Annotated in this window: 99 protein-coding genes, 1 tRNA gene, 1 other RNA gene and 1 pseudogene (2 of these 102 running past the window's edge); 68 read left to right on the top strand and 34 right to left on the bottom strand. The window is 67.0% G+C overall.

Annotation, left to right across the window (positions count from 1 at the left end; genetic code table 11):
* Window positions 1-265, bottom strand: partial view of an IS256 family transposase gene (locus tag QU663_RS04560; RefSeq protein WP_304990692.1) — the 5' end (the start) only. The gene continues 1,085 nt to the left of window position 1, outside the view; only the first 265 of its 1,350 coding nucleotides appear in the window; its start codon is at window positions 263-265; its stop codon lies beyond the left edge, outside the window.
* Window positions 266-675: 410 nt separating this feature from the next.
* On the opposite strand from QU663_RS04560, the gene QU663_RS04565 reads away from it, so the two are divergent.
* The 3 genes from QU663_RS04565 to QU663_RS04575 all read left to right on the top strand — a co-directional run bounded on the left by QU663_RS04565 (window position 676) and on the right by QU663_RS04575 (window position 4,796).
* The gene (locus QU663_RS04565) at window positions 676-1,659 is read left to right on the top strand and encodes a methylenetetrahydrofolate reductase (protein WP_021611381.1); all 984 of its coding nucleotides are present in this window, start codon (window positions 676-678) and stop codon (window positions 1,657-1,659) included.
* Between the two features lie 83 nt (window positions 1,660-1,742).
* Window positions 1,743-4,064, top strand: coding sequence for a 5-methyltetrahydropteroyltriglutamate--homocysteine S-methyltransferase (metE, locus tag QU663_RS04570; RefSeq protein ID WP_304990693.1), 2,322 nt, complete (start codon window positions 1,743-1,745; stop codon window positions 4,062-4,064).
* A gap of 300 nt (window positions 4,065-4,364) precedes the next feature.
* Window positions 4,365-4,796, top strand: coding sequence for a winged helix-turn-helix domain-containing protein (locus tag QU663_RS04575; protein WP_021612676.1), 432 nt, complete (start codon window positions 4,365-4,367; stop codon window positions 4,794-4,796).
* A gap of 174 nt (window positions 4,797-4,970) precedes the next feature.
* On the opposite strand, the gene ilvA is transcribed toward QU663_RS04575, so the two are convergent.
* A complete protein-coding gene (gene ilvA / locus QU663_RS04580) occupies window positions 4,971-6,257 on the bottom strand; it encodes a threonine ammonia-lyase IlvA (protein WP_034481292.1) in 1,287 nt (428 codons plus the stop codon).
* Between the two features lie 136 nt (window positions 6,258-6,393).
* Between ilvA and orn the strand changes: the two genes are divergently transcribed.
* Both orn and QU663_RS04590 read left to right on the top strand, forming a co-directional pair.
* Entirely contained in the window at window positions 6,394-6,990 is a 597-nt protein-coding gene (orn, locus tag QU663_RS04585; RefSeq protein WP_034481288.1) for an oligoribonuclease, read from the top strand.
* 232 nt (window positions 6,991-7,222) lie between these two features.
* Window positions 7,223-8,053, top strand: a complete 831-nt coding sequence (locus QU663_RS04590; RefSeq protein WP_021611854.1) for a single-stranded DNA-binding protein — start codon at window positions 7,223-7,225, stop codon at window positions 8,051-8,053.
* Here the strand turns inward: QU663_RS04590 and QU663_RS04595 are convergent.
* Genes QU663_RS04595 through QU663_RS04615 form a run of 5 tightly spaced genes read right to left on the bottom strand, consistent with a single transcriptional unit; the run spans window position 8,050 to window position 22,013 of the window.
* The gene (locus QU663_RS04595; protein WP_296492677.1) at window positions 8,050-8,514 is read right to left on the bottom strand and encodes a holo-ACP synthase; all 465 of its coding nucleotides are present in this window, start codon (window positions 8,512-8,514) and stop codon (window positions 8,050-8,052) included. The genes QU663_RS04590 and QU663_RS04595 overlap by 4 nt on opposite strands.
* Before the next feature lie 3 nt (window positions 8,515-8,517).
* Window positions 8,518-17,751 carry a type I polyketide synthase gene (locus QU663_RS04600; protein ID WP_304990701.1) on the bottom strand — a complete coding sequence of 3,078 codons (9,234 nt, stop codon included), beginning with the start codon at window positions 17,749-17,751 and terminating at the stop codon, window positions 8,518-8,520.
* Window positions 17,752-17,795: 44 nt separating this feature from the next.
* Window positions 17,796-19,352 carry an acyl-CoA carboxylase subunit beta gene (locus QU663_RS04605; RefSeq protein WP_009056142.1) on the bottom strand — a complete coding sequence of 519 codons (1,557 nt, stop codon included), beginning with the start codon at window positions 19,350-19,352 and terminating at the stop codon, window positions 17,796-17,798.
* Window positions 19,349-21,142, bottom strand: a complete 1,794-nt coding sequence (locus QU663_RS04610) for a biotin carboxylase N-terminal domain-containing protein (protein WP_034482211.1) — start codon at window positions 21,140-21,142, stop codon at window positions 19,349-19,351. Before QU663_RS04610 ends, QU663_RS04605 begins: the two co-directional genes overlap by 4 nt.
* A complete protein-coding gene (locus QU663_RS04615; RefSeq protein ID WP_021612671.1) occupies window positions 21,129-22,013 on the bottom strand; it encodes a biotin--[acetyl-CoA-carboxylase] ligase in 885 nt (294 codons plus the stop codon). Before QU663_RS04615 ends, QU663_RS04610 begins: the two co-directional genes overlap by 14 nt.
* Window positions 22,014-22,331: 318 nt before the next feature.
* On the opposite strand from QU663_RS04615, the gene ettA reads away from it, so the two are divergent.
* From ettA to malQ, 3 genes are all read left to right on the top strand, one after another.
* The gene (gene ettA, locus QU663_RS04620; protein WP_009056878.1) at window positions 22,332-24,014 is read left to right on the top strand and encodes an energy-dependent translational throttle protein EttA; all 1,683 of its coding nucleotides are present in this window, start codon (window positions 22,332-22,334) and stop codon (window positions 24,012-24,014) included.
* A gap of 290 nt (window positions 24,015-24,304) precedes the next feature.
* On the top strand, window positions 24,305-24,589 hold the full coding sequence (locus QU663_RS04625; protein WP_009056873.1) for a PTS transporter subunit EIIB: 285 nt from the start codon (window positions 24,305-24,307) through the stop codon (window positions 24,587-24,589).
* A 42-nt stretch (window positions 24,590-24,631) separates the two neighbouring features.
* Window positions 24,632-26,782 carry a 4-alpha-glucanotransferase gene (malQ, locus tag QU663_RS04630; protein WP_021612670.1) on the top strand — a complete coding sequence of 717 codons (2,151 nt, stop codon included), beginning with the start codon at window positions 24,632-24,634 and terminating at the stop codon, window positions 26,780-26,782.
* Between the two features lie 100 nt (window positions 26,783-26,882).
* On the opposite strand, the gene QU663_RS04635 is transcribed toward malQ, so the two are convergent.
* From QU663_RS04635 to QU663_RS04650, 4 genes are all read right to left on the bottom strand, one after another.
* Window positions 26,883-27,350, bottom strand: coding sequence for a PTS glucose transporter subunit IIA (locus QU663_RS04635; protein ID WP_021612669.1), 468 nt, complete (start codon window positions 27,348-27,350; stop codon window positions 26,883-26,885).
* Complete coding sequence (locus QU663_RS04640; protein WP_034482207.1) at window positions 27,347-27,577, bottom strand: PTS transporter subunit EIIB; 231 nt, start codon at window positions 27,575-27,577, stop codon at window positions 27,347-27,349. The genes QU663_RS04635 and QU663_RS04640 overlap by 4 nt, the downstream gene beginning before the upstream one ends.
* Before the next feature lie 92 nt (window positions 27,578-27,669).
* Entirely contained in the window at window positions 27,670-28,875 is a 1,206-nt protein-coding gene (locus QU663_RS04645; RefSeq protein ID WP_034482204.1) for an MFS transporter, read from the bottom strand.
* A 73-nt stretch (window positions 28,876-28,948) separates the two neighbouring features.
* Window positions 28,949-29,827 carry an HAD hydrolase family protein gene (locus QU663_RS04650; RefSeq protein WP_021612666.1) on the bottom strand — a complete coding sequence of 293 codons (879 nt, stop codon included), beginning with the start codon at window positions 29,825-29,827 and terminating at the stop codon, window positions 28,949-28,951.
* Between the two features lie 129 nt (window positions 29,828-29,956).
* On the opposite strand from QU663_RS04650, the gene QU663_RS04655 reads away from it, so the two are divergent.
* From QU663_RS04655 to QU663_RS04665, 3 genes are read left to right on the top strand one after another with little or no spacing between them, the layout of a single operon-like run.
* Window positions 29,957-32,416 carry a glycoside hydrolase family 3 C-terminal domain-containing protein gene (locus tag QU663_RS04655; RefSeq protein ID WP_021612665.1) on the top strand — a complete coding sequence of 820 codons (2,460 nt, stop codon included), beginning with the start codon at window positions 29,957-29,959 and terminating at the stop codon, window positions 32,414-32,416.
* Between the two features lie 44 nt (window positions 32,417-32,460).
* Window positions 32,461-33,072, top strand: a complete 612-nt coding sequence (locus tag QU663_RS04660) for a hypothetical protein (RefSeq protein WP_021612664.1) — start codon at window positions 32,461-32,463, stop codon at window positions 33,070-33,072.
* 31 nt (window positions 33,073-33,103) lie between these two features.
* Window positions 33,104-34,114 carry a glycosyltransferase gene (locus QU663_RS04665; protein WP_021612663.1) on the top strand — a complete coding sequence of 337 codons (1,011 nt, stop codon included), beginning with the start codon at window positions 33,104-33,106 and terminating at the stop codon, window positions 34,112-34,114.
* A gap of 12 nt (window positions 34,115-34,126) precedes the next feature.
* Here QU663_RS04665 and QU663_RS04670 read toward each other — a convergent pair whose 3' ends face one another.
* Genes QU663_RS04670 through QU663_RS04680 form a run of 3 tightly spaced genes read right to left on the bottom strand, consistent with a single transcriptional unit; the run spans window position 34,127 to window position 36,715 of the window.
* Window positions 34,127-34,648, bottom strand: coding sequence for a GNAT family N-acetyltransferase (locus QU663_RS04670; protein ID WP_021612662.1), 522 nt, complete (start codon window positions 34,646-34,648; stop codon window positions 34,127-34,129).
* Window positions 34,645-36,003, bottom strand: coding sequence for an ATP-binding protein (locus QU663_RS04675; RefSeq protein WP_021612661.1), 1,359 nt, complete (start codon window positions 36,001-36,003; stop codon window positions 34,645-34,647). The genes QU663_RS04670 and QU663_RS04675 overlap by 4 nt, the downstream gene beginning before the upstream one ends.
* Before the next feature lies 1 nt (window position 36,004).
* Entirely contained in the window at window positions 36,005-36,715 is a 711-nt protein-coding gene (locus tag QU663_RS04680; RefSeq protein WP_034482201.1) for a LytTR family DNA-binding domain-containing protein, read from the bottom strand.
* A gap of 160 nt (window positions 36,716-36,875) precedes the next feature.
* Between QU663_RS04680 and glf the strand changes: the two genes are divergently transcribed.
* From glf to QU663_RS04705, 5 genes are all read left to right on the top strand, one after another.
* Window positions 36,876-38,018, top strand: a complete 1,143-nt coding sequence (glf, locus tag QU663_RS04685; RefSeq protein WP_021612659.1) for a UDP-galactopyranose mutase — start codon at window positions 36,876-36,878, stop codon at window positions 38,016-38,018.
* Window positions 38,019-38,034: 16 nt separating this feature from the next.
* Entirely contained in the window at window positions 38,035-38,973 is a 939-nt protein-coding gene (locus QU663_RS04690) for an AEC family transporter (protein ID WP_021612658.1), read from the top strand.
* Window positions 38,974-39,157: 184 nt separating this feature from the next.
* Entirely contained in the window at window positions 39,158-40,744 is a 1,587-nt protein-coding gene (locus QU663_RS04695; RefSeq protein ID WP_034482197.1) for a sodium-dependent transporter, read from the top strand.
* Window positions 40,741-40,932 (top strand): methionine/alanine import family NSS transporter small subunit, encoded by a 192-nt coding sequence (locus QU663_RS04700; protein WP_034482192.1) that lies wholly within the window; start codon window positions 40,741-40,743, stop codon window positions 40,930-40,932. Before QU663_RS04695 ends, QU663_RS04700 begins: the two co-directional genes overlap by 4 nt.
* Complete coding sequence (locus QU663_RS04705; protein ID WP_034482188.1) at window positions 40,913-41,659, top strand: HAD-IIB family hydrolase; 747 nt, start codon at window positions 40,913-40,915, stop codon at window positions 41,657-41,659. Before QU663_RS04700 ends, QU663_RS04705 begins: the two co-directional genes overlap by 20 nt.
* A gap of 99 nt (window positions 41,660-41,758) precedes the next feature.
* On the opposite strand, the gene QU663_RS04710 is transcribed toward QU663_RS04705, so the two are convergent.
* The 4 genes from QU663_RS04710 to QU663_RS04725 all read right to left on the bottom strand — a co-directional run bounded on the left by QU663_RS04710 (window position 41,759) and on the right by QU663_RS04725 (window position 45,225).
* The gene (locus tag QU663_RS04710) at window positions 41,759-42,631 is read right to left on the bottom strand and encodes an RNA methyltransferase (RefSeq protein ID WP_021612654.1); all 873 of its coding nucleotides are present in this window, start codon (window positions 42,629-42,631) and stop codon (window positions 41,759-41,761) included.
* A 7-nt stretch (window positions 42,632-42,638) separates the two neighbouring features.
* On the bottom strand, window positions 42,639-43,703 hold the full coding sequence (locus QU663_RS04715; protein WP_034482186.1) for a quinone-dependent dihydroorotate dehydrogenase: 1,065 nt from the start codon (window positions 43,701-43,703) through the stop codon (window positions 42,639-42,641).
* An 18-nt stretch (window positions 43,704-43,721) separates the two neighbouring features.
* Window positions 43,722-44,414 (bottom strand): hypothetical protein, encoded by a 693-nt coding sequence (locus QU663_RS04720; protein WP_021612652.1) that lies wholly within the window; start codon window positions 44,412-44,414, stop codon window positions 43,722-43,724.
* A 190-nt stretch (window positions 44,415-44,604) separates the two neighbouring features.
* Window positions 44,605-45,225, bottom strand: coding sequence for a DUF3043 domain-containing protein (locus QU663_RS04725; RefSeq protein WP_021612651.1), 621 nt, complete (start codon window positions 45,223-45,225; stop codon window positions 44,605-44,607).
* 58 nt (window positions 45,226-45,283) lie between these two features.
* Here QU663_RS04725 and QU663_RS04730 point away from each other — a divergent pair, with 58 nt between their 5' ends.
* The 6 genes from QU663_RS04730 (at window position 45,284) to trpD (ending at window position 50,619) form a co-directional block, all read left to right on the top strand.
* Entirely contained in the window at window positions 45,284-46,657 is a 1,374-nt protein-coding gene (locus QU663_RS04730; RefSeq protein ID WP_198010236.1) for a M20/M25/M40 family metallo-hydrolase, read from the top strand.
* Between the two features lie 35 nt (window positions 46,658-46,692).
* Window positions 46,693-47,616 (top strand): glycerate kinase, encoded by a 924-nt coding sequence (locus QU663_RS04735; RefSeq protein ID WP_021612649.1) that lies wholly within the window; start codon window positions 46,693-46,695, stop codon window positions 47,614-47,616.
* A gap of 85 nt (window positions 47,617-47,701) precedes the next feature.
* Entirely contained in the window at window positions 47,702-48,055 is a 354-nt protein-coding gene (gene erpA, locus QU663_RS04740) for an iron-sulfur cluster insertion protein ErpA (protein ID WP_003792846.1), read from the top strand.
* A gap of 20 nt (window positions 48,056-48,075) precedes the next feature.
* Complete coding sequence (locus QU663_RS04745; RefSeq protein WP_021612648.1) at window positions 48,076-49,059, top strand: FKBP-type peptidyl-prolyl cis-trans isomerase; 984 nt, start codon at window positions 48,076-48,078, stop codon at window positions 49,057-49,059.
* 112 nt (window positions 49,060-49,171) lie between these two features.
* Window positions 49,172-49,564: a response regulator gene (locus tag QU663_RS04750; RefSeq protein WP_021611806.1), complete on the top strand. Its 393-nt coding sequence runs from the start codon at window positions 49,172-49,174 to the stop codon at window positions 49,562-49,564.
* Window positions 49,564-50,619 carry an anthranilate phosphoribosyltransferase gene (gene trpD / locus QU663_RS04755; protein WP_021611805.1) on the top strand — a complete coding sequence of 352 codons (1,056 nt, stop codon included), beginning with the start codon at window positions 49,564-49,566 and terminating at the stop codon, window positions 50,617-50,619. The genes QU663_RS04750 and trpD overlap by 1 nt, the downstream gene beginning before the upstream one ends.
* A gap of 15 nt (window positions 50,620-50,634) precedes the next feature.
* On the opposite strand, the gene QU663_RS04760 is transcribed toward trpD, so the two are convergent.
* Window positions 50,635-52,368, bottom strand: coding sequence for an exonuclease domain-containing protein (locus tag QU663_RS04760; RefSeq protein WP_021611804.1), 1,734 nt, complete (start codon window positions 52,366-52,368; stop codon window positions 50,635-50,637).
* Between the two features lie 58 nt (window positions 52,369-52,426).
* Here QU663_RS04760 and QU663_RS04765 point away from each other — a divergent pair, with 58 nt between their 5' ends.
* The 3 genes from QU663_RS04765 (at window position 52,427) to QU663_RS04775 (ending at window position 56,118) form a co-directional block, all read left to right on the top strand.
* The gene (locus QU663_RS04765; RefSeq protein WP_021611803.1) at window positions 52,427-53,236 is read left to right on the top strand and encodes a 1-acyl-sn-glycerol-3-phosphate acyltransferase; all 810 of its coding nucleotides are present in this window, start codon (window positions 52,427-52,429) and stop codon (window positions 53,234-53,236) included.
* Window positions 53,237-53,450: 214 nt separating this feature from the next.
* The gene (locus tag QU663_RS04770) at window positions 53,451-54,668 is read left to right on the top strand and encodes a pyrophosphate--fructose-6-phosphate 1-phosphotransferase (RefSeq protein WP_021611802.1); all 1,218 of its coding nucleotides are present in this window, start codon (window positions 53,451-53,453) and stop codon (window positions 54,666-54,668) included.
* Between the two features lie 10 nt (window positions 54,669-54,678).
* Entirely contained in the window at window positions 54,679-56,118 is a 1,440-nt protein-coding gene (locus QU663_RS04775) for a class II 3-deoxy-7-phosphoheptulonate synthase (RefSeq protein ID WP_034481184.1), read from the top strand.
* 91 nt (window positions 56,119-56,209) lie between these two features.
* Here QU663_RS04775 and pknB read toward each other — a convergent pair whose 3' ends face one another.
* Window positions 56,210-58,153, bottom strand: coding sequence for a Stk1 family PASTA domain-containing Ser/Thr kinase (pknB, locus tag QU663_RS04780; RefSeq protein WP_021611800.1), 1,944 nt, complete (start codon window positions 58,151-58,153; stop codon window positions 56,210-56,212).
* A gap of 83 nt (window positions 58,154-58,236) precedes the next feature.
* On the opposite strand from pknB, the gene QU663_RS04785 reads away from it, so the two are divergent.
* Complete coding sequence (locus QU663_RS04785) at window positions 58,237-58,590, top strand: Rv2175c family DNA-binding protein (protein ID WP_009059170.1); 354 nt, start codon at window positions 58,237-58,239, stop codon at window positions 58,588-58,590.
* Between the two features lie 16 nt (window positions 58,591-58,606).
* Here the strand turns inward: QU663_RS04785 and QU663_RS04790 are convergent, their stop codons facing one another.
* Window positions 58,607-59,710: a polyprenyl synthetase family protein gene (locus tag QU663_RS04790; RefSeq protein ID WP_021611799.1), complete on the bottom strand. Its 1,104-nt coding sequence runs from the start codon at window positions 59,708-59,710 to the stop codon at window positions 58,607-58,609.
* Between the two features lie 160 nt (window positions 59,711-59,870).
* On the opposite strand from QU663_RS04790, the gene QU663_RS04795 reads away from it, so the two are divergent.
* The 17 genes from QU663_RS04795 (at window position 59,871) to QU663_RS04875 (ending at window position 75,399) form a co-directional block, all read left to right on the top strand.
* The gene (locus QU663_RS04795) at window positions 59,871-61,337 is read left to right on the top strand and encodes an RNA polymerase sigma factor (protein WP_021611798.1); all 1,467 of its coding nucleotides are present in this window, start codon (window positions 59,871-59,873) and stop codon (window positions 61,335-61,337) included.
* A gap of 124 nt (window positions 61,338-61,461) precedes the next feature.
* Complete coding sequence (locus QU663_RS04800) at window positions 61,462-61,854, top strand: hypothetical protein (protein WP_021611797.1); 393 nt, start codon at window positions 61,462-61,464, stop codon at window positions 61,852-61,854.
* A gap of 48 nt (window positions 61,855-61,902) precedes the next feature.
* A complete protein-coding gene (ftsY, locus tag QU663_RS04805) occupies window positions 61,903-63,126 on the top strand; it encodes a signal recognition particle-docking protein FtsY (protein WP_021611796.1) in 1,224 nt (407 codons plus the stop codon).
* A gap of 107 nt (window positions 63,127-63,233) precedes the next feature.
* Complete coding sequence (ffh, locus tag QU663_RS04810) at window positions 63,234-64,811, top strand: signal recognition particle protein (RefSeq protein ID WP_021611795.1); 1,578 nt, start codon at window positions 63,234-63,236, stop codon at window positions 64,809-64,811.
* Between the two features lie 4 nt (window positions 64,812-64,815).
* Window positions 64,816-65,922 (top strand): amidohydrolase family protein, encoded by a 1,107-nt coding sequence (locus QU663_RS04815; RefSeq protein ID WP_021611794.1) that lies wholly within the window; start codon window positions 64,816-64,818, stop codon window positions 65,920-65,922.
* A gap of 219 nt (window positions 65,923-66,141) precedes the next feature.
* Window positions 66,142-66,594, top strand: coding sequence for a 30S ribosomal protein S16 (gene rpsP / locus QU663_RS04820; protein WP_034481181.1), 453 nt, complete (start codon window positions 66,142-66,144; stop codon window positions 66,592-66,594).
* Window positions 66,595-66,596: 2 nt separating this feature from the next.
* Window positions 66,597-66,836, top strand: a complete 240-nt coding sequence (locus QU663_RS04825; RefSeq protein WP_003792828.1) for an RNA-binding protein — start codon at window positions 66,597-66,599, stop codon at window positions 66,834-66,836.
* Between the two features lie 89 nt (window positions 66,837-66,925).
* Window positions 66,926-67,438, top strand: coding sequence for a ribosome maturation factor RimM (gene rimM / locus QU663_RS04830; RefSeq protein ID WP_021611792.1), 513 nt, complete (start codon window positions 66,926-66,928; stop codon window positions 67,436-67,438).
* A gap of 1 nt (window position 67,439) precedes the next feature.
* Window positions 67,440-68,813: a tRNA (guanosine(37)-N1)-methyltransferase TrmD gene (gene trmD, locus QU663_RS04835; protein WP_021611791.1), complete on the top strand. Its 1,374-nt coding sequence runs from the start codon at window positions 67,440-67,442 to the stop codon at window positions 68,811-68,813.
* 153 nt (window positions 68,814-68,966) lie between these two features.
* Window positions 68,967-69,323 (top strand): 50S ribosomal protein L19, encoded by a 357-nt coding sequence (gene rplS / locus QU663_RS04840; RefSeq protein ID WP_009059185.1) that lies wholly within the window; start codon window positions 68,967-68,969, stop codon window positions 69,321-69,323.
* Window positions 69,324-69,429: 106 nt separating this feature from the next.
* Window positions 69,430-70,176: a signal peptidase I gene (gene lepB, locus QU663_RS04845; RefSeq protein ID WP_051267770.1), complete on the top strand. Its 747-nt coding sequence runs from the start codon at window positions 69,430-69,432 to the stop codon at window positions 70,174-70,176.
* Window positions 70,173-70,844, top strand: coding sequence for a ribonuclease HII (locus QU663_RS04850; RefSeq protein ID WP_021611789.1), 672 nt, complete (start codon window positions 70,173-70,175; stop codon window positions 70,842-70,844). The genes lepB and QU663_RS04850 overlap by 4 nt, the downstream gene beginning before the upstream one ends.
* Window positions 70,845-70,898: 54 nt before the next feature.
* A complete protein-coding gene (locus QU663_RS04855) occupies window positions 70,899-71,198 on the top strand; it encodes a DUF2469 domain-containing protein (RefSeq protein WP_021611788.1) in 300 nt (99 codons plus the stop codon).
* Window positions 71,199-71,339: 141 nt separating this feature from the next.
* Window positions 71,340-71,780, top strand: a complete 441-nt coding sequence (locus QU663_RS04860) for a YraN family protein (RefSeq protein ID WP_034481178.1) — start codon at window positions 71,340-71,342, stop codon at window positions 71,778-71,780.
* On the top strand, window positions 71,777-73,327 hold the full coding sequence (locus tag QU663_RS04865; RefSeq protein WP_021611786.1) for a YifB family Mg chelatase-like AAA ATPase: 1,551 nt from the start codon (window positions 71,777-71,779) through the stop codon (window positions 73,325-73,327). Before QU663_RS04860 ends, QU663_RS04865 begins: the two co-directional genes overlap by 4 nt.
* The gene (gene dprA, locus QU663_RS04870; protein WP_034481171.1) at window positions 73,314-74,483 is read left to right on the top strand and encodes a DNA-processing protein DprA; all 1,170 of its coding nucleotides are present in this window, start codon (window positions 73,314-73,316) and stop codon (window positions 74,481-74,483) included. The genes QU663_RS04865 and dprA overlap by 14 nt, the downstream gene beginning before the upstream one ends.
* 4 nt (window positions 74,484-74,487) lie before the next feature.
* Complete coding sequence (locus QU663_RS04875; protein WP_021611784.1) at window positions 74,488-75,399, top strand: tyrosine recombinase XerC; 912 nt, start codon at window positions 74,488-74,490, stop codon at window positions 75,397-75,399.
* 14 nt (window positions 75,400-75,413) lie between these two features.
* Here QU663_RS04875 and QU663_RS04880 read toward each other — a convergent pair whose 3' ends face one another.
* A complete protein-coding gene (locus QU663_RS04880) occupies window positions 75,414-75,929 on the bottom strand; it encodes a M23 family metallopeptidase (protein ID WP_021611783.1) in 516 nt (171 codons plus the stop codon).
* Between the two features lie 422 nt (window positions 75,930-76,351).
* On the opposite strand from QU663_RS04880, the gene rpsB reads away from it, so the two are divergent.
* The 18 genes from rpsB to aspA all read left to right on the top strand — a co-directional run bounded on the left by rpsB (window position 76,352) and on the right by aspA (window position 92,743).
* The gene (gene rpsB / locus QU663_RS04885; protein ID WP_021611782.1) at window positions 76,352-77,182 is read left to right on the top strand and encodes a 30S ribosomal protein S2; all 831 of its coding nucleotides are present in this window, start codon (window positions 76,352-76,354) and stop codon (window positions 77,180-77,182) included.
* A 25-nt stretch (window positions 77,183-77,207) separates the two neighbouring features.
* Window positions 77,208-78,035: a translation elongation factor Ts gene (tsf, locus tag QU663_RS04890; RefSeq protein ID WP_021611781.1), complete on the top strand. Its 828-nt coding sequence runs from the start codon at window positions 77,208-77,210 to the stop codon at window positions 78,033-78,035.
* A 130-nt stretch (window positions 78,036-78,165) separates the two neighbouring features.
* Complete coding sequence (pyrH, locus tag QU663_RS04895) at window positions 78,166-78,876, top strand: UMP kinase (RefSeq protein ID WP_021611780.1); 711 nt, start codon at window positions 78,166-78,168, stop codon at window positions 78,874-78,876.
* A gap of 38 nt (window positions 78,877-78,914) precedes the next feature.
* A complete protein-coding gene (frr, locus tag QU663_RS04900; protein WP_021611779.1) occupies window positions 78,915-79,472 on the top strand; it encodes a ribosome recycling factor in 558 nt (185 codons plus the stop codon).
* Window positions 79,472-80,383, top strand: coding sequence for a phosphatidate cytidylyltransferase (locus QU663_RS04905; protein ID WP_021611778.1), 912 nt, complete (start codon window positions 79,472-79,474; stop codon window positions 80,381-80,383). Before frr ends, QU663_RS04905 begins: the two co-directional genes overlap by 1 nt.
* A 74-nt stretch (window positions 80,384-80,457) precedes the next feature.
* Window positions 80,458-81,660 carry a 23S rRNA (adenine(2503)-C(2))-methyltransferase RlmN gene (rlmN, locus tag QU663_RS04910; protein ID WP_034481201.1) on the top strand — a complete coding sequence of 401 codons (1,203 nt, stop codon included), beginning with the start codon at window positions 80,458-80,460 and terminating at the stop codon, window positions 81,658-81,660.
* Complete coding sequence (locus tag QU663_RS04915; RefSeq protein ID WP_021611776.1) at window positions 81,657-82,361, top strand: DivIVA domain-containing protein; 705 nt, start codon at window positions 81,657-81,659, stop codon at window positions 82,359-82,361. The genes rlmN and QU663_RS04915 overlap by 4 nt, the downstream gene beginning before the upstream one ends.
* The gene (locus tag QU663_RS04920) at window positions 82,361-82,909 is read left to right on the top strand and encodes a DivIVA domain-containing protein (RefSeq protein WP_034481166.1); all 549 of its coding nucleotides are present in this window, start codon (window positions 82,361-82,363) and stop codon (window positions 82,907-82,909) included. Before QU663_RS04915 ends, QU663_RS04920 begins: the two co-directional genes overlap by 1 nt.
* On the top strand, window positions 82,909-84,180 hold the full coding sequence (gene dxr / locus QU663_RS04925; RefSeq protein WP_021611774.1) for a 1-deoxy-D-xylulose-5-phosphate reductoisomerase: 1,272 nt from the start codon (window positions 82,909-82,911) through the stop codon (window positions 84,178-84,180). Before QU663_RS04920 ends, dxr begins: the two co-directional genes overlap by 1 nt.
* 2 nt (window positions 84,181-84,182) lie before the next feature.
* Window positions 84,183-85,424: an RIP metalloprotease gene (locus QU663_RS04930; RefSeq protein ID WP_034481192.1), complete on the top strand. Its 1,242-nt coding sequence runs from the start codon at window positions 84,183-84,185 to the stop codon at window positions 85,422-85,424.
* Between the two features lie 123 nt (window positions 85,425-85,547).
* Window positions 85,548-86,714: a flavodoxin-dependent (E)-4-hydroxy-3-methylbut-2-enyl-diphosphate synthase gene (ispG, locus tag QU663_RS04935; RefSeq protein ID WP_034481164.1), complete on the top strand. Its 1,167-nt coding sequence runs from the start codon at window positions 85,548-85,550 to the stop codon at window positions 86,712-86,714.
* Between the two features lie 17 nt (window positions 86,715-86,731).
* Window positions 86,732-87,235 (top strand): hypothetical protein, encoded by a 504-nt coding sequence (locus QU663_RS04940; RefSeq protein ID WP_009055192.1) that lies wholly within the window; start codon window positions 86,732-86,734, stop codon window positions 87,233-87,235.
* Window positions 87,236-87,343: 108 nt separating this feature from the next.
* Entirely contained in the window at window positions 87,344-87,760 is a 417-nt protein-coding gene (locus QU663_RS04945) for a hypothetical protein (protein WP_009055170.1), read from the top strand.
* A 78-nt stretch (window positions 87,761-87,838) separates the two neighbouring features.
* A complete protein-coding gene (locus QU663_RS04950; RefSeq protein WP_021611770.1) occupies window positions 87,839-89,647 on the top strand; it encodes a proline--tRNA ligase in 1,809 nt (602 codons plus the stop codon).
* Window position 89,648: 1 nt separating this feature from the next.
* Complete coding sequence (gene def / locus QU663_RS04955) at window positions 89,649-90,140, top strand: peptide deformylase (RefSeq protein ID WP_021611769.1); 492 nt, start codon at window positions 89,649-89,651, stop codon at window positions 90,138-90,140.
* Window positions 90,141-90,310: 170 nt separating this feature from the next.
* On the top strand, window positions 90,311-90,814 hold the full coding sequence (locus QU663_RS04960) for a DUF3145 domain-containing protein (protein ID WP_021611768.1): 504 nt from the start codon (window positions 90,311-90,313) through the stop codon (window positions 90,812-90,814).
* Complete coding sequence (locus tag QU663_RS04965; protein ID WP_021611767.1) at window positions 90,814-91,194, top strand: phosphopantetheine-binding protein; 381 nt, start codon at window positions 90,814-90,816, stop codon at window positions 91,192-91,194. The genes QU663_RS04960 and QU663_RS04965 overlap by 1 nt, the downstream gene beginning before the upstream one ends.
* A gap of 136 nt (window positions 91,195-91,330) precedes the next feature.
* Window positions 91,331-92,743, top strand: a complete 1,413-nt coding sequence (gene aspA, locus QU663_RS04970) for an aspartate ammonia-lyase (RefSeq protein ID WP_021611766.1) — start codon at window positions 91,331-91,333, stop codon at window positions 92,741-92,743.
* A gap of 80 nt (window positions 92,744-92,823) precedes the next feature.
* Here aspA and QU663_RS04975 read toward each other — a convergent pair whose 3' ends face one another.
* Window positions 92,824-93,393, bottom strand: coding sequence for a flavin reductase family protein (locus tag QU663_RS04975; protein WP_021611765.1), 570 nt, complete (start codon window positions 93,391-93,393; stop codon window positions 92,824-92,826).
* Between the two features lie 142 nt (window positions 93,394-93,535).
* A complete protein-coding gene (gene aceE / locus QU663_RS04980; protein WP_021611764.1) occupies window positions 93,536-96,283 on the bottom strand; it encodes a pyruvate dehydrogenase (acetyl-transferring), homodimeric type in 2,748 nt (915 codons plus the stop codon).
* Between the two features lie 324 nt (window positions 96,284-96,607).
* On the opposite strand from aceE, the gene QU663_RS04985 reads away from it, so the two are divergent.
* Both QU663_RS04985 and QU663_RS04990 read left to right on the top strand, forming a co-directional pair.
* A complete protein-coding gene (locus QU663_RS04985) occupies window positions 96,608-97,009 on the top strand; it encodes a DUF3052 domain-containing protein (RefSeq protein WP_021611762.1) in 402 nt (133 codons plus the stop codon).
* A 102-nt stretch (window positions 97,010-97,111) separates the two neighbouring features.
* A tRNA-Val gene (locus tag QU663_RS04990) sits at window positions 97,112-97,185 on the top strand.
* A gap of 56 nt (window positions 97,186-97,241) precedes the next feature.
* Here QU663_RS04990 and QU663_RS04995 read toward each other — a convergent pair.
* From QU663_RS04995 to lipB, 5 genes and pseudogenes are all read right to left on the bottom strand, one after another.
* The gene (locus QU663_RS04995) at window positions 97,242-100,559 is read right to left on the bottom strand and encodes a tetratricopeptide repeat protein (protein WP_084437415.1); all 3,318 of its coding nucleotides are present in this window, start codon (window positions 100,557-100,559) and stop codon (window positions 97,242-97,244) included.
* Window positions 100,560-100,730: 171 nt separating this feature from the next.
* Window positions 100,731-102,098, bottom strand: coding sequence for an NAD(P)/FAD-dependent oxidoreductase (locus tag QU663_RS05000; protein WP_021611760.1), 1,368 nt, complete (start codon window positions 102,096-102,098; stop codon window positions 100,731-100,733).
* A gap of 79 nt (window positions 102,099-102,177) precedes the next feature.
* Window positions 102,178-103,664: pseudogene (locus QU663_RS05005) on the bottom strand (class I adenylate-forming enzyme family protein).
* Window positions 103,661-104,728: a lipoyl synthase gene (gene lipA / locus QU663_RS05010; RefSeq protein ID WP_009055228.1), complete on the bottom strand. Its 1,068-nt coding sequence runs from the start codon at window positions 104,726-104,728 to the stop codon at window positions 103,661-103,663. Before lipA ends, QU663_RS05005 begins: the two are co-directional and overlap by 4 nt.
* Entirely contained in the window at window positions 104,725-105,402 is a 678-nt protein-coding gene (gene lipB / locus QU663_RS05015; protein WP_034481187.1) for a lipoyl(octanoyl) transferase LipB, read from the bottom strand. Before lipB ends, lipA begins: the two co-directional genes overlap by 4 nt.
* 61 nt (window positions 105,403-105,463) lie before the next feature.
* Between lipB and QU663_RS05020 the strand changes: the two genes are divergently transcribed.
* Together QU663_RS05020 and QU663_RS05025 are read left to right on the top strand one after the other, a co-directional pair.
* Window positions 105,464-106,375, top strand: a complete 912-nt coding sequence (locus QU663_RS05020) for a Nif3-like dinuclear metal center hexameric protein (RefSeq protein ID WP_021611757.1) — start codon at window positions 105,464-105,466, stop codon at window positions 106,373-106,375.
* Window positions 106,372-107,115, top strand: a complete 744-nt coding sequence (locus tag QU663_RS05025) for a zinc ribbon domain-containing protein (RefSeq protein WP_021611756.1) — start codon at window positions 106,372-106,374, stop codon at window positions 107,113-107,115. The genes QU663_RS05020 and QU663_RS05025 overlap by 4 nt, the downstream gene beginning before the upstream one ends.
* 3 nt (window positions 107,116-107,118) lie before the next feature.
* Here the strand turns inward: QU663_RS05025 and QU663_RS05030 are convergent, their stop codons facing one another.
* Together QU663_RS05030 and QU663_RS05035 are read right to left on the bottom strand one after the other, a co-directional pair.
* Window positions 107,119-108,456, bottom strand: coding sequence for an alpha-L-fucosidase (locus tag QU663_RS05030; protein WP_021611755.1), 1,338 nt, complete (start codon window positions 108,454-108,456; stop codon window positions 107,119-107,121).
* A 79-nt stretch (window positions 108,457-108,535) separates the two neighbouring features.
* A complete protein-coding gene (locus tag QU663_RS05035; protein ID WP_021611754.1) occupies window positions 108,536-109,348 on the bottom strand; it encodes a YaaA family protein in 813 nt (270 codons plus the stop codon).
* 53 nt (window positions 109,349-109,401) lie between these two features.
* Between QU663_RS05035 and rnpB the strand changes: the two genes are divergently transcribed.
* An RNA gene (rnpB, locus tag QU663_RS05040) (RNase P RNA component class A) lies at window positions 109,402-109,767 on the top strand.
* 71 nt (window positions 109,768-109,838) lie between these two features.
* On the opposite strand, the gene ppgK is transcribed toward rnpB, so the two are convergent.
* The 3 genes from ppgK to panB form a co-directional block, all read right to left on the bottom strand.
* The gene (ppgK, locus tag QU663_RS05045) at window positions 109,839-110,591 is read right to left on the bottom strand and encodes a polyphosphate--glucose phosphotransferase (RefSeq protein WP_021611753.1); all 753 of its coding nucleotides are present in this window, start codon (window positions 110,589-110,591) and stop codon (window positions 109,839-109,841) included.
* Window positions 110,592-110,755: 164 nt separating this feature from the next.
* Window positions 110,756-111,640 (bottom strand): type I methionyl aminopeptidase, encoded by an 885-nt coding sequence (map, locus tag QU663_RS05050; RefSeq protein ID WP_021611752.1) that lies wholly within the window; start codon window positions 111,638-111,640, stop codon window positions 110,756-110,758.
* A gap of 27 nt (window positions 111,641-111,667) precedes the next feature.
* The gene (gene panB, locus QU663_RS05055) at window positions 111,668-112,528 is read right to left on the bottom strand and encodes a 3-methyl-2-oxobutanoate hydroxymethyltransferase (RefSeq protein ID WP_021611751.1); all 861 of its coding nucleotides are present in this window, start codon (window positions 112,526-112,528) and stop codon (window positions 111,668-111,670) included.
* A gap of 169 nt (window positions 112,529-112,697) precedes the next feature.
* Here panB and pheS point away from each other — a divergent pair, with 169 nt between their 5' ends.
* Entirely contained in the window at window positions 112,698-113,783 is a 1,086-nt protein-coding gene (gene pheS / locus QU663_RS05060; protein ID WP_021611750.1) for a phenylalanine--tRNA ligase subunit alpha, read from the top strand.
* A 1-nt stretch (window position 113,784) separates the two neighbouring features.
* On the top strand, window positions 113,785-115,343 hold the 5' portion of the coding sequence (gene pheT / locus QU663_RS05065) for a phenylalanine--tRNA ligase subunit beta (protein WP_034481155.1). The gene runs 1,090 nt beyond the window's last position; the window shows 1,559 of its 2,649 coding nt (coding positions 1-1,559); it begins with the start codon at window positions 113,785-113,787; the stop codon falls past the right edge of the window.

Below are 115,343 nucleotides of genomic sequence, written 5' to 3' on the forward strand. Positions count from 1 at the left end.
TCGTCGTGCCGTTCCTCGTGTTCGAGCGCGCCTGCCCACTGGCCTGGCCCTTCTCATACCCCAAGTGCTCGGTCAGCTCCGCGGCCAACCCGCGCTCCAACGCCTCCTTAAGCAACGCCGGCAACAAGCCCTCGCTACCCGTCATCTCCACCTCGCCAGCATCAAGACGCTCAAACAACGCATCCAACGCCCCCGAGCGACGAAGCTCCTCCACCGTCTCACGCCCACTAGCGCGAGCCACAACAACATCATCATCATTCATCATGCATCAATCCTTTCAAACAAAAGACGGATACACAGACAATTAAACACGCCTCGGCGCCGAGCGCAGCTTGTCGGATGGACACCAGAAAGCGGACAGGCCTGCGGCAATGTGAATTCTCGTGGGGCATCGACGACACGAAGTGCCCTTGAACCTCATCTCCGGCACGGATGTGAGACGGGCGCTGTCACAAACTCCCGTTACGTGGACCGCCCCTGCGTGACCTGCGTGAAGGTGGAGATACTGGGGTCATGAACGCACGAACGAACATCGCCCGTCGCATGTGCGGGTCCATTCGTGCCCGAATGTGCAGCTGACGCCGACGTCCACCATTCCCCAGGCTTCCACCCGCCACCACACCGGCAGCCAACGCGCGCCCAGGCGGGTCAGTGCCCCAACACGAGAGTCCCAACGTGCCCTTCTCTGACGACGACTACGCCTGTCCCTGCACCCACGATCACGAGCCCACGCTCCTGTCCTTCGAGGTCATGCCCCCGCGCAAGCCCTCCCTCGAGGCCCCCTTCTGGGACACGGTCGACCGTCTCCTCCAGGTCCGCCCCGACTTCATGTCCGTCACCTACGGCGCCGGCGGCAAGGACCGCCACAACGCCCGCTCAACGGTCCAGCGCCTCGTGCGCGACACGCCGATCCAGCCGATCGCGCACCTGACCTGCGTCGGTAACTCGACCTCAGAGGTCGTCTCCACCGTCTACGACTACCTCGACTCGGGCGTGCGCACCTTCCTCGCTCTGCGCGGTGACCCGCCCGTCGGGCAAGAAGACTGGACCCCCGGACCCGGTGGCGTCGCCAGCGCTACGGAACTCATCCACCTCATTCGCACCGTCGAAAAGCGCCGCTGCGACGCCCACCCGGGCGAGGCCCTACGCTCCGCCTTCAAGCCTCTGACGATCGCGGTCGCCGCATTCCCCGCCGGTAACCCCGCCGCCGGGACGACCCAGCAGCAGGAGGTCGAGCGCCTCCTCGTTAAGCAGGCAGCGGGCGCTTCCTTCGCGATCACACAGCTCTTCTGGGAGGCCGACGTCTACGCGTCCTTCGTCGAGCTAGCGCGCCGCGCCGGCGTCACCATCCCGATCGTCCCGGGCCTGCTGCCCGCGACCGACCCGGCCCGCCTGCGCCGCGTCCAGGACCTGACCGGCATTGAGGTCCCCGAATACCTTCTGACGACGCTGGCCGACTACCCCCACCAGGATGCGCGCGACGAGTTCGGCGCTGTCTTCGGCTCGCGCCTCGTCCACTCTGTCCTGGACGCGGGCGCCCCCGGCGTGCACCTCTACACCTTCAACAAGGCCAAGCCCGTCCTCGACATCCTTGCCCTCATGGGCGTGACGCCGGACCCGCAGTGGTCCCCGACCTCACACCCCTTCACGCGCAACTGAGCGCACCCCTTCAATCCACCCCGCGGCCGGGTGCGGGCCACGCCCGCGTGCGCCGCACGAGTAGCACACCCAAGGAGAACACCATGTCCGCTGCCCCCGCGCAGTTCCCCACCGCCACGATCCTGGCCTATCCCCGTATCGGCCGCGGCCGCGAGCTCAAGCGCGCCCTCGAGGCCCGCTGGGCCGGGCGCATCACCGAGGCCGAGCTGATCCAGGCCGCCAACGATCTGCGCAAGGAGAACCTCGCGCGCCTCGTCGAGCTCGGCCTGAACCCCTCCGACGCGTCCCTGGCCGACGCGCCCTCCCTGTACGACCACGTCCTGGACGCCACGATCCTCCTGGGTGCCATCCCGCCGCGCTTCGCCGGCCGGGCGGGCCTCGACCTCTACTTTGCGCTCGCCCGCGGCGACGACAAGGTCGGCCCCGAAGAGATGACGAAGTGGTTCGACACGAACTACCACTACCTCGTTCCCGAGATCGGCCCCGACACGCCCCTGCGCTTCGCCGACGACACGATCACCCGCCGCTTCACCGACGCCCGCGAGTGGGGCTACGTGACCCGCCCCGTCCTGGTCGGCCCCGTCACCTACCTGGCCCTGGCCAAGGCCGACCCGGCCACCCCCGACTTCGACCCGCTCACCCGCATCGACGAGGCCGTGGACGCCTACGCGCAGGCCCTGGCCTCCCTGCACGCCGCGGGCGCCCCCTGGGTGCAGCTCGACGAGCCGGCCCTCACCTCCGACAACCTCTCGCGCAGCCGCGCCGAGCTGGGGGAGCTTGCGGCCCGCGTCTACACGCGCCTCGCCGCCGCGACCGAACGCCCCCAGATCCTGCTCACCACCCCCTACGGCGACGCCTCCCGCGCGGCGGGCGCCCTCGCCAAGACCGGCGTCGAGGCCCTCCACGTCGACACGCTGCGCGGCTCGCTACCCGAGGGCGCGGACCTGTCCGGCGTCACCCTCGTCGTCGGCGCCGTCGACGGCCGCTACATCTGGCGCGCCGACCTGGCCCAGCTGCGCGAGACCCTCAAGGCGGCGCAGGCCCTGGGCGCCGCACGCGTCACCGTCGCCACCTCCAACTCCCTCCAGCACGTGCCTCACGACACGGCGCTGGAGACCTGGGATGACGCGACGCTCAATGAGAACCTGCATGCCTGGCTGGCCTTCGCCGACCAGAAGGTCGCAGAGGTCGTCACCCTGGCCCGCGGCCTGGACGAGGGCTGGGAGGCCATCGACCCCGAGGTCGCCGAGGCAACCCGCGTCCTCACGCAGCGCGCAGCCGCCCCCGGCGTCGTGCGCCCCGAGGTCCGCGCCCGCACCGCCGCCCTGACCGAGGCCGACCGCACCCGCGAGCCCTACCTGGAGCGCGAGGCCGCCCAGACCGAGCGCCTGCACCTGCCCCCGCTGCCCACGACGACGATCGGCTCCTTCCCGCAGACCACCGAGATCCGCAAGGCCCGCGCCGCCAACGCGCGCGGCGAACTCTCCGACGCGGACTACGAGGCACGCATGCGAGAAGAGATCGCCTCCGTCATCAAGCTGCAGGAGGAGCTGGGCCTAGACGTCCTGGTCCACGGCGAGGCCGAGCGTAACGACATGGTGCAGTACTTCGCTGAGCTGCTCGACGGCTTCGCGGCCACACGCAACGGCTGGGTCCAGTCCTACGGCTCGCGCTGCACGCGCCCGTCCATCCTGTGGGGCGACGTCTCCCGTCCCGCCCCCATGACCGTGGGGTGGACCACTTACGCTCAGTCGCTGTCCGACAAGCCCGTCAAGGGCATGCTCACCGGCCCCGTCACCATCATCGCGTGGTCCTTCCCGCGCAACGACCTGCCGCTCGGCGAGATTGCCGACCAGATCGGCCTGGCCCTGCGCGACGAGGTCGCCGACCTCGAGGCCGCCGGTATCGCCGCCATCCAGGTCGACGAGCCCGCCCTGCGTGAGCTCCTGCCCCTGGACGCCGACCGCCACGCCGACTACCTGAACTGGTCCGTGGGATCCTTCCGCCTGGCCACCTCCTGCGTGCGTCCCGACACCCAGATCCACACCCACCTGTGCTACTCCGAGTTCGGCCAGATCATCGACGCCATCAAGGGCCTGGACGCCGACGTCACCTCGATCGAGGCGGCGCGCTCCAAGATGGAGGTCGTCCCCGAGCTCGCCGAGGCTGGCTTCGACCACGGCATCGGCCCCGGCGTGTGGGACATCCACGCCCCCCGCGTGCCCAGCACCGAAGAGCTCGCCGAGCTCATCGGACTGGCCGCTGACGCCGTGCCGGTCTCGCGCCTGTGGGTCAACCCCGACTGCGGCCTCAAGACCCGCGGCTACGAGGAAACGAAGGCGTCGCTGGACAACCTTGTCTCCGCTACTCGACAAGTGCGTGCCCAGCGCGGCCTGGAGAGCTGAGGCTTCTTCTAGGCGATAGGTGAGGGGCGGGACCCGTTGGTCCCGCCCCTTTCCGTCTGCCCACCTCACGGACGCCACTGTTACACAGTCTCATTGTACGGACGCCGTGTTGCCCGGATGGAAACCGTCCGACAGACTAGAGCCATGACGACCTTCGCGAACCCCATGTGCTGCCCCTGCGGTGGCATGATGTCGCGAATGTGTATGTGATTGACGCCCCAGATACCCCTGTCAATCACCGCCGCAGTGATATACCCACGCCGATAGTGGGAGTGCGGCCCCGAAGAATCGGATACACCCATGACCCTCGTCAACACCCCCGCCTCCTCCGTCCGCGCCGCCGACGACCGCCCCACCTCCTACGAGGACTTCCTTGACGTCCTCGCCGGCCTGCGCCTGAGCTCCTCTCGCATCGACATCGACATCGACCGCGGCCAGGTCACCCTCGACGGCAGCGACGCCGGGCTCTCTGCCAAGGAACACGACCTCCTGGCCCATCTGGCATCCAACGCCGACCGCGCCGTCACCCGCGACGAGCTCTTCGCGTCCGTGTGGGCCGACTCTGAACTCGGAGCCGACTCGCGCACCGTCGACGCCCACATCCGACGCCTGCGCAAGAAGCTCTCCATCCTGCCCGACCTCATCTCGACGGTGCGCGGCCAAGGCTACCGCTTCAACTCCACGCCTGCGGTGCGCGTGCGCGTCACCCGCCCCGTCGCCCTCGCCGCCTGATCCCCTCCGCGCCGCGGCCCCGCCGCCGCACCCCACCCGGCCACCGCCCGCACGGCCCATGCTTCAATCCGGGGCGGCTCCCATCCCGGACACGCGCCCGCGGACAGCAACAAAAGAGAGGGGCCACGGCCTCGTCCATCGAAGCCGCGCCCCTCTGCGACGCTGAGCCCTCTCTTAGATCACGAGCCGCGTGATCTCAGAATCCAACGGCAGCTCCTCCACGTGCAGGGGAGAGGCCTCCATCCGATGACGCAACCCGTTGATATCATCCGGGTTCGTCAGATCAATACCCACCAGGGCCGGCCCCAGCTCGCGGTTATTCTTCTTCGTGTACTCGAAGTGCACGATATCGTCCGCGGGACCCAGCACATCCTCCAGGAACATGCGCAGCATGCCCGGCTGCTGCGGGAACGTCACGAGGAAGTAGTGACGCAGCCCCTCGTGGCGCAGAGAACGCTCCATGACCTCCGCGTAGCGCGTCAGGTCGTTGTTGCCGCCCGACACGACGCACACGATCGCGCCGTCGGAGCGGCCCAGCAGGGCCTTGCGATCCGCCGGATCCGTCAGGTACACGTGAGCGGCCGTCGAAGCGAGGGCGCCTGCGGGCTCGGCGATGACGCCGTCGGATTGGTACAGCTCCAGCATTTCCGTGCACACCGCGCCCTCGGGCACAACCAGCACACAGTCGACGAACTGCGAGGCGATATGGAAAGGCAGCGCGCCCGCCCGGCCCACCGCCGTACCGTCCACGAAGGGATCGACCTTCGCCAGCGACATCGGCTGACCCGCCTCCAGAGCAGCATGCATGGACGCCGCACCCGTGGGCTCCACGCCGATGATTCGCACCTCCGGGCGGTTCGCGCGCAGCCACGTCGCGATGCCCGCCACGAGGCCGCCGCCACCCACGGGGACCAGCACGGCGGCAGTGTTCTCGGGCATCTGCTCCTCAAGCTCCACGCCGATCGTGCCCTGCCCGGCAATGGTGTAGGGATCGTCGTAAGGGTGAACGTAGGTGCGGCCCGTCGCGCGCGCCGCCTCCTGCGCCAGCGCGTTGGCACGGTCGAAGGTGCCGTCCACAATCACCTGCTCGACCCACGTCCCACCGATCGTCGCGATGCGGCGGCGCTTCTGGCGGGGCGTATTCGAGGGCAGATAAATTGTTCCGCGCACGCCCAGGTGCGCGCACGCGTAGGCCAGGCCCTGAGCGTGGTTACCGGCCGACGCACACACGACGCCGCGCTCGCGCTCGGCGGGGGACAGGAGCGACATGCGGGCGTAGGCGCCGCGCACCTTGAAGGAACGGCACTTTTGCTGGTCCTCACGTTTGAGCAGAATATCGACGCCGGCCTCGGAGGAGAGACGCTCGGAGCGCTCCAGGTTCGTGCGCACGGCCACCCCGTCGAGGGCGGCCGCGGCCTGCTGGATATCCTTGGGCGTGGTCACGTGAGAACTAGCGGGCATGAAAACTCCTTCCAATACCCCTCCAGTGTAGTAGTCGCCACCGCCGGTGCGACCCACCCAACCGTATGACGAGTCGCGCACTACCATGGGGAGCGTGAAAACTCTGAAAGATCCCCTGGTCTGGATCGACTGTGAAATGACTGGCCTGGACGTCGAGCGCGACGCCCTTATCGAGGTGGCGGTTGTGGTCACCGACGGCGACCTGCGGATCGTCGACCCCGGCATGGACGTCCTTATTACGCCCCCCGAAGCCGCCCTGGAGAACATGAACGACTTCGTGCGCGCCATGCACACCTCCTCCGGGCTGCTCGAGGACCTCAAGACCGACGCCGTGTCGATGGAGGAAGCGACCGAGCAGGTCCTGTCCTACATCAAGCGTTTCGTGCCTCAGGAGGGCAAGGCGCTCCTGGCGGGCAACTCGGTGGGCACCGACAAGATGTTCCTCGAGGCGAACATGCCTTCCGTCATCAACCACCTGCACTACCGTCTCGTGGACGTGTCCTCCATTAAGGAGCTTGCTAAGCGCTGGTACCGTGCGGCTTTCGCCGAGTCGCCGGATAAGCACGGCGGCCACCGTGCCTTGGCCGACATCCTCGAGTCCATCCAGGAGCTGGAGTACTACCGTCGCGTTCTCTTCCCGGCTGAGCCGGTGACGACGGAGCGCGCACGTGAGGTGGCTCGCGAGGTCGTCGCTCTCGGCATTCCCACCATGGGCGAGGCGGCCGAGGCCTGATTCCTCGTCCTATTCGCGTGAGGCGGCATCCCGGTGCGGGGTGCCGCCTTTTCGCATGCGTGCACGGGGTTCGCGCGTCCACAGGCACCGATGGGTGTCGGGGATTATCCACAGGGGCCGCGTCGGTGCGTCGGCTATCCACAGGCGCTCTGCGTTCGCTTGCTGGGAGGGCAGGCACGGGGGTTTCCTGGACGCATCCGGCACTCGCCGGGGACAAGCGGAAAGGGAAGCAATGATGCAGGATATTTCGACGACCCTGAAGGGGCGTATCGGCTCGGTCCCGACGATGAAACACATCAAGGGAGACACGTGTGTGACGACGTTTCGCCTGGCGATTCCCCGCTGGCGTTTTACGGTCGATGCGCGCACGGGCAACGCCTCCTACGTGGAGGACGGGGCCTACTGGTACACGATTGAGACGTGGGACAAGCTGGCCGACAACGTGGTTCGCTGCTGCTGCAAGGGCGATCCGGTGATCGTGGTGGCCCGACCTGTCCCGAACGCGTGGGTGGACGCGAACGGGCAGATTCGCTCCTCCATCGTCTTCCGGGCGAGCGCGGTCGGGCACGACATGGCGAAGGGCACGTCGCGGTACACGAAGAACGGGGCTCATTCGACGCAGGAGCCGACTGCCGGCAGCCCGGACGATCCTTTTTCGACGAGGCAGGGGCAGGCCCTGCCCGATGAGCGAGGGAACGGGGCGGCGGGGTTCGCCCCCGCGGAGCTGGGGGAGCCCCACGGTGAGGGCACGACCGACGCGCGGGGAGCGGAGCCCAAAGGAGCGGGTGAGCCAGCCTGTGTGTCCGTCGATGCACCAAGCGCTGCGCCCGGTGACGATCGGGGAGTGCCGTCCCTTGCGGTCCAGCCCGACGTTGAGGCTCACGCGAATGACGGGCGCGGGCCCGCTGAGCGCTCTGGCCCCCTCCTTCACATGCACGACGGGTCCGAGGAGCAGTCCTCGGACCCGTGTATGAGCGCGGTGTCGCGCTTTGATTATTCGGCTGTGGAGCACACCCCGGAGCCACCCGATGAACAGGAGGGGGATGTGCTGGGCGACTGTTAGGCGGGCGCGTGAGCGATGATCACCTGCGCGATGGCGCTAGGGCCGTCGTGGCTGATGGAGACGAAGACGCGCCAGGTGGAGGCCGCCCCCAGCGATTCCTCGCACGCGGCCCCGACGCGGCCGTGCAGGGCGATCGCGGGGCGATCCCACTCGTCGTGGACCACCTCAATCTCGCGCCAGTCCACGTCGTCGGTGCCGATGAGGGGAGGGCGGCCATAGAGGGCGCAGGACCACGCCTTGACGAAGGCCTCCTTCGCGGCCCACAGGCCGCCCGCGTGACGGGCCACTGCCTCCTCGAAGCGGGCGGAACCGGGCTGTGCGCCCGAGGTGGCGGCGGCGCGGGCGCGGACCCGGCGGGCCTCCCGGGGCGTCAGCACGCCCGCTAGGAAGGCCGAGCCCGGCTCCCTCACCTGAGCGGCAAACTCAGGGAGGGACACCAGGTCAACGCCGAGCCCGCGCATCGCTCACTTGCCTTCCGGCAGGTGGTAGAAGCCGTCCTCGCCGAGGCGTGCGTTCGGATCCAGCAGGATCGCGGCCTCGACCTCGTGCGCGTCACCCGCGACGCCGGAGGCCGGGTCGTCGGGCAGGCGGCGGCCCTCCACCGAGGTGAACAGCGGGGCGTGGCCCAGCATGCCCATCTCGATGTGACGCTGGCCGTTGCGCAGGCGACGGTCGGAGGCGGCGCGCCATGCGTGAAGCGCCTCGCGTCCGGCCTCACGCTCCACGATGGCCTCGAAGGCCGCCGGGTTGACCAGGGCCAGGAAGCCAGAGACGTGGCCGAAGCCGAGCGACGTCGCGAACGCAGCGCGCACCGGACCACGCGAGTTCAGGTTCAGCGGGGAACGCAGCCACACGAGCGGACTGTACTGCTCCATCGCGTCGTCGACGCAATCCAGCGCGACGTTGGCGGGGATCAGGCCCGTGCGGAACACGTCGATGATGCCGCCGACCTGGAACACGCAGGCGCCACCCTTCGCGTGACCCGTCAGGGTCTTCTGCGAGATGACGAGCAGCGGGTTGCCGGGGGTGCGGCCCAGCGCCTTGCCGACGCGGGTGTGCAGGTCCGACTCGTTGGGGTCGTTGGCGTTCGTGGACGTGTCGTGCTTGGACACGAAGGCCACGTCGTCGATACCCACGCCGAGCTCGCCGAGGTTACGGGCGATAGCCGAGTCGGCTCCGCCGCGCGCCACAGCGAGGGCACCCAGGCCGGGGGCCGGAATCGAGGTGTGCGCGCCGTCGCTGAAGGTCTGCGCGTGCGCGACGACCGCCAGGACCGGCAGGCCCATCTCGAGGGCCACCGAGCCGCGGGTCAGCAGCACGGTGCCGCCTCCCTGCGCCTCGACGAAGCCGCCGCGGCGGCGGTCGTTGGCGCGCGAGACGAAGCGCGAGGAGATGCCGCGGGCGAGCAGCTCATTCGAGTTCGCCGTCGCGTTCATCGCGCCGAAGCCCACGATGGACTCGACCTGAATGTCGTCGATGGCGCCGGCCACGACGAAGTCAGCCTTGCCGGCCTTGATCTTGTCGAGGCCTTCCTCGATGGACACCGCAGCGGTCGCGCAGGCGCCGACCGGGTTGATCATCGAGCCGTAGCCGCCCACGTAGGACTGCATCGTGTGGGCCGCGACCACGTTGGGCAGAGTCTCCTGCAGGATGTCCTGCGGGTAATCCTCACCCAGGAAGCGATCGACGAACAGCTTATGCATCGAGCGCATGCCGCCGAAGCCGGTGCCCTGCGTGGAGGCCACGGTCGCCGGGTGGACGACGCGCAGCAGCTCGGCGGGGCTGAAGCCGGCGGACACGAAAGCGTCCACGGCCGAGACCAAGTTCCACACGGCGATCGGGTCGATGGAGTCCAGCATCGAGGCCGGGATGCCCCAGCGAGCCGGATCGAAGTCCGTGGGGAACAGGCCGCCGATGCGGCGGTTGAGGGTCGCGCGGCGAGGCACGCGCACCTGGGCGCCGGACTTGCGGGTCACCTGCCACTCACCGAACGCGGTCTGCTCGACCACGGTGAACTGCGGGTCGGCCTCCGCGTAGGAGCGGGCCTCGGCCTCGTCCTCGACCGTGAAGGTGATGTCGCGGTCCAGGAAGACCATCGCGGACTCGGGCGTGTAGCCGTCGTGCAGCGGGCCGTCGTCGTGGAAGAAACGCACGCCGGAACGGGCCACGACCTCGTCGCGGTAGCGGACGAAGATCTCCGACTCGGGGACCAGCTGGTCGTCCTTGTCGTACCAGCCACCCACCGGGGTGTCCGACCAAGTCAGCAGGCCGGTCATCCACGCCAGCTCGAGCACGCCCGCGGGGGTCAGCTCGACGCTGCCGTCGGTGTGGATGCCGAGCTCGGCCTGGACGCGGGTACGAGCGCTGCCCCACGGGCCAACCTCGCCGTGACCGACGATGACGACCGTGTCGGCCAGCAACGCAGTGGTGGTGCCCCACTGCGAGGGATCGACGTGGGGGACGGCGACCTGGGAGGGCGAGGGCAGCGCGGAGACGGTCGCGACCGGCTCGGCGGCGTCGGCCTCGGGGGCTCCGACCTCGACCTGGGCGCGCAGGGCACGCAGGTCGATGGAGGAGTCCAGGCCTCCGGTCAGGTCGGCGTCCACCGGGGCGGTGGCCGCCTGGGCGCGAACCTCGGGGCTCGACAGCTTGAGCAGCTGCTCAGCCATTTCCTCGGTCGACCAGGTGCGAACGCCCGCGGCCTCAACGGCGGCGACCATCGGGTCGTTGCCGCCCATCAGGCCGGTGCCGCGCACCCAACCGATACGCGGGTGCGCAATCGACACGCGCGAACCCCAGATCGGCTCGGCGGCCCAGCGTGTCGCGATCGCGTCGAAGGAGGCCTTGGCCTCGGCGTAGGCGCCGTCACCACCGAAGATGCCTCGGTTCGGGGAACCGGGCAGCACGACGTGCAGGCGGTGGTCGGCGTGCGTGTCGGAGCCGATCGCGCACAGGCCAGCGATGGAACGCTCGACGCTCCACAGCAGCAGGCGCAGCTGGTTCTCCGACGCCGGGCCGGCGTCGGCCAGCGTGCCGGAGACCCGCGGGGCCGCGAAGGGATAGAACAGCGTCGGGACCAGGGCTTCCTTGGTCACCTTCACGTCGGCGCCCACGGACTTGGTCTGCTCGGTGCCGATCCACTCCACGAGCGCGTCCACGTCGCGGTAGGAGGCCAGGTTCGCGGGAACCAGCCACAGCTTCGCGCCGCCCGCGGCATGCGTGCGGTAGAGCTCCTTAGCGAAGGCCAGGCGCGAGGCAGAGATCGACGAGGAGGTCGCGATGACGGTTGCGCCACCGGCGAGCAGACCGCCCACGACCGCGCCGCCGATGGAGGCGGGGGTCATGCCGGTGACCACGGCGACGTCACCGGCGTAGGGCAGCTCCTCAGAGGAGGACAAAGCGTCGGCCGCGATCTGGTCGAGGCGAGCGGCGCGATCGGCGTCGCCCTCGGCGCGCAGGCGGTTCGCCCAGTACGAGGCCTGCTCAGCCACAGCGCGGCCGGTTCCCACGAAGGACGCGCCCTCGGCGAGGGTGCCTTCGGCCACGAAGCGGGCGACGTCCTCACGGGCGGAGGCCCAGCGGTCGTCGAGGAGGACGGCGCGTGCGGCGTCGAAGCGAGGCTCGACCAGGTCGACCCAGCCCGACCCCAGCTCGGCGGCGACGGCGTCGATGACGCGCGCGTCGTCGGAGGAGTCCTCGCCCGTGGGGGTGGGGGCGTTCAGGCCCAGTTCGGACAGGATCGTGCGAGCGGCCTTGGCCAGGACGCCGTCCTCACCCGTGACGGACGCCGCGTAGGCGTCTAGGGCGGCGGAGTCGACCACGCCGCCGCCAGCGGAACCGCCGGCGCTCGGCAGGGAGACGGCGATGCCTTCGCGGGCCGCGACGGCGGCTACGGCAGCGTCGATGAGGGCATCGACGCCGGCGGCGTTCGTCGGGGCGTCCAGCGGCAGGGTCGCCAGGTCGCCGTCGCGGGTCGAGGCGCCCTCACGGGTGCCCAGGACGATCTCGGCGGTCACGTGCTGGGCCCAGCCGGCGCCCAGCTGCCACGTGCCCGTGACCCGCTCGGAGATGCGGCCAGCCTTGACGCCGGCGGCGCCGAACAGCTTGCGCGTGCGCTCCTTGACGGCCTCGGCCAGGACCGGGCCGAAGGGCTTGTAGCCCTTAGCGGCCTTGTCGACCGTGGCGGACAGCGTGGCCACGTCGGCCTCGCCGGCGCCGTCGATGGAGTTCAGGCCCAGCTCGGAGGACATGTCCATGAGGAGCTGGTTGCGGCGCGAGGACACGCCGTTGGTGAGCGACTCGGTCGTGTCGCTGGCGCCGACCTCGTCGAGGCGGATCTTCGCGGACAGGGCCAGCAGGGCACGAATCGCGGAGGACGCCGTGAAGGGCAGGTCCGCGACGTCGGCGCCAGACGGGCCGCCGGTGGGCGCTGCGGGGGCGGGGGCCGGAGCGGCCTCGGCGACGGGAGCCGCGGGGGCAGCAGGAGCGGCGGGAGCGGCCGACGCCTCGGGGGTAGCCGGGGCGATCTCCTCCTCGTCCTCGTCCTCGATCACGGCGACATCGGTTGCGTAGACGCGGGGCTCGTCGCGCTGGACGTTGAAGACATCGACGCGCGAGAGCGCGAACTCGGGGGCCAGCAGGGTACGCGAGGCCAGGTTGGCCAGGGTCGGGGCGGCGCCGAGGCCCACCTCGATGACCTGATCGACACCCAGGCCGGCAACGCCAGGGGCGGCCTCTTGCGTCGAGAGCAGCACGCGCTGCGTCTCGATCCAGCGCACCGGGGAGGCGAACTGCCAGCACAGCAGCTCGATGAGCAGCGTGCGGGTCAGGGCACCCGGGTTGGCCAGGGCCGCGTCCCACGCTCCGGGAGCCTCGAGCAGCTCGCGCACCGTGTCGGAGGGGACCACGTCGAGGATGGACTGGGCGAACTCGCGGGTGAGCTCGAAGGGACGCGCCACCAGGTTGGGGATGTAGCGGCCCACGAGCTTCGCGGGATCGATCTCGGCGGGAATACGCTCGTCAAGCTTCGTGCGGAAGTCCGCCACGCCGCTGCGCAGGACAGTGGAGTGGAAGGGCACGTCGATGCCGGGAACATACATGAAGGGACGCTTGCCGCCGCGCTCGGCGGCGCGCTTGGATGCGTCCTCCTCGAGGGCCTTCAGGCCCGCGACCGTACCGGCGACCGCGTACTGCTGGTCGGCCAGGTTGAAGTTGACGATCTGGAGGAACTCGCCCGAGGCCTGAGCGATCGACTCAACGTACTCCACGACGTGAGCGTCGTCCACGCCGAACTGGTTCGGGCGCAGGGCGCCCATACGGTAGTTCGAACGGCCCTTCTCGTCGCGAGGCACGAGTGAGTGCATCGTGGAGCCGCGCTGGAAGACCAAGTCGAGGACCGTCTCGAGCGGGAAGACCTCGGCGTAGGCGGCCAGCGCGTCGTACTCGCCCAGCGAGTGGCCAGCGAAGGCCGCGCCGGGGACCAGGACGCCCTCTTCACGCAGGCGAGCAGTCTGGCCGATCGCCAGCGTCGCGAGCGCGACCTGTGTGAACTGGGTGAGGTTCAGGACGCCCTCGGGGTGACGGTAGGTCACGCCGCGCGCCACGATTTCGGTCGGGTTATCGCGCACGATCGCCAGGATGGAGAAGCCCATCGCCGAGCGGGTGTGCGCGTCCGCACGGCGCCAGACCTCGTCCACGGCCTTGGACTTGGTGCGCTCATCCAGGCCCATGCCGGCGCTCTGAATGCCCTGGCCGGGGTAGACGTAGGCGACCTTCGGGGCGAAGGTGTAAGCCGACGCGCGAGACACGACCTGCTTGTCGATGCGGCAGGTGACCTCGAGGGACAGGCCGCCGCCGACGACGCGCCCCACGCGCTCGACGGTGATCTCAACCTCGTCGTTCAGGTCGACAGTGCCGTACATGTAGTACGTCCAGCCGGCGATCTGAGCGCCGCCCTGATCGGCGACGACGGCCTCGGCCGCGTGCTGGGCGGTGGCCGACAGCCACATGCCGTGCACGAGAGGCGCATCCATGCCAGCGACCTTGGCGGCCGCGTAGGACGTGTGGATCGGGTTGTAGTCGCCCGACACGATCGCGAAGGGCGTCATGTCGTCGGGAGCCTTGACGCTCACGCGGCGCAAGACCGAGCGGGGCGTGTCCACGACCTCGACGTGCGCGCCGCCGAAGGGAGCGGCCTCGGAGGGAGCGCGGTTGCCGGTGGCGCGGCCGCGGATCGCGAAGCGCTCCTGCGTGGAGCCGACGTGCTCGCCGTTGGCCTTCAGGTCCAAGGCGACCGTGACGATACGGCCGGAGGAGGACTCGTCGACGGCGGCCACGTGGCTGGTCACGTCGATCGTCGTGATGCCGCGCGCGAGCATCTGCTCGGGCGTGTACTCCAGCGTGATCGAGTGATCGAGGTGGACGGCGTTGAGCAGACCCTCAATGACCGGGTAGTCGTTGTGGATGGCCGACCCCAGGGCTGCGTAGATCGCGGGCCAGGCGGGGCCGAGCAGGGCGTCGGGCGCCCAGGCAGCGAGCTCGTAGGAGGCGGGCAGGGCCGCTCCCGTGGCCTCCGCGTGGTCGAAGCCCAGGGTGGGGGCCAGGGTGAAGGAGTAGTGGGCCTCGCCGAACACGGACTTGGTCGAGGGCACCATCACAGGCAGTGCGTCCACGGTGTCGCCGGCGACGGACACGGAGGTCACGCCGGCGGTGGCCGCGAGCATCGCGTACATGTGCTGGGGCAGCTTGGCCTCGTCGATGACGGGCACCGCGCCGTCTTCGCCGGACAGGACGAGCGGGAAGATCAGCTCGCGCACCGCGTGCTTCTCGGCGCCGCGCGGGTCGTTATCCCAGGCGGTGTCCAGGTGGATGACCATGTCCACGCCGGTGTCGGTCGCCTTCAGGGAGACGCGCTCCTCGTCGAGGATGGAGGCCGGGTTGGCCATGAGGTGACCGGTCCACGAAATGAAGGGGACCTTGCGCAGCCATTCCTCGCGGGTGGCGGCGGGCTTGCCGTTGCCCAGACGCGAGGCGACGGGCGTCGCGACGGTGCCCGAGGCGGCGAGGCGCTGCGCTGCAGCGGCCTCGAAGCGGCCCAGCAGGGAGGCGACGGGCTCGTCGACGCGGTCGATGCCGGCCACGGACACCGGGCCGGGGATGATGCGGACCTGGTCGGCGCTGTAGCGCTCGTCCTGGGCCTGCCACAGGCAGTCCTGGCCCCACCAGCGGATGAGGTCGTCGTCCAGGATCGGGACGAAGGGCATCGGCTTGGGGTAGGAGCGGCACAGGGCCGGGAACCAGGCGGCGTCGTTGGGGGTGACGTGCGTGGTCGCCGCGTTCGGGTAGGCCGCCATCAGGCGGTCGGCGGCGGCGTGGGCGTCGGCGACGTCCTCGACGGTCGGGAACAGGGTCTCAACCTCGCCGTGGTCCACGGGGGCCAGGCGCGCCTCGACGCGCTGGAGGAGGTCGTGGTAGCGGATCTGCCACGTGGGGTCGACCCACGGGTAGGACAGGTCGGCGAAGCGGCGCACCCAGGCCTCGTAGGTCATCTCTTCGAGATCGCCGAAGTAGGGCTTGGCCGTGTGGGAGAGGATCTCGACGATCTCGTCCTTGCGGGCGCGCACCTGGGCGCCGTCGGAGCCGATCTCGGCGATGATGCGCGCGGCGGCGGCCGCCGCGTTAGAAACCTCGTGCATGTCGGCGCGCAGGTGGGACAGGCCCGACGTCATGCCGCCACGTGTGACGCCCTCGCCGACCCAGCCGCCGAAATCGTCGTTGTCGGGCACGCCCGGGGTAGCGACGAGGAGCTCCTTGACGGCCTTGGTGGTGTGCGCTTCCTTCGTGGTCATCGCGGCGGTACCCACGAGGACGCCGTCCACGGGCATGGGCGGGCGGCCGTAGCGGGCCGACCAGTCGCCGGTCAGGAAGTCGGCGGCGCGCTCGGGGGTACCGATGCCGCCGCCCACGGTCAGGACGATGTTGGACTGGGCGCGCAGCTGCGCGTAGGTGGCCAGCAGCAGGTCGGACAGGTCCTCCCAGGAGTGGTGGCCGCCGGAGTGGCCGTCCTCGACCTGGACAATGACCTTGATCGGGTCGGCCTCGCGGGCGATCGCGATGACCTTGCGGATCTGGTCGACCGTGCCAGGCTTGAAGGCCACGTAGGGGAAGCCGTCGGCGCGCAGCTGTTCAATGAGGGCCAGTGCCTCGTCCTGCTCGGGGATGCCGGCGGAGACTACGACGCCATCGATGGGGGCGCCGGACGCGCGCGAACGCGACACGATGCGGGCCTGGCCGAACTGAAGGTTCCACAGGTAGCGGTCCAGGAACATGGAGTTGAACTCGGCGGTGTGGCCGGGGCGCAGCTGGGCGCGCAGGCCCGCCAGGTTCTCGTTGTAGACCTCTTCGGTGACCTGGCCGCCGCCCGCCATCTCAGCCCAGAAGCCGGCGTTCGCGGCTGCGGCAACGATCTCGGGGTCTACGGTCGTGGGGGTCATGCCGGCCAGCAGAACGGGGGAGCGGCCGGTCAGACGCGAGAAGGCGGTGTCCACGACGGTCTTGCCGTCAGGCAGGGTCACGAGGCCGGGGCGCAGGTGCGACCAATCGGTGCCGGGCTCGGGGGCCCAGCCGGGGGTCGCAGCCTTGTCGCGATCCTCAGCGGTTCCGGCGGCGACGACACCAACGCCGGTGCCCTCCACGAGGGCGCGGGTCATGCGCACCGTGGTCGCGCCCGGGCCCATGTCGACGATCCAGGTGGCACCCGAGTCGGCGGCGGCGCGGATCTGCGCCGGCCAATCAACGGGGGTTGTCAGGACGGCGGCGGCCAGGCGGTGAGCCAGCTCGGCGTCAATGCCGCACTCGGAGGCCCACTCGTCCACGAGGGCGAGGGCGTCGACGAGCATGGGGGAGTGGAAGGGAACGTAGACCGGCAGGTACTCGCACACGGGGGTCAGCGGGCGACCGCCGCGCTCGTGCGCGTCGTGCGCGGCCTTGTCCTGGGCGGCGGCGCGCTCGATGGCTGCCACCAGAGATGCCAGGTCGTTCGGGGCGCCCGACACGACGTGCGTGTCCGTGTCGTTACGCAGAGCGATCGACAGCGGATGGGACGTCGAGGGCAGGGACTCCACGATGCGGGTCAGCAGCGCGTCGGACACGCCGCGCACCGACACCATGTAGGTCGCGTCCCCGGCGTGCGGGGCGCGCGCACGGCGCGTCACGCGGGCGGCGGCCGCACCGATCAGGCGAGCGATCGCGAACACGGTCGCAGCCCGGGCCTCGTCCCCGTTGATCCAGGCGCGAGCGATTTCCACGCCGAGAACACCCTGCGAGTGGCCCTCGAACGCGGTGGGCTGGTTCGCCACGATATTGAGGCCCGCGCGCGTCAGGTCGATGAGCGCGCCCAGCTGGGCGGCCACGATACCCGGAACCGACAGCGCAGCTTCATCCGGACCAGCAACCTCGCGGGTCACGGCCACCTCACCGTCGGGGGCGGGCAGGGCGAAGGGAAGAACCGACACGGACTGAGTGGCCAGCGAGCGGCGCACGGGGGAGAGCACCTTGTCCGATGCCTCGATGACCCCCGCGACGATCGCGGAAATCTCGGGGTCGTGGGCAATCTCGTCGAGCGCAGAGCGCCACGGGGTCGCCTGACCGGCGAAGGTCAGCGCGTAGGGGGTCTCATTCAGAGAGGACACAAACGACATGTTCATTCTTTCAATCGGGGACAATACTTCTCAAACGACACCGGTCACAGGGGGCCGTTGTCGTGACGCTTCACATGGGGGGCGCGCTGGTCCTTCGTGGCCAGCAGATGCAGGGAATCGATGATGGTCTGGCGAGTGTCGGCCGGGGCGATGATGCCGTCGAGCTGACCCGAGGCCACGGACACCTCCGGGTTAACCGTCTCGTCCTCATAACGGGCCACAAGCTCAGCCTTCGTCTCCTCGAAGGTCCCGTTCTCGCGGGCCGCCGCCAACTCGCGGCGATACATGATCGAGGCCGCACCCTCAGCGCCCATGACCGCGATCTGGGCGTCCGGCCACGCGAACGCCAGATCCGCGCCAATCGACTTCGACCCCATCACGATGTAGGCACCGCCGTAGGCCTTGCGCAGAATCACGGTCACCATCGGGACGGTCGCGTTCGCGTAGGCAACAATCACCTTCGCGCCGCGACGGATGATGCCCGCCTGCTCCTGCTCGGTACCCGGGCGATAGCCGGGAACATCCACCAAGGTCACGACCGGCAGGCCAAATGCATCGCAGAAACGCACGAAACGCGCCGCCTTCTCCGACGCATCTACGTCCAGCGTGCCCGCGTCGCTCATCGGCTGATTCGCCACGATGCCCACCGACTGGCCATCCACGCACGCAAAACCGATTGTCACGTTGGGAGCAAAGAGATCCTGAATCTCCACGTACTCGCCGTGATCGACCAGCGCGCGCACGACGTCGCGCACATCGTAGGGCTGACGAACCGACGTCGGTACCAGGTCTGCGACCGCGCGGGCAGCGGCCTCATCCTCGGGGTTGGCAACGTATTCGTACTTCGGGGGCGCGACCTCGCACGAAGACGGCAGGTAATCCAGGAGCGAACGCACGTAGTCGATCGCCTCGTCTTCTGTGTCCGCCATGTGGTGGGCGACGCCGGACTGGAAGTTGTGGATCGCAGCACCGCCGAGCTGATCGAGCGTGACCTTCTCACCCGTCGTTGCGGCCACAACGTCCGGGCCGGTGACGAACATGTGCGAGTTCTCGCGCGTCATGACGATGAAGTCGGTCAGGGCTGGCTGATAGACGGCACCGCCCGCGCAGGGGCCCAGGATGATCGAAATCTGGGGAACCAGGCCCGAGGCTTCGCACGTCTTCTTGAAGATGCGACCGTACTGGGCCAGGGCGACGACACCCTCCTGGATGCGGGCACCACCCGAGTCCTGAATGCCGACGATTGGGATGCGCATGCGAATACCCATGTCGATGAGGTCCACAATCTTGTCGCCCTCAACCTTGCCCAGGGTCCCGCCCAGCACCGAGAAGTCTTGCGCGTAGGCGGCGACCATGCGCCCCTGCACGCGGCCGTACCCGGCGGCGACGGCCGAACCCACGCGACCGGCGCGCACCGACCCGCCGATGAACTGGCCGACCTCGTGCCACACGCCGTCGTCAAAGAACAGGGCGAGGCGCTCGCGCGCGGTGAGCTTCTGTTTGGCGTGCTGGCGCTGGGCGGCCTTCTCCTCGGCCGCCTGGGCGATCGCTTCCTGGGCCTGAATGAACCCTTCGCGCGTGAACCGGTTGGGGGTGGTCATTGCGCCTCCTTGTCAGTGGCGATGTGTGCGATGCGAGTTCCGGCCGTGACGGTGTCGCCCTGCTTGATGGACAGGGAGGTGACGGTGCCCGCGCGGGGAGCCAGCAGCGGCTTTTCCATCTTCATGGCCTCGAGGACGGCCACGAGTTGGCCTTCCTCCACCTGGTCGCCCTCGGACACGGCCAGGGCGACGACGATGGCCTGCATGGGCGCGACGATGTCGCCGGGGGCGCCCTGGTGGGGCCCGGCCTGGTGCGTGGAGGTCGCGGAGCGCCGCGGGGTCGAGCGCAGCGGCTGCGGCGGGCGGGGAGCGGGGGCCGAGGGGGCGTTGAACATGCCGGCGGGCAGGGTCAGAGAGACGCGGCGGCCGTCGAGCTCGATGATGTAGGTCTGGCGGGGCAGGTCCGCGGTGGACGAGGCCTCGGCGGGGGTCGCCAGATCCGAGTAGTCGTGCTGGGGCATGAACGTGGTCTCGAACCAGCGGGTGGAGATGTTGAAGCCGCCGACGCCGCAGAAGTCGGGATCGTTGATGATGTCCTGGTAGACGGGGACGGGGGTGGCGACGCCCTGGACGGAGAATTCGGCCAGCGCGCGGCGGGAACGGGCCAGGGCTTGCTCGCGGTCGGCGCCCGTGACGATGACCTTGGCGATCATGGAGTCGAAGGCGGTCTGGACGGAGTCGCCCTGGTCGATGCCGAGTTCGAGGCGGATGCCGGGGCCGAGCGGCCAGTGCACCTCGTCGAGGCGGCCCGCGGTGGGGGTCAGGTCCTTGGAGGGGTCTTCGGAGGTGATGCGGAACTCGAAGGAGTGGCCGCGCGGCTCGGGGGGAGTGGTGAGTGCCAGGCCCTGGGCGATGCGGATCTGCTCGCGCACCAGGTCGATGCCGGTGACCTCTTCGGAGACGGGGTGCTCGACCTGGAGGCGCGGGTTGACTTCGAGGAACCAGATGTTGCCGTCCGGTTCGAGCAGGAATTCGACGGTGCCGACGCCGACGTAGTCGACGTGCTCGAAGAGCGCGCGGGAGGCTTCGACGAGCTTGTCGTGGGCGCCGTCGGGCAGGAAGGGCGCGGGGGCTTCTTCCACGAGCTTCTGGTTGCGGCGCTGGACCGAGCAGTCGCGCGTGGAGATGACGTGGAAGTTGCCCAGCGAGTCGCGCGCGGACTGGGTTTCGACGTGGCGGGCGACCTCGACGAAGCGCTCGACGAAGTGGGCGCCGAGGTCGGCGGCGTCGGTGTGGCGCGCGAAGAACAGGTCCAGGTCGGCTGCCGTGCGGATGATGCTGATGCCGCGTCCGCCGCCGCCGTCGGCGCGCTTGAGCACCACGGGGTAACCGGCGGAGGCGATGAAGGCCTCGACCTCGTCGCGCGAGGTCACGGGCTCGGAGACGCCGGGTACGGGGGCGACGCCGCACGCCTGGGCGATGCGGCGGGCGTTGATCTTATCGCCCAGGGCGTCGATGACAGAGGAGGAGGGGCCGAGCCACGCGATGCCGGCGTCCTCGACGGCACGCGCAAATTCGGAGTTTTCGGACAGGAAGCCGTATCCGGGGTGGATGGCGTCGGCTCCCGTTTCGAGGGCGATGGCCAGGATCTTGTCGCCGTTGAGGTAGGTGGACGCGGCGTCGTCTCCGCCCAGGGAGAGCGCCTCGTCGGCTTCGCGCGTGTGGGGCGCGGCCATGTCTTGGTCGGCGTAGACGGCGATCGTGGCGATACCCATGTCGGTGGCGGTACGGCACACGCGCAGGGCGATTTCGCCGCGGTTGGCGACGAGGATTCGGTTAATTGTTCGCACGCTTCTCCTTGGTGTCGTGAACGGGGGTCAGGGGGGTGCCGGTCGTCAGGACGTCTCCGGCGTCGATCTGGTGGGTGCACCCGTCGTCGGTGCGCAGCAGCAGCGCTCCGCTGGGGGCGAGTCCGGTTGCGAGTCCTTCGAGCGCCGGAGTTCCGTGCGCGTCGGTGGGGCTGGCGAGAACGATGCGGGTGCCGATGAGGGGCAGGGCGGCCTCGGCCTCGGCGTGAAGGCCGCTAGAGACGGCGTCGCCGTGGGCGATGAGGGCGCGGATACGCGCGTCGAGCCCGGCCAGGATCGCGGCGAGGAGCTGGTGGGAGACTCCGGTGGGGTCCTCCCCGGCGTGGGTGTCACCTTGCGCGAACAGGGAGGTGGCCTGGGCGGTGGGCATGGTCCCGGCCGGTTGGGCGATGTTGATGCCGTAGCCGAGGATGACGCAGGTCGTGAAGGGGGACGAGGCAGGGGCGAGTTGGGCGAGCATGCCGCAGATTTTGCGTTGACCGTCCACGAGGACGTCGTTGGGCCACTTGAGGGTGATCGCGTGGCCGAGGGGTGTCAGCCGCTCGGAGAGGGCGTCACGCACGGCCAGCGCGCAGGCATGAAGGAGCCATCCCAGCGCCTCGGTGGGCAGGGATGCGGGCAGGGAGACGATTGTGGAGGCGAGGAGGGCCTGGCCGGGTGGGGTGACCCAGGAGCGTCCGAGTCGCCCGCGTCCCGCGCTTTGACTATCGGCGATGATGGTCGTCAGGTGGGGGGTGGGCGTGGCGGTGTCCGCGAGGAGGTGGGCGGCCACGTCGAGCGTCGAGGAGGCACTGGGAACGTGATAGACGGGGGCGTGCGCCGTGTCGATGGAGATGCGCGTGGGGGCTCTCATGTGCTCTCCTTCCCGTGGGTGGCCGTGTTTGACAGAGGCGCACATGCGCCCCGGTACTTAAAAGTTTGTCTTAAAAGTTGGCGACATGCACGTACTTTTTAAAAAATTGCAATAGTTTTTGGCAAATCACTACGGAGGCGTAACCAAGCACGATGCGCGGCACTGCGCGGAAGGCGCGAAACCCGCGCAATTTGGCCCTGAGATGAGGATCACCGACGCCTGCCTCGCCCCGGGCTATGACCCCGCGCGCACTGGGTCGCTACGATAGGGGGGAACCCGCGCGCGCGTGCGCGCCCCGAACCACCCGAACGGAGTAACGTGGCGGAGTTTATTTATCAGATGATCAAGGCTCGCAAGGCCATCGGTGACAAGGTCATCCTCGACGATGTCACCATGGCCTTCTTTCCGGGCGCCAAGATCGGCATGGTCGGCCCCAACGGTGCCGGCAAGTCCTCGATCCTGAAGATCATGGCCGGCTTGGACGAGCCCAGCAACGGTGAAGCTCGCCTGACCCCCGGCTACTCGGTCGGCATCCTCATGCAGGAGCCTGTCCTGGACGAGACGAAGACCGTCATCGAAAACGTGCGCCTGGGCGCGGCCGACATCTTCGCCAAGCTTGCCCGCTTCAATGAGATCTCCGAAGAGATGGCCAACCCGGACGCCGACTTCGATGCCCTCATGGACGAGATGGGTAAGCTGCAGACGCAGATCGATGCGGCCAATGCATGGGACATCGACTCCCAGCTCGATCAGGCGATGGACGCGCTGCGTTGCCCGCCGCCGGATCAGCCTGTCTCCGTCCTGTCGGGTGGTGAGCGCCGCCGCGTCGCGCTGTGCAAGCTCCTCATCGAGGCGCCCGACCTGCTGCTCCTCGACGAGCCGACCAACCACCTGGACGCCGAGTCCGTCCTCTGGCTGGAGAAGCACCTCGCATCCTACCCGGGCGCGGTCATCGCCGTTACCCACGACCGTTACTTCCTCGACCACGTCGCCGGCTGGATCGCCGAGGTCGACCGCGGTCACCTCTACCCCTACGAGGGCAACTACTCGACTTACCTGGAGACCAAGGAGAAGCGTCTGCAGGTTCAGGGGCAGAAGGATGCCAAGCTGGCCAAGCGCCTGAAGGAAGAGCTCGAGTGGGTCCGCTCGAATGCCAAGGGTCGCCAGGCAAAGTCGAAGGCCCGTCTGGCCCGCTATGAGGAAATGGCCGCCGAGGCTGAGCGCACTCGCAAGCTCGACTTCGAGGAAATCCAGATCCCGCCGGGCCCGCGCCTGGGTAACGTGGTCATCGAGGCCAAGGATCTCCAGAAGGGCTTTGGTGATCGCTCGCTCATCTCCGGCCTGTCCTTCTCTCTGCCGCGCAACGGCATTGTGGGCGTCATCGGCCCCAACGGTGTCGGCAAGACCACGCTGTTTAAGACGATCGTCGGTCTGGAGCCCCTCGACGGTGGTGAGCTGACGATCGGCGAGACCGTCAAGATTAGCTATGTCGACCAGACTCGCGCCGGCATCGACCCCGACAAGACCCTGTGGCAGGTTGTCTCCGACGGCCTCGACTTCATTCAGGTCGGCAACGTCGAGATGCCCTCTCGCGCCTACGTCTCGGCGTTCGGCTTCAAGGGCCCGGACCAGCAAAAGCCTGCGGGCGTCCTCTCCGGTGGTGAGCGTAACCGCCTGAACCTGGCCCTGACCCTTAAGCAGGGCGGCAACCTCCTCCTGCTGGACGAGCCGACCAACGACCTGGATGTCGAAACCCTCGGCTCGCTGGAGAACGCCCTCCTGGCTTTCCCCGGTTGCGCCGTCGTTGTCACGCACGACCGTTGGTTCCTGGATCGCGTCGCCACCCACATCCTCGCGTGGGAGGGGACCGAGGAGCATCCCGACAAGTGGTACTGGTTCGAGGGCAACTTCGAGGCCTACGAAAAGAACAAGGTGGAGCGCCTCGGTGAGGCCGCTGCCAATCCGCACCGCGTGACGCACCGCAAGCTGACGCGCGACTGACACTTGTCGCCGGGGCGGGGGAGGGCTGTATGGCCTTCCCCCGCTCGTCGTTGTCGCGGCCTCGGTGGCGTGCTCGTTTGTCGTCGGGCGGCTGCTCCGGCGTCATTTTCAAGGAGGCTTGACAGTATCAATAGTCGGTGCTGCATGTCATCGAAACGAGCACTCTCCAGGGGGTATGGTCGGCTTGACAAGTCGCGTGCCCATGTTGCGGACCCCACTTGCCTTTTGCGCAGGTCACATCTACTATGTGACTCGAATCGCAAAATTTCGACAGCGTGAAAGGGGCTCCGATGGCGATCGAACAGACGCTTATCGACGCGCTGGGTGGACACCTCAATATCGTTGAGGTCGAACCTTGCACAATGCGCATCCGTGTTCAAGTAAAGACTCAGCGGGCGGTCGATGAAGCTGCACTGCGCGTCGACGGCGTGTTGGCCGTCGTGCGTTCGGGTGATGTTGTTCAGATCGTGTGCGGGGCAAACTCTGACGATATTGCGACCGCGATGATCGCGTCGATTCAATCCGTGGCCCATGACACGCCTGTGGAGGCTCTGTCACAGCGGGCCCACGCATAATATTAAGATGTTCCCAGCCCACAACGTAGAGAGCTAGTTTCCGTGGATATCCATTCCCCCGCATCAGACAATATCGACCAGCTGCGACGTATCGCCGATGCTAACGGCATCGCGACCGGCTTTTGGGACTGGTATGGGAATTGGGTGGGCGTCAGCGCCCCAACCCTTCTCAAGGTTCTCGGCGCCCTCGGTCTTCCCCTCAACGAATCGTCCACGGTGGGAGACGTCGACCATGCGATGCAGCTGACCGAGGAGCGCGAGTGGCGTCGGACCTTGCCTCCGACGATCGTGGCCCGCGAGGGCGGCGGCTACCTCTTCCCCGTGCACGTGCCCGACGGCTCGTGGGTCAACGTGCAGTGGGTTCTCGAAGACGGGCGCAAGGGGATGTGCGAGCAGATCGATCGCTACGTGCCCCCGCGCATGATTGACGGTGAGCTCGTGGGTCGCGCGACCTTCGATGTCCCTCACTGGCTGCCGCTGGGATGGCACCGCCTCGTCGCCACCGTCGAAGGTGGGCACGTCGAATCTGCGACCCTCATCATCGTTCCGCATACGCTCTCGCTGCCCATCCTGGAGTCCTCCCGCCGCGTGTGGGGCGTTAACGCCCAGCTCTACTCGACGCGCTCGGCATCCTCCTGGGGTATCGGCGATGCGACAGACCTGGCCGATCTGGCCGCCGTCTGCGCGGACAAGGGCGCGGACTTCCTGCTCATCAATCCGGTGCACGCCTCGCAGCCCGTTTCTCCGCTGGAGACGTCCCCGTACCTGCCGGTGTCGCGGCGGTGGCTCAACCAGATCTACATTCGCCCCGAGTCCATCGAGGAATACGCGGCGCTGCCGCAGTCCGCGCGCGAGACCATCGAGCAGCTGCGCGACGAGACGCGCCAGTTCGCAAGCCGCGAGGATCTCATCGACCGTGATCGTGCGTGGGAGGCCAAGCGCAAGGCGCTTGAGATCATCTTCGCCGTGCCGCGCTCTTACCACCGCCAGTCCCAGTTCGATCATTTCGTCGAAGACGGCGGAACCGAGCTGTCGAACTATGCGCTGTGGTGTGCTCTCGTGGAGCGCGAGGGGACGATCGAGCTGCCCGAGGATCTTGAGCGTTCGTCCTCGCCGCGCGTCGAACTTGAGCGCCTCGAATTGGCTGACCGCGTGAACTTCTACGAGTGGTGCCAGTGGATCGCCTCTGAGCAGCTCGCTCACGCCCAGCAGGTGGCGCGTGAGGTCGGCATGGAGATCGGCATCATGGCCGACCTGGCCGTGGGCGTGCACGGTCATGGCTCCGAGAAGTGGAGCCGTCCCGAGCTCTTCGCCACGGGCATGACCGTGGGCGCCCCGCCGGACGTCTACTCCCAGCAGGGCCAGAACTGGTCCCAGCCGCCGTGGTCGCCGCGTTCCCTCGCGGAGAGTGGCTACACGCCGCTGCGCGACATGGTTCGTGCCGCCCTGGCCAACGCGGGTGCCGTGCGTATCGACCACATCCTGGGCATGTTCCGCCTGTGGTGGATCCCGGAGGGCTGCGCCGCCACCGAGGGCACCTACGTGTACTACGACCACGAGGCCATGATGGGAGTCATCCTGCTCGAGGCCCAGCGTGCCGGTGCGGTCGTCATCGGCGAGGATCTGGGCGTCGTCGAGCCGTGGGTGCGCGATTACCTGCGTGATCGCGGTGTTCTGGGCACCTCGGTCGTGTGGTTCGAAAAGGACGGCGGCGGCTGGCCGCTGCGTCCCGAGCACTACCGCGAACGCGCGCTGGCTGCGGTCAATATCCACGACCTGCCCCCGACCCTCGGCTACATCCGCGGCATCCAGACAACGCTGCGCAGCGAGCTCGGCCTGCTGACCGACGATATCGAGACCGTGCGCGCGGGCGACCGCCTGGAGTTGGAGCGGATTGCGGCGCGCCTGCACGAGTATGGGTGCATCGACGGCGCGGAGCCGTCCGAACGTGAGATGGTTGAGGGCCTGTACCGCTACGTCGGGAAGGTTCCTTCCAAGCTTATTGTCGCTTCACTGGTCGACGCGGTGGGTGACGTGCGCCCGCAGAACATGCCCGGTACCGGAGCGGACCAGTACCCCAACTGGTGCGTGCCCCTGTGCGACTCTGACGGCGAGGAGGTCTTCATCGAGGAGCTGCCCACCAACGAGCGCCTCACCTCGCTTTTCGCCCTGCTGACCGGATCGGTGCGCTGACACTGACCTCGGGACATCAAGCAGTAACCCCGCAGCCCTCAGAGGCTGCGGGGTTACTCGTTCGTCGTGTGTCGTGGGCTGCCTCGCGTGCCGCGTCCCCTTACGCAGGATCCTCGATGGAGAAAACCGGGTCGAGGATGGAGACCTGGCTGCCTCGCACGTGCGACGTTGCCGCGAGACCGGGTGGGCTCACGACGATGATAGGGACGCAGGGGGAAAGAGTCGCGTCGCGAACCGGGGCGAGATCCCAGTGGATGAGCGGGTCGCCGGTCGCCACGACATCGCCCTCCTCGAGCAGGAGGGCGAAGCCCTTGCCGTTCAGGATCACCGTGTCGATGCCCAGGTGGACGAGGATCGAGACGCCGCGTGTGGAGGTCACGATGGCCGCGTGCGGCTTGAGCTTCGTGACGACGCCGTTGATGGGGGAATGCACGGTGACGCAGTCCTCGGCGGCGGTAGGCACAAGGGCGCAGCCGTCACCGACGACGCCGCTGGCGAAGACTGGATCGGGTACTTCGCTCAGTGGTACGACGTGCGCGGAGAAGGGCGCTCGGACCGAGAGCGTCACCGACTGGCGAGCATCTCGTCGACGAGGTCCTCGGAGTCGGGGCCCATGACGACCTGGACCGCGTCCGCGACGATGACGACGTCGAAGGCGCCGGCGGCGCGCAGCTTGGCCTCGTCGATGAGGTCGGTGTTCGCCGCGTCCAGGCGAATGCGCGTGATGCAGGCTTCCAGGTTGGAGATGTTGTCCCAACCGCCCAGGGCCTCGACGATGGTCGTTGCGGTGCTCATGGTGTCCTCCTTGGCGTATGCGGTTTGCCTCACACTTATGGTATCGCGCTCGGGCGGGTGGGTGCGCGGAAAATTCCCGGACGCGCGTCACATTATGAGACCTCGGCGGCGCTCGCCCCTCGAATACGAGCCGCAGGGGTGAAGCCCATGGCGATGCCCGCCGCGATTGAGATCGCTGTGAAGATATACATGGTCGCCTCGACGCCTGCCCATGACGCGACGACACCCGATGCGAGGGATCCGAGCGGCATGACGCCCCAGACTGCGAAGCGGAAGATCGCGTTCATGCGCCCAAGCATGTCGGGCGGGCAGATTTCCTGACGCAGGCTCATCTGGGTGACGTTATAGATGGTGATGAAATACGACGAGATGACGCCGGAGCAAGCGATGACCCATGTGGCGGCGCCCGGGACGTGGACGGATGCGGGTTGGGCAAGGAGGACCGAGACACCGATGATGTTCGTTGCGACGATGCAGCGTCCGATTCCAAGGCGCGTGATCCACGCCGGTCTCGTGAGCGCCCCGAAGATTCCGCCGAGCGCGCCCGCGCACAGCAAAAGCCCCAGCTGCGTGGCGCTCATGCCGAGGGTTCGCAGGACCAGGATGGGCAGGAGAACCTGTATTCCCGCTGCGGCGAACGCTGCGCACGCAATGCAGGAAAACAGGGGAAAGAGGAGGCGTTGCCCACGAACGAAAGAGAGCCCCTCAACAATCTGAGAACGAAGCGACGCCTCGGAGTGAGCGGGGCGTGGCTCTGGGGTGCGGATGCGCCAGATCGCCCAGGTCGAGCACACGTACGTCGATGCCGTCAGCAGGTATGCCAGGGGAGGGGCGACTACCCCGAGGAGCCAGCCGCCCAGCCCTGGACCCCCGGCAAGGCCGACCTGGTACGAGGCCTCGAGGCGCCCGTTGGCCGCGCCGATGTACCGCTTGGAGGCGATCAGCGGGACGTAGGACTGGTAGGCGACGTCGAAGAAGACGGTGGATAGGCCGAGGATGGTGGCGACGACCATGAGGTGTACGAGGGTCAGTGACGAGAGGATGTAGGCCAGGGGGATAGACGTCAGGGCCGTGATGCGCGTGAGGTTCGCGGCGATCATGACGTGGCGCTTGCGCCACCGGTCCACCCAGGCGCCGGCGGGCAAGCCGACGAGCAAAAATGCGAGGGTCTGCAGGGCGGAAAGCAGTCCGATCTGGGTTTCGCTGGCGTGCAGGAGGCTGATCGCGATCGCCGAGGTCGCCAGGGCTCCCACCTGGAAGCCGATCTCTGCGGCGGTTTGTCCCGCCCACAGGTGCATGAAAGCAACGTTATGGGTGAGTGGGTGGTGGAGCCAGGATCTGACGGAGAGAACCATCTGTCATCACCGAGGCCTAGGCCGGTGTGGGTGCTTCGTCGATGAGTCCGGCGGCTGCCAGCGCCCAGGCAAGGCCGCCCTGGCCGACTGCGGGGGCAACGATGTCGGCGACCGCAACCAGGTCATCGCAGCCACCGCCAATGCTGATGCCGACGGCAGCGCGCGCCACGGCCTCGACGTCGTTATTGGAGTCGCCGATCGCCACGGTGTCAGACAGGGCAATACCGACGTGCTTGCAGACGGCCTGGATACCCACCGCCTTGGACAGGTGATCCGGAATGATCTCGAAGGGGACATACCCGGCCGCTCCCACCGAGCCGATGATGGCCCGGTAGCCTTCCGGGAGGGCGGCGCTCACGCGCTCCAGGGAGGCCTTGTCCGGTGGCACGTAGGCCGTCACCTTCGTGAAAGCCCCACCGTCGATGTCGACGATAAAGGGCGAAATTGACTGAGCGTATTCGATCCAGTCCTCAGGATGTTTGCCGGCGCGGGGGACAAAGAAGTCGAGGTAGCCCTCGGAGGGACCCATCTGGTCGGGGCCCTGCCAGATGAAGAAAGCGTCAAGGTCCTCCCACAGGGCAGTCAACACATCGACGTGCTCGCGAGGCATTCGCTCGTCGAGCAGCACCTTGTTACCAACGGCGGCGTATCCTCCGGCCCCGCCGACCACCCCCTCGAAGCCCAGGTCGATGAAGCGCGGGTAAATCTCGGGCACGGACCGTCCCGTGCACACGAACAGGCGGTGACCTCTCTCCCGCACCCGACTCAGCGCTCGAACCGCCGAATCGGGGACACGCTGACGTGAATCGCACAGCGTCCCGTCGATGTCAACGAAGACCGCGCGGGGAGAATCGGCCTCGTTTCGAGCCTGCGCAGGAGCATCGGTGTCTCTCATACAACCATCCTATCTCAGTGACAAAAGGCCACGGACGTGCAGAACAGGCCCCGCAAACGACAAATCATGCGCACGGTCGGTCGAGCGGAGCGACAACGGTCCACACTGGAACCATCGACAATACCCGCGATGGAGCACGAAAGGCAGTTCACGACGATGGAACACGCAGCACTGACGGACGCTAGTGACCTCACCCTCCTGCAAGCGGCAGCGCTTCTGTCCGGTTCCAGCGCCTGGGACTCCCGTGCGATCCGGGCGGCAGGCGTTCCCTCCTTCGTGATGAGCGACGGGCCCCACGGCGTGCGCCGCCAACTCGGCGACGCCGATCACCTGGGCATCGCCGAATCCGAGAAGGCGACCTGCTTCCCGACGGCCTCCGCGCTCGCGGCCACCTGGAACCCCGAGCTCGCGCGCGACATGGGCGAGGCGCTGGGGCTGGAGGCCCGAGGCCTCGGCGTCGACGTCCTGCTCGGCCCCGGCCTCAACATCAAGCGTTCGCCCCTGTGCGGGCGTAACTTCGAGTACTTCTCCGAAGACCCGGTTCTCTCCGGGCGCATGGCGGCCGGACTCGTCGAAGGAATCCAGTCGACGGGGACCGCCGCCTGCCCCAAGCACTTCGCCGTCAACTCCCAGGAGCTGCGCCGCATGGCGTCGGATTCCATCGTGGATGAGCGCACGATGCGCGAGATCTACCTGACTGGCTTCGAGATCGTGTGCCGAGCCGCGAAGCCGCGGGCGATCATGAGCTCCTACAACCTCGTCAACGGCACGTATGCCCACGAAAATAAGCACCTTCTCACCGACATCCTGCGCACCGAGTGGGGATTCGACGGCATGGTCATCTCCGACTGGGGCGGTTCGAACAGCGCCGTTGAGGCGGCGCGCGCCGGCGGCAGCCTGGAGATGCCAGCCCCGGGTCTGGCGGGCGCCCGCCAGATCGTCGCGGCCGTCGAGGCCGGGGAATTGGGCGCGTCCGACGTCTACGCGCGCGCCCAGGAGGTCTTGAGCGTGGCGGCCGCGAGCGCCGGCCTGCCCGCGCCTACGCCCTACGACCTCGAGGAGCACCACGAGCTGGCACAGCGCATCGCCTCCGAGGCGATCACGCTCCTGCGCAACGAGGACGATCTGCTACCCCTGAACGCAGGGACGAGGGTTGCCCTCATCGGCGACCTCGCCGATACGCCCCGCTTCCAGGGATCGGGTTCCTCCCAGGTCAACCCCACGCGCGTCGAGGCGCCGCGCGAACTGCTCGAAGCTGGGGGAGAGACCTCCCGAGGCCTCGTCCTGACCGGATACGCGCGCGGCTACGACCGTCATGGTGGAACGAGCGACGCCCTCATCGCCGAGGCCGTGGCCCTCGCCGCGCGCTCCGACGTGGCGCTCCTCTACGTGGGACTCGACGAGCTGGCCGAATCCGAAGGCCTGGACCGCCCGCACATGCGTCTGCCCGAGGGGCAGGATCGACTCGTCGAGGCCGTTGTCGCAGCCAATCCTCGTACCGTCGTCGTCCTCACCGGTGGGGCCAGCGTCGAGATGCCGTGGGCGAGTGCCGTCCCCGCGCTCGTCAACGGGTACCTGACCGGTCAGGGAGGCGCAGGCGCGATGCTGGACGTCCTCACCGGTGTCGTCAACCCGTCGGGGCGCCTGGCCGAAACCTACGCGCGCTCCTACGAAGACCATCCGACGGCCGCCTGGTACCCGGCGACCGGACCGCTGGCCTACTACCGAGAAGGTCCCTTCGTCGGCTACCGCTACTTCACGACTGCAGGCATGGACGTTGTCTTCCCCTTCGGCTACGGCCTGTCCTACTCGAGCTTCGAATACTCCGACCTCACCGTGAACGAGGAGGGGGCGACCCTGACGGTCACCAACACCTCCACGCGCGACGGCGCCGAGGTCGTCCAGCTCTACGTGAGCGCCCCCGGCGGCGTGTTCGGCCCAGCCCGCGAGCTCAAGGGATTCACCAAGGTGGAGGTCGGCGCCGGAGAGTCGGTGAGCGTCACGATTCCCTTCGACCGCTATACCTTCCGCCACTGGGAGACCTCGCGCGGTGCGTGGGAGAGGGAGGCCGGAACCTGGTGGGTCCGCGTGGGGCGCAACGTCGTCGACACGCCCCTGAGCGCCACCCTCGAGATCGATGGGACCACACCGGCGCCGATCGACCCGGCACTCGGCCACTACCTGAGCGCCGACGTCGCGGGCGTCACCAATGGCGAGTTCGCCGTCCTCCTGGGCCGAACGATCCCCACTGCCCACCCCACGGACGACCTGGTCGCCACCGACCCGCTCTCTGAGATGACGCGCGCCAAGACCTGGCTCGCCCGCGTCGCCGGACGGGGGCTCCACGCCCTCAAGGCGAAGGCGGACGCGAAGGGAACCCCGGATCTCAACATCCTCTTCGTCCTCAACATGCCCTTCCGTGCCATCGCGAAGATGAGCAATGGCGCGGCAAGCCCCGACATGGTGGACGCGATCCTCCTGGCCGTCAACGGGCACCCCCTGCGAGGACTCACCCGCGCCGCCCTCGGATTCATCTCCAACGCGCGCGCTAACAAGGCCACCCAGCGCGAACTCGACCAGACCCGATGACGCGGCCCCGGCCTCGTACAACCAACTGACGTAAAGGACAACTCATGCAGGCTCTCAAGCGCTGGTGGAGCGCCTTCGAAGACAAGCACACCACGGCCGCCCAGTTCATCGTCTTCTTCATCCTCTCCAACGGCATCACGGTGCTGCAGCTCATCCTCATGCCGGCGTTTAAGGCAGTGTTCGCGCACACGAGCCTGGTTGACACGGCCTTCCAGTTCCTGCCCGTCGGCGTCTCCCACGGGCACACGGTCTTCCTCTTCGACTACCCGGCGGGCTCCATGTCGATGGGAGGAGGCGGCGGCCTCGCATACTTCCTCGCCGTCGAGATCACCCTGCTGATCGCGCAGGTCATCAACTTCTTCGCCCAGCGCAACGTCACCTTCAAATCCAACTCGTCAGTAGGAAAGGCGGCGTTCTGGTACACGGTCGCCTACGTCGTCATCACGATCGCCGCGGCCGCCCTCCAGGTTCTCTACAAGGACCCGATCTACGCCTGGGCGATCTCGGCGATGGGTGCGGGCGGCGAAACTGTCGCCGACGTCATCACGATGATCATCAACGCGGCCATCTCCTTCTGGGTGTTCTTCCCCATCTTTAAGGTGATTTTCAAGCAGGAAGCAACGCCGGAGGACGCGCAGGCCAGCGCGGCACAGTAAACTACGGGGAGACTTCACGAGAGGAGACTCCATGAGCGCGCCGCTGCTAACGGTGATCGTGCCCGCCTACAATTCCGAAGACTACCTTGATCGGGCGCTGACGACGCTCGTCGGATACGGCGACGAACTCGAAGCGATCATCGTCAACGACGGTTCGAAGGACCGCACCGCGGACATCGCCGACGAGTGGGCCGCTCGCTACCCCTCCGTGAGGGTCATCCACCAGGAGAACAAGGGGCATGGCGGCGCCGTCAACGCCGGTCTCGCCGCCGCCACCGGCACGCACGTGCGCGTCGTCGACTCCGACGACTGGCTGGATCGGCGCGCCACGAACGCCGTGCTCGACGTCCTGCGCGAGGAACGCGAGGCCGGGCGCGACCTGGACCTGCTCGTCACCAACTACGTGTACGACAAGCAGGGCAAGGCTCACAAGGCCGTCATCCGCTACCGCAACGTCCTGCCGCGTGGGCGCACCTTCGGGTGGGCGGACCTGCGCCGCTGCCGCTACGACCAGTACCTCATGATGCACGCCCTCACCATGCGCACGGAGGTCGTGCGCGCGTCCGGCCTGGTCATGCCCGAGCACACGTTCTACGTGGACTACCTCTACTCCTTCGTGCCGCTGCCCTACATTTCGACGATCCGCTACCTGGACGTGGACCTGTACCACTACTTCATCGGGCGCGACGACCAGTCCGTCAACGAGAAGGTCATGATCACGCGCCTGGATCAGCTGGCCCGTGTCAACGAGGCGATGACCCGTGCGCTGCCTCCGCGCGCCGACGTCGAGGACAAGCTCTGGCGCTACATGGTCCACTACCTGCGTATTAACGCCGTCGTCTGTTCCGTCATGGCGCAGCTGTCGGGCACCCCAGAGCACCTGGCCCTCAAGGAGCAGATCTGGGAGACCATGGATCAGATCAACCCCGAGGCCACGGACCGCCTGCGCCAGGACCTGCTCGCCGGCCTCGTGCGCCACGCGTCGCCGAAGGTCGTTCGCGGCGGCTACAAGGTCGCGGCGGCGGTCCTCGGCTTCAACTGAGAGGCACCGCCGTCAGCGCGCCGTCAGCGCCAACTCTGTGTGGTGGACGGCGAGGCGCTTGCCGATGAGCGGGCATTCCACGTCCTCCTCGCGGCTGCGCCACGCAAAGCCGAGCTTTTCTGAGACTCGTCGCGAGGCGTCGTTTCCGTCGAAGTACGTCAGGATAATCGTCTTGACGCCCAGCTCCCGCGCGCGGTCGATGATGGCGTGCCCAGCCTCCGTCGCGTATCCGTTGCCCCAGTAGGGTGCGCCGATCCAGTAGCCGATGTCGGCGACGCTTGCCTCGGGAGAGGCCGTGTCAATGCGCAGCGCAATTGAGCCCACGAGCTCACCGGTCGACGCGAGCGTCGCCGCGTAGCTGTCGGGTGCCGCCAGGACGGTCGACAGCGCCTCGTGGGCGTCGTCGATGCGCTCGAAGGGCTTCCATCCGCACAGCATCCCGATGCGGGGATCGCGGGCCAGCTCAAAGAGCGCGGTAGCGTCCGCATTGCTCCAGGGGCGTAGGCGCAGGCGAGGGGTCTCGATGGTCGTCATGAGTCCTCCTGGACGGTCGTGGACGGGAGAAGAACCGTCAGCGTGAACCAGTGGTCGGCGACGTCAGTGACGGCCTGGCCGCCGTACTTGTGGGCCGTCCACTGGATAGATTTAACCCCCCAGCCGTGTCGAACGGCGTCGGGCTTGATCGTCGTGAGGCGCCCACCGGCGTCCGTGTTGAGGCGGCCGTCGAACCAGTTGTCGACCCGGATGACGACCATCTGCCCCTGACGGAACAGCGCCAGTTTGATGAGGCGCTTGGCGGGATCGTCGACGCGGCGCGAGGCCTCGATCGCGTTGTCGAGGGCGTTGCCGAAGAGGGTGGCGATATCCATCGACGACATGGATCCCAGCAGGGCGCCGTCGGCGACCGCCGTGAAGTTGATGCCGGCCGCCGCGCACGCACGGCCTTTCGTCGTGAGGATGACATCGAGGACCGCATTGCCGCTGTGGTACTGCTGGCCGATCTGCTCGATCGAGGACTCGAGCTCGGCAAAGGATGCGGCGGCGCGTCCCGGGTCTAGCTCCGCGCGAATTGCCTCCACCTGGTGCTTGAGGTCGTGGTGAGCGCGCGCCACCTGCTCCATGTCCTCCTTGGCTGCCAGATACTGGTGGTGCTGGGCATCCAGGGAGGCCTGGATGGATGTCAGTTCGCGCTCGGTCGCGCTCTGCTGGATCCGCTCGAACTGCGCGAAGAGAATCGCATAGCCGGCCAGATCGACGAGGGTGCGGATGTAGAAGACCTCGAGTCCAGAACGACCGGAAAACGGGGTCGCCGTCGAGATGAAACTCAGGTTGGACAGGGCAAAGATCGACATGCCGATACACACGCCGGAGGCGAGGTCCGCGAAACGGAGAATGGGCGGCGCCCCCTGGCGGCAGACGCGTCGTTCAAAGTAGTAGACGACGGCCAGGCACGTCGCCGCAATCGCTGCAAACCCGCCGAATGACAACGGGTGCCAGTAGGGCTTGTCGGCGTGGGAGTACACGACGACCTGCCAAGCGAGGGAAGCTGCGAGCTCTGCGACGATGAAGGCACGCGCGCTCATGTGCGTCACCCAGCGCCAGTCCAGTGCAGTTCCCAGACGGATGACACTCCACATGAGACCGTAAGCCGTCATCATGCCCGGCACCCATAGGGACAGGGGAGCGTGGCCGAGCACCTCCTGGGCGCCGACGAGCACCACGAGGCCACCGACGGCCGCAGCGGCGAGCCTCCATCGGGGGACGGCAGCGTTCGGGTTCAGGGCGTTCGACGACGCCGATCGCGCAACGACGACAACGTACACGAGGGCGGCGCCCCATTCGGCCAGGGCGGTGAACAGGCGTGGGATGTCCGGCAGGGATTCGAACACGTCAGTGGATCCCGCCCGCGAAGCTCGCCAGAGCCGTCATGAACGCCTTCTTACGCGGCCGGGAGATACGCAGACGTTCCCCGCCCGTCATCAGGCACTCCTGGTCGGCGACGCCGCGCACGTGGGCGAGATTGACGAGGTAACACGAGTTCGACCGGAAAAAGTCGTGACCGGCGAGCTGATCCTCCATGGCCTTGAGCGACGAGGTGATCGAGTAGGTGTCGGAAACCGTGTGCACGTCCAAGCGGTGCTTAATCGACTCGACGTAGACGATGTCGGCGACGTCGATGCGGTGCGTGGAGGTGCCCGACTGCAGGAGGACCGAGGCGCCGCGCCGCTTGGCCACGGCCTGAAGACACCGGGACAGTTCTTGCGAGAACGCGAACCAGGGCAGCGGCTTCATGAGGTAGGAGAGCGCACCCACCTGGTAGCCGTGGATCGCGAACTGAGCGGCGGATGTGATGAACACGAGGACGACCTCCTGGTCAACCTCGCGGATTGCGCGCGCTGCGGTCATGCCATCCACGTGAGTCATCTGGATGTCCATGAGGATGATGTCGTACACCGGCTTGTAGTCACCGATGATCGCACCGCCGTCCTCGAAATAGGTGACCTCGAATGGCACGTCGTTTTCTTCGCTGTAGCGCGCGAGGTAATCGGCCAGGAGTTGACGCGAGACGGCCTCGTCCTCGACGACGGCGATGCGCACCATAACCGATCCTCCCTCGCGTATCAGCTGATAGAAACAAGGATAAGCGAGCGCCGCCGCGCCGCCCGCGCGAGTCCACGCCCCGGCCTCGTCGATCACATGCAGGCGCGCCCGCAGGTGGGGGCAGCTACCATTAGTCTGACTACCGTGAAAGGGGAGTGGAGTGGATCTGCTCGTTGTTGGATCGGGCTTTTTTGGCCTGACGTTCGCCCGCGAGGCCGCGGAGCGATTCGGCATGAACGTGACCCTCATCGAGCGTCGCGACCACATTGGAGGCAACGCCTACTCCTCGATCGACGAGGCGACCGGCGTCGAGGTGCACCGCTACGGCACCCACCTCTTCCACACGTCGAACGAGCGCGTGTGGTCCTACGTCAACCGTTTCACCGCCTTCAACGACTACCGCCACCGCGTCTATGCGAACTACCGGGGCGTCGTCTACCCGCTGCCCATCAACCTGGGCACGATCAACCAGTTCTTCGGAGCCGCGTATTCGCCGGCGCAGGCCCGAGCGCTCATTGAGCGCCAGGCCGCCGAGATCACGGGAGAACCCGGCAACCTCGAGGAGAAGGCCATCAGCCTGATCGGCCGTCCCCTCTACGACGCATTCATCGCGGGGTACACGGCCAAGCAGTGGCAGACCGACCCGCGCGAACTGGCCGCCTCCATCATCACGCGCCTGCCCGTGCGCTTCACCTACGAGAACCGCTACTTCCAGGACCGCTACGAGGGCCTGCCACTGAATGGTTACGGCGCGTGGATCGCGAACATGGTCGACCACCCGCGCATTACCGTGCACACGGGCGTGGACTTCTTCGATGTATCCTCGCCTTTCTCGAAGGCCGCGACAGTCGGGCAGGTCCCGGTCGTCTACACGGGCGCGATCGACCGCTACTTCGACTACGAGGCCGGCGAGCTCGGCTGGCGCACCCTCGACTTCGAGACCGAGGTCGTGGACGTGCCCGACTACCAGGGCTGCTCGGTCATGAACTACTCGGATCGCGGCGTCCCCTTCACGCGCATCCACGAGTTCGCTCACCTGCACCCCGAGCGGGATCGCACTGGCGCGACGAACACGATCATTCAACGCGAGTACTCGCGTTTCGCGCGCCCCGGCGATGAGCCCTACTATCCGATCGCCTCGCCGTCGGACCGCTCGACGCTCGCCGCCTACCGCGACATGGCCGCGGGGGAGACGAACGTGCTCTTCGGTGGTCGCCTGGGCTCCTACCAGTACCTCGACATGCACATGGCGATTGCCTCGGCTCTCACCAAGGTCGACGAGGCCGTGGCCTCCTGGCGCTGACGGGTCTCCTCTTCGCATGGCGTCGATTGTCTGGTCGGTCCTGTCGATCGCCCTCATCATCGGCGTGGGCTGGGTGGCTCGCCGCGGGGGCGCGCTCGGGCCGGAGGCCGCCGGCGCCCTTGCGTCGGCAACGTATTGGGTGGCCAGCCCGGCGATGCTCTTCCACGCTATCGTCTCTACCGGCACGTCGGGGGTCTTTGGCGCTCCGCTCGCCGTGGCCGCGGCATCGGGCGTGGGGACGGCACTCATTTTTGCGCTGGTTGCGTGGCTTTTCCTGCGCCTGACGCGCGGGGAGACCGCCTTGGGGGCCATGGCCTCGTCCCTCAATAACGGCGCGTATATCGGTATCCCGATCGCCGTCTACGTGCTCAATGACGCCTCCGCGGTCGTTCCCATCCTGGTGTTCCAACTGGGTTTCTTTACCCCGATGTTTTTCGTCCTGGCTGACCTGGTGGGGTCGGGGCAGCGTCCATCGATTGTCGGCATCGCGCGGGTCGTCGTGCGCAACCCCATGGTGATCGCGGCGGCGTGCGGCTTCCTCTTCTCTGCGGCGGGCTGGCCGATGCCGACGCTCCTCGACGCCTCCACGTCGATGCTCGGGGCGGCCGCGCCCCCGATGATCCTCCTGTCTTTCGGTGCCTCCCTCGTGGATCGCCGGTCGGCCTGCGGCGATTCGGGTGCTGCGGCGACCGCCTGCGCCATCGTCGGCAAGCTCGCCCTTCAACCCGCGATTGCGTGCGGCGTCGGAATGATACTCGGCCTCACGGGGCCAGCCCTCATGTCCGTCACCATCATGGCGGCGCTGCCCTCGGCACAAAACGCCTACATCGCGGCCACGCGAGCCAAGGCGGGAGAGCGGATCGCACAGGGAACGGTCCTCGTAACGACCTTCGCATCGCTGCCCGTTGTCGTTGGGATTGCAGCGTTATTCCACGCCCTCGGAATGGTTTCCTGACGCTCGCGGGTGCCCTCGGAGAGCGTCGTTCGCGCCTCTGCGAACGTTCACGTCGGCAAAGACCACGTCAAAAAGAGGCCAAAAACACGTTCTGTATCGTGGACTGTGGCTGACATCGTCGTGTAACGGCCATAGTCTGACTGAGCATTATCCCCAATACAAACGAATGCAAGGACTTCACTTCATGTCATCCTCCGCATCCAGCTCCGCGCCCCGTGCGCGCGACTCGTGGAGCGGCCAGACAGGCTTCCTCCTGGCGGCCATCGGCTCGGCCATCGGCCTGGGCAACATCTGGCGTTTCCCCGGCGTCTCCTACTCCAACGGCGGCGGCGCCTTCCTGGTGCCGTACCTGGTTGCCCTGATCTTCGTCGGTATCCCCATGCTCTGGCTCGACTACGCGGTCGGCCACAAGTTCCGCGGCTCCCCGCCGTGGGCGCTGCGCAAGATCATCGGCGGCGGCGAGTTCATCGGCTGGTTCCAGACCTTCGTCTGCTTCGTCATTATGGTCTACTACGGCGCAGTCCTCGCGTGGGGCGTGCAGTACACGATCTACTCCGTCAACGCCGCGTGGGGCGATGACCCGACGACCTTCTTCACCGACACGTTCCTGCAGGTCGTCCCCGGTGACACCTTCTCGTGGGCGCCCGCCTGGGCCGTCATGATCCCCCTCGCGCTCGTGTGGGTCCTCGTCCTCTTCGTGATCGGACGCGGCCTGTCCAAGGGCGTCGAAGCGGCGAACAAGGTCTTCCTGCCGCTCCTCGTCATCCTCTTCCTCGCGCTCGTCGTCCGCGCCCTGTTCCTGCCCGGCGCCGTCGAAGGCCTCAACGCCTTCTTCACGCCGAACTGGAGTGCTCTCGCCGATCCCAAGGTGTGGCTGGCTGCCTTCGCGCAGATCTTCTACTCGCTGTCCGTGGGATTTGGCATCATGCTGACCTACGCCTCCTACCTCAAGCGCAAGTCGAACCTGACCGGAACGGCGCTTGTTGCAGGCTTCGCAAATTCGTCCTTCGAGATCCTCGCGGGCATCGGCGTGTTCAGCGCCGTCGGCTTCATGGCCCATCAGGGCGGCGTGAGCGTCTCCGAGGTCGAGGGCCTGACCGGCCCGATCCTCTCCTTCGTGACCTTCCCGAAGATCATCTCGATGATGCCAGGCGGCCCTATTTTCGGCGTCCTCTTCTTCTCGTCGCTGGTCCTGGCTGGCGTCACCTCGCTGCTGTCCTTGCTCCAGGTCGTCTCCGGCGGCCTGCAGGATAAGTTCGGCTGGTCGCCCGCCCGCTCGGCTCTCGTCCTGGGCGTCCCCGCAACCGTCATCTCGCTGGTGCTCTTCGGAACCCGCTCGGGCCTGAACAACCTCGACATCGTCGACAACTTCATTAATTCGATCGGCGTCGTCTCGTCGGCGATCATGTTTGCCGTCCTGTGTGCGGTGACCGGCCCGCGCCTCGGCGTCCTGCGCGCCCACCTCAACTCGGTGTCCAGCGTGAAGGTCCCCAGGCTCTGGGAGCCCCTCGTCGGTATCGTCATCCCGATCGTTCTCTTCGTCATGATGGCAATGTCCATCGTCGACCTGCTGACGAACGGTTACGAGAAGTACCCGACGAGCTACGTGCTGATCTTCGGCTGGGGTTCCGTGGCGGTCGCGGTTATCGCGTCTCTGATTTTCACTCTCATTCCGTGGAAGCACCGCCCCGTGGACACTCAGGCGACGGTCGCTCAGATCCTCGCTGATGACACTGACGAAACCGCTTCGACCGAAGGAGGCGCCCAGTGACCGCTCCCGCTATCGCTCTCATGATCCTGACGATCCTGCTCGTGTGGGGTGGCCTCGTGGCCTCCGTCGTGCTCCTGCAGGTCCTGTCCGTTCCCTCGGACGAGGAGACGAAGGCTGCTCAGGAAGCCATCGAGGCACAGCAGGCTCTGCGCGACCAGAAGGAACGCTATGAGGCTTATCGCATTTGATCTTGACGATACGCTGGCTCCCTCGAAGTCGCCGCTGCCCGCCCGTATGGACGTAGCTCTGCGCTCGCTGCTCGACCACGTGGAGGTGTGCATCATTTCCGGTGGCCAGATGGGCCAGTTCCGCACGCAGGTGCTGGACAACCTGCACGCCACGGACGAGGAACTGTCTCGCCTGCACCTGATGCCCACCTGCGGTACGCGCTACTACCGCTACGAGGGTGGGGCCTGGGTTGAGCGTTACGCCCACGACCTGGATCCCGAGGTCGCCGCCCGTGCGATTGCTTCGCTTGAGCGTCACGCCCGTGAGCTTGGCCTGTGGGAGTCCAACCCGTGGGGCAACATCATCGAGGACCGCGGCTCGCAGATCACCTTCTCCGCCCTGGGCCAGGAGGCTCCGCTCGACGCGAAGCGCGCCTGGGATCCGGACGGCACGAAGAAGGCCGCTCTGCGCGACGCCGTGCAGCCCGACGTACCCGAGCTCGATGTTCGCGGAGGCGGCTCGACCTCGGTCGACATCACCACCCGTGGCATCGACAAGGCGTTCGGCATGGGCAAGCTGGTCGAGGAGACGGGCATCCCCGCCTCCGAGATGCTCTTCATCGGGGACCGCCTAGATCCCGAGGGCAACGACTACCCGGTGAAGGCGGCGGGCTACGCGACGCGCGCCGTGTCCGGGTGGGAAGAATGCGTCGACGTCATCGACCAGATCGTGGCATCCATGAGTTGACCGTTTGACCAAGAGGGACGAGGCCGGGGCTGGGATACCAGCTCCGGCCTCGTTTCGTTGCACCCGGGCAGAGTTGCGGCGAACGTCGCGTGCGTAGCGCTAGGAGGCGCCGATGCCGCGCGTCGCCCAGAAGACGACGGCCGAGGCGGCTGCGACGTTGAGCGAATCCACCCCGTGGTCCATCGGAATCTTGACGGTGTAGTCGGAGGCGGCGATGGTGCGCCGTCCCAGGCCGTCGCCCTCGGTTCCCATGACCATTGCCAGGCGTGCGTCGGGGCCTTGGAGGGCCGGCAGCGTAGCGAAGTCGTCGAGTGAGACGGAATCGTCCGAGAGGGCCAGGGAGGCGACGGTGAAGCCAGCGTCTTGCAGCAAGGCGATGTCGCCGGGCCAGGACTGCAGGCGCGTCCACGGGACCTGGAAGACGGTTCCCATGGAGACCCGGACAGCTCGGCGGTAGAGCGGATCCGCGCAGGAGGGGGTCACGAGGACGGCGTCCACGCCCAGGGCTGCGGCGCTGCGGAATGCCGCGCCGACGTTCGTGTGGTCGACGAGGTCTTCCAAGACCACGACGCGGCGCGCGGGCCTGCCGCCGCGCGCCGTCGCGAGAAGCTCGTTCAGGGTGGGCAGGACGGGGCGCTGCATGGCGGCCAGCGCGCCGCGGTGCAGGTGGAAGCCCGTCATCTGCTCCAGGATGTTCTCGGGCGCGACGAAGACAGGGACGTCGGCCCCGTCGCCTGCCCCCGTCGCCGCCTCGATGAGGGGGGAGAGCGTGGGCAGCCACCGGCTGGACATCAGGAAGGAACGCGGGTTGTGGCCCGCGCTCAGTGCGCGTTCGATGACGTTGGTGGATTCGGCCATGTACAGGCCGCGCTCCGGCTCGAGTTTCGAGCGGAGCTTGACGTCTTTGAGGCGCGTGTAGTCGTCCAGTCGCGGATCGGCGGACAGATCGGCGCTGGTCAGCTCGATGATCATGGCGGCCTCAGGCGCGCTGGAGGGCGCGCGAGACCTCGCCCGGCCACGAGGGGCCCTCAAAAATGAACGCGGAGAAGGCCTCGACCAGGTCGGCGCCCGCTCCGATCATGCGCAGCGCGTCCTCGGGCGAGGAGACGCCACCGGTGCCGATAAGGATCTGATCGTCGTTCAGGTGGCGAGCGACCAGGGAGATGACTGCCAGCGCGCGGGGCAGCAGGGGAGCGCCCGAGACGCCGCCCTCACCCAGGTCGTGGTTGATCGTTGTGTTGGTGGCCACCACGCCCGCGAGCCCCAGTTCCTTGGTGAGCTCGACGATCGCGACGATGTCCTGGTCCGCCAGGTCGGGTGCGATCTTGACGAAGAGGGGCATGATGCGGTCGGGGGCGCCGGCCTCGCAGCCGCGGCGAGCGGCCTGCAGGATCGGGCGCAGCTGATCGACGGATTGCAGGTCGCGCAGGCCGGGCGTGTTCGGCGAGGAGACGTTGACGACGACGAAGTCCACCCAGTGGGCTAGGGCGCGTGCGCAGTACTCGTAGTCCGCGGGGGCGTCGGCCTCGGGGGTGACTTTGTTCTTGCCGATGTTCGCCCCGACGATAGCGGCACGACCGGCTCGCGTCGAGCGCAGCTCGCGCAGCTTCTCGGCGGCCGCGTCTGCGCCCGCGTTGTTGAATCCCATGCGGTTGCGCAGGCCGCGCTCCTCCATGAGCCTCCACAGGCGCGGCGCCTCGTTGCCGGGCTGCGGGCGCGGCGTCACGGTGCCGATCTCGACGAAGGCGTAGCCCAGGGCGCACATGCCCAGGACGGCCTCGGCATCCTTGTCCATGCCGGCGGCCAGGCCCAGTCGGGAGGGCAGCTCGCGGTGGCCCAGCATGAGCGGGACCTCGACGCCGTCGACGGTGCGTGTGGGGCGGCGCCGGGGATCCATGTATCCCAGGGTCGCTCGCATAAGTCCTCGCGTGGGGGCGAATCGCCCGGCGAGGGAAATAGCACCCAGACCCAGGTGGTGTGCCGCCTCCGGGTCGCAACGCGAAATGAAGTGTCGGAAGGTCCAGTTGTACGCGCGTCGGATCATAGCCCCTAGGGTAGTTGATTAGTCCCACCAAGCCCACCACCAGCGCGTGGATGATGCGTCTCGGAGGAGGAAGCGCATCTCGTCGGGTGGGACGGCGTCTGCCCCCAGTCCGAGCACGTCGGCGAGGGTGAGCCAGTGCTGGTAGGTCGGGAATGCCTCGTCGCCTGGGGGGCGGCCCGTGTGGGCGATGACCGCGCTTTCGGGAACACACACGGTGTCGACGCTGACGCGCTCGTCCCAGCGGGGCGCTCGGATGACGTAGCCGTCGAGGGTCAGGCCGTCGATGCGCGTGGCGGCGCGCAGGAGGTCCGTGATGCGCGGCGCGTTATTCTGCCTGTCTTCGCGCGCGAGCGGCGGCAGGAGGGTGCGCAGCGTGCGAGCGTCCGCGCCACACAGGTCGGCGAAGCGGGCGTAGTCTCCCGTATCCCAGCCTTCGCAGATGTAGGGCGCGAGGAGGGCCGTGACGTGGCGGTCGTCGAGCCAGTGCATGGGGCCGTAGAGGCCCTCGCGCAGTGGTCCCTCCTCGGTGGGGTCCTCGCCGGGAAGGTGTGCGTCGGGGGTCTCGCCAGTGGTGGGGGACTCACCCGGGGCAGTGGGAGCGCACGCGGGCGGGGGCTCCTCGCCGAGGGTGACGGTGCCTTGAGCCGCCCGCGCGGCCTCGTCGTCGAGGTGGATCTGCGAGGAGGCGGTGAGCGTGACTGAAACGTGCATGTCGGTGTCCTTTCCTGCGGCGCGGCCTCAGTGCCGCGGCCCCCTCTAGCATCGACGCGCGAGGGGCCTCATATCCAGCGGTGCGCACGCCCCTGTGGATAGGGCGGCGGCGGCCGGAGAGCCTGTGGATAGACGCGACTCGGCCCCGCGCCCTGTGGAAGGACGCGGGGCCGTGGACGGCTAAGACCGCTTACTTCGGGAACTGCCCGCGCTCGACCTGGGGGCGCGGGGAGCGCCAGCGTCGCGGCATGATCATGCGCGAGAAGGTGTAGTAGCCAGTTCCGCGCGGGATGTCCTCGCGGGGGTGGCTCTCGGTGAACCTCGCCTTGATCGTGCGCCAGACGAAGAAGGCCTCGACGGCGGTGGCGATGAAGGAGCCGTACATGACGACGGAGGAAGCCAGGAGGATGTACTCCTGCCACTGCGCGGGAATCTTGTCCGCGAAAACCGCGGGCAGCATCAGCATGATGAGGGAGGCCATCATGAAGGCCAAGACCCACTCGGAGATCGAGCGGCGCGCGTCGACGTAGTCGCGCGCAAAGCGGCGTGCCCGGCCCTTGTCGCGCGCGGGCAGGTAGCGCTCCTCGCCCGTGACGAGGGCGCGCTGTTCCGCGTCCCAGCGCGCGTTGCGAGCGGCTCTTGCGGCGCGCTTGGCTTCCTTGCGGTCGGCGGGCACCAGCGGGTGGATGCGCGCCGCCTCGGCCGCCTTCCGCTTGGGCGTGGGGCGGCCCTTCTTGCCGGTGGGGGTCGTGGAGGCAGCCGCGGTGGTCGCCGCGTCGTCCTCCCTCTTGTTCTTGCTTCGTCCAAACACGCTCCAAGGCTAGCGGATAGGCCCCCCGCCGTGCACTTTCATGGTCTACCCTGAACGTATGGCTGATACTTCACATGAATTGTCGACATCCGTCCTGCGGGAGCGCCTCGAAGCCGCTTTCCCTTCCCTGCTCGATGAGCTCACCCAGCTGGTGGCCATTCCGTCGGTGTCCTCCGACCCGGCGCACGCCGCCGACGTGGAGCGCAGCGCCGAGCATCTGCGCGAGCGTTTCGCGGCCCTTGGACTTGATGCCAAGGTCCTGCGTGAAACCGCCGAAGACGGCACCGAGGGCAAGCCCGCCCTCGTCGCCCACACGCCTCACATCGAGGGCGCGCCGACCGTCCTGCTGTACGCGCACCACGACGTGCAGCCGGTGGGCGAGCTGGACCGCTGGAGCATGGACCCCTACAAGGCTGAGGTGCGCGGCGACCGCATCTACGGGCGCGGCTCCTCCGACGATGGCGCTGGCGTGACCGTCCACCTGGGTTCGCTGTCCATCCTGGGCGCGGACTTGCCCGTCAACGTTGTTGTCTTCATCGAAGGTGAGGAGGAAATCGGCTCGCCGTCCTTCACCGCCTTCCTGGACGCTCACAAGGACGAGCTCGCCGCCGACGTCATCGTCGTGACGGATTCGTCGAACTGGAAGGTGGGCGAGCCCGCCGTCACGTCGACGCTGCGCGGCAACGCGATCGTGACGGTCGACGTGACCGTGGCGGACCACGCGGTGCACTCGGGTGCCTTTGGTGGCCCGCTGCTCGATTCGGTGGCGGTCTCCTCGATGCTCATCGCTTCGCTCTTCGACGAGTTGGGTGATGTTGTGGTTCCGGGCCTGGGCGGCTCGGATCACGCGGACGTGGAGTGGCCGGAGGAGGAACTGCGTGAGGCCGCCGGCATGGTCGATGGGCTGATGCTGGCCGGCTCCGGCGACCTCGCCGCGCGCATGTGGACCAAGCCCGCGATCTCGGTCATCGGCTTTGATGCGCGCCCCGTGGCCAACGCCTCGAACACGATCGCCCCGCACACGCGCTTCCGCCTGTCGATGCGCACGGTGCCCGGCGTCGATCCCGTCGAGGCCCAGGCCAAGCTGGTTGACTACCTGCTCGCTCACGCGCCCTTCGGTGCGCGCGTCGAGGTGACGGCCGAGGACGCGGGCGCCGGCTATCAGGCGGACATGGACTCCCCGGTCACCAAGACGCTGCACGAGTGCCTGACCGAGGCCTGGGGCGTGCCCTCCGTAAACATCGGGGTGGGCGGCTCGATCCCCTTCATCTCCGACTTCCAGCGTATCTTCCCGGGCGCGCAGGTCGTCGTCACGGGCGTCGAGGATCCGCTCACGAACGCCCACTCGGAGGACGAGTCGCAGTCGATCTCGGACCTGAAGGCTGCGATCCTCGCCGAGGCGCTGCTGCTGACCCGCCTGGCCTCCCTGTGAGGCGAGTCGTTGTTGCCGGTCGGTGGGATGGGGCTATGCCCCTCCTGCCGACCGGCGTCGCGTTGGAGCAGATCGGGCGGGGACTGATGGACGGGGCCGATCGCCTCGACGTCGTGTCCCTTCCCTTTGGGTCTGGGCCCACCTTCGACGAGGCCGTGGCCGCTTGCCGCTCCCAGGCCTCGTTCGTGCGCGTGAGCGCCGAGGCCTCGTCGACCCGTGAGGCCGGAGAGCACGTGGCGGCTGCACTGGGCAAGCCCAGGGTCGTCGTCGAGGGTGGACACGGCCCGTTCCCCGACTGTGGGCTCGGGTTCCTCGCGGGGCTGCTCGGCGTCGCCGAGTCCGATGTGAGCGGCGAGGGACTGAGCCCCGCCCTGACGCGTGCAGAAGACATGCTCGGCGCGAGCGGCACCGACCTCGTGTGCTCCGCTTCCACGCCGCGTCCCCTCCTTGGGCTCGACTCGGTTCTGGCGGTGCGCCCCGACCTCGATCCCATTGAGGAACAGGACACAGAGCTGACGGGTGCCCTCACCCAGGCTTTCGCGCACCGCCCCCTGCGGCGCCGACAGCTCCTGGGTGACCAGGCAGCCCACCCGGCGCGCGCCTTCGGCTCCGGCGCAGGAGGAGGAGTCGGCGCCGTCATCGCGGCCATCGGCGGGCGCATCGCCCCGACGGCGGACTTTCTCGCCGACCTGCTCAACGTCGATGACGCGCTCAAAGACGCCGATCTGCTGGTCGTAGCCGAGCCGGAGCTCGCGTCGCCGCTGCTGGCAACCTCCACGCTCGATGCCCTCACGCGCGCCGCCGGCGAGCTCGCCCTCCCCGTCGTCGCGACGACCGTGCGCTCCAGCCTGTCGCACTACGAACGTGCGCAGTGGGGCCTGCACGGCATCTTCGAGACCGAGGCGTGTGTCACGCTCGAGGATGCCGGGCGCCGCATTGCGCGCACCTGGTTACGCTGAGCGCGCACCCCACCCCTGGCGCCAGGCGCGCGCGGGGGAGTACTGTGTCAAGCGAATACGTCTATCCGTTACGAAAAGGAGCATCATGTCCGAGTCCGCAACTCAGGCTCCCACCCACGAGGTCATCCTCACCGACGTCGCCGCGGCGAAGGTGAAGAGCCTCCTCGAGCAGGAGGGTCGCGACGACCTTCGCCTGCGCATCGCCGTTCAGCCCGGCGGCTGCTCCGGCCTGATCTACCAGCTGTACTTCGATGACCGCACCCTCGACGGAGACGCAATTCGCTCCTTCGACGGCGTCGAGGTCGTTGTCGACCGCATGAGCGTGCCCTACCTGAGCGGCGCCACGATCGACTTCGCCGACACCATCGAGCGTCAGGGCTTCACGATCGACAACCCCAACGCCCAGAACACCTGCGCCTGCGGCGAATCCTTCCACTGAGCCGAAAGAGACTCCACCCTATGATGTCCCCCCTGCGCCGCCTCGGCGCCCTCGTCGGCGCCGCCGCGCTCGTCCTCGGCCTGGCCGCGTGCAACGACCTGACCTCCTCGTCTTCGTCCTCCCAGGTTGACTACGCGGCGTGCGCGACCGACGATTCCGAGCTGCAGAACCAGAACGTCGACCGCACCGGCAAGGGGGCCTTCCCCGACGTGACCGGTGACGACACCCCCGTCATCGCGGCCGGCAAGGGCTCCGAGCCGACCGACAAGGTCCTGGTCAAGACCCTCAAGCAGGGCGACGGCGCGCTCGTGTGCCCCGGTGCCACCGTGAAGGTCAACTACGTCGGCGCGCTGTGGAACGGCACGGTCTTCGACTCGTCCTACCAGAAGGGTCAGCCGATCGAGTTCTCTCTCGACCGGGTCGTCAAGGGCTGGGGCTACGGCCTGGCCCACACGCACGTGGGTGACCGCGTCGAGCTCGTCATTCCTGCCTCTTTAGGCTACGGTAGCCAGGCCGCTGGCGATATTCCCGCGAACTCGACCCTCGTGTTCGTCGTCGACGTGCTCGGTGCCTCGACCATGACCATGGCGGACGAGTCCGTCTTGACCGGTGCGACCGCGACCGGCGAGGAGCTGCCCGCCGGTGTGACGGTGACCGGTGATCCCGGTGTCGAGCCGACTCTGGCGATCGATGAGAGTGTCGCCGCACCCACCGAACGGAAGATCTACACGATCTACAAGGGTTCGGGCGAGGAACTCGCAGACGGAGAGTCCTTCCTGTACAGGGCGGTCGCTGGTGGCTTCGGAGCGAATGGCCAGACTCAGTCCAGTTGGAGTCAGGCACCCGTCGAGGAGACCGTGACGAACGCGGGTCTGGCCGGATTTACGGTCGGCTCCCGCATTCTTCTTGTTGTCCCGATCCCGGCTTCGCAAACACAATCGGGTACCACGGCACAGGCGAGCGTGATGGTCGTCGACATCGTCGGCACGTCCACGATGGAGTAATCCTGGCGCGAGTATTCGACGGTTGCGGGCGGCTCCCAGTGGGGGAGCCGCCCGCAAGCCGTTAGAATGAGGTCAACGCGTCGATTACGCCACATACTCAAGGAGAGCTTTCATGAGCGACGAAACCGTGTCGATCCTGGTTTTCAGCGACGACTTGGACAAGCGTGCCGCTGTCGTCAACGGCGTGGGCCTGCGTGCCTCCAAGGACACGCCCCGTATCGAGTGGGTGGAGGCCGCCACCGGTTTCGGCGTGCGCGACGCCTTCGACCAGCAGGATTTCGCGGTCCTTATCCTCGACGCTGAAACGAAGAAGGAGGGCGGCATGTCGGTTGCCCAGGACCTTCAGGAGACGCGAGAAGACGTCCCGCCGATCATTTTCCTGACGGCGCGCCCCCAGGACGAGTGGCTCGCCACCTGGGCCGGTGCAGCCGCCACGGTTGCGGATCCGATCGATCCGATCATCCTGCAGGAGACCGTCGCGGACATCCTGCGCGAGGCGCGCTGATGAGCCAGCGCGAATGGGCACCGATCATCGCCGCGCTCAACGCCGGTGACGCCCTGGACTACGACCAGTCCTACTGGCTCATGGATCAGGTGATGAGCGGCGAGCTCGGCGACGCTCGCCTCGCCTCCTTCCTGACCGCCATGGCGATCAAGGGGGCCACCGTCACGGAGATTCACGGTCTGGCGGACGGCATGGCGGACCACGCCACCCCCGTCGACCTGCCCAGCCGCGCCCTCGACATCGTCGGCACGGGCGGCGACGGCTACAAGACCGTCAACGTCTCGACGATGTCCGCGATCGTGCTGGCCGCGATGGGGATCCCGCTCGTCAAGCACGGCAACCGCGCCTCCACCTCCCAGTCGGGTTCCGCCGACGTCATCGAGGCGCTGGGGGTCAACCTGGACGTCGATACCGAGCGCTTGCGTTCTATCTTCGAGGAGGTGGGCATCGCCTTCCTCTTCGCCAACAAGATGCATCCCTCGATGAGATTCGCAGCCCCCGTGCGCCGCGCCCTCGGCTTCCCGACGGCCTTCAACGTTCTCGGCCCGCTGACGAATCCCGCCAAGGTCCGGGCCTGCGCGGTCGGATCGGCCAAGGAAGACAACGCGCGCCTCATGGCGGGCGTGTACGCGTCCCGCGGGTGCTCCGCCCTCGTCTTTAGAGGGGCAATCACTGGACTCGACGAGCTGACGACCGCGGACACGAACCAGGTCTGGATCGTGTCGGGCGGCCAGGTGACGCCCACCGACTTCGATGCGCGCGACGAGCTCGGCATGGCAGCGGCCGCGATCGACGACCTGGCCGGCGGGGAGGCGTCGTACAACGCTGCGGTGGCCCGCGATGTCCTCTCGGGTGGGGGAGTCTCCGCCGTGCGCGATGCGGTCGCCCTGAACGTGGGGGCTGGCATCGTGGCCTGGGAGGGCCTGGATCAGCCCGTGACCGCGCAGGACTTCACGCCCCGCATGCGCTGCGCGGTCGAGCGGGCGCTCGGTGCCCTCGCCGACGGCGCGGGAGCGCGCCTCGTCGAGCGGTGGGCGCACGCCTCCAACAGCTAGACTTCCCGGCGCCGCCTAGCGCTGCGCCCGCTCACCGGGATGGGCGGTTGCCTGAGCCAAGAGCTCTCGCAGCCGCCCGTCTCGTAGCGGGCTCACCATCGGTTGGGCCCACGGCAGGGGAGAGTTCCACTCGATCAGGCGCGTCCCCGCTTCGCACAGCTGGGCGCTGATGAGCGAGCTTTCGGACCACGACGCCGCCCTGGCGGCGAGCCCGTCCGTCTCCACCGGCGGCGTGGAGGTCGCCAGCTCGATCCAGGGCGTCGGATCGGCCTGCGGGGGCACGACGACGGAGCTGACGAGACGCCCGAACGAGGCGACGTGCACGATCCATCCCGCTTGCCCCGCGTCCCGGCGAGTCCCCCACACGATGCGGGGCGCCACCAAAATGGGGCGCATCGTGGAGCGTTCCACGCCCGCCATGTAGGCGCTCAGGTCGTCGCGCGCGCGAGCCGCCGGCTCGAAGAGGCCCTGGGCGGCCAGGCGCGTCATCGCCTCGGTGAGAGCGGTGGGAACAATCAGGGAGGTGGCGGCCACGGCCTCGTCGATGAAGGTGGTGGCGTCGCTCGCCCCCGCCTCGTCGAGCGCCCTCCTGATCGCGTCGGCCGCCCGCGTGGCGTGTGCGCGCGTGCCGAAGGGGCCGAGGGCGCGGGGCAGGTCCTCCAGGGACACGGCCCGGGTGACGAGCGCGCGGTGTCCGTCGCGCACCACCCAGTGCTGGCTGGCCTGGCGGCGCGACGCGGAGTTGTAGGGGGGAGCCAGGGTCGCGATGTCGCGCAGCTCCCGGATGCGCGCCTCCAGGACGGAGGAGGTGGGGAAGGAACGGACCCCACAGGCCAGGGACACCATGCGTTGGACCTTCGGGCGCTTCTCCGCGCGCGTGTAGTAACTGCTCACGCGCGAGCGCAGCGACGAGGCCGACCCGACGTAGAGCGTGTCGCCCGACGTATTGACGAAATGGTAGACGCCGGGCGTGGTGGGCAGCTCCGCGACGAAGGGAGGCGTGCTGGGGCGCCGCGACGGGCTGGCCTCGCTGAGCGCCACCAGGTCCTCCACGTCCGTCGCTCCCGCCGAGGCGAGCAGGTCGATGAACCCGAGGAGCACCTCGGCCGTGGCGCGCGCGTCCCCGAGGGCCCGGTGCTCCGGCGTGGTCGCAGTCCCGAAATACGATGCTATCGTCGCGAGCTTGTGGTTGCGCACGAGCGGGCGCGGCAGCGCCAGACGGGCCAGAGCCAGCGTATCGGCCACGCGCGGCTTCGGCCAGGGGCGCCCAGCCGCGCGCGCCGCACGCCGCAGGAAACCCACGTCGAAGGAGGCGTTGTGCGCGACGAGGACGGGGGCGCTCTCCCCGTCGAGTCCTGACCACTCCATGAAACGATCGAGGACGGAGGCTATTGGATCCGCGTCTGCGACCATCGCGGGCGTGATGCCCGTCAGTGACGTAATGAACGGCGGGATGGGGCGCGAGGGGCGCGCGAGGGAGGAAAACTCATCCGTGATACGCCCGTCGCGCACCGAAACCGCGCCGATCTCCGTGATCTCCGCGCCCGCGCCGAGCCCCGTCGTCTCCAGGTCGACGACCACCCAGTGCCCGCGCGAGGCCGGGGTGCCCACCTGGTCGAGGCTCAGCTGAATCTCCGATCTCGCACGTTGAGACAGAGCGTCAGAAACAAGCGCGCGAGCATAGCGTTTGTCAGACTCTTGGGGCGCGATGGTTTCCCCACAATTGCGCACGGGAGTCTGTTTCGTCATAGAGTTGATACTAATTCGAACGCGCGCCCGCGCGCCCGCTGACAATCGAGGAGTCACAGTGGCGTTCTATCAGGCACTCAAGGCGACCGGCAGCCCGATTCTCAAGGCTGCGTACCACCCGTGGATTCGCGGCAAGGAAAACATCCCCGCCGAGGGGCCCGCCATCCTGGCTTCCAACCATAACGCCGTGTGGGACTCCGTCTTTCTCCCGATGATGCTCGACCGTGAGGTTGTCTTCATGGGCAAGGCGGACTACTTCACGGGAACGGGTGTGAAGGGCTGGATGACCAAGGAGTTCATGCGCGCCGTGGGCACGATCCCCGTTGATCGCACGGGCGGGCGAGCCTCCGAGGGGGCGCTCAACGCCGGCCTCAAGCGCCTGCGTGACGGCGAACTCTTCGGCATCTATCCCGAGGGCACGCGCAGTCCAGACGGGCGCCTCTACCGCGGAAAGACCGGCGTGGCCCGCCTCGCGCTCCTGTCCGGTGCCCCCGTCATCCCCGTCGCCATGATCGGCACGCACGCCGCGCAGCCGATCGGCCAGAAGATCCCCTCTCGTACCAACATCGGCATGGTGATTGGCGAGCCCCTCGACTTCTCGCGCTACAAGGGCTTGCATAAGGACCGCTACGTGCTGCGCGCGATTACCGACGAGATCATGTACAACCTGATGCTCCTGTCCGGCCAGGAGTACGTCGACCTGTACGCCGCCGACGTCAAGGCGCAGCTGGCAGCCGAGGGCGCCTTCGAGGGGCCGGTTCCCTCCAACGGCCGCCCCGCGCCGGGTGGACGCACCGCTCCCGACGTCCCCGTGCCGACCGCTCCCGAGGAGGAGAGCGCCGAGGAGGAGAGCGCCGACAAGGAGTAATCTGCTCCGATTCGCCGCGGCGGTTGGTGGCGCGCATCGGCGTTTCGTGGGACGGGCGTCCTTGGCGAAACGCGGTGTGGGCCGGGTAGAATGAACTGTGCCCTGCACGCGCGCGCGCCCGTTCACTAGGCAGCCCCATCGGGCAGCCGGGGTGACGCTGGCCGCGTATGCGCGCGCGGGGCCGTCCCCAACCAACCTGAGAAAGGTGACATTCATGTCGGTCCGTCGTGTTGCCCTGCTGACCGCAGGTGGCTTCGCCCCGTGCCTGTCCTCCGCCGTCGGCGGACTCATTGAGCGCTACAACGAAATTGATCCCACCGTTGAGATCATCGCCTACCAGAACGGCTACCACGGCCTGCTCACCGGCAACTACGTGCTGGTGGACGAGGAAGCGCGCAAGCACGCCGCCGTCCTGCACCGCTTCGGCGGCTCGCCGATCGGTAACTCCCGCGTCAAGCTGACGAACAAGAAGAACCTCGTCGAGCGCGGCCTCGTGTCCGAGGACGAGGACCCGCTGCAGAAGGCCGCCGAGCAGCTGCGCGCCGACGGCGTCGACGTCCTGCACACGATCGGTGGCGACGACACCAACACGACGGCCGCCGACCTGGCCGCCTACCTGGAGGAGCACGACTACCACCTCACCGTCGTGGGCCTGCCCAAGACGATCGACAACGACGTTGTGCCGATCCGCCAGTCCCTGGGCGCCTGGACCGCTGCCGAAGAGGTCTCGGAGTACTCCCAGAACGTCATCGGCGAGCATCGTTCCAACCCCCGCATGCTCATCATCCACGAGATCATGGGCCGCCACTGCGGTTGGCTCACCGCCGCGGGCTCGTTGCGCTACCACGAGTGGCTCAAGACCCAGGAGTGGGTGCCCTCGATCGGCCTGTCCAAGGAGCGTTGGGACATCCACGCCATCTTCCTGCCCGAGATGAAGATCGACCTGGACGCCGAGGCGAAGCGCCTGAAGGCCATCATGGACGAGCAGGGCAACGTCAACATCTTCCTGTCCGAGGGCGCCGGCGTCCCCGAGATTATCGCGGAGATCGAGGCCGCCGGTGGCGAGGTTCAGCGCGACCCCTTCGGTCACGTCAAGCTCGACACGATCAACCCCGGCCAGTGGTTTGCCAAGCAGTTCGCCGAGAAGATCGACGCCGAGAAGGTCATGGTTCAGAAGTCCGGCTACTTCTCGCGTTCCTCTCGCGCGAACGCCGACGACCTGCGCCTCATCAAGTCGATGACCGACCTGGCCGTCGAGTGCGCGTTCAAGGGCGAGTCCGGTGTCATCGGACACGACGAAGAGGACGACGATCGTCTGAAGGCCATCGCCTTCCCGCGCATCGCGGGCGGTAAGCCTTTCGACATCTCGGCTCCGTGGTTCCTCGAGATGATGGCCGAGATCGGCCAGAGCGTCGAGCCGGCTGGCGAGTGAGTCGCTTCGCGTGATTCCTTCGATCACTCCCGGACGCGGCGGCGAGCCCGTGCGCAAGCCGCGCTCCCGCCGCGTCCCCGAGCGTCTGTGGTCGCCCGAGTCCGGGGAGCGCGCTCCCTGGGACACGTGGCGCGGCCTGGACGCTGCCCAACAACCCTCGTATGCGGATGCCGAGTCTGTAGCCGAGGTGACGGCTCAGCTGCGCCGTCAGCCGCCTCTCGTGTTCGCGGGCGAGGTCGATGACCTACGCACGTGGATGGGTGCGGCGTCGCGCGGCGAGGCCTTCGTCCTCATGGGGGGCGACTGCGCGGAGACGTTCGCGGAGGCGACGGCCGACCACGTGCGTTTGAAGATCCAGACGCTGCTGCAGATGGCCGTCGTGCTCACCTACGGCGCGTCGTTGCCGGTCATTAAGGTCGGGCGCATCGCCGGTCAGTACGCCAAGCCTCGTTCCTCCGACGTGGAGACGCGAGACGGCGTGACGCTGCCGAGCTATCGCGGTGACGCCGTCAACTCCTTCGAGTTCACGCCCGAGTCGCGTGAGCCCGACCCGCTCCGGCTCCTGGCCCTGTACAACCATGCGGCCTCGACGCTGAACCTGATCCGTGCCTTCACGAAGGGTGGCTACGCGGATCTGCGTCAGGTGCACCGCTGGAACCAGGGTTTCATGTCGAACCCGGCCTACGCGCGCTACGAGTCGCTGGCCGAAGACATCCATCGCGCGATCAAGTTCATGGGTGCCGCCGGCGTCGACTTCGAGACTCTGCGCGACGTGGACCTGTATTCGTCGCATGAGGCCCTGCTCCTGGAGTATGAGTCCGCGATGACGCGCATCGATTCGCGCACGGGCGAGCCCTACAACACGTCCGCTCACTTCCTGTGGGCGGGGGAGCGCACGCGCGAGGAGGAGGGCGCTCACATCGAGCTGCTCTCGCGCGTGCGTAACCCGATTGGGGTCAAGCTTGGACCGTCCACGACGCGCGACCAGATGCTCTCGCTCGTCGACCGGCTGAACCCGGATGGTGAGGATGGGCGCCTGTCGTTCATCACGCGCATGGGTGCGGGGCGCATCCGCGAGGCGCTGCCTCCGCTGCTTGAAGCCGCGCGCGAGGATGGCCGTCCGATCACGTGGATGACGGATCCGATGCATGGCAACACGATCACGTCGTCGACCGGCTACAAGACGCGCCGCTTTGAAACGGTCATGGACGAGGTTCGTGGCTTCTTCGAGGCTCACGAGGCCGCGGGCACGGTTCCCGGCGGCCTGCACGTGGAGCTGACGGGCGACGACGTGACCGAGGTGATCGGCGGGTCCGAACGCATCGACGAACAGTCGCTGCGCGACCGCTACGAGACCCTCGTCGATCCGCGCCTGAATCACCAGCAGAGCCTGGAGATGGCCTTCCAGGTCGCCCAGTATCTGGCGAATGGCTCCTCCCACGAGGGCTGACGTCGCTGCGGCTGATATGAAGGAACTCCGGCCTCGTCTGTGATGGACGAGGCCGGAGTCCGTTTATGCGTGCGTCCCAGGCGGCGGGTGCTCAGACGATCGTGATGGTCACGGTCGAGCCCTTCTTGGTCATGGTGCCCGCGGCCGGATCGGAGGAGCGGACCGTTCCGAAGAATCCGCCGAGGATGGCTTCCTCCTTGACGGTGAATCCGGCACTCTCTAGGCGCGAGCGCGCCTCCTCGCGCTGGAGCCCGACGACGTCGGGGATAGCGACCTTTTCGGGGCCCTTGGACACCGTGTAGGCGACAGAGTCCCCGCGGTAGAGCGTAGAGCCCTCGCGGGTCTGCTGCGAGATGACCTGGCCCTCGGCGACAGTGTCGGAGTAGGCGTCGGTGGGCGCGGCGACGAGGCCGAGGTCCTCGATGGCGCTCTTCGCCGCGCTCGCGCTCAGGCCGCTCAGGGTGGGAACGGTCAGGGGCTGGCGGCCCTTGGACAGGACGATGTCGACGGCAGAGTCGTGCGCGAGCGAGGTGCCGGCGGCGACCGACTGCGAGATGACCTGGCCCTGGGGGACGTCCTCGGAGTAGGCGTCGGTGACGGCTCCGACGGCCAGGCCGGCCTCGGTGAGGGAGTGCTGGGCCTCGTCCTGGCTCTTGCCCGTCAGCTCGGGGACGGTCTTCATGTCTACGCCTTTGGAGACGTAGAGCTGGACCTGCGCGCGCTTGTGGACGGAGGAGCCGCCCTCCGGGTCGGAGCGCGTGACCGAGCCGGTGTCGATGTCGTCGGAGAACTCCTCCTCGACCTGTGTGTGTAGGCCGAGCGCGTCGAGGTCGGCCTGTACGTCGGTCAGCGTGCGCCCCGTCGTCTCGGGCATTGTGAGGTAGGAGCCGGGCCCGTACTCGGTCCACCACCAGCGCCCGCCGAGACCTGCGACGACGAGGAGGAGCACGACGAGCACGATCCACGCGGCGGCGCGCGTGGACTTCTTCGGGGGCGAGGCCGCCGCCGCGACCTGCGTCGCACCGGAGGTGTGCACGAGTGCGACGCTGCTGGAAGCGGGCGCGGGCAGGGGCCTCGTGAATTGGGCGGGCATGATCTCCGTGTTCAGGGCGCCCGTCTCTAAGGCGCGGTGGCGCTCCTCGGGAGCGACGTCCGCGCGGCGGTTCGCCAGGTCAGAGGGGATGGCAGCCGCCGCTCGCGCGACGAGGTCGATCGCGTCGGAAGCGTCGGCGGGACGGTTCGCGGGCTCGCGCGCCGTGAGAGCGGCGACGAGGTCGTCGATCTCGCGGGGGATCCAGGGCTGCGCGGCGGACGGGCTGGGCACGTTGTCGGAGACGTGGTGCGAGGCGATCTGCAGGGGGGACTCGCCCGCCCACGGCACGGCGCCGGTGAGCATCTCGTAGAGCATGATGCCCACGGAGTAGATGTCGGAGCGCGCGTCGGCCTCGGCGGTCGTGGCGATCTCGGGCGCGATGTACGCCACGGTCCCGAGCATGTTGCCGGTCGAGGACATCGAGACCTCGGAGGCCGCTCGGGCCAGGCCGAAATCGGTGACCTTGGCGGGGCCGTCGGTGGGCACGAGGATGTTCTCGGGTTTGATGTCGCGGTGGATGACGCCGACGCGGTGGGCGGCACGCAGAGCTTCGAGCGTGTCGGCCGTATAGCGCAGCGCCTGGGGGATCGTGAAGGCGCCCTGCGCGCGCAGGAGCTGGCGCAGGTTCGTGCCGTCGATGAGTTCCATGACCAGGAATCCCTGGCCCGTCACGATACCCTGGTCAAAGACCGAGACGACGCCGGGGTGCACGATGCGCGCGGCCGAGCGCGCCTCGCGGCGGAAACGCTCGACGAATGCGTCAGAGTCTGCCAGGTGCGGGTGCATCACTTTGAGGGCGACGGGCCGGTCGAGTCGCTCATCTTGGGCGACGTACACGGTAGCCATGCCGCCGCGGGCCAGCCTGCGGGTGACCCGGTATCGTTCGTCGACCAGCAGGCCGATCAACGGATCGGTTTGGTCGAATGTTCTCTCGTCACTCACCTGGTTGATTCTATGGGAGTTTTCGTCAAATCAGTGGAGGTGCGGGCCTCGGTGCGGCGTTGAGATGGGGTAGTCTTGCCCCTATGACCAGTGCTGATATCTCCCTGTTGTCCGCCGACGAGGTGTGCCGTCTGCTCGGCATTGAAGAACGCCGCCTCAAGCAGCTGATCCGCGATCGCGTCCTGATCGAGGCACGCACGGCGCGCGGAGAGCGCGGGATCCCGCGCGAGGTGATCGTCAAGGGCGCCGACGGCTGGGAGCCCCTGCCGGTCCTTCAGGGAACGCTCACGCTCCTCGCGGATGACGGCTTCACGCCCGAGGAGGCCCTGGAGTGGCTCTACACGCTCCAGGATGAGCTGGGCGAGCGACCGATCGACGCGATGACGTCGGGGCGCCACCACCGGGTCAACCGCATCGCCTCGACCCTGGCCTTCTGAGCCGCGTTCCCGGCGCCTAAGCGCGCCGGGAGGTGAGAATGTCGCACAGCTCGCGCAGCATGCCCGAGGCCTGCGGCGCGAATTGCGCGGCGTCGAGCGTGCGGTGGCCCTCCTCGACCAGGCGCGCGATTTCCTCTTCGTGGGCGCCCCGGCCGTTGCTGTGAACGATCTGCGTGGCTCGCGCGATCTGCTCCGGCGAGGCGGTGGCGACTCCGAGCACTTCGGTGAGAGCCTCGCGTTCGGCGGGGGAGGAGGCCGCCCAGGTCAGAGCAAGCAGCACGGTGCGCTTGCCCTCGCGCAGGTCGTCTCCCGCTGGCTTGCCGGTTACCTGGGGATCCCCGAAGACTCCGAGGTCGTCATCGCGCAGCTGGAAGGCCAGGCCCCACGGGGTGAGGACCTCCTCGAGGGTGTCGGCGAGCGCGGCTCCGGCCTCGACGCTGGCCGCCCCGCAGATCGCGCCCAGAATCGCCGGGTGGACGACCGAATAGTGGGCCGACTTGTGGAGGGCGACTTCGAGGGAGTCGCTCGTGCGCAGGGCATCCGAGCGCTGCGGGTCGAGGGGCGCCTGTTCGGCCGCAATATCCAGGTATTGGCCCAGCGCCACCTCCGCGTGCATGTCGGCGAAGCGTCGCGTGAACGCTTCGGCGCGTTCATCACCGAGGCTCAGAGCCTGGCGGTCGGCCGCCGCGGCCGCCGCGGAAAAGAGGAAGTCGCCGACGAGGATTGCGCCGTGGCGGCCAAAGTCGGTCGATGAGCCGATCCACGATCGCCGGGCGTGGTGCTCGGCGAGGGTCCTGTGTGGCGTGGGCATGCCGCGGCGCTCGTTCGCGTTGTCGATGATGTCGTCGTGCACGAGGGCGCTGGCCTGGTACAGCTCCAGCGCGGCGCCCAGGTCGGGGATGTCCACCTCCTCGAGGGGGATGTGTGCCCCTAGGCAATACCCGACGTGCGCCATGAGGGCGCGGAAGCGCTTGCCACCGACGACGGAGGCGAGCACCGCCTCGGAGAACTCCTCGGAGCGGATGCCGGCGCCGGCGCGTGCGAGCAGACCCGCGAGACTAGAGGCCGTGGCCTCGTCGATGCGGGGACGCAGCGCGGAGAAACTGTCGCTCAGACTCATGTGCCCACTCTAACGGACCGGGGCGTGAGCGCGCGGGGCGCAGGCGGGTCAGATTCACACCTACCGTCAGGAAAACTACGGGGCGAGGCACTAGACTGGCGCTGGTATGCCGATTTGCAATCGGCTCTGTTGTGCATGCCCATCAACGAAAGGGACCCGTGTGAGTGCATCGCGCGCTTCGGCAAAGGACTCCGCGACGAACGAGGAAACCCCGGAGGTGAAGGCCCCCGCGAAGAAGACCACCCGCGCCAAGAAGGCGACGGCGTCTGCCGACGCGGCCTCGGCCCCCGAGGAGAAGAAGTCCGCCGCTAAGAAGCCCGCTGCCAAGAAGGCCCCCGCGAAGAAGGCTGCCGCCACGAAGACCAAGAAGAAGGCGACCGAGGCCGGCGTCGACAAGCCCGCCGCCAAGAAGCCGCGCGGGCGCAAGAAGAAGGACGCCGAGGCCGTCGAGGAGGTCGCGGTCGATCTGGAGGTCACCGAAGAGGAGGAATTGGAGCCTACCGGCGAGGATCTCGAGGATCCCGAACTCGATACTGACGCTGAGGACGAGGCCGTGGCTGAGGTCGAGGAGGAGCCGGAGGAGGAAGACTCGAAGGTGAGCGAGGGCGCCGCACTGCGCGAGCGCACGAACACCGGCATCCATGTGAAGGGTGGATTCGTCGTCTCCGATTCCGACGAAACGGACGAGCCCGTCCAGCAGGTCACCGTCGCCGGCGCGACCGCCGATCCCGTCAAGGACTACCTCAAACAGATCGGTAAGGTCTCCCTGCTGAACGCCGAGCAGGAAGTCGACCTGGCCCGCCGCATCGAGGCCGGCCTGTACGCCGAGTTCAAGCTGAAGAACCAGGCTGATGAGATGACCAGCCGCGAGCGCCGCGAGCTGCACTTCCTCGCCCAGGACGGCCAGCAGGCGAAGAACCACCTGCTCGAGGCCAACCTGCGTCTGGTTGTGTCCCTGGCCAAGCGCTACACCGGGCGCGGCATGCAGTTCCTGGACCTGATCCAGGAGGGTAATCTCGGTCTGATCCGTGCGGTCGAAAAGTTCGACTACACGAAGGGCTACAAGTTTTCCACCTACGCCACGTGGTGGATTCGTCAGGCAATCACCCGCGCGATGGCCGATCAGGCGCGCACGATCCGCATCCCCGTGCACATGGTTGAGGTCATCAACAAGCTGGCGCGCGTCCAGCGCCAGATGTTGCAGGACCTGGGCCGCGAACCTACCCCCGAGGAGCTCGCTAAGGAGCTCGACATGACCGCTGAGAAGGTCGTCGAGGTCCAGAAGTACGGGCGCGAGCCCATCTCGCTGCACACGCCCCTGGGCGAGGACGGCGACTCCGAGTTCGGTGATCTCATCGAGGACTCGGAGGCCATCGTGCCCGCCGACGCCGTGTCCTTCACGCTCCTGCAGGAACAGCTCCACCACGTGCTCGACACGCTGTCGGAGCGAGAGGCTGGCGTCGTGTCGATGCGCTTTGGCCTGGGCGATGGGCAGCCTAAGACGCTGGACGAGATCGGTAAGGTCTACGGCGTGACGCGCGAGCGCATCCGCCAGATCGAATCTAAGACGATGTCGAAGCTGCGCCACCCCTCGCGTTCGCAGGTGCTGCGCGACTACCTCGACTGACGCCGCTGGCGTTGCTTGACGGGGCCGGGAACACGATGTTCCCGGCCCCGTCAACATTGTCACAAAGCGGTCAGGATCGGGTGCCTTTGTCGCTTTTGAGGGGCGGGTAGGGCAGGATGAAGACATGCTTGAGGGTGCAATGATTCTTGTCCTGACCGTCGTCCTGGTTCTCGTTGTCGCGACCGGAGTCGTGGCCGTGCTGGCGCTCTCGCGACGCAGCGCGGACGACTGGAAGGGCGTCATCAAGCGTGAGGGTGAGGAGATCCGGGAGGACGTGAAGACTCACTCGTTGCCTAAGCGCGCCTCCTCCTCCGACGATGGGCCCGTCGTGCCCCGAACCGCCTCCCTGCAGTCCCTCCTGCAGTCCGCCGATTCCTCGAACGCCTACTTCGACGCTGATCGGCTTCCGGGTATCGACCGCCTCGAGAACGTGACTGAGCGCGTCAGTGGCCGCTTCGAGCGCGGCCGCAAGGGAAGCGCTGAGGCCGCCCGCTCGGACGGGCCCGCGCGGTCGTGACGGTTCTCGCGTTGTCCTAGCGATGCGTCCATGGGAGATAATGTCCCCATGGACGCATTTGTTTCACTCTTTCAATCGCCGTGGGCGGTCGTCGTCGCACTGGTGGTCACCGTACTGATCGGCGTTGCCATCCGCCTCGCCGTGAGCGCCCGGCACCGCCGCAGCGACGACGTGACCGCGCGGCTCGACACCCCGGCGCCCGTGGGCGCCGACACGCCAGAACCAACCGAATCCGACGAAGACGGGGGAGACGAACCACGCGCAGGTCCCGAGGTCGCCGAGGAAACCGAGTCGGCCGTCGGGGAACAGCCTGCCGCTTCCGTCGAACGCCCCGAACCCGTGCGCGGGCGCATGGAGCGTCTGCGCGAGCGCCTCGCCTCCTCCGGTTCCCTGGGCCGCGCCATCCTTGGCGTGCTCAGCCGCGGCCAGCTCAGCGCGGCCGACTGGGAGGAAATCGAGGAATCCCTGCTCATCGCGGATCTTGGCCTGGAGGCCACGGACTCTCTCATGGAGGCGCTCAAGCGCCGCGTCGCCGTCGAGTCCACGACTAACGAGGCGCGCATCCGCGAGATCCTGCGCGAGGAGCTCCTGGCCCTCGTCGACCCCGACATGGATCGCTCCCTGAACCTGACCCGCCCGGAGGTAGACGGTGCCGCGAGGCCCGCCGTTGTCCTCATGGTGGGCGTCAATGGCACCGGCAAGACCACGACCGTTGGTAAGCTCGCCCGCATCCTCGTCGCGGAGGACAAGTCCGTCCTCCTGGGCGCCGCCGACACCTTCCGCGCGGCCGCCGCCGACCAGCTGGCCACCTGGGGCGAGCGCGTGGGCGTCGATGTCGTGCGCTCCGACCGCGAGGGCGCCGACCCGGCATCCGTCGCCTTCGAGGCCGTGCGTGAGGGAATCTCGCGCGATGTGGACGTCGTCCTCGTCGATACCGCGGGCCGCCTGCAGAACAAGTCGACCCTGATGGACGAGCTCGGCAAGATCAAGCGCGTCATGGAAAAGCAGGTGCCCGTCTCCGAGGTCCTCCTCGTCCTGGACGCCACCACCGGCCAGAACGGCATGAAGCAGGCCGAGGTCTTCGCGGAGGCGACCGGGGTGACCGGCATCGTTTTGACGAAGCTCGACGGCTCCGCCAAGGGCGGCATCGTCGTCTCGGTCCAGCGTGCCCTCGGCGTGCCCGTCAAGTTCGTCGGCCTCGGCGAGGGAGCGGACGATCTCGCCCCCTTCGACCCCGCGGGCTTTGTCGACGCCATCGTGGGCAGGGCCTAGCCTCGCGCTCACGCCCACCTCACCCTCCTCGGCCCCGGTCAGACATACGACCGGGGCCGAGGTGCGCTAACCTGGCCTAGTACTGTCGCCATCTTGGGAGAGAACACGTGTTTGGAAACCTGTCAGATCGCCTGACCCAATCCTTCCGCACCCTGCGCAGCCGCGGGGTCCTGACCGAGTCGGACGTCGATCAGGCGATTTCCGACATCCGTCGCGCCCTCATCGACGCGGACGTCGCGCTCCCCGTCGTTCGCCAGTTCACCACCCAGGTGCGCGAGAAGGCCTACGGCGCGGCGCGCTCGAAGGCCCTCAACCCCGGCCAGCAGGTTGTCTCTATCGTCCACGAGGAGCTCGTGGAGATCCTGGGTGGCGCGACGCGCGAGCTCGCCTTCGCCGAGTCCGGTCCCACCGTCTTCATGCTCGCTGGCCTCCAGGGCGCCGGTAAGACGACGCTCGCCGGAAAGCTGGGTAAGTGGCTGCGTGAGGAAGGCAAGACCGTCCTCCTCGTCGCATCCGACCTCCAGCGCCCCAACGCCGTCCAGCAGCTTCAGGTCGTCGGTGAACGCGCCGGCGTGAAGGTGTGGGCACCCGAGCCGGGCAACGGCGTGGGCAACCCGGTCGAGGTCGCGAGAAGCGGCGTCGAGTTCGCCCGCCAGAGCGGCATCAACGTCGTCATCGTCGACACCGCCGGCCGCCTGGGCGTCGACCAGGAGATGATGGACCAGGCGATCGCGATCCGCGACGCGGTGCGCCCCCACGAAATCATGTTCGTCCTGGACGCCATGGTCGGTCAGGACGCGGTCACCACCTCCACGGCCTTCCGTGACGGCGTCGGCTTCACCGGCGTCGTCCTGTCCAAGCTCGATGGCGACGCGCGAGGCGGCGCGGCCCTGTCCGTGCGCGGCGTGACCGGCGCGCCTATCCTCTTTGCCTCCACCGGCGAGGGCCTCGACGATTTCGAGCGATTCCACCCGGATCGTATGGCCGGGCGCATCCTCGACATGGGCGACATCCTCACCCTCATCGAGCAGGCCGAAAAGAAGATGGACGCGGAGGAGGCCGAAAAGGTCGCTTCCAAGGCCCTGGCTGGCCAGCTGACCCTCGCCGACTTCCTGAGCCAGCTCCAGCAGATCAAGAAGCTCGGCTCGATGAAGAAGATGCTCGGCATGATCCCGGGCGCCGCGCAGCTGCGAGACCAGATCGAGAACTTCGACGAGCGTGAGGTCGACCGCGTCGAGGCCATCGTCCGTTCGATGACCCCCGCGGAGCGCGAGGACGTGTCCATCCTCAACGGCTCCCGCCGCGCGCGCATCGCCCGCGGTTCGGGTACGACCGTCGCCGAGGTGAACCAGCTCGTTCAGCGTTTCGAGGCGGCCCGCGAGATGATGGGTCAGATGGGTCAGATGGGCGGGGGAATGCCTGGAATGGGCGCCATGCCCGGACGCGGCGGCAAGGCCAAGCAGAAGGCGAACGCCCGCAAGGCTCAGGCCCAGCGCGCCCGCATGAAGAAGAAGGCGCGTTCGGGCAATCCCGCCAAGCGCCGCCAGCAGGAGCTCGAAGCCATGCTGCCCCCGTCCGAGCGCAGCGCCCCGCAGGGCTCCTCCTTCGGTGCTCCGGCCCCCGCTCCGCGTCCGACGATCGATGATCTGCCCGACGACGTCAAGCGCATGCTCGGACAGCTCTGATCCGATGATCCTTACCGGCGTCGGCCTGTGGGCCCAGGACGCGGCCGCTCGCCCGCGGTGGGTGAGCGGCACGTGGTCGCTCGAGGGCGGGACAATTCGCCGCGTGAGCGAAGACGAGCGCCCCCGCGCACGTCACGCGGGATTCATCCTGCCGGGCCTGGTCGACGCCCACTGTCACATCGGCTATTCAAAGACCGGCGCCGTTGACGCCGACGAGATGGCACGCCAGGCGGCGCTCACGCTCGCCAGTGGCGTAACGCTCGTGCGCGACTGCGGGGTGCCCGTTGACAACTCGGGCGTGCAGGCGCTGGCTGGCCCCCGCCTCATCCGTTGCGGGCGACACGTCGCCCGCCCCAAGCGCTACATGCGCGACTTGCCCATCGACGTCCACGACCAGTCGGAGCTGCCGGGGGTCCTGACATCCATGGCGGAGAGCTCCGACGGGTGGGTCAAGATCGTCGGCGACTGGATCGACCGCTCGGCCGGCGCCGACGCCGATCTCATGCCCCTGTGGGACCCGTCGGTGCTCGTCGACGCCGTCGCAGCCGTTCACGAGGCCGGGGCGCGCATCGCGGTCCACGCCTTCTCTCACCGGGTCATCGACTCTCTCATCGAGGCCGGAGTCGACGACATTGAACACGGCACCGGTATCGATCGCGATCAGGCCAGCGAGATCGCTGCTCGCGGCATCGCGGTGACGCCGACACTGCGCCAGGTCGAGCTCTTCGCCGACTTCGCCGAGCAAGCCGGCTCGAAATACCCCGTCTACGCCGCCACCATGCGCGCCATGTTCGAGGAGCGGCGCGACCACTTCCAGATGCTCATCGACTCCGGGGTGCTGCTGCTGCAGGGCACGGATTCGGGCGGCTACCAGCAGCACGGCTCTATCGCGGGTGAGCTGGCCCTGTGGTCGAGCTGGGGCGCCAGCGCTCAGCTCATCATCGACGCCTCCACCTGGGTGAGCCAGCGCTACCTGGGGCGCCCCGGCCTCGTCGAGGGAGGAGAGGGCGACCTCATCGTGCTCGATGAGGATCCGCGCATCGATCCGGTGGCCCTCGCGCGTCCCAGCGCCGTGTACGTCGGGGGAGAGCGTGCGTGGGTGCGCCCGTAAGCGCGGCCTCGACGTGATCGATTTAACCGCGCCGCTGCGGTGGGCTCGGGGGCCCCATGTGGGAATCCGTCCTGGAATGTGGCATAATCGCTAGCTGTACCCGGCGATTCGTAGACCCTCTCACTGCGTGTCGCCGTGTCCCGGTCCGATGCGACCCCTGTGTTTCCCACCTTGGGACGCAAAGGTCCACCCCAATTCTGAAATGGAGAGACCACACAAGTGGCAGTTCGAATTCGCCTGAAGCGCGTGGGTAAGATCCACGCCGCCCAGTACCGCGTCGTCGTCGTCGATTCCCGCAAGAAGCGTGACGGCCGCGTCATCGAAGAGGTCGGCTACTACGATCCTCAGCCCAACCCGTCGATCATCCGCATCGACTCTGAGCGCGCCCAGTACTGGCTCGGCGTCGGCGCTCAGCCCTCCGACCAGGTCCGCAACCTGCTGGTCCTGACCGGTGACATCGCTAAGTTCAACGGCAAGGCCGACGCGGTTTCCCGCGTCAAGGTCTCCGAGAACGACAAGGCCGCCCAGGCCGAGCAGGCCGTCAAGGACGCCGAGGCTGCGGCCGAGAAGTCCAAGGCCGCCGCCTCCGCGAAGAAGGCCGAGGAAGAGGCCGCTGCTGCCGCCGCCGAGGCCGAGAAGGCTTCCGAAGAAGCCGCCGGAGAGGATGCCTGAGCATGCTCGCCGACGCGTTGGAGCACCTGGTCAGCGGCATCGTTGACCACCCCGAAGATGTCGAGGTGACCCCCCGTTCGATGCGACGCGGTCAGCTCCTGGAGGTTCGCGTGAACCCCGAGGATCTGGGTCGAGTCATCGGGCGCGGCGGTCGGACGGCTCGCGCGCTGCGCACCGTCATGGGTGCGCTGTCGACGCGTGGCACCGTCCGAGTCGACGTCGTCGACACGGATCGCGAGTAAGACTCGCACATGTCTCGAAGGGGTCCGGCAATGCCGGGCCCCTTCGTTGTATCCTTCGGACAGATCCCCGTTCATGATGAGGAGAACTCATGCAGCTCACAGCCGCTATCGTCGGCCCGGCCCACGGCCTGCGCGGCGAGGTCATTCTCGACGTGCGCAGCGACGACCCTGATGTTCTCGCCCCCGGGGCGTGCCTGGAGGTCGCGGGGCGTGACCTGGCGCTGACCGTTCGTGCCGTGCGCACGCATAAGGACCGCGTGCTCGCATCCTTCGAGGAATGCACCTCGCGTGAGGATGCCGAGGCGCTGCGTGGCGCCCGCTTGCTCGTCGAGGAGCACGAGGAGGAGGATGCCTGGTACCCCCACCAGCTGACAGGGCTTGAGGCCCGCACGCCCGCGGGCGAGGTTCTCGGCACCGTGAGTGGCCTGACCCCCGGCACCGCCCAGGACCTCCTGCTCGTGGCGACCCCGAACGGGCGCGTCATGGTGCCCTTCGTGAGCGCCCTTGTGCCCACGGTCGACGTCGAAGGCGGCCTCGTCGTCATCGACGCGCCCCCGGGTCTCTTCGACGACCAGGCCGTCTCCGAGCGGGACGGGAAGTAGCGTGCGCTTCGACCTCATCTCCATTTTCCCGGACTATTTCACGCCCCTGACCCTCTCCCTCATGGGTAAGGCCGAGGACGCTGGCCTCGTCACCCTCGCCGCCCACGACCTGCGTCAGTGGGCCACCGGCAAGCACCGCAGCGTCGACGACACCCCCTATGGCGGTGGCGCCGGCATGGTCATGCGCGCGGACGTGTGGGCGCGCGCCCTCGACGACGCGCTGGCCACCCCGCTCGCGTGCGAGAACGCAGAGGCTGCCACGGCCTCGTGCCGCAGGGTCCTGGCCATCCCCACCCCCTCAGGGACGCCGCTCACGCAGCCTGTCGTGGAAGATTTGGCGCGAGCCGACCAGATCATCGTCGCCTGCGGTCGCTACGAAGGCATCGACGCGCGGGTCGCGCAGCACTACCGCGCAGCAGGCGTCGAGGTCCTTGAGTTTTCCATCGGCGACTACGTGCTCAACGGCGGCGAGGTCGCGGCGATGGTGCTCACCGAGGCGGTCGCGCGTCTCCTCGACGGATTCATGGGCAACCCGGACTCGCTGGTCGAAGAGTCCCATTCGGGAGCCGGCCTCCTCGAGTACCCCGTCTTTACCAAGCCAAGGGAGTTCCGCTCGCTCGAGATTCCCGAGGTTCTCCTCGGCGGTAACCACGCGGCGATTGAACGCTGGCGCCGCGACCGCGCGATCGAGAAGACCGTGGCGGTGCGCCCCGACCTCGCGCTCTCGCTCGACGCCGCTGCCCTCAGCGGAGACGATCGCGCGACGCTCGCGGCCTGCGGCGTCGCCTACCCGCGAGCTGGTGCTGCGGAACGGCTCACAGTGCGACAGGCTGAGCTTGAGGATGTCGTCGCAGTCAGCGAGCTTGCCGCGCGCACGTTCCCGGATGCCTGCCCGCAGGACCTGCCCCAGGAGGCGATCGACGAGCACATCGCCACGCAGCTGAGCGCGGACGTGTTTGACGCTCTTATTTCCGATCCCGAGCGTCACCGCCTGTTCGTCGCCGAGGTCTGGGGTGGCCTCGTCGGTTACGTGCTGACCCATGTCGGCCCGGATGCGTTGCCGAGCGACCTGGTGCGTCCCGGACGCGTCGAGGTGGGAAGCGCTTACCTGTCCAAGTGCTACGTGGACGCGGCCTGGCGGGGCAGCGGCATCGCCGACGTCCTGCTCGAGCGCGCTGTTGCGGACGCCGCCAAGGCAGGACATCGAGCGATCGTGCTGGGAACCAACCGAGGTAACAAAGCGGCGCAGGCCTTCTATAAGAAGCACGGCTTCCGCAAGCGCTCGACGCGAACCTTCGATGTCGGTGGAGTGACCAACTACGACGTCGTCATGGTGCGTGATCTCACGCGGACGGGCAACCCAACGCTGGCCTGACCAGGAGTCTGTGTGCGACAATAGCCAGGATTGTGCGCGGTTCATCCTGCCGCAGGGGGACACCGTGGCGCACGATCGGACGAAGGAATGAGCGGGCACCGGCCCGCCCAACCAGGCGCCCTTGACCTGCGGCAGAGGCGTCAAGGAGAAAAAATGCAGAAGCTGGACGCCGTTGATGCGGCTTCCCTGCGCGATGACATCCCGCCGTTCCGCGCGGGCGACACCCTCAAGGTGCACGTCAAGGTTATCGAAGGCAACCGCTCCCGTATCCAGGTCTTCCAGGGTGTCGTGATCGCTCGTCGCGGCCACGGCGTGTCCTCCACGTTCACCATCCGCAAGGTTTCCTTCGGTGTGGGCGTCGAGCGTACCTTCCCGGTTCACGCCCCCACGATCGACCACATCGAGGTCGTCACCAAGGGCGACGTGCGCCGCGCCAAGCTCTACTACCTGCGTGAGCGTCACGGCAAGGCCGCGAAGATCAAGGAGCACCGCTCCGGCAAGGCCGAGTGAGGCCAGCGGCCACGTGCCTTGGCATTTTTCACGGAAAGGCCCGACACCGCGCGCCGGTGTCGGGCCTCGCCGTATCCTTGGATGGTTCACGACGTAAGGAGATCGGATGAGCTCGACTGCAGGCCCGGTGCTTGGACCGGTGCACGCGCCGTCGCTGCGGGATCGCGAGCGCGCCGAGGCGCGTGCTCGCCGTAACCCCTGGGTGTGGCTACGCGAGATCCTCGTCATCATCGTCGTCGCGCTGGTGATCTCCTCACTCCTTCGCGCCTTCATCGTGCAGGTCTTTTGGATCCCCTCGCCCTCGATGCGTAACACACTGGTCGAGGACGACCGCATCGCCGTGTCCCGCGTGGACGCGCTGCGCTCGAATATTCACCGCGGAGACGTCGTCGTCTTTGACGACACGCTCGGCTGGCTCGGCACCACCGAGGTGTCTTCCCCGTCCGTCGTGCGCCGACTCGGAGAGTTCACGGGCTTCGTGCCCGCGGGCGGGGAGCAGACCCTCGTCAAGCGGGTGATCGGTGTGGGCGGTGACCGCGTCACCTGCGTGAGCGCCACCGGCAAGGTCAGCGTCAACGGGGTCGAGATCGACGAACCATACGTCGCCAACGGCCAGGTGCCCTGCGGCGAGCGTACCTTCGACGTGACCGTGCCCGAGGGTTACCTGTGGGTGATGGGCGACAATCGTTCGAATTCCGCCGATTCTCGGTATCACATGGGTTCCGGTCAGTCGCCCTACGTGCCCGTCTCCTCCGTCGTGGGGACGGTGCAGGCCGTGATCTGGCCGGTCTCTCGTTGGTCTACTGACATCGGCCACCAGGAAGTCTTCGCCTCCGTTCCCGACCCCTCATGAGCACTGCGGCGCGCGACCTGGAGCTCGCCCTGGCGAAGCGGTGGGGCCTCGTGGCGGGCATGGACGAGGTCGGTCGCGGGGCCCTCGCCGGCCCCGTTGCGGTCGGCGTCGCCGTGATCGGCCAGGACGCGCCTCCCGTTCCCGAGGGACTGACCGACTCCAAGGCGCTTTCCGCTCGTCGGCGCGAGGCTCTCGTCGCCCCCATTCACTCCTGGGTCCGCGACTGCGCCGTCGGCTACGCGTCCCCGCAGGAAATCGACCGATGGGGGATCGTCGCGGCTTTACGCCTGGCGGGGCGCCGCGCCCTCGCCGAGGTGGCGAGCCGCGCAGTCATGCCGGGCGGCGTCTTGCTGGACGGTTGCCACGATTGGCTTTCCGCACCCGAGGACCTGTTCGGAGACGAAGGCGGTCCCGAGGATCCTTTCGGTATCGCCCTGCCCGTCCACATGCAGGTCAAGGCCGACCTGTCCTGCGCCGTCGTGGCCGCGGCCTCCGTCATCGCCAAGGTGGCCCGCGATCGCCTCATGAGCGATGCCGACGACCCCGGATACGGGTGGGCCTCCAACAAAGGCTACGGGTCAGCTGCGCACGCCCGCGCGATCGGCCGCCTCGGCGTCAGCGACTTTCATCGTCGCTCGTGGAAGATGCCGACGAGCGCCACAAAGTAGGGCACGCCGGGGTGGCAGGGTGGCAAGCACGCCCAGGCCCGGCATGATGGGTTCGTGAGCGAAGAAATCGAAGGTTACGAGAACAACCTGGAGCTGGAGCTTTTCAAGGAGTACCGCGACGTCATCGGCTTGTTTAAGTTCGTCGTGGAGACCGAGAGGCGTTTCTATCTGTGCAACCACGTCGACGTGCAGGCGCGCCCGGTGGGCGGTGACGTCTTTTTCGAGCTGACGCTCACCGACGCCTGGGTGTGGGACATCTACCGATCCTCCCGTTTTGTTCGCTCGGTGCGAGTCATCACCTACAAGGACGTGAATGTCGAGGAGCTCTCCAAGCCGGAGCTCGACATTCCCTAGCCTCGCGCCGTCCACAGGACAAGCAGCGCGAGCCGTTTATCCACAGGCCTTTGCGTTAACCGCTCCCTGTCCACAGGGGGCGGTTTTCGTGTTGTGTGGCCCGGTGGCCGGGGCGCACTGTGGTCGTGGAGGTGAGCTCTCATGGAATGCTCAACACGACCCGATCGTCGGACTCTCGGTGCAGCCGGGGAACACACGGCCCGCCTGATGATTGAGGAAGCGGGCCTGCGCGTCCTGGAATGCAACTGGCGCGATGGCCGACGCGGCGAGCTTGACATCATCGCCCGAGACGAGACGGACCCCGCGTGCTCGTGGACCGTCATCGTCGAGGTACGCACCCGGGTTGGTCGGGGAAAAGGCAGTGCTCTCGCATCGGTGGATGCACGTAAGGTCGCTCAGTTGAGGGCGCTCACGGGCGCCTGGTGCAGGCAGCGAGGCCGACTGGACTCGCGGGTCCGCATTGACGTCGTCGCGATCACGCTGTCGGCGCAGTCACTTCGGCAATGGCCGGACGTGGATCGGGCGGACGTCGACGTGCGCGCGCTCGGTGCGCACGCGGTGTGGCTGCGGGGCGTGCAATGACCGGGCCAGGGCTTGCTCGCACCTATTCGATCAGCGTGGTTGGCATTGAGGGACACCTCGTCGATGTCGAGACGTATGCCGGTGCCGGGCTCGTGGCCTTCACACTCGTCGGCCTGTTGGACACGTCGGTGCGCGAGGCCCGTGACCGGGTGCGCGCGGCCTTCGAGTCCTGCGGCCTTGACGTGCTGGATCAACGCATCACGGTGAACCTCTCGCCGGCGGGCATCCCGAAGTCGGGTTCTGGCTTCGACCTGGCCATCGCCTCGTCTATCGCGTTGGCGACGGGTCTCGTGTACCCGCGCGCTTTTCAGGACGCTGTCATCGTCGGGGAACTCGCCCTGGACGGCAGCATTCAGCCGGTGCGCGGAGTGTTGCCGGCCGTGCTCGCCGCCCGCTCACGGGGAGTGCGTCGGGTTATCGTCCCGGAGGCGTGCGCCCGGGAGGCGCGGCTCGTGGACGGCATCGAGGTGATCGCCTTTGCACACCTGGCCGACCTCATCGCCTGGGGCGGGGGAGAGGCCATCAAGGCTCCTTTCCAGGGCCACCTGGGAATGCGCGCCGTGGAACCAGGCCGTCAATCGCCCGCCGTCCTCGATATGGCTGACGTGCGAGGCCAGGGCGACGCGGTGGGTGCGATGGAGGTCGCAGCGGCCGGAGGGCACCACGTCTTCCTCATCGGCGAGCCCGGCTCGGGCAAGACCATGTTGGCCTCGCGGCTGCCGACGATTCTTCCCGACCTGGATGCCGACACCGCGCTTGTGACGACCTCCTTGCATTCCGTGGCAGGGCTCGTACCCGCGGGCACTGCCCTTGTCACGCGCCCTCCCTTCCAGGCGCCCCACCATTCGGTGACGATGGCCGCCCTGATCGGGGGTGGATCACGCACCCTGACGCCGGGCGCGGCGTCGCTCGCACACGGCGGCATTCTGTTCCTCGACGAGGCCGCCGAGTTCGCGCCCTCCGTGCTCGACTCCCTGCGTGAACCCTTGGAGTCGGGGGTCGTCAACCTGCACCGGTCGGGGATCCACGCGCGCTACCCGGCCTCGTTTCAGCTGGTCATGGCCTCCAACCCATGCCCCTGCGGCGGGGGACGGGCAGGGCGTCACTGCACTTGTTCCTCGGTCGCTCGGAGGCGCTACCTGGCGCGCTTGTCGGGCCCTCTCCTGGACCGGATGGACATTCGCATCGACGTGCACACGCCGACACGGGCAGACATGGCCTCGTGTACGACGCGCGACTCGGAGACGATCAGGCAGCGAGTGAGTGCCGCCCGCGACCGGGCCCGCCACCGCCTCGCGGACACACCCTGGGTGTGCAACGCCCAGCTTCCGGGAGCGTGGATCAGGCGCCACTCGGGCATCGACGCCGAGCTGGTCGCCCAGCTGGACCGGCTCGTCGACGTCGGCGCCTCCTCGATGAGGGGAGTGGACCGCATGCTGCGCCTGGCGTGGACGCTGGCGGACTTGGCGGGGGCACCTCGACCGACAATTGACCACATCGTTGCAGCGCAGCAGCTGCGGAATGGACACGATCATGACACCAGATGAGACGATGCAAGAGGCGGCCTGGTGGTCGGCGGTGGCAGAACCCGCCGATCCCGCGGCGCGCGTAGTGCGTGCGACGCTTGGGGACCGTCGGGGGCGCGAATGGCTCCAAGGGGAGTGGAGGGGCGTGCCGAGGGAACTGCGGTGTGCGGGCGAGGCCCGTTGGGACCAGCAGTGGAATCGCTGGCGTGAACGCGCGCTGGCGGTCGATGTCGAGCGCGAACTGGCGCGGGTCGAGCGCGCCGGAGGCGGATTCATAACGCCCGCGGATCCGCGCTGGCCGGTCCAGCTTTCCTGCCTGGGAGAGGAGGAACCGCTTGGCCTGTGGTTCCTGGGTCGCCTGAGCGATTCGTCGCAGTCCGAGGGGCACGTCTCGATCGTTGGGGCGCGCGCCTCCACGTCGGCCGGGGGCAGGTGCGCGCGAAACATGGCCTACCACCTCGCGCGCTCGGGGTACGCGATCGTCTCTGGCGGGGCCATCGGCATTGACATTGAGGCGCACCGGGGGGCGCTGGCTGGCGGCGGGCGGACGATCTGTGTCCTGGCCGGTGGGGTACTCAATCCTTATCCTGCGTGCCACGCCGAGGATTTCCGCGCGATCATCGACAGGGGCGGGCTGATCGTCTCGGAGGTTGCTCCCACTGCCCGTCCCGCGAAGTGGCGTTTTCTGACTCGCAACAGGCTGATCGCCGGGTGGAGCGCGGCCACCATCGTCGTCGAGGCCGGGGCTCGTTCGGGCGCTCTGGCCACGGCCAGGTGGGCGATGGGGTGCGGACGCGAGCTCGGCGCCGTGCCCGGGGCGGTGGATGCGCCCATGTCGGTGGGCTGCCTCGAACTGGCCAGGAACGGCGCGACGATCATTCGCGATGGCCGCGACGCCGCGGAACTGGCGGGCCCCATCGGGGCGGAGGATGTGGCCCCGCTCTTCGGGATGCCGGTCGAGCGAGATCACGGAATCGCTGCTCTGCCCCCGGTGGCGCGTCGCGTGTGGGAAGCGCTTCCGGCACGCGCGTGTGCGGATGTGTCCGCGATCTGCGTCAGCGCCGGGCTCGGCCGCGAGGAGGTGAGCCGTGCCCTGATGGACTTGGCCGTGGCTGGATTGGTCACCAGTTCCACCCGCGGGTGGGCACGCAGGGAGGGCGGGGACGCCGTAGGATGAGCGCATGATCGAGAGCGTGGGGGACCAGTGGGGTGAGTATCTGCGGCTGAGCCGCCGCATGAGCGAGCACACCATCGACGCCTACCTGGGGGACCTGCGCGCGCTCCTGGACTACGTGGGGCTCCGATGGGACGCGCCCGCCGGCGAGTTTGGCCAGGCGCTCACGCAGCGCTCCATCCGCTCGTGGCTGGCCCACACGCTGGCCAGCGGGGGAGCACGCTCGACCATCGCGCGCCACACGGCGGCCATCCGCAATTTCACGGCGTGGGCCGTGCGCGAGGAGATCCTGGCGAACGACCCGGCCGCGGCGCTGACGAGCCCACGCGCGGATCAACGTCTTCCCACTCCCCTGGATGAGTCCGAGGCCCGCACCCTCATTAACCTGGCCCGCGCTGAGGCGGTGGACGGGAGCGCCGCGCAGATGCGCGCTTGGGCGATTCTCGAGCTCACCTACGCGTGCGGCCTGCGAGTGTCCGAAGTGTGTGCCCTCGACGTGTCCTCACTCAACCGTGAGGCTCTGACCGTGCGCGTGCTCGGCAAGGGAAAAAAGGAGCGCGTCGTGCCCTACGGCCCGCCCGCGCGCGAGGCGCTGGACCACTGGCTGGTCCGAGGCCGCCCGCAGTTGGTCGCCCAATCCAGTGGCGAGGCCCTGTTTCTCGGCGACCGCGGGGGGCGCATTGATCCTCGTGTTGTGCGCTCGATGGTCCATCGGATGGCCGCCAAGGCGGGGGTGCACGACGTCGCCCCCCACGGGCTGCGCCACTCGACGGCGACCCATCTCCTGCAAGGCGGCGCGGATCTGCGCGCCGTTCAGGAAATGCTCGGCCACGCCTCCTTGTCCACGACGCAGCGCTACACGCACGTAGACACCGCTCGCCTGAGCGCCATCTATCAACGTGCTCACCCTCGCGCCTGAGGCCTCCTCTGGCGCTAGCCGTCCCAGGGGAGGAGACGAGGCCGTCCCACCGTCAGGCGGATCGGGTCCATATATGTGGTCGGACCCGTCTTCGCTCCCCAGTGCAGGGTGTCCGATCCCTCCTCGACGACCCCGATGACCTGCCCCGCGGTCACTGCCTGACCAGCGGATACGCTCGGCGTGACTGGCAGATAGGTGGACCAGACCGCGCGGCCGCGCACGTCGTGCCGAATGGAGACGGCCCCTCGGCCGCCAACCTGGCCCGCGAAGGTCACCGTCCCGTTGGCGCACGCGTAGACCGGCGAGCCGGACGGATAGGAGAGGGTGACGCCCCGTCTGCCGGGCAGCCAGTCGTGGGCGGGGGGAGCGAAGGAGGAGACGACGGGCACGGGGGAGCCGCTGGGCCACTGCCAGAGTTTGCTGTTCTCCGTGCCGCCTGCTGGCGGAGCCAGGAGGGCGAGCACTATGGCGCCGAGGAGCAGCGCGAGAGCGGCGAGAGAACGCTCGGCGTGAAGCGGACGGTTATTCATACGTCCACGATGTGCCCGGGACCCCTGTGCGATCCAGTCGACGTCGTTGCCTTGTGCATGGCGCCCCGAACGCGCAGACCCCTGTGGATAACGCGGCGTCGGAGCGAGAGCGGCTCGTCCCCCTGTGGATGGCCACCCAGGCCTCGTCGATGAGCGTGAAAGTCGGCACACTCACACCCTCCACGTCCCTGAGGGTAATGGGTCCATGAGGTAAGATAGCCGGGCACTTGCCTTGTGCAGGTGACTTCGCGTGCCATTTATCGCGACCCACGGGAAACCGCCAGGGGAGTGAGGCGCGGCGGCTTCGGTCCCTTCGGGGATGGTCGCCGGTCATGGCACCAGGGTACGCACCGCGTACAGCAAACCGATAACCCGGGGGAGACCCCACTGATCACTCGCGACTTGCGGGGAAAGGACGAACCATGGCAATCGTTACCATGCGTCAGCTCCTCGAGTCCGGTGTCCACTTCGGTCACCAGACTCGCCGTTGGAACCCGAAGATGAAGCGCTTCATCCTCACCGAGCGCAACGGCATCTACATCATCGACCTGCAGCAGACCATTGCTGACATCGACATCGCCTTCGACTTCGTGAAGCAGACCGTCGCCCACGGCGGCACCCTCCTCTTCGTCGGCACCAAGAAGCAGGCCCAGGAAGCCGTGGCCGAGCAGGCCCAGCGCGTCGGCATGCCCTACGTGAACCACCGTTGGCTCGGCGGCATGCTCACCAACTTCTCGACCGTTGCTACCCGTCTGCAGCGCCTGAAGGAGCTCGAGCAGATCGACTTCGACGACGTGGCCTCCTCCGGTCACACCAAGAAGGAACTGCTCATGATGCGCCGCGAGAAGGACAAGCTGTCCCGCACGCTCGGCGGCATCCGCGACATGGCCAAGGTTCCCTCGGCCGTGTGGATCGTCGACCCCAAGAAGGAGCACCTCGCGGTCTCCGAGGCTCGCAAGCTGCACATCCCGATCGTCGCCATCCTCGACACCAACGCCGATCCGGACGAGGTCGACTACCGCATCCCCGGCAACGATGACGCCATCCGCGCCGTCGCGCTGCTCACCCGCGTGATCGCCGACGCCGTCGCCGAGGGCCTCATCGCCCGCTCCGACGTGCGCAAGGGCAAGGGCGAGGAGACCGCCGCTGAACCTCTGGCCGAGTGGGAGCGCGAGCTCCTCGAGGGCGAGATTCAGGCTGACGAGGCTGTCGCCGCAGAGGTCGCCGAAGAGTCGGCCACCAAGCAGGACTGAACTTTTTACTGAGAGGAATCATCCGATGGCGAATTTCACCGCTGCAGATGTGAAGGCGCTGCGTGAGCAGACCGGCGCCGGCATGATGGATGTCAAGAAGGCTCTGACCGAGGCCGACGGCGACGCCGAGAAGGCTCTCGAGATCATCCGCCTGAAGGGCCTGAAGTCCCTGTCCAAGCGCGAGGGCCGCCAGGCCTCCGCCGGCCTGCTGGCCGCGCAGACCGACGGCACCGTCGGCGTGCTGGTCGAGGTCAACTCCGAGACGGACTTCGTCGCGAAGAACCAGAAGTTCATCGACTTCTCCAACGAGGTCCTGGCCGCCGCCGTCGCGTCCGGCGCCGCCGACCTGGACGCGCTGCTCGCCGCCCCCATGGGCGAGGGCACCGTCAAGGATCGCCTGGACGCCTTCGCCGCCATCATCGGCGAGAAGCTGCAGGTTGGCCGCATCGTGCGCGTTGAGGGCGAGAACGTCGACCTCTACCTGCACCAGACCAGCCCGGACCTGCCCCCGCAGGTCGGCGTCTTCGTCGTGACCGACGCCGCCGGCAAGGCCGTTGCCCACGACATCGCGATGCACGTTGCCGCCTACATGCCCGCCTACCTCGACCGCGACTCGGTTCCCGCCGACGTGCTCGACAAGGAGCGCGCCACCCTCGAGAAGATCACTCTCGAGGAGGGCAAGCCCGCCAACATCGTTCCCAAGATCGTTGAGGGCCGCCTGAACGCGTTCTTCAAGGACAACTGCCTCGTTGACCAGGCCTATGCCCGTGACCCCTCGAAGTCCGTTGGTCAGGTCCTCAAGGAGGCCGGCGCCACGGTCACCAACTTCGTGCGCGTGCACGTGGGTGCCTGATTCGGCCTGTGCGTCAGCTTGCTGACAGTTGGGAGCGGCTCCGCCTAACGGCGGGGCCGCTTCCCTTTTACCAGGTAGTATGGTTCCTAACCGTTCCGCCCATCCCGGGCCGTCATAAAGGAGAAGCGTCATGTCGACGAAGCGCCGCGTTTTGCTCAAGCTTTCCGGAGAGGCATTTGGAGGTGGGTCTATCGGCTTGGACCCCAAGGTCGTCCGCAATATCGCTGAGCAGGTGGCGAGCGCCGTGCGCGAGGGCGTGCAGGTCGCGATTGTCGTCGGTGGTGGCAATTTCTTCCGCGGCGCCCAGCTGGCTCGTGAGGGCCTGGAGCGTTCCCGCGCCGACTACATGGGTATGCTCGGAACCGTCATGAACGCTCTGGCCCTCCAGGACTTCATCGACCAGTCGGGCATTCCCGCACGCGTTCAGACGGCCATCACGATGGCCCAGGTCGCTGAACCCTATCTGCCGCTGCGGGCGATCCGTCACCTGGAGAAGGGGCGCGTCGTCGTGTTCGGCGCCGGCGCAGGCCTGCCCTACTTCTCGACCGACACCGTCTCGGCGCAGCGCGCGCTCGAGATCCACTGTGACGAGCTCCTGGTGGCGAAGAACGGCGTGGACGGCGTCTACGACGACGATCCGAACAAGAACCCCAACGCGCATCGTTTCGACTCGCTGACCTATTCGGAGGCGCTGCGCCGCGACCTGAAGGTGATCGACGGCTCGGCGCTGGCGCTGTGCCGCGAGAATGGCCTGACCACTCGTATCTTCGGCATGGGTGGGGAAGGCGCGGTCACCCGCGCGCTCATGGGCGATGAAATCGGTACCCTAGTGACGGCGTGATATAACCTTCACAGACCACTGACGTTAAGGAGCACATAGTGATCGACGATATTCTCCTCGAAGCCGAGGACAAGATGGACAAGGCCGTCGAGGCCGCCCGCCACGAGTTCACGAACATCCGCACGGGGCGCGCGACGTCTTCGATGTTCGAGCAGCTGCTGGTGGACTACTACGGCGCGCCCACCCCGATGCAGCAGCTTGCGAGCTTCCAGATTCCCGAGGCCCGCACGGTGCTGATCTCTCCCTTCGACCGCACGGCGACGCAGGAGATTATCCGCACGCTGCGCGAGTCTGACCTGGGCGTCAATCCCACGGACGACGGCAACGTTGTTCGCGTCGTGCTGCCTGCGCTGACCGAGGATCGCCGCAAGGAGTACGTCAAGCAGGCCAAGAGCAAGGCTGAGGATGGCCGCGTCTCCGTGCGCGGCGTGCGCCGCAAGGCTAAGGATCAGCTGGATCGCCTGAAGAAGGATGGCGAGGCGTCCGAGGACGACGTCGATCGCGCAGAGAAGAACCTCGATTCGATGACGAAGGCCCACACGGAGCAGATTGACAAGATGCTCGCGACGAAGGAAAGCGAACTGCTGACGATCTGATGGCGTCAACGGATCCTTCACTGCTGGCTCGCATCTTTTCCCCGGGCCCCACGCGCGACAATCATCCCGCGGGTGGGGCGACGGGGAAGGCGGGTCGTAACCTCCCGCAGGCGATCACGACGGCGGTTGTCCTCATCGTTGCCGTCGCGGTCCCCCTGTTTACCTCGCTTCCGGCGTTTGTCGGTGTCATTGGCTTCGTGTGCCTCGTCGGTATCTGGGAGCTGGCGGGTGCTTTCGCGCGCATGGGCATCACGCTCACCGTGACACCGCTGTACGTGGGCGCGATCGGCATGATCACGTGTGCGTGGTGGCTGGGTAGCGAGGGCACGCTCTTCGCGCTGTATATCACGGTCTTCGTGTGCGCTGCGTGGAGGCTGCTCGACCGGCGGCAGGAGTCGCGGATGAGCGACGTCGTCTCCTCGACGTTCACGGCCGTCTACGTGCCCTTCTTGGCCTCTTTCGTCGTACTAATGCTCGCGGCGTGGCGCGATCCGTGGGTGTTTGTCGTCTTTGAACTGATGGTCATCGCGAACGACACGGGCGGGTGGGCTGCCGGTGTCTTGTTCGGCAAGCATCCCATGGCGCCGGCCCTGTCTCCGAAGAAGTCGTGGGAGGGCTTCGCTGGTTCCGCGCTGACGGCGGTCGGTGTCGGTTGCGTGGGGCTGTGGCTGCTGGGTGCCGCCTGGTGGTGGGGCATCGTCGCCGGTGTCTCGATCGCGTTCGTGGGCACGATGGGTGACCTGACCGAGTCGCTGATTAAGCGCGAGTCGGGCCTCAAAGACATGTCCCAGATCCTGCCCGGGCACGGTGGCGTTCTGGATCGGGTGGACGCGCTGCTGATGAGCGCGCCGGTCGCCTACTTCATCTTCGCGTGGGCGCTGCCCGGTATTTCTTGGGAGTCGAGCCATTGACCCACACGACTAGGACAGGACGCGGGGCGCAGGGCCGCTCCCGCGAGGAGGCCACGGCCTCGGCGCAGCGTCGCCTGGGCGCGCGCCGAGAGGTGCGCCCGAGCGATCAGCCGCCGGAGGGGGCGACGCATAAGGACGCGAAGCCCGTCCTGTCCTTCACCGCTCAGCGCCGGGGCAAGGCGCCCTCGCACCTGGCTGATCTCGACGCGGCCGGGCGCAAGCAGGTGCTCAAGGACTTGGGGCTGCCCGCGTTCCGTGCGGATCAGCTCTCGCGCCACTACTTCACGCACTTCGAGGCCGACCCGGAGCGCATGAGTGACATTCCGGCTGGCATGCGTGCCCAGGTGAGCGAGGCTCTCCTGCCGACGCTCGTGTCGAAGGTCGTCTCGTTGGAGGCGGACGGCGGCCGCACGATCAAGGATCTGTGGCGGCTGTACGACGGGGCCCAGGTGGAGTCGGTGCTCATGCGCTACCCGCAGCGCACCACCCTGTGCGTGTCCTCGCAGGCCGGTTGCGGCATGGCGTGTCCGTTCTGTGCGACGGGGCAGATGGGCCTGACTCGTAACCTGTCGACGGCGGAGATCGTCGATCAGGTTCGCTACGCGCAGGCGGCATGCCGAGATGGAGCGCTCGCCGGTGGACCCACGACGCTGTCGAACGTCGTGTTCATGGGAATGGGTGAGCCGCTGGCCAATTACAAGACGGTGATCGGCGCCCTGCATCGCCTCATCGATCCTGCGCCCGAAGGTTTCGGTATGAGCGCGCGCAACATTACCGTCTCGACGGTCGGGCTGGTTCCCGCGATTAAGAAGCTCGCGGGGGAGGGGATGCCGGTGACGCTCGCGGTGTCGCTGCATGCCCCCGACGATGATCTGCGTGACGAGCTCATTCCGATCAACTCGCGCTGGAAGGTCGGGGAGCTCCTGGATGCTGCCCGCGCCTACTTCCTGGCAACGGGACGGCGCGTGTCGATCGAGTACGCGCTCATCAAGGACATGAACGATCAGGAGTGGCGCGCCCAGCTTCTGGCCGACGAGCTCAACAATCGAGGCCATGGCTGGGTTCACGTGAACCCGATCCCCCTGAACCCGACGCCGGGATCGATTTGGACGGCGTCCACGAAGCATGTCCAGGATGCGTTCGTCAAGCGTCTGCGCGACAACGGAATTGCGACGTCGATTCGCGATACCCGGGGTTCCGACATCGACGGCGCGTGCGGTCAGCTGGCCACGGCGGTTTCCGAGGGGCGCAGGTCCGCCGGTGAGGAGCACGCGTGAGGACGAACGATTTTTCGCGCACGTTCTTGCGCGAGGGCTACGACATGAGCGAGGTGCGCGCATTCCTCGCCGATGTGGAGCGCACAATCAGGGGGCAGGCGAGCGAGCCGGATCAGATCGTGACCGCCCGCAAGGCTGAGGAGATAGAGTTTTCCGTCAAGTTCCGTGGCTTCGACATGGACCAGGTGGACGCTGAGATCGATCGCTTGATCGGCGTGTTGAGGGGGCTTGATCGCGACCGCGAGTGGGCGGCCCAGCATGAGGGCGAGGCCGGCGAGGAAGTGTCGGCTGCGCACGCGGACGATCCCGCCCCGGCCTCGTTGACCGACTCGCGCAGCGGCCCCGAAGGGCCCGCAATTCCTCCCGCGGCCTCTCAGGTGCCCGCAATTCCTTCCGCAGGCTCTCAGGCGCCCGCAGCCTCCGACATCTGGCCAATCGCCCCTGAGACGCGTATACCCCGGGCGGATTCTGGTGACGTGCCGGTGTCCCCGGAGCCGCCAGAAGCACTCGTTGTCCCCGCGCCGACCGTAGACGCGAGCGCGCCGGTGGCCATCGATAGCCTCGACGTCGATCGCGTGCTCGATCGCCTCGCGGCCGATCCGCCCATCCAGACGGTCGTGGACCAGGTGGCCGCCGAGTTCGGCACCCAGGAGGCCGTCGATGAGATTCTTCGTTCCATGACTCAGAGTAAGGAGCAATGATGACTGAGTTCCCTAAGGTTGGTTTCTTCTCCAAGGGCTACCACTGCGGACAGGTCGATGCGTTCTTTGAGGATGCGCGTCGCGCGTACGAGGGGGGTCTCCCTCCCGAGCAGTTCAGCGCGGAGCAGGTGCGCCTGGCGACCTTTGAGCTGAAGAACCGGGGCTACAACATCGAGGCCGTCGACGCCGCTATGAACCGCCTGGAGGCTGCGTTCGTTAAGCGCGACCGCGCCGATTCCGTAGCCGCCGAGGGCGAGGCCGCGTGGTACGACCGCGTCGCGGACCGCGCGACGACCCTGTATCCGCGCCTCCAGCGCCCCCGCGGTGAGCGTTTCGCCCACCCGAGCCGCGGGCGGGGCTACGACTGCGAGGCCGTGGATGATCTGCTTGATCGCATCGCCGCCTACTTCGACGAGGCCGGGGAGTTGACCGCGGACGAGATTCGCACCGCGACCTTCCGTGCTAAGCGTGGCAAGAAGGCCTACGCCGAGGGGCCGGTGGACGCCTACCTGGGGCGCGCGATCGAGATCCTGCTCGCGGTCGACTGATGGCTGGCCATCACGTGTCCGGGCTGGGCACCATCCCCGTTGTTTTGCTCGGTTCGACCGGCTCGATTGGCACGCAGGCCCGCGAGGTCATCGAAGCGAACCGGGGCCGTTTCGACGTACTGGGCCTGAGCGCTGGTGGTTCGTCGGTTACCGAGCTCGCCGCGCAGGTCCTCGCTTTGAACCCCGCGTTCGTCGGCGTGGCCCGCGACGTGCGCGCGGAGCTGGCGGCTGCCGTGGAGTCGATGGGCGGCACGTGCCCGGAGGTGTTCGTCGGCGAGGACGCCTCGGTCGAGGTCGTGTGTGCTTCGGTTCAGCGTGCGCAGGAGCTGTATCCGAGCGTGACTCCCGTGGTTCTCAACGGTATTACGGGTGGCGTGGGGTTGTCGTCGACGCTCGCGTCCCTGCGCTGCGGCGCCCGCCTGGCGCTGGCGAACAAGGAGTCGCTGGTCGTGGGCGGCGCGCTGGTGAAGAACGCGATGCGTTTCCCCGGGCAGATCGTGCCGGTGGATTCGGAGCACTCGGCGATCGCGCAGGCCCTGGCTTCGGGCGTGCACGAGCGGGGGCTGACGTCGCCGGTCGTGTCGGGGCGCTCGGAGGTCGCTGACCTGGTGCTGACTGCTTCGGGCGGGCCTTTCCGTGGTCGGACGCGCGAGCAGCTGCGCGGGGTGCGCGCGGCGCAGGCGTTGGCGCACCCGACGTGGGATATGGGTCCGGTCGTGACGATCAATTCCTCCACGCTCATCAACAAGGGCCTGGAGCTGATCGAGGCCCACCTGCTCTTCGACGTGGAGCCAGAAAATATTGTGGCGACGGTTCACCCGCAGTCGATCGTGCACTCGATGGTGACGTGGCGCGACGGGGCGACGACGTTGCAGGCCTCCCCTCCGGATATGCGCTTGCCGATCGCGCTGGGACTGACGTGGCCGGAGCGCCTCGATGGCGTGGAGGAGCCCCTGTCGTGGGGCAATCCTTCGCAGTGGACGTTTGAGCCGGTGGACGACCAGACGTTCCCGGCGATTAATCTGGCGCGTTTCGCCGTCGGCGCTTCGGCCACGCACCCCGCGGTGCTCAACGCCGCGAATGAGGTGATGGTCGACGCCTTCATCGAGGGCGCCGTTCCGTGGCTCGCGATCGTCGACACTGTGTCGGCGATCGTTCATGAGCACGAGGGTGTCGCGGACCCCTCGCTGGAGGATATTGTGGCCGCGCAGCGCTGGGCCGACCGGCGCGCACGCGAGTGTGTCGCGGCTGGTCAATGGAAGGATATGTGAGCGTGGGTTCTATCGTCGGTATCGTCGTCATCATCGTGGGGATTTTGGCGTCGGTCGCGCTGCACGAGGTGGGGCACATGCTACCCGCCAAGAAGTTCGGCGTCCTGGTGCCGGATTACGCGGTGGGCTTCGGTCCAGCCCTGTGGAAGAAGAAGATCGGGGATACGACGTATGCGCTGCGCGCTATCCTGCTCGGCGGCTACGTGAAGATCGTCGGCATGTACGCGCCGGCGCGCCCGGGCACGCGCCTGGTGGGGCGGGGTGGTAAGCCGACGCTCGCTCAGGAGGCTCGCGAGGCCTCGGCGGAGGAGATCCCCCAGGGGCAGGAGCATCGCGCGTTCTACCTGCTCAGCGCGCCCAAGAAGGTCGTGGTGATGCTGGGCGGGCCCCTCATGAACCTGCTGATCGCGATCGTGCTCAGCGCCGTGACGATGATCGGGATCGGGGCTCCCACCGCCTCGCGCACCATCGCGGCGGTGCCGGCGACGATCTCCACGTCCTCGGGTGAGGTTGCTTCTCCCGCCTACGAGGCGGGGGTGCGTCCCGGGGACACGGTGGAGGCGTGGAACGGGCAGCCGGTCGCGACCTTCGCGGAGCTTCAGCAGGCCGTGGGCGCGACCCCCGAGGGCGAGTCCGCGACTCTGACCGTCGAGCGTGACGGTGGACGCGTGGATCTGACGGTGATGCCTGTCACGGGTGCTCAGGGCGCGCGTTACGTGGGAGTGACGGCCGCCTACGAGTACGTGTCGGCCTCGCCCGCGGACGTCGCTCGGGCTGACTGGCAGATGTTCACGGGCACCGCCTCGGTGGTTGTGCGTCTGCCGCAGGCCGTGTGGCAGGTGGGGCGTTCAATCGTCACCGACGAGGAACGTGATGCGAGCGGCGTCGTGTCGGTCGTGGGCGTGGGCCGCATGGCCGGCGAGGTCACGGGGGATTCGGCGGCCCTGGGCCTGCGCGACACCCGTCAGGTGGTCGCTGTGCTGCTGAGTCTGCTGGCGTCGCTGAACATGGCGCTCTTCGTCTTCAACTTGATCCCGCTTCCGCCTCTGGATGGCGGTCATATCCTCGGTGCCGTGTTTGAGGGCGTGCGCCGCCAGGTGGCTCGCCTGCGGGGCGCGCAGGACCCGGGTCCCGCGGATACGGCTCGCCTGGTTCCGCTGACCTGGGCCGTGGGCGGCCTGCTCGTCGCGATGAGCGTCATCCTGATCGTCGCCGACATCGTCAAGCCCGTGTCCCTCGGCTGAGGCGGTGGCAGCGCCCTCGTCGGCGGCGAACGGAAAGCGAGCCTTCCCACGTGGCTGGCGTCCGCGTGGGAAGGAATGGTCCGGGTGCGCGATAATGGGCGGGTGAGTGAAATCAATCTTGGTATGCCCGACGTCGCGGCGTCGCCGTTCCCGCGTCGGCAGACGCATCGCCTGATGGTGGGAGACGTTCCCGTGGGCGGTGGGGCGCCGGTGTCCGTCCAGTCCATGACGACCACGAAGACGCACGATATTGGCGCGACGCTGCAGCAGATCGCGGAGCTGACCGCCGCGGGCTGTGACATCGTGCGCGTCGCGTGCCCGACGGATAAGGATGCTGATGCGCTGCCGATCATCGCGAAGCAGTCCCGTATTCCCGTCATCGCGGACATTCACTTCAAGCCGAAGTACGTGTTCCAGGCGATCGAGGCCGGTTGCGGCGCCGTGCGCGTGAACCCGGGCAACATCCGTAAGTTCGACGACCAGGTGAAGGACATCTGCAAGGCGGCCTCCGATCACGGCGTCTCCCTGCGTATCGGCGTGAACGCGGGTTCGCTGGATCCGCGCCTGCTGAAGAAGTACGGCCGAGCGACGCCCGAGGCCCTGGTCGAGTCGGCGATCTGGGAGGCCTCTCTTTTCGAGGAGAACGACTTCCACGACTTCAAGATTTCGGTCAAGCACCACGACGTGCTCACCATGGTTCAGGCCTACCGGATGCTCTCGGAGGCGGGGGATTGGCCGCTGCACCTGGGTGTCACCGAGGCTGGGCCTGCCTTCCAGGGCACGATTAAGTCCGTGTCCGCCTTCTCGATCCTGCTGGCCGAGGGCATCGGTGACACGATTCGCGTCTCCCTGTCGGCGCCTCCCGTGGAGGAGGTCAAGGTGGGCACGAAGATGCTGGAGTTTTTGGGCCTGCGTGACAAGACCCTCGAGATCGTGTCCTGCCCCTCCTGTGGCCGAGCTCAGGTGGATGTGTGGACGCTGGCCGAGAACGTCACCGAAGGGCTCAAGGACTTGACCGTCCCGCTGCGCGTGGCCGTCATGGGGTGCGTCGTCAACGGCCCGGGTGAGGCTCGCGAGGCGGACCTGGGTGTCGCCTCGGGCAATGGCAAGGGCCAGATCTTCATCCGCGGTGAGGTGGTGGAGACGGTGCCCGAGGACCAGATCGTCGAGACGCTGATCCGTCGTGCTAACGCGTTGGCCGAGGAACTCGGCCTCGAACCGGGGTCCGGAACCGTTGAGGTTGCCCCGATCACCGCCCCGGATGTGAAACTTCCGGGCATCGATCGCTGAGCGTTGGAGGATTCATCATGCGTCTTCGTACCCTTGCCTGCCTGTCCCTGATCGGCGGCGCGTGCGCGCTGGCGGCCAGCGGTTTTCCGCGGCGCATTGGCCTGACCGCGTCTCAGGCCGACGTGTCGCTGCCCGGCGACCTGCTCCTGCCTGGCGCGAACGTGGTCGTGGACCGCGGCGTCGCCATCGACGCCCCCGCCTCCGTCGTGTGGGACGTGCTCGGGCGCGCCTTTGAGCCCGAGGACGAGTCGACGATCGTGGACGTTGAGGAGGAGGATCACGTGCTCATGCGGGTGGCCGCGCCCGGCGCTCCCGCGGGGGCCCCGGCCTCGGGCACGTGCGTGATCGCCCTGCTGCCCCTGTCCCCGTCGCGCACCCTGCTGCACATTCGCGAGCGTCACGAGGCCTCGGGCCGTGAGCTGGCCCTCGTGTGGGCGGGCGTCACTGCGGAGTCCCTGTCGTCCCTGTCCATGCTGCGCGACATCCGCGAGGCATGCGTCGGCGGGCTTGCCGATGCCTGATTAGTCTCCTTCCAGCCCGTTCGGTTGGACAGCCATCCCCGTTGGTGTTGTAGTATCGCTTCGTACGCAACGCCGACGGGGATGTTGCACTATCCGAAGGGGGATACGGTGTTCGTCACTTCCACCGCTCTGCTCGCGCTCGTGGGCTTGTTCGTTGCGCTCCTGTGGGCGTGGACGTGGTCCGGCGTCGGCGCGAGCGCCCGTCGCGTCGCGATGCGCATGGATCTGCGCGGTGGATCGGCCAGCGCGGAGATGACGCGCCTGGTGTGGCCGCTCATGCCCCTGCTCTCCGTCGTCTGGTTCGTCACCGCTGACCTGGTGGGTCGTGAGGCCGCCGGTCTCGACACGCTCGGTCCCTGCGCTCTGCTCCTGGGCCTCCTCGCGGCCATGATCCTGGTCGCTGTCCAGTCCCTGTACCTGGGTGGCATGCCCGAGTGGGCCTACCCGGGGTGGATGGCTCGCCGCTACTACGCCGCGCACCCGCAGGCGCGCGAGCGCGAGCTGGGGGTCGGCGCTCTCATCTGAGGGACGTCGAGCCCTCGATGAGGGGCCACACGGCTGTGCCGGTGGCCCACCTGGCGGCGCGTGCCGTACTCTTGGACCATGCTTCGAAATCTCTCGACTTTCTTCCTGCGCACCCTGCGCGAGGACCCGGCCGACGCCGAGGTCAATTCCCATAAGCTCCTGGTCCGCGCCGGTTACATCCGCCGCTGTGCCCCCGGCATCTACACGTGGCTTCCTCTCGGCCTGCGCACGCTGCGCAAGATCGAGAACATCGTGCGCGAGGAGATGGACGCGATGGGCGCCCAGGAGGTGCACTTCCCGGGCCTGATTCCCGCTGAGCCCTACAAGGCGACGAACCGCTGGGAGGAGTACGGCCCGACGCTGTTTAAGCTTAACGATCGCAAGGGCGGCGACTACCTGCTGGCCCCCACTCACGAGGAGATGTTCACTCTCCTGGTGAAGGACATGTACTCCTCGTACAAGGACCTTCCCCTCACGCTGTACCAGATTCAGACGAAGTACCGCGACGAGGCGCGTCCGCGCGCCGGCCTGATCCGTGGCCGCGAATTCGTCATGAAGGACGCCTACTCTTTCGACATTGACGACCAGGGCCTGGACGCCTCGTACCAGGCTGAGCGCGACACCTACGAGCGCATCTTCCAGCGCCTGGGCCTGCGCTACGTCATCGTCTCTGCGATGAGTGGCGCGATGGGCGGCTCTCGTTCGGAGGAGTTCCTGCACCCCTCGCCGATCGGCGAGGATACGTTCGTGGCGTCCCCGGGCGGCTACGCTGCCAACGCTGAGGCCGTGACGACCCCCGTCCCCGAGGCCGTCGATGCGTCCGGCGTGCCCGCGCCCGTGGAGGTCCCCACGCCCGACGCCCCCACGATCGAGGCGCTCGTCGATCTGCTCAACGTTTCGTACCCGCGCAATGATCGTCCCTGGACCGCCGCCGACACGCTGAAGAACGTCGTCGTGACGCTCACCCACCCGGACGGGCAGCGCGAGCTCCTCGTCGTGGGCGTGCCCGGCGACCGCGACGTCGACATGAAGCGCCTTGAAGCCGCAGTGGCCCCCGCCGAGGTCGAGATGGCGTCGGATTCGGACTTCGAGCCGCACCCCGAGCTGGTGCGCGGCTACATCGGCCCCACGGTCCTGGGCCCCAACTCGCCGAAGCGCGCCGTGGATGAGGAGGGCAACGCCTCCGGTTCCGTGCGCTACCTGGTCGATCCCCGCGTTGTCGACGGCACAGCCTGGGTGACGGGCGCGAACGCCGAGCAGCGTCACGTCCTGAACCTGGTCATGGGCCGCGACTTCACCGCCGACGGGACGATCGAGGCCGCCGAGGTGCGCGAGGGCGACCTGGCTCCCGACGGCTCGGGCCCCCTTCATCTGGAGCGTGGCATCGAGATCGGCCACATCTTCCAGCTGGGCCGCAAGTACGCCAAGGCGCTGGGCCTGACCGTCCTCGACGAGAACGGCAAGACCCAGGTCGTGACCATGGGCTCCTACGGTATCGGCGTCACCCGCGTCATGGCGGCCCTGGCCGAGGCCAACTGCGACGACAAGGGACTGAGCTGGCCCGCGCAGATCGCCCCCTTCGACGTGCACGTCCTGGCCACGGGCAAGGGCGATGAGGTCTTCGAGACCGCGCAGTCTCTGGGCGTCCAGCTCGACGCGGCCGGCCTGGACGTCCTGGTGGACGACCGCCGGAAGGTCAGCGCGGGAGTGAAGTTCAAGGATTTCGAGCTCGTGGGCGTGCCCTTCGGTCTGGTCGTGGGCCGGTCGCTGGCCGACGGCCAGGTCGAGATCCGCGTGCGCGCCACCGGTGAGACGATTGTGGTGCCCGTCGAGGAGGCCGTTGAGCGCCTGCGCGAGGCCCACGCGGCGGCCCTGAAGGGGGAGTGACATGACTATTCGTCCCATCCGCATCATCGGTGACCCGGTCCTGCGCACCGTGTGCGACCCGATCACGGACATCACCCCGAACGTGAAGGCCCTCGTCGAGGACCTGCTCGAGGGCGTCGACATGGACGGGCGCGCGGGTCTGGCCGCCAACCAGATCGGCGTGAGCCTGCGTGCCTTCTCCTGGAACATCGACGGGGAGATCGGCTACGTGCTCAACCCCCGCATCGTCGCCCTGAGCGAGGACGAGTACCAGGACGGTGACGAGGGCTGCCTGTCGGTTCCGGACCTGTGGTACCCGACCGAGCGTGCCTGGTACGCGCGCTGCGAGGGCACGGACCTGGACGGCAAGAAGGTTGTCGTCGAGGGTGAGGAGCTCATGGCCCGCTGCATCCAGCACGAGTGCGACCACCTGGACGGCCACATCTACATCGACCGTCTGGATCGCCCGACTCGCAAGAAGGCGCTGCGCGACATCCGCAACGCTGGCTTCTGAAAGGGACGGCGCCACAGCGTGAGAACGCGCCGGGGAATGGAGTGCATTCCTCGGCGCGTTCCACTATCCTGTAATCACATCGTGCGTGCCGATCAGGCACGGTTCATTGCGACTCGCGGCAACTTAGGACGTAGGGGAAGACGATCCTGACAAAGCCAACAGGAGGAACAATGAGAGGGTCATACACCCGCGGTGTACTTTTCGTGCACTCAACACCGCCCGCTCTGTGCCCGCACATCGAGTGGGCGTTGGGCACCGCGCTCGGCCAGGAGGTCCGCCTCCAGTGGTCGGATCAGGAAGCGGCGCCGGGCATGGTTCGCTGCGAGTTTTCGTGGGTGGGACCGATCGGCTCGGGCGCCCGTTTGGCGTCCGCGCTGCGCGGTTGGGAGCACCTGCGTTACGAGGTGACTGAGGAAGCCACGGCCTCGAGCGACGGGGGACGCTGGTGCCACACCCCGTCCCTGGGTATCTTTCACTCTCAGATGGATTCCGTGGGTAACGTCGTGGTCCCCGAGGATCGTATCCGCGCCGCCATGGAGTCCGCCTCCTCGTACCAGGAGCTGCTCGAGGGGCTTGACTTGGCCCTCGGTCAGGCCTGGGATGACGAGCTCGAATCGTTCCGTCACGCCGGCGCCGGCGCGCCCGTGCGCTGGTTGAACAACCGGGTGGGCTGATGGGGTCTATCGCTGACCTGTTGGGTGACCAGCTGCGTGCGGGCTTAGCGCAGCTGGTCGATCCCGACGCCGACGGGGAAGCACCCGACACGGCCCAGGCCTCGTCGGTCGGCTCGTCGTCGGCGAGCCCCACGGCCGCGGAGCTCGCGCGCGAGGCCGCGATGGAGGCAGTCCTCGATGAGGCGGACCTGGAGCCTGCGCACGCGCGAACGGAGCTGACGCTGCGCGGGGACCTGGACATGGATGACGTATCGCTGTACGCCGTCGTCGCGCGCATCGAACGCGAGGCGAAGGTGGGTTTCAGTGACGCGCAGATCGAGGGGTGGCAGACCCTCGGGGATCTGCTCGACGCGGCCGCCACCGCCGCTTCACAGTCCTGACGCAAGGGGAACGTTAGGGGAGTGTCAACGACGTTCCCAATGTTCGTAAAGTGCCTGAAAATAGGGTGCTTCGGGCCTACGATGGAGGCGGATCGCCGGGGGTTGTCCGGCGCTGACTCGAACGGAAGGAACGACGTTGACCCGCACCGAAGAGGATCTGCTTGGCACGCGTGAAGTACCCGATGACGCGTACTGGGGCATTCACACGCTGCGCGCCATTGAGAACTATCAGATCTCTGGCCGCACCATCAACGAGGCACCCGAGCTGATCCGCGCCTTCGCGCAGGTGAAGAAGGCTTGCGCGATGGCGAACATGCAGCTCAAGGCCATGAAGCCCGTGAAGGCTGAGGCCATCATTTCCGCCTGCGACGAGATCATTGAAAACGGGCGCTGCATGGACCAGTTCCCCGTCGATCAGTTCCAGGGAGGTGCCGGAACCTCCGTGAATATGAACGCGAACGAGGTCATCGCGAACCTGGCGCTGGAAATCCTGGGGGAGGAGAAGGGAAACTACGACGTCATCAACCCCAACGATCACGTCAACCGTTCCCAGTCGACGAACGACGCCTACCCGACGGCCTTCCGCATCGCCCTGTGGCGCAAGGTGAATCGCCTGCGCAAGGCCATCGACGAGCTGGCCGACTCCTTCGACGAGAAGGGCGCGGAGTTCCGACACATCCTGACGATGGGGCGCACGCAGCTCCAGGACGCCGTCCCCATGTCGCTGGGCAGCGAGTTCTCGGCATTCGCGCACACGCTGCGCGAGGAGGACGAGCGCCTGGTGAACAACGCAGAGCTTCTCCTGGAGACGAACCTGGGCGCGACCGCGATCGGAACGGGCCTGAACACCCCGGACGGCTATCAGCAGGTCGTCGTGCGTCACCTGCGGCGCATCACGGGAGCGCGCGTCGTCGGCTCCCCGAACCTGCTGGAGGCGACCTCCGACACGGGTGCCTACGTGTCCATGCACGCCACGATCAAGCGCAGCGCCGTGAAGCTGTCGAAGGTCTGCAACGATCTGCGCCTGCTGGCGTCGGGACCGCGCGCCGGCCTCAACGAAATTAACCTGCCGAAGATGGCGGCCGGCTCGTCGATCATGCCGGCGAAGGTCAACCCGGTGATCCCCGAGGTCGTCAACCAGGTGTGCTTCAAGGTCATCGGCAACGACCAGACCGTCACCATGGCCGCCGAGGCCGGTCAGCTCCAGCTCAACGTCATGGAGCCCGTCATCGCGCAGGCGCTCATCGAGTCCATCAACCTGCTCGTGAACGCCTGCGACACGTTGCGTGAGCGCTGCGTCTCGGGTATTACCGCGAACGAGGAGGTGTGCCGCGGCTACGTGGAGAACTCCATCGGTATCGTCACCTACTTCAACGACGTCATCGGCCACCACCTGGGCGACGTCGTCGGCAAGAGGGCTGCCGCCGAAGGCAAGACCGTCCGCGAAGTCATCCACGAGATGGAGCTCCTCTCCGAGGCCGAGGTGGAGCGTATCCTGTCTCCCGAAAACCTCGCGCACCCGAAGTACGCGGGCACCGAGGAGGAGTGAGCTCGCTCCTTGCCGCCTGAGCGAATGGCGCAGGCCGGGGTTCCCGCGTGGGGCCCCGGCCTGGTCGCTTGCCGGCGCCGCTAGGGGAGCAGGGACTCCTTGAAGGAGCGAACGAAGGTGCCGAAGCGCTCCACGCGGTCCGAGAAGTAGCGGTAGATGCGCCTGCGCGCGTCACCCACGTACTCGACGGTGTGCAGATCCACGTAGCGGAAACGGCCGTGCTCGTCGATGAGCGCAGAGTCGACCAGGCGCCCTGTGATCTCGCAGCGGAAGTGCGTGTAAGTGCCGTCGTCCGTGGCCTCGAGGACCCGGCACAGGAGGCTCATCTGTGAATCGTCGAGGACAGGGATGCCGTCGTGGTCGCTCGAATCCAGCTGCGCGTGCCTGAGTTTATCGCCGCCCGAGACGGTGCCCGCGTACTCGAACAGGCCCATGGCCTCGGCCCCGAAGAGATTGAGCGAGCACACTCCCGAGCGCTTGATCGATCGGGCGGCATGCGTGGTGGAATCGCAGCCGATCATCACCATCTGTCCCAGCGAGTACGAGGAGGACCCCGTCGTGATTCCGACGCCGACGGCGTCGTCCGGGTAGGCCAGTATGTAGACGGGAAAGCCGTAGTAGAACTTTTCTGTTTCGTAGGGAACGTGCATGCTCCCATTGTGCACCGGTCGCGGCGCGTGGGCAGCCGCTGTTCCACCGGCGTGAAGGATGAGGCCGGGGACCCGCGTGGGGCCCCCGGCCTCGTCAGTTGTCGTTAGGCACCGCGGTGGAGGAGCGGGCGCCTAACGGCGCTCACTCCTCGCCGGCGTGATCCGAGCCTGCGATGGAGTAGTTGAACAGGTCGTACTTCGCGATCGCCTGGCCGACGACCGACGGGTCGATCTGACCCTTGTCGGCCAGGGCGGCCAGCGTGCGCACGACCATCGACTCGGCGTCGATGTGGTACCAGCGGCGTGCTGCGCGGCGCGTGTCGGAGAAGCCGAAGCCGTCCGCGCCGAGCACGTGGTAGTCGCCGGGCACCCACTGGCGGATCTGGTCGGGCAGCATACGGTCGAAGTCCGAGGAGGCGACGAAGGGGCCCTCGCGACCGGCGAGCTTGGCGGACACATAGGGCGTGCGGCGCGGCTCGTCGGGGTGCAGGAAGTTGTGCTCCTCGGCGTCCAGGCCGTCGCGGCGCAGCTCGTTCCACGAGGTCACGGACCACACGGCGGCGTCCACGCCCCAGTCTCGGGCCAGCAGCTCGCGTGCCTCGCGCGCCCACGGCACGCCTACGCCAGAGGCGAGCAGCTGAGCCTTGGGGCCGCCGAAGTTCTGGTGCTCATCGAGGTTGTAGATGCCCTTGATGATGCCTTCGACGTCCACGTTCTCCGGCTCGGCCGGCTGGTGGATGGGCTCGTTGTAGACGGTGATGTAGTACATGACGTTCGGGTCGCGACCGGCCGCGTCGCCGTACATGCGCTCCAGGCCGTCCGCCATGATGTGGCGGATCTCGTAGGCGTAGGCCGGGTCGTAGGACACGAACGCGTGGTTGGTCGCGGCCAAAACCTGAGAGTGACCGTCCATGTGCTGCAGGCCCTCGCCCGCGAGCGTCGTGCGGCCGGCGGTCGCGCCGATGACGAAGCCCTTGGTCAGCTGGTCGCCCGCCGCCCAGAACTGGTCGCCCGTGCGCTGGAAGCCGAACATCGAGTAGAAGATGTAGATCGGTACCATCGGCAGGTCGTGCGTCGCGTACGCCGTGCCGACGACCTGGAAGGCGGCAGCGGAGCCGGCCTCGGTGATACCCGTGTGCAGGATGCGGCCCTGCTCGGACTCACGGTAGGACAGCATCATGTCCGCGTCGACGGGCGTGTAGGACTGGCCGGTCGTGTTGAAGATCTTCGCCGAGGGGAAGATCGCGTCCAGACCGAAGGTACGGGCCTCGTCGGGGATGATCGGCACGAAGTACTTGCCGACCTGCTTGTCCTTCATGAGGTCCTTGATGAGGCGCACGAGGGCCATGGTCGTGGCGACCTCGAGCTTGCCCGAACCCTTGGACAGCGCCTCGAAGGGGCGCGTGGGCAGGGTGGGGAGCTTGGGCGCACGGTCGGCGCGGCGCTCGGGCACCCAACCGCCGAGGATCTCGCGGCGCTCCTTCATGTACTGCAGGGCCGGGTGATCGGCCGGCGGCATGTAGTACGGAGGCATGTAGGGATCGCGTTCCAGCTCCTCGTCCGTGATCGGGATCTGCAGGCGGTCGCGCAGCTGCTTGGCGTCCTCGAGCGTCAGCTTCTTCATCTGGTGCGTCGAGTTACGGCCGGCGAAGTGCGTGCCCAGGGCGTAGCCCTTGATGGTGTGGGCGAGGATGACGGTCGGCTGGCCGGTGTGGTCCATGGCGGCCTTGTAGGCGGCGTAGACCTTGCGGTAGTCGTGGCCGCCGCGCTTGAGCTCCCAGAGCTGCTCGTCGGTCCAGTTCTTGACCATTTCCTTGGTGCGCGGGTCGCGGCCGAAGAAGTGCTCGCGCACGTAGGCGCCGTCGTTCGCGCCGAACGTCTGGTAGTCGCCGTCCAGGGTCTCGTTCATGACGTGGACGAGGGCGTCGTCCTTGTCGGCGGCGAGCAGCTGGTCCCAGCCGCGGCCCCAGATGACCTTGATGACGTTCCAGCCGGCGCCCTTGAAGAAGGCCTCGAGCTCCTGGATGATCTTGCCGTTGCCGCGCACCGGGCCGTCGAGACGCTGCAGGTTGCAGTTGATGACGAAAGTCAGGTTGTCGAGGCGCTGCTGGGCGGCGAGCTGGAGCATGCCGCGGGATTCGGGCTCGTCCATTTCGCCGTCGCCGATGAAGGCCCACGTGTGCTGCTGGGAGGTGTCCTTGATGCCGTTCATGTGCAGGTAGCGGTCGAACCACGCCTGGTAGATGGCTTCGGCGGGCCCCAGGCCCAGCGACACGGTGGGGAACTCCCAGAAGTGGTCGAGCTGGCGCGGGTGCGGGTAGGAGGGCAGGCCGTGAGCGGTGGAGACCTGCTGGCGGAAGCCGTCCATCTCCTCTTCGGAGAGGCGTCCTTCGAGGAAGGCGCGGGCGTAGGGGCCGGGGGAGGCGTGTCCCTGGAAGAAGACGTGGTCGCCGCCGCCGGGGTGGTCCTTGCCGCGGAAGAAGTGGTTGAGGCCGACCTCGTAGAGGGTGGCGACGGAGGCGTAGGAGGAGATGTGTCCTCCGACCTTGACGCCGGGGCGCTGGGCGCGGGTGACTTGGACGGCGGCGTTCCAGCGGATCCAGCGGCGGTATTCGCGCTCCATGGCTTCGTCGCCGGGGAAGTACGGCTCCTGGTCAACGGGGATGGTGTTGACGTAGGGGGTTGTGTATTCCTGGGGGAGCTGGACGCCGTTGCGGCGCGCTTCGTCCAGCATGTGCAGCAGGATGTAGCGCGCGCGGGGGCCGCCTTTTTCGTTGATGAGTCCGGTCAGGGACTCGACCCATTCGGCGGTTTCCTGCGGGTCGTTGTCGGGGACCTGGGGGATCAGCCCGTTGACGACGACGGGGCGTGACTCGTGGAGTTGGCTCACGGTGTACCTTCTCGCTTGACTCGGAGCTGCGACGTGCAGCGTTCGTGGGCGGTGTCTTCGGTCGACATCGCACATATCGGGACTATTGTCCCACTAATGGTGTGGCTTTGCGAGTGTTTGGGTGCGCGCGAGCCTATGAGGTGCGTATCACCGCGCCTCGTGATGCCGCGGAAAAGTAAAGCTGCTGGTCACGGGGGCGTTGCTTGGAAGGGGTGTTTCGATTGGTGTTATCCCTTGCATTCGACCTGCTTTCATGCCCTAGGATGAAGGCGTGAACGTTGATATGACACTGAGCGCCAGCTCGTTGATGGGTGGTGCTGCGTGATGGCAGTGAGCCTGGGTTTTGCGTCCGATGCGATCGTGCAGGAGTTCTACGTCGATGATGACGTGGATCAGGGTGTGCGCGATGCGGTTGAAAGGGAGACGGGGCATCCGCTCGTTGACGTCGATTACGCGGACGTCGTGGACGGCGCGATCGTCTGGTGGCGCGCGGATGACGCCGAGGAGGAGGACCTCGCGGACGTCCTCGTGGACGCGATGTCGAACTTGGATGACGGCGGCCTGATCTGGGTGCTGATCCCTAAGCCGGGTCGCCCGAATTCTGTGAGGGTTGGCGACGTGGAGGAGGCCGCGGAGATCACGGGCCTGCACGCGACGACGTCGACGGCGCTGGGGGCGAACTGGGCGGGCGTGCGCCTGACTGCGCGTCCGCGTTCGCGCCGCTAGTTTCATCGACGAGGCCTGGGCGGGGCGGCGCTGTCTTGTGCTGTGTCGCTCGGCCTCGGATGTGACCGTGCGTGCCTGTTCTGGTAGATTGGCGCGTGCGTGGGGCCTTTAGCTCAGTTGGCTAGAGCGTCTGGTTTACACCCAGAAGGTCATCGGTTCGAGCCCGGTAGGGCCCACAAACGCTCGGGGGCCGGAAGCGACAGCTTCCGGCCCCAACGCGTATTTGCTCGCGCTATTCGGCGGGTGTCTCCTTCTCCTGTCCGGACTCTTCCTTGGCTGTCTCAAGATGTTCGCGGACTGTTACTGTCAGAGCGTGCTCACTCCCCAAAGTGATCACACACGTCTCAAGTAACTCCTTCAAATGATTTATGCATTCCCCAGTTCGGTTGCTTTCCAAGTATGCGTTTGCAAGAGCGAAACGCGATGATAATGTATTAATGTGTTTCGATCCGTAAATACGTCGATAGTCTCTATATAGATTGTCGAAATATTGTATTGCCAGCTCGAAGTAACCTATATCTAGAACTAGGTTTGCGAGATGCTGGTAATTCTCGAGAGTGTCAAGGTGGTCCGGTCCTAGACTGTCAGTGCAGTCGTTGTAAAGCTTACGAAGGTGACGCAAAGCTTCTTTGAAGTTACCGGCTTCGTGATAGGCGGATGCAAGATTGCGACGAGCTCGTTGGGTGCGCATACTAGTTATGCCGCTAGAATGTTGAAGCTCGTCAACAATGACTTGAAAGTGATGAATGGCAGTGTCGTAGTGCTTCGCCCTGAGGTGTGCTTCCGCAAGATTATATCGCGCATGCTGAGTGTCGTCATTATTTGAATGGCGTTTCCTTAAGATGTCCTCAAATTCGGATATGGCACTGTCAATATCGGACATATCGAGGTACGCATTAGCCAAATCGTTTTGGAGCTCGAGAGTAAAATAATGTGTTGGCCCGTTGGTTTGTGCACTAGCGTCAAGTGCCTCTGTTAACAAAGTGATAATCTCGTTATTACGCCCTGCTACTTTGTATGTATGTGCGAGGTTGTTGATTACTTCATGAGTTAAAAAATGATTCAAGCCGAGTGCTATCTGGCAGTCACGTAACAATGTGCTGAAGTGCCGGATTGCGTCATCAATGTATCCAGCTGAGTGATATGTGAAAGCAAGTCTGCAGCGCGCGTTCAGAGTGTCGACATCATCTGGGCCCAACGCTTGAGTGAGGTTATCGGCAAGTATTCGATAGTGATTCAGAGCATTGTCGATTAAGTCGGAACGTGAATGCGCATCTGCGAGGTGCTGTTGCGTGGTGAGCGTCTCGATATGTGTGGAGCCGAGCGACTTCAAGTCATTATTCAGGGCATCTTCATAAAGCTCTATGATTCTCTCGTGGTGACCAGCCTGGAAATATGCGTCTGCCAAGTTGCTACGCGTATTTCTTGTTTCAATATGATTGGCACCTAGGGTCTGAATGCAATGATCAAGAGTCTCTGAATATAGGCGAATTGCTTCAATGATGTATCCATTGTCGTAATATGCTTCAGCGAGATTGTTGCGCGCGCATAATACGGTTAGATTGTCAATTCCTAACAGGTTTTGTATAATTCCAAGAGCGTGTGTGAGTGTTATTGTATGGTGTGCAGTATGTCGATCATATGCAAAGGCTAGTAGCTCGAACAGAGCGCTCTGTAGCTCATCGTGCCTAAAGAGGGAATGGGAGTGAGGCTGCTGGCTCATAGCCGAGAGTTGCGAAGTAATCGCTATTGCCCTATCTCTGTGTGTGGTGATGGTATCGGCGCCTGAAGAGTCTTTATAATGCTGGATAAGGAAGTTGACGCAAGTTAATTCAGCTATGGCGCGTTCGTTAGGTGTTAAGTGTGTGCGTAGTGCTAGTGCTTGGAGTCGATGAATGAAAGCAACTTCGCCATCGGCTGATTCGGATATTATCGAAAAGTCAAAAAGGAGTGAGTAGGCTTTTCTAGAGTGAAAGTTACTAAACTTTAACCATTTACTTGGTATGCCAGATTCTGCAAGGAAGCATAGGATTGTGAGTATTTTCTTGGCTTCAATTTGTATCGTAACATCGCTCAAGCGATCTAAGGTTGTTGTGACGGCAAAGTGTAGTGCCGTTATGGTTCCTGTGCTGTATTCAGTTCCTTCAATGGCTTCAAGGAGTCGGTCGACGTTGTGTAACTGTATATCGTTGAAGTAGTCTTCAAGGTTTTGATAGTAGTGGGCGCACGTTGTTCCTGCCTGTGCTATCGCTAATGGCAAGTCACCCAAGTAATTTGCAATGTTATTTGCCGCTTCTCGATTCGCGTCTTTCGTAATGTCCTGAAGTAGTTTGATTGAATCGTTGCGTGTAAAGTCTTCGATTATATATTCATTCCAGTTGTCCTGGTGCCGCCAGCCGTTCCTATTTCTAGTCGTTGCGAGTATGTGTATGCCTGGTCCGCTTGGAAGTAGGCTGGATAAGTCGTCGATGTTTTGAATATTGTCGAAGACAAAGATGCAGTTGGTGTAAGATCTTGTCCGCAGTACTGACAATACCTGATTGACTCTAACAGTTCTGTCTTCGAAGAGTCCTGTCATCACGTTGAGTACCGATTCTCCAAATGCTATCATATCGTTCGTAATTGTGTTGTAAGATGAGGCGTTAATCCATGCGACTAGTGACCACCCATCGGATTCACATCTGTCTGCTATCGCGGCGGCAAGGCGCGTCTTTCCACTTCCTGCATGTCCGATTAATACGTTGAAGCTTGGGAAGTTTATCGTACTCGGATTCAAAATACGATCCTGTAGTGTTTGGCCATCAATTTCAGGGTATCGTTCGATCCAGTGTCTCAGCGGTCGTGGGCGGCTGCCCCAAACATTATTGTTAAGTTTCTTTGGACAACTTTTAGTGCTCGTGTCTATGTGAGCTGTGCGCAATGATTCAATATCGTTGTGGAGTTGTTCATGTTGTTTACTGTGAGCTTCTGCTGTCGATGCAATGATGCTTTTGATATTTCTTACTTCTATGATAATTTCGTACAGCTGTTCGAGCGCGGCCTTAAGTGCAGCCATGTTGTAGCGTGGAGAATTTGGGGCCAAAACTAGGTATTCGTCGGCAATGCAGCGTAGGAGGTTGTCGAGGTAGTGCTCCTCTTCTGGTTTGAAGTTCACTCGTACCTGTTTCGATTTTTCCAGAACGTAGGCGTGGAATGTTTCGGGCTTTGTGATTGCCTCACATAATGCATCCTCGTCATCGAGGAGCTTTCTTATGGTTTCATTGGCCGCGGTCTCAAGGCTGCCAATGAATAGATCAATACTCTTCAAATCAAGGCCGGATACAACAAGGCCATCTTCGATAATTTCGAACTCGTTCTTGATCGTGCTTCTGAGCGCTCCGCTCATCTGCGCTTCTGCACTCCCGAACGTTTCGTCTTTGAGACTGCATGCGAGCTGGTAGAGCTCTTGCCCACCTTCTATTGCGTCAGCGACGAAGCCGAAGCCGGCTACTTTCACAAGAGACTTGACAATGCTTGTGGAGATGTTGACTGCTGCCCTCAATGTGCTCATGCGCACAGTCTACATACGTGCAGGAGCAGATGTTGCCTGATAGAAGATGGCATGACAATGGGGCCGGAAGCTCTTGCTTCCGGCCCCACACCATGCCTGTCTGCCTGTTTGTCAGCGCGCGCTTGCTGTGCCCGAACGTGCGCCAGAATCGACCCTCAGAGCGTGAGGTGCTCAGGCCTCGTGAATGCGCTCCTCGACGACGTCCTCGCCGGCGACGAGCTTGCCGGACGCGCCGGCCCCCAGCTGCTCCATGGCCAGGCGGCCCACCATCTGCTGGTTCGTCGTCGTGCGCTGCGAACGCGCACCCGACAGGAAACTGAAGAACCAATTCACCAGCGTGCCCACCTGCGACTTGAAGCCGACGATGTACAGCAGGTGCAGGAAGCACCAAGCCACCCACGCGGTGAAACCCGTCATCTTCGTGTTACCCATCTTCACGACCGCCTTGAAGCGCGCGATCGTCGCCATCGACCCCTTATCGAAGTAGGAGAACTCCGTCGCCCTCGGCTTACGGCCCGCCAGGCGCGCCGCCACCGTGTCTGCGGCGAAGCGCGCCGACTGGATGGCGCCCTGCGCGACGCCGGGGACGCCCGGGAACGCCATCATGTCGCCCAACACGAAGATCTCGGGGTGCCCGGGCAGCGTCAAGTCCTTGTTGACGCTCACGCGGCCCGCGCGGTCCACCTCGGCGCCCGTCGCCTCGCCCAGGGCCCGGCCCAGCGGGCTCGCGGACACACCCGCAGCCCACACCTTGCACACGGACTCGATCCGCTCCTCTTCGCCGGACTTGTACTTCAGCGTCACGCCCTCGGCGTCCACGTCGGTGACGAAGGCGTTCATCTTCATCTCGACGCCGAGCTTGGCCAGCGCCTCCTCGGTCTTGTGCCCGAGCTGCTCGCCGAACGGGGGGAGTGGGTGCTCGGCGCCGTCCACCAGGATGACGCGAGCCTTCGTCGGATCGATGTTGCGGAACTCGCCCTTCAGCGTGTGAGAGGCGAGCTCGCGGATCTGTCCCGCCATCTCCACGCCCGTCGGGCCCGCGCCCACGACGACGAAGGTGAGGAGCTTGCCCACCAGAGCAGGATCGGTCTCGATCTCCGCCAGCTCAAACGCGCCGAAAATACGCGCGCGCAGCTCGAGTGCGTCATCGATCGTCTTCATGCCCGGCGCGAACACCGCGAAGTGGTCATTGCCGAAGTAGGACTGGCCCGCGCCCGCCGCCACGATCAGCGTGTCGTACTCGGTGTGCTCATATTTGTTGTGGTTGCGCCACTTCACGACGCGAGCCTCGACGTCGATATCCTCGACGAGCGCCTGCAGGACGGTCACGTTCTTCTGCTTCCGCAGGATCTCGCGCGTCGTGGGGGCGATGTCGCCCTCGGAGAGGATGCCGGTGGCCACCTGGTAGAGCAGGGGCTGGAACAGGTGGTGCGACGTGCGGGCCAGGATAGTGATGTCGGCGTCGGCCTTCTTCAGTCGACGAGCAGCCGTCAGACCAGCGAAACCGGAGCCGATGATGACGATGCGATGACGGGGCATAAGACTCTCCTTTGATTAAGCAAGGCTAATCTTACCTAAATGCGGTGCGCATAAATTGTGAAGTCTCGCGCACTCGTCTCTAGCGTTCCGACGCCGAGAACAGCTCCGCCGCCCCGAGTGGATCAGGCTTGCCCGTCGCCGTCGTCGGCAGCTTGTCCACGACCACGATCCGCCGCACCTTCTCCCACGGCGCCAAGGCCTCGCGCAGGGCCTCGGACAGCGCGTCGGCGCTCATCGACGAGGCCTGGGCGCGGCCCTTGGGAGAAGGCACGATGAGCGCGGCGACGATCTGCCCCCAGCGCTCGTCCGGCAACCCCACGACGAGGGCATCGGACACCGTATCCAGCGACCGCAGCGCGCGCTCGACGCTCGGGGGAGCCACCAGCTCACCGGCCGTGTTGATCATGCGGTGGGCGCGTCCCACCATGTGCAGCCAGCCGTTCGCGTCCCTCGTCGCCAAATCGCCGGTGCGCAGCCACTCCTCGCCGCTGACGACGCCGGGTCCGCGATCTCGCCCATCTCGCCGACGCTCGCCTCTCGCTCGGGAGAGGCCATGACAACCAGGTCCACGTAGGGAAAAGGGACACCGAGCGACCCGGCGGGCGCGCCGCACTGCGGCGTCGCAACCGTTCCGGCCCCCGACGTCTCCGTCATGCCCCACACGTGGATGGGAGACAGGCCCACGCGACGCATCGCCTCCGCCAGATCCGCCGTCATCGCGTCCCCGCCGATCAGCGGGCGCACCCACGAGGACAGATCGCCGCCGCCGGCCTCGTACTCCTCGACGAGGGCACGCACGATCGCGGGCACGGCGAACATCATGGTGATCCCGTAGCGCGCGATCGCGTCCAGCACGCCGCGCGCATCAAAGGAACCCGGGAAACCCAGCGTCACCAGCGTCCCGCCGTGCGTCCACACGTCCATCGACGTTCCGTTGAAGCCTCCGATGTGGCTGGCGGGCGCGCACACGCCCACGACCGACGAGGTCGGCGCGTAGTCGAAGCCCTCGCGGAAATTCGTCGACCCCCACCACATGACCTCGTGGGTGAGCTCGACGGGACGCGGCGTCCCCGTCGACCCGGAGGTGAACAAGATGGCCGCCAGCTCGGTGCCGCAGCGCGCGGGCGCGGTGCTCATCGGCGCCGCGCGAGCCACCCAAGCAGCCAGGTCGCGAAACGACGCCCGGTGCACACCCGCGGAGGCCAGGGCGAGCGCAGTGAGGGACGAGGCCTCGTCGTGGAAGACCCACGAGACGCCTCCCTGCGCGCACATCGACGCGAGCGCGGAGGCGGGCATGCGCGGGGAGAGCGGAACCGTCACCGCGCGCAGCCACGAGGCCGCCACGAACGCGATGTAGTGCCACGGCGAGTTCGCCCCGATGACGCCGATGCGCGTGCCCTCGCCGATGCCCGCCTCCGCGAAGGCACGAGCCAGGCGAGCGACCGTATCGGCGGCCTCGCGCACGCTCCACTCCTGGCCCATCACCGCATCCACGAGGGAGAGCCGCTCGGGGTGGCGGCGCGCCGCCGCCAGGAGAGCCCGCGCGGGCGAATAATCGGGGATCACGAGGCCGAGGCGGCCTTCGCGGCTGCCATGGCCGCGTGACGCTCCGAGCGCTCCTTCAGGCGAGCCAGCACCGAGCCGGCCTCCTGGAGCGTCGAACCGGAGTTCTCGATGTGGCGCAGCTGCTCGGGGATCTCAAAGCCGCGAGCACGCATACCCTTGGCCCACAGCAGACCCGCGCGGTACGAGGAACGCACGAGGGGGCCGGCCATGACGCCCGCGAAGCCCATCTCCTCGGCCTCAGCGGCCAGCTCCACGAACTCCTCCGGGTGCACCCAGCGGTCGATCGGGTGATGCAGGGGAGAGGGACGCAGGTACTGCGTGAGCGTCAGCAGATCGCAGCCCGACTCATGCAGATCGCGCATGGCGGCGCTGACTTCCTCACGCGTCTCGCCCATGCCGAGGATCAGATTCGACTTGGTGACCATGCCGCCGTCGTGGGCGCGCTTGATCATCGCGAGCGAACGATCGTAGTTGAAGGCGGGACGAATCTTCTTGAAGATGCGCGGCACCGTCTCCAGGTTGTGCGCGAAAACCTGCGGGCCGGCCTCGATCACCATGTCGATCGACTCGGCCTGTCCGCGGAAGTCGTCCACGAGCAGCTCCACGCCCGTTCCCGGGTTGAGCTCGTGGATGAGGCGGCACGTCTGCGCATACAGCCACGCGGCACCGTCGGGCAGATCGTCTCGGGTCACGCCCGTGATCGTCACGTAGCGCAGGTCCAGGTCACGCACCGACTCGGCGATGCGGCGTGGCTCGTCCTTGTCGTACTCCGTGGGACGCCCCGTCGCGATGTCACAGAAATCGCAGCGGCGCGTGCACAGGGCGCCGCCGAGGAGGAACGTCGCCTCGCGATCCTGCCAGCACTCGTAGATGTTGGGGCACCCCGCCTCGGCGCATACCGTGTGCAGGCCTTTCGCGTGGGAAAGCGAACGCATGTCCTGGTAGTTCTCGCCGGCTTTCGCGGTCGTGCGAATCCACTCAGGCTTCTTCTCGATCGGCGTTTGCGAGTTACGCACCTCGATGCGTAGGAGCTTGCGTCCTTCGGGATCGGGCAGGGTACTCATAGGGGGGACCTCGTCGTGTAGGAAACGGAAGCGGGCTGGGTGGCCAGGCACGGGGAGATGTGCTCCACCATGCGCGGGATGAGCTGCGTCGCGGCCTCGGCTACGGTCGTGTGAACGCCCTCCCACGACAGGGAGGTCACGTCGGCGTCGGTCAGGCCGCAGGGGATGATGCCTTCGAAGGCGTGGGCAGGGTCGATATCGACGTTCAGGGCGACGCCGTGCAGGGTTGCCCCGCGCGCGACCTTCAGGCCGATCGCGCAGATCTTGCGGTCGCGGCGCCCCTCCTCGGTCAGCCACACGCCCGCGCGTCCCTCGACGCGGTGCACCGGCAGTCCCCACGCCTCGCGCACGGTGTCGATAACCGAGGCCTCAACCGCGCGGATCCACCGCACGAGATCGACGGGCTCGCGCAGCAGAACGACGGGGTAGACGACGAGCTGTCCGGGGCCGTGCCACGTCGCCGAACCCGCGCGATCCGTCCGAATGATCGGGACGGTCGTGGACGGGATATCCTCGGGCTTCGTGTGGCGCCCCGCCGTCCACGTGGGCGTGAACTGGGAAACGATGAGCGTGTCCTCGCCGCCGGCGAGGACCTCCTCGTGCAGGGAGCGCTGGAGCGCGTCAACCTGCGAATAATCGACCAACCCCCGGTCGAGTAAGCTCAAAATCTGCACGGATGTGATCATAGTCGCGGGCAGGGTCCCTTGCTTGTTGGGGGTCCGGTATGCTTGTCGCATGCGATTGTCCTCTCATTCTTCCGAACCCGACGCCCCCGACTCAGCCCAGGCCTCGTGGCGCGTCCGCGACCTCATGTCCCTCATGGAGTCCTGGTACCCGCAGGCCACCGCGCAGCCCTGGGACCGCGTCGGCCTCATCGTCGGCGACCCCGACGCCCCGGTGCGCTCACTCCTCCTCGCCCTCGACCCCACCGCCGCCATCGCCGAACAGGCCGTCGCCGGACCCCACGGGGACGGGCAGCCCTACGACATGGTGATCACGCACCACCCGCTACTCCTTCGCGGCGCCTCCTTCCTGCCGGTCACCGACCCCAAGGGAGCGGTCGTGACACGGCTGATCCGGGCCGGCATCTCCCTCTTTAACGCGCACACGAACGCTGACGTGGCCTGCGAGGGCGTGGCCACGGCGCTCGCCGACCTGATCGGCCTACGCGACACGGTGCCGCTCGAACCCTGCGGCGTTGACGCCGAGGGACACGAGATCGGACTGGGCCGCGTCGGAACGGTCGAGACGACGACGCTCGGTGCCTTCGCCGACCACGTCGCCTCCGCGCTCCCCGCCGGTCCCACGGGTCTGCTCGTCGGAGGGGACGAGGCCATGGCGGTGCGTCGGGTCGCCGTCCTGGGTGGCGCGGGGGACAGCGCACTGGACGTGGCGCGCGCCGCCGGCGTCGACGTGTACCTGACAGCAGACCTGCGCCATCACCCGGCCTTAGAGCACCTCGAGGGTGGTTCCCCCGCGCTGCTGTGCGGCTCCCACTGGGCCACAGAGTCGCCGTGGCTGCCCGTGCTCGCCCGGCGCATCGAAGCGGCGGCAGCGGCCGCCGATGTGGAACTTCGCGTCGAAGTCTCTACGATTGTCACCGAGCCATGGACCAGCCACCGAGTCACCCAGGGAGGACTAGCGTGAAAGCGACGCACACCGACCAGCTCGAGCTTCTCGAGCTTCAGAAGCTTGACCAGAAGGAATCGGCGCTGCTCCACAAGCGCGACTCTCACCCCGCCCACGCCACCGTGCGCGAGTTCGCGGGCCGTGTCGCAGACCTGCAGCGCGCCGCGATCAGCCAGAACGCCATCATCGCCGACGTGAGCCGCGACATCACCCGCATCGAAGACGAGATCGGCAAGGTGAGCGAGCGCCGCAAGCGCCAGCAGGGGCGCATCGATAACAACCAGGTGCCCCTGCGCGACATCTCCGCCATGGAGCACGAGATCGCGCAGATGGACCGGCGCCTGTCCAAGCTCGAAGACGATCAGGTCGAGGCCGAAGAACGCCTCGAAGCCGCGCGCGCCGCGCAGGACAAGATGAAGGCCGAAGCCCAGGCGATCGCCGCCGACATCGAGCACCTCAAGGCTGAGTTCGAGGCCGACGTCGCCGATTCCGACGAGGAACTGCGCCGCGTCATCGCCGCCCGCCGCGCTCTGGCCGATCGCCTCCCGCACTCCCTCCTCGAGGAATACGAGGACGCGCGCCGCCGCAACGGTGCCCTGGCCGTCATCGAGGTGCGCGACGGCTACGGCATCGGCGTGGCCGCCGACCTGAGCCCGATGGAGCTCGAACGCATTCGCCTGACCCCCGCCGACGAACTGTACCTGACCGAGGACACCTCCCAGATTGTCGTGCGAACGGCGGCGAACACGCCCCGCTGAGGCTCAGGCCCGAACCGCGTAGACATCCGCCAGGTAGAAGCCCTGCCTGCTCGCCGTGACCGTCACCCGCACCCGGGTGGCGGTCACGGGCTTGTCCAGGGTGATGATGCGCCGGTAGCCCACGCACTGGACGCGAGCGATCTCCCGCTCGTCGCCACCCTCCACGCACGAGGCCACCACGGCCTCGTCGATGCGCTGCCCGCGGGCGATGTCCTCCTCCAGGACGAGGGCGCCGACCGATTGCGGCGAACCAAAACGCAGCGTCACCGTGTTCGACGAATCCTCGCGGGCGGCGTCGATGCGGCGCGAACGGAAGTCAGCGATCTTCTCCCCGAGTTGCGCCAGAACCCGCACGTCGGTGTCGGCCAGGCGGCCGTGGCGGTTGGGCGGGACGTTGAGCAGGAAGGTCGCGTTACCGCCCACCGACCCCTTCCAAATGGCGAACAGCTCGTCGGCGCTGCGCACCTGGGAGTCTTCGACGTCGTGGTGGAACCAGCCCTTGCGCGTCGAGGTGTTGACCTCCGCGGGGTACCACGCCAGGGGGCCGGAGTAACCTGCCAGGGCCTCGCGCGAGCCCAGGTCTTCGTCGCCGGAGGCCACCTGCCGGGAAAACTCGCCGTCGTCTGCCTTCTGGGACTTCTCCGCGGTGCGCTCGGCCTCGCGCAGGGACGCGGGCACGACGCTCCACTCGTTGGTCCGAACGGATCCCGCCTCATTGCCGCACCAGCGCACGTCGGGGCCGCACACCGAGATGACGGCTTCGGGGGCCAGCGCACGCACGGTGTCGTAGATGCGCTGCCAATCGTAGGTCTGGACCTTGCCGTTGGGGCCCTCCCCGCACGCGCCGTCCAGCCACACGGAAAACACGGGGCCGTAATGGGTGAGCAGCTCGATGAGCTGGTTGATGTAGAAGTCGTTGTAGGCCTCGCCCTGCCCATAGGTCGGCTCCGTCATGTCCCAGGGGGACAGGTAGACACCGAACTTCAGGCCGTGGCGCGCGGCCGCATCCGACACCTCGCGCACCAGGTCGCCTGTGCCGCCCTTCCAGGGGGAAGAGGCCACGGAGTGAGCCGTGTAGGCCGACGGCCACAGGCAGAACCCGTCGTGGTGCTTGCATGTCAGGATCACGCCGGTCATACCGGCGCTGACGAGAGCGCGCATCCACTGCTCCACGTCCACGTTAGCGGGGTTGAAGAGAGCTGGATCCTCATGGCCCTCGCCCCATTCACGATCCGTCATCGTGTTCATCCCAAAGTGAATGAACGCGTACATCTCCATCTTCTGCCACTGGAGCTGACGGTGAGTGGGCCGAATATTGGCCAGGTAGTCCTCGTTGATCATCGCGACGTTTTCTCCGCTTCGTGGCCGCGCTGGGCCAAGCCTGCGCCCTGCAGGTTCCTGACAAAGGATAGCCCAGCGGCTAATTGGTCACCAGCGTGAGCGCTCGCGTCGCGCCGCCCTGTTTCGCCTTCTTTTCCGGCCCGAATTCGACATCGATAACGCGGTGCTCGGCCCCGCGAGCGTCGTGCAACGTCACCGCGTGCGCAGCGTCCGTCAGCGCCTGCTCACACTCGGCCGTCTCGCCCGCGGCGTATCCTCCCGACGCCAGGAGTGTGCCCGTGACGGCGCCCCTCCAGCGCTTAGCGTCGTGGGAAATGACGGAGCGTGTGCCGCCCGCCTCGCGCACGACGCGCAGTTCCCACACGCGCGCCCACGGCGCCTTGCAGGCTGCCCGGTAGGGGCCCGAGCGCGCGTCGATAACGATGCACTCCGAGGCCTCCGGGCGCAGGGCCGCGTCCAAGCGCGGTGCCCACCAGGTGGACATGACGCCGAAGCCGGGCAAGGACACGCCCATGGCGAGGCGGTGGTTGGGGACGTGGTCGGCGGGGGAGAGGACCCCGAAGAGGCCCGAAAAAACCGACACGTGAGACGCGCCCATGCTCTGCCACGCGCCGGGGGCGACGGCCTCGATGGCCTCGAAGAGAACGCCCGTGAAGAGCGACGAGGCCGGGGCGCAGGGGGCGGAGTCAAGAGCCTCGTTGACGGACAGGTCGATGCGCGTTCCGACCTTGAGGGCGGCCGCAGCGTCCACCCCGGACCCAAGCGCCACGAGCGCGTCCGCGACCCGGCGACGATCCGCGTTCAGCGAAGGGCGCGAGAGGGCGTCCAGGGACAGACAAGGCCCGGATTCGGGCGCGTTCTTCCCCTCCGACGGGGGCAACCAGATCAGCATGCATTCACCCTATCGCGCCGGCGGCCCCAGGCGCGCTAGAATTTGTCGGTGGATCTGCCGGCCGGGCGGCCGCGCGCGGAAACGCTCGAGGAACGTCCGGGCTCCACAGGGCAGGGTGATGGCTAACAGCCACCCGGGGTAACCCGCGGGACAGTGCCACAGAAAAGAAACCACCTCCACTGATCGTGGCGGTAAGGGTGAAAAGGTGAGGTAAGAGCTCACCAGCGGCGCGGGCGACCGCGTCGGCTAGGTAAACCCCACCCGGAGCAAGACCGAGCAGCAGGCAGGGCGGCCCGCCTCATGCCTGCGGGTAGGTTGCTGGAGGCCGTCGGCAACGACGGTCCTAGATAGATGGTCGCCACCGCGAGACCGGTAACGGTCCGCGGGCACAGAACCCGGCGTATAGGCCGACAGATCCACGGAAGGACCCCGACGCGAGTCGGGGTCCTTCCGTAGTTTCGGGAGCCGAGTGCCCACCGCGGGGCGGCGCTCAGGCACTATGCTGCGCCGCGTAGTAGGCGGCGCCGACGATGCCAGCGGTGTTGAGCAGCTTCGCGGGAATCATGGGGGTCTTCAGCGTGAGCAGAGGCATGAACTTCTCGTGGTTCTCCGAGACACCCCCGCCCACGACGAACAGGTCGGGGTTAAGCAGGAACTCCACGTGGCTGTAGTAGCGCTGGAGGCGCTGCGCCCACTGCTCCCAATTCAGGCCCTGGAGTGTCTTTTGGCCCGAAGACGCGTTCTTCTCCGCGTCGGTGCCGTCGATCTCCAGGTGGCCCAGCTCTGTGTTGGTCAGCAGTGTGCCGTTGACGATGATGGCCGAGCCAATGCCCGTGCCCTGCGTCGTAAACACGATGACCCCGTCGCGGCCCTTTGCCGCTCCGTAGGCGACCTCGGCGATGCCCGCGGCGTCCGCGTCGTTGAGGGCGACGACGGTGCGGCCCAGGTAACGCTCCATCAGAGCATCCACATTGACGTTAACCCACGACTGATCGAGGTTCGCCATGTAGGGGATCACGCCGTTAAAGACGGGGGCGGGGAAGGTGACGCCAATCGGCACGCCGATCTTGACGTCGAGCTGGTCGATGACCTCGCGGCAGACCTGCGCCACGGCTTCGGGGGTTGCCGGGGTGGGGGTGGGAATACGAACCTGATCGCCGATGTACTCGCCGGTCTCAAGATCCACCAGCGCGCCCTTCACGCCGGATCCGCCGATGTCGATGCCGCAAGCGACCTGAACCATGACCCCTCCTCGGGTAACGTGTGCCGTTTTGTACGCGGGCTCCTGGTGCCCAACGTATTTGAATTGTAACGGAGGCCACCGCGATAAACACAATTCGTTTGCAAAACGAACGCGGCCTGCCTCATATCGTGAGAAAACGAGGCGGGCCGCGTTCGTTTCGGTGATCAGGGAAGGGTCAGGATCTCGGCCCCGTCCTCGGTCACGACAATCGTGTGCTCGAACTGCGCGGTGCGCGAGCGGTCGGCGGTCACGATCGTCCAATCGTCGTCCCAGCGCTCCCACTCGACGGTGCCCAGTGTCAGCATGGGCTCGATCGTGAAGACCATCCCGACCTCCATGACCGTGTCGTAGGAGGGGGCCGCGTCGTAATGGGGGACGATGAGGCCGGAGTGGAAGGCTTCGCCGACGCCGTGGCCCGTGAAATCGCGCACGACCCCGTAGTCGAATCGCTTCGCGTATGCCTCGATGACGCGCCCGATCACGTTGATTTCGCGGCCCGGACCCACGGCCTTGATGCCGCGCATCATCGCGTTCTTCGTTCGTTCGATGAGCAGGTGGGACTCCTCGTCGACCGTGCCGACCTCGAACATGGCGCAGGTGTCGCCGTGGACGCTGTCCTTGTAGGCCGTGATGTCGATGTTGATGATGTCGCCGTCTTGAAGCGGGCGGTCGTCGGGGATGCCGTGGCAGATGACCTCGTTGATCGAGGAACAGAGGGACTTGGGGAAGCCCATGTAGCCCAGACACGACGGGTAGGCGTCGTGCGCGAGCAGGTACTCGTGGCCGATACGGTCTAGCTCGTCGGTTGTCACGCCCGGCGCGATGGCGGCGCCCACGGCCTCGATGGCACCGGCGGCGATGCGCCCGGCCTCGCGGATCTTCGCGATCGTCTCGGGGCTCTTGATGTCCGAGGTCGTGACGCGCTCGGGGCCGTCGTGGAACATGTATTCGGGGCGCGCGATGTGCTCAGGCACGGCGCGCCGGGCCGAGACGCGTCCGGGCTTCAGCGTGCCCAGGGGCGCGCGGCGTGCCAGCGATGATGCTTCCATGGTTCTTCCTCCTGCAAACGGGTGGTGTCAGTCGTTCTTGTAGTTGTCGGGGCCGGGGAAGGAGCGCTCGCGCACCGCCTCCACGTAGTCGGACGCGGCCTCACGCAGAGCCTGACCAAGCTGGCCGAACTGTCGCACGAAAGAGGGCGTCCAGTCGGAGTATCCGGCCATGTCGGACCACACAAGCACCTGTCCGTCGGTGTTCGGACCCGCGCCGATACCGATGGTGGGGATAGTCAGGGTTTGGGTGAGCTCCGTCGCGATGGAAGCGGGCACCATCTCGAAGACGACGGCGAAGGCTCCGGCCTTTTCGACGGCCTCGGCGTCCGCGCGCAGCTGATCGGCACCAGCGCCTCGTCCCTGCATGCGCGGTCCGCCCAGCGTGTTTTCGGACTGGGGCGTGTATCCCAGGTGCGCGCACACGGGGATGCCGGCGGCCGTGAGTGCGGCGATGATGTGGGCGCGGCTGCGCCCGCCCTCAAGCTTGACGGCGTGGGCGCCGGCCTTCATGAGCGCGGTCGCCGAGGCGAAGGCGTGCTCCGCAGTGTCCTCGTAGGTGCCGAAAGGCAGATCGGCGACGATCATCGCGCGGGAGGTTGAGCGAGCGACGGCGGCTGTGGCGCGCTCCATGTCCTCCAGGGTGACGGGCAGGGTCGAGCCGTGCCCCAAGATCACGTTCCCCAGCGAATCGCCCACGAGGAGCATGTCGACCCCGGCGGCCTCCAGGATGGGCGCGGTCAGGGCGTCGTAGGCGGTGAGCATGGTCAGGGGGATGCCCTCGGCCTTGGCGCGCGCGATGTGCTGGACGCGCACGCGCTTGGCGCCCAAGAGGGTGGGGGTTGGCAACGAGGCCGGGGCCGCGCCGTCGGGGTTCGTGATGTGAGACATGGGGTTCCTGTCTGGAGACAACGGGTGCGCTCACGCGCATTCACGCCTTCCAGGGTAGCGCGGCGGCGGACCCGGTGAGCTGTGAGGATGCGCGACCGGGTAGGATGGGGGACAGTGCGCGTGATGCGCGCAGTAATGACCCCAGTAGGAAAGAAGAAGGAAGCAGGACATGGCTGGCAATGCCCCTGACCTTGATCCTCTTGACGAGGCCGCCGTCGACGCAGTGCGCGCCCAGGGCCTCGTCGATATTGAAGAAGCAGATTCGCTGGACGCCCTCAAGGCCGTTCGCGCCGCTCTTCTTGGCGATCAAGCCCCGCTTGTGACCGCGAACCGCACGATCGGTTCGCTGGAGCCCTCGAAGCGTGGCCTGGCCGGAAAGAATCTCGGACAGGCGCGCAAGGCGCTGACCGAGGCGCTCGAGGCCCGCAAGGAGGTCCTCGCCGCCGAGCACGAGGCACGCATGCTGGTCGAGGAGTCCGTGGACGTCACGGTCCCCACGCGCCGCCGCCCCGCCGGTGCCCGCCATCCCCTGGAGACGCTCATGGAAGAGGTCGCGGACTTCTTCGTGGCCATGGGCTGGGACATTGCCGAGGGCCCCGAGATCGAGCACGAGTGGTTCAATTTCGACTCACTTAACTTCGACATCGATCACCCCGCCCGCCAGATGCAGGACACCCTCTACATTGACGGCCGCAGCGTGGGCGGCGAGAAGGAGGAGGACGGCCACCTGGTGATGCGCACGCACACCTCGCCCGTGCAGTCCCACTCGATGCTCGCGCGCGGTGTGCCGCTGTACGTGGCGTGCCCGGGTAAGGTCTTCCGTTCCGACGCGCTGGATGCGACGCACACGCCGGTCTTCCACCAGGTCGAGGGCCTCGCGGTTGACAAGGGCCTGACGATGGCGCACCTCAAGGGCGTTCTCGATCACTTCGCCAAGGCCATGTTTGGCCCCGAGGCGAAGACACGCCTGCGTCCCTCCTACTTCCCTTTCACCGAGCCCAGCGCCGAGATGGACCTGTGGTTCCCCCAGAAGAAGGGCGGCCCCGGCTGGATCGAGTGGGGCGGCTGCGGCATGGTCAACCCCAACGTCCTGCGAGCCAACGGCGTGGACCCCGAGGTTTACTCGGGCTTCGCGTTCGGCATGGGCATCGAGCGCACGCTGATGCTGCGTCACGGCATCGCTGACATGCATGACATCGTCGAGGGAGACGTTCGCTTCTCCCAGCAGTTCGGCGTCAATGGAAGGGGAAACTGACATGCCTATGGTTCCGCTGAGCTGGCTGGCCGACCACGTCGACGTTCCTGAGGGGACGGACGCCGAGGCCCTGGCCGCCGCCCTGGTCAAGGTCGGCCTCGAGGAAGAAGAGATTCACCCCGCCCGCGTCATCGGCCCCCTCGTCGTGGGCCGCGTCCTGACGCGCGTGGAGGAGACCGCCTCGAACGGCAAGACCGTCAACTACTGCCGCGTGGACGTGGGCGAGTACAACGACGCCCCCGGCACGGGCAAGGAGCCCTCGGAGCTGCCCAGCCGCGGCATCATCTGCGGCGCGCACAACTTCGACGTCGGCGACCTGGTGGTTGTCTCTCTGCCGGGAGCCGTGTTGCCGGGCGACTTCCAGATCGCCGCGCGCAAGACCTACGGTCACGTCTCCGACGGCATGATCTGCTCCGCGCGCGAGCTGGGTCTGGGCGAGGATTACAGCGGCATCATCGTCCTGCCGCAGTACTTCCCGGATCGTGAGATCCCCGCGGTCGGTACGGACATCGTGTCCTGGCTGGGGCTGGGGGAGGAGGTCCTGGAGATCAACGTGACCCCGGACCGCGGCTACTGCTTCTCGATGCGCGGCATCGCGCGCGAGTACTCCCACTCGACCGGCGCCGCTTTCCGCGACCCGGGCCTGCCCGGCGTCGTGGCCGCCGAGCCCCCCGCGCCCAACGCCGAGGGCTTCCCCGTGGTCTTCGCCGACGACGCGCCGATCCGCGGCCGCGCGGGCGTTGATCGCTTCGTCGCGCGCGTCGTGCGCGGCACCAACCCTGCCGCTCCGACCCCGCGTTGGATGGTTGAGCGCCTCGAGGCCGCTGGCATGCGCTCCCTGTCGCTGCCCGTCGACATTACGAACTACGTCATGCTCGACCTGGGGCAACCGATGCACGCCTACGACCTGGCAGCGCTCGCGTCTCCCATCGTCGTGCGCCGCGCCCGCGCGGGCGAGAGCCTCGTGACCCTGGACGAGGAGAAGCGCGAGCTGGATCCGCAGGACCTGCTCATCACCGATTCGCCCCAGGGCGAGGGCTCTCGCATCATCGGCATCGCCGGTGTCATGGGCGGGGCCTACTCCGAGGTGGAGGAGGGCACCACCGATATCCTGTTCGAGGCCGCCCACTTCGATGCGGTGTCGATCGCGCGCAGCGCGCGCCGCCACAAGCTGCACTCCGAGGCCTCGAAGCGCTTCGAGCGCGGGGTCGACCCGGCACTGCCCGAGGTCGCCGCACAGCGCGCCGTCGAGCTGCTCGTTCAGTACGGCGGCGGGAGCATTGACGCCGGCGTGACCGACGTCGACGAGCGAGAGGCCCCGACCGTCATCTCCCTGCCCGTGGGCGAGGCACAGCGCCTCACCGGCGTTGCGCACAGCCCCGAGCGCATCGCCGAGCTGCTGACCACCGTTGGCTGCCGCGTCGAAGGCCCCGTCGATGGCACGTTCACCGTCACGGCGCCGTCGTGGCGCCCGGACCTGACGCTTCCGGCGGATCTCGTCGAGGAAGTCGCGCGCCTGGACGGTTACGACAACATTCCTGTCGTGCTTCCTACGGCTCC

The organism is Schaalia sp. HMT-172, from assembly GCF_030644365.1.
Taxonomy (GTDB): domain Bacteria; phylum Actinomycetota; class Actinomycetes; order Actinomycetales; family Actinomycetaceae; genus Pauljensenia.

What these genes read in the sequence shown, in the direction of transcription:
- metE (WP_304990693.1), top strand. Translation starts at nt 1,743, where the DNA reads ATGTCCGCTGCCCCCGCGCAGTTCCCCACCGCCACGATCCTGGCCTAT.
- QU663_RS04575 (WP_021612676.1), top strand. Translation starts at nt 4,365, where the DNA reads ATGACCCTCGTCAACACCCCCGCCTCCTCCGTCCGCGCCGCCGACGAC.
- ilvA (WP_034481292.1), bottom strand. Translation starts at nt 6,257, where the DNA reads ATGCCCGCTAGTTCTCACGTGACCACGCCCAAGGATATCCAGCAGGCC.
- orn (WP_034481288.1), top strand. Translation starts at nt 6,394, where the DNA reads ATGACTGGCCTGGACGTCGAGCGCGACGCCCTTATCGAGGTGGCGGTT.
- QU663_RS04590 (WP_021611854.1), top strand. Translation starts at nt 7,223, where the DNA reads ATGATGCAGGATATTTCGACGACCCTGAAGGGGCGTATCGGCTCGGTC.
- QU663_RS04595 (WP_296492677.1), bottom strand. Translation starts at nt 8,514, where the DNA reads ATGCGCGGGCTCGGCGTTGACCTGGTGTCCCTCCCTGAGTTTGCCGCT.
- QU663_RS04600 (WP_304990701.1), bottom strand. Translation starts at nt 17,751, where the DNA reads ATGTCGTTTGTGTCCTCTCTGAATGAGACCCCCTACGCGCTGACCTTC.
- QU663_RS04605 (WP_009056142.1), bottom strand. Translation starts at nt 19,352, where the DNA reads ATGACCACCCCCAACCGGTTCACGCGCGAAGGGTTCATTCAGGCCCAG.
- QU663_RS04615 (WP_021612671.1), bottom strand. Translation starts at nt 22,013, where the DNA reads ATGAGAGCCCCCACGCGCATCTCCATCGACACGGCGCACGCCCCCGTC.
- QU663_RS04625 (WP_009056873.1), top strand. Translation starts at nt 24,305, where the DNA reads ATGGCGATCGAACAGACGCTTATCGACGCGCTGGGTGGACACCTCAAT.
- QU663_RS04640 (WP_034482207.1), bottom strand. Translation starts at nt 27,577, where the DNA reads ATGAGCACCGCAACGACCATCGTCGAGGCCCTGGGCGGTTGGGACAAC.
- QU663_RS04645 (WP_034482204.1), bottom strand. Translation starts at nt 28,875, where the DNA reads ATGCACCTGTGGGCGGGACAAACCGCCGCAGAGATCGGCTTCCAGGTG.
- QU663_RS04650 (WP_021612666.1), bottom strand. Translation starts at nt 29,827, where the DNA reads ATGAGAGACACCGATGCTCCTGCGCAGGCTCGAAACGAGGCCGATTCT.
- QU663_RS04655 (WP_021612665.1), top strand. Translation starts at nt 29,957, where the DNA reads ATGGAGCACGAAAGGCAGTTCACGACGATGGAACACGCAGCACTGACG.
- QU663_RS04660 (WP_021612664.1), top strand. Translation starts at nt 32,461, where the DNA reads ATGCAGGCTCTCAAGCGCTGGTGGAGCGCCTTCGAAGACAAGCACACC.
- QU663_RS04665 (WP_021612663.1), top strand. Translation starts at nt 33,104, where the DNA reads ATGAGCGCGCCGCTGCTAACGGTGATCGTGCCCGCCTACAATTCCGAA.
- QU663_RS04670 (WP_021612662.1), bottom strand. Translation starts at nt 34,648, where the DNA reads ATGACGACCATCGAGACCCCTCGCCTGCGCCTACGCCCCTGGAGCAAT.
- QU663_RS04680 (WP_034482201.1), bottom strand. Translation starts at nt 36,715, where the DNA reads ATGGTGCGCATCGCCGTCGTCGAGGACGAGGCCGTCTCGCGTCAACTC.
- QU663_RS04690 (WP_021612658.1), top strand. Translation starts at nt 38,035, where the DNA reads ATGGCGTCGATTGTCTGGTCGGTCCTGTCGATCGCCCTCATCATCGGC.
- QU663_RS04695 (WP_034482197.1), top strand. Translation starts at nt 39,158, where the DNA reads ATGTCATCCTCCGCATCCAGCTCCGCGCCCCGTGCGCGCGACTCGTGG.
- QU663_RS04705 (WP_034482188.1), top strand. Translation starts at nt 40,913, where the DNA reads ATGAGGCTTATCGCATTTGATCTTGACGATACGCTGGCTCCCTCGAAG.
- QU663_RS04710 (WP_021612654.1), bottom strand. Translation starts at nt 42,631, where the DNA reads ATGATCATCGAGCTGACCAGCGCCGATCTGTCCGCCGATCCGCGACTG.
- QU663_RS04715 (WP_034482186.1), bottom strand. Translation starts at nt 43,703, where the DNA reads ATGATCCGACGCGCGTACAACTGGACCTTCCGACACTTCATTTCGCGT.
- QU663_RS04720 (WP_021612652.1), bottom strand. Translation starts at nt 44,414, where the DNA reads ATGCACGTTTCAGTCACGCTCACCGCCTCCTCGCAGATCCACCTCGAC.
- QU663_RS04730 (WP_198010236.1), top strand. Translation starts at nt 45,284, where the DNA reads ATGGCTGATACTTCACATGAATTGTCGACATCCGTCCTGCGGGAGCGC.
- QU663_RS04735 (WP_021612649.1), top strand. Translation starts at nt 46,693, where the DNA reads ATGCCCCTCCTGCCGACCGGCGTCGCGTTGGAGCAGATCGGGCGGGGA.
- erpA (WP_003792846.1), top strand. Translation starts at nt 47,702, where the DNA reads ATGTCCGAGTCCGCAACTCAGGCTCCCACCCACGAGGTCATCCTCACC.
- QU663_RS04745 (WP_021612648.1), top strand. Translation starts at nt 48,076, where the DNA reads ATGATGTCCCCCCTGCGCCGCCTCGGCGCCCTCGTCGGCGCCGCCGCG.
- QU663_RS04750 (WP_021611806.1), top strand. Translation starts at nt 49,172, where the DNA reads ATGAGCGACGAAACCGTGTCGATCCTGGTTTTCAGCGACGACTTGGAC.
- trpD (WP_021611805.1), top strand. Translation starts at nt 49,564, where the DNA reads ATGAGCCAGCGCGAATGGGCACCGATCATCGCCGCGCTCAACGCCGGT.
- QU663_RS04760 (WP_021611804.1), bottom strand. Translation starts at nt 52,368, where the DNA reads ATGACGAAACAGACTCCCGTGCGCAATTGTGGGGAAACCATCGCGCCC.
- QU663_RS04770 (WP_021611802.1), top strand. Translation starts at nt 53,451, where the DNA reads ATGTCGGTCCGTCGTGTTGCCCTGCTGACCGCAGGTGGCTTCGCCCCG.
- QU663_RS04785 (WP_009059170.1), top strand. Translation starts at nt 58,237, where the DNA reads ATGACCAGTGCTGATATCTCCCTGTTGTCCGCCGACGAGGTGTGCCGT.
- QU663_RS04790 (WP_021611799.1), bottom strand. Translation starts at nt 59,710, where the DNA reads ATGAGTCTGAGCGACAGTTTCTCCGCGCTGCGTCCCCGCATCGACGAG.
- QU663_RS04800 (WP_021611797.1), top strand. Translation starts at nt 61,462, where the DNA reads ATGCTTGAGGGTGCAATGATTCTTGTCCTGACCGTCGTCCTGGTTCTC.
- ftsY (WP_021611796.1), top strand. Translation starts at nt 61,903, where the DNA reads ATGGACGCATTTGTTTCACTCTTTCAATCGCCGTGGGCGGTCGTCGTC.
- QU663_RS04815 (WP_021611794.1), top strand. Translation starts at nt 64,816, where the DNA reads ATGATCCTTACCGGCGTCGGCCTGTGGGCCCAGGACGCGGCCGCTCGC.
- QU663_RS04825 (WP_003792828.1), top strand. Translation starts at nt 66,597, where the DNA reads ATGCTCGCCGACGCGTTGGAGCACCTGGTCAGCGGCATCGTTGACCAC.
- rimM (WP_021611792.1), top strand. Translation starts at nt 66,926, where the DNA reads ATGCAGCTCACAGCCGCTATCGTCGGCCCGGCCCACGGCCTGCGCGGC.
- rplS (WP_009059185.1), top strand. Translation starts at nt 68,967, where the DNA reads ATGCAGAAGCTGGACGCCGTTGATGCGGCTTCCCTGCGCGATGACATC.
- lepB (WP_051267770.1), top strand. Translation starts at nt 69,430, where the DNA reads ATGAGCTCGACTGCAGGCCCGGTGCTTGGACCGGTGCACGCGCCGTCG.
- QU663_RS04850 (WP_021611789.1), top strand. Translation starts at nt 70,173, where the DNA reads ATGAGCACTGCGGCGCGCGACCTGGAGCTCGCCCTGGCGAAGCGGTGG.
- QU663_RS04860 (WP_034481178.1), top strand. Translation starts at nt 71,340, where the DNA reads ATGGAATGCTCAACACGACCCGATCGTCGGACTCTCGGTGCAGCCGGG.
- QU663_RS04865 (WP_021611786.1), top strand. Translation starts at nt 71,777, where the DNA reads ATGACCGGGCCAGGGCTTGCTCGCACCTATTCGATCAGCGTGGTTGGC.
- dprA (WP_034481171.1), top strand. Translation starts at nt 73,314, where the DNA reads ATGACACCAGATGAGACGATGCAAGAGGCGGCCTGGTGGTCGGCGGTG.
- QU663_RS04875 (WP_021611784.1), top strand. Translation starts at nt 74,488, where the DNA reads ATGATCGAGAGCGTGGGGGACCAGTGGGGTGAGTATCTGCGGCTGAGC.
- QU663_RS04880 (WP_021611783.1), bottom strand. Translation starts at nt 75,929, where the DNA reads ATGAATAACCGTCCGCTTCACGCCGAGCGTTCTCTCGCCGCTCTCGCG.
- rpsB (WP_021611782.1), top strand. Translation starts at nt 76,352, where the DNA reads ATGGCAATCGTTACCATGCGTCAGCTCCTCGAGTCCGGTGTCCACTTC.
- tsf (WP_021611781.1), top strand. Translation starts at nt 77,208, where the DNA reads ATGGCGAATTTCACCGCTGCAGATGTGAAGGCGCTGCGTGAGCAGACC.
- pyrH (WP_021611780.1), top strand. Translation starts at nt 78,166, where the DNA reads ATGTCGACGAAGCGCCGCGTTTTGCTCAAGCTTTCCGGAGAGGCATTT.
- QU663_RS04905 (WP_021611778.1), top strand. Translation starts at nt 79,472, where the DNA reads ATGGCGTCAACGGATCCTTCACTGCTGGCTCGCATCTTTTCCCCGGGC.
- QU663_RS04920 (WP_034481166.1), top strand. Translation starts at nt 82,361, where the DNA reads ATGACTGAGTTCCCTAAGGTTGGTTTCTTCTCCAAGGGCTACCACTGC.
- dxr (WP_021611774.1), top strand. Translation starts at nt 82,909, where the DNA reads ATGGCTGGCCATCACGTGTCCGGGCTGGGCACCATCCCCGTTGTTTTG.
- ispG (WP_034481164.1), top strand. Translation starts at nt 85,548, where the DNA reads ATGCCCGACGTCGCGGCGTCGCCGTTCCCGCGTCGGCAGACGCATCGC.
- QU663_RS04940 (WP_009055192.1), top strand. Translation starts at nt 86,732, where the DNA reads ATGCGTCTTCGTACCCTTGCCTGCCTGTCCCTGATCGGCGGCGCGTGC.
- QU663_RS04950 (WP_021611770.1), top strand. Translation starts at nt 87,839, where the DNA reads ATGCTTCGAAATCTCTCGACTTTCTTCCTGCGCACCCTGCGCGAGGAC.
- def (WP_021611769.1), top strand. Translation starts at nt 89,649, where the DNA reads ATGACTATTCGTCCCATCCGCATCATCGGTGACCCGGTCCTGCGCACC.
- QU663_RS04960 (WP_021611768.1), top strand. Translation starts at nt 90,311, where the DNA reads ATGAGAGGGTCATACACCCGCGGTGTACTTTTCGTGCACTCAACACCG.
- QU663_RS04965 (WP_021611767.1), top strand. Translation starts at nt 90,814, where the DNA reads ATGGGGTCTATCGCTGACCTGTTGGGTGACCAGCTGCGTGCGGGCTTA.
- QU663_RS04975 (WP_021611765.1), bottom strand. Translation starts at nt 93,393, where the DNA reads ATGCACGTTCCCTACGAAACAGAAAAGTTCTACTACGGCTTTCCCGTC.
- QU663_RS04985 (WP_021611762.1), top strand. Translation starts at nt 96,608, where the DNA reads ATGGCAGTGAGCCTGGGTTTTGCGTCCGATGCGATCGTGCAGGAGTTC.
- QU663_RS04995 (WP_084437415.1), bottom strand. Translation starts at nt 100,559, where the DNA reads ATGAGCACATTGAGGGCAGCAGTCAACATCTCCACAAGCATTGTCAAG.
- QU663_RS05000 (WP_021611760.1), bottom strand. Translation starts at nt 102,098, where the DNA reads ATGCCCCGTCATCGCATCGTCATCATCGGCTCCGGTTTCGCTGGTCTG.
- lipA (WP_009055228.1), bottom strand. Translation starts at nt 104,728, where the DNA reads ATGAGTACCCTGCCCGATCCCGAAGGACGCAAGCTCCTACGCATCGAG.
- QU663_RS05020 (WP_021611757.1), top strand. Translation starts at nt 105,464, where the DNA reads ATGCGATTGTCCTCTCATTCTTCCGAACCCGACGCCCCCGACTCAGCC.
- QU663_RS05030 (WP_021611755.1), bottom strand. Translation starts at nt 108,456, where the DNA reads ATGATCAACGAGGACTACCTGGCCAATATTCGGCCCACTCACCGTCAG.
- QU663_RS05035 (WP_021611754.1), bottom strand. Translation starts at nt 109,348, where the DNA reads ATGCTGATCTGGTTGCCCCCGTCGGAGGGGAAGAACGCGCCCGAATCC.
- ppgK (WP_021611753.1), bottom strand. Translation starts at nt 110,591, where the DNA reads ATGGTTCAGGTCGCTTGCGGCATCGACATCGGCGGATCCGGCGTGAAG.
- map (WP_021611752.1), bottom strand. Translation starts at nt 111,640, where the DNA reads ATGGAAGCATCATCGCTGGCACGCCGCGCGCCCCTGGGCACGCTGAAG.
- panB (WP_021611751.1), bottom strand. Translation starts at nt 112,528, where the DNA reads ATGTCTCACATCACGAACCCCGACGGCGCGGCCCCGGCCTCGTTGCCA.
- pheS (WP_021611750.1), top strand. Translation starts at nt 112,698, where the DNA reads ATGGCTGGCAATGCCCCTGACCTTGATCCTCTTGACGAGGCCGCCGTC.